The 109,936-nt window shown below is 72.2% G+C and carries 92 protein-coding genes and 1 pseudogene; 54 read left to right on the top strand and 39 right to left on the bottom strand.

Features of this window, described 5'->3' with window-relative positions; genetic code table 11:
• The 4 genes from ACVV2G_RS10540 to ACVV2G_RS10525 all read left to right on the top strand — a co-directional run.
• A partial coding sequence (locus ACVV2G_RS10540) for an alpha/beta fold hydrolase (RefSeq protein WP_453842373.1) occupies positions 1–803 on the top strand: 803 nt, incomplete at its 5' end.
• Between the two features lie 47 nt (positions 804–850).
• The gene (locus ACVV2G_RS10535) at positions 851–1,573 is read left to right on the top strand and encodes a type 1 glutamine amidotransferase domain-containing protein (protein WP_453842372.1); all 723 of its coding nucleotides are present in this window, start codon (positions 851–853) and stop codon (positions 1,571–1,573) included.
• 410 nt (positions 1,574–1,983) lie between these two features.
• A complete protein-coding gene (locus ACVV2G_RS10530) occupies positions 1,984–2,193 on the top strand; it encodes a hypothetical protein (RefSeq protein WP_453842371.1) in 210 nt (69 codons plus the stop codon).
• A gap of 4 nt (positions 2,194–2,197) precedes the next feature.
• Positions 2,198–2,368, top strand: a complete 171-nt coding sequence (locus ACVV2G_RS10525; protein ID WP_453842370.1) for a hypothetical protein — start codon at positions 2,198–2,200, stop codon at positions 2,366–2,368.
• A 298-nt stretch (positions 2,369–2,666) separates the two neighbouring features.
• On the opposite strand, the gene ACVV2G_RS10520 is transcribed toward ACVV2G_RS10525, so the two are convergent.
• Positions 2,667–4,307, bottom strand: coding sequence for an APC family permease (locus ACVV2G_RS10520; RefSeq protein ID WP_453842369.1), 1,641 nt, complete (start codon positions 4,305–4,307; stop codon positions 2,667–2,669).
• On the opposite strand from ACVV2G_RS10520, the gene ACVV2G_RS10515 reads away from it, so the two are divergent.
• From ACVV2G_RS10515 to ACVV2G_RS10465, 11 genes are all read left to right on the top strand, one after another.
• Positions 4,275–4,742 (top strand): Lrp/AsnC family transcriptional regulator, encoded by a 468-nt coding sequence (locus tag ACVV2G_RS10515; protein WP_453842368.1) that lies wholly within the window; start codon positions 4,275–4,277, stop codon positions 4,740–4,742. The genes ACVV2G_RS10520 and ACVV2G_RS10515 overlap by 33 nt on opposite strands.
• An 814-nt stretch (positions 4,743–5,556) precedes the next feature.
• The gene (locus tag ACVV2G_RS10510; protein WP_453842367.1) at positions 5,557–8,340 is read left to right on the top strand and encodes a helix-turn-helix transcriptional regulator; all 2,784 of its coding nucleotides are present in this window, start codon (positions 5,557–5,559) and stop codon (positions 8,338–8,340) included.
• Positions 8,341–8,664: 324 nt separating this feature from the next.
• Positions 8,665–9,504, top strand: coding sequence for an NADPH-dependent oxidoreductase (locus tag ACVV2G_RS10505; RefSeq protein ID WP_453842366.1), 840 nt, complete (start codon positions 8,665–8,667; stop codon positions 9,502–9,504).
• A gap of 30 nt (positions 9,505–9,534) precedes the next feature.
• Positions 9,535–10,140, top strand: coding sequence for a TetR/AcrR family transcriptional regulator (locus ACVV2G_RS10500; RefSeq protein WP_453842365.1), 606 nt, complete (start codon positions 9,535–9,537; stop codon positions 10,138–10,140).
• 463 nt (positions 10,141–10,603) lie between these two features.
• On the top strand, positions 10,604–11,518 hold the full coding sequence (locus tag ACVV2G_RS10495; protein WP_453842364.1) for an MBL fold metallo-hydrolase: 915 nt from the start codon (positions 10,604–10,606) through the stop codon (positions 11,516–11,518).
• A gap of 21 nt (positions 11,519–11,539) precedes the next feature.
• Positions 11,540–13,084: a carboxylesterase/lipase family protein gene (locus tag ACVV2G_RS10490; RefSeq protein ID WP_453842363.1), complete on the top strand. Its 1,545-nt coding sequence runs from the start codon at positions 11,540–11,542 to the stop codon at positions 13,082–13,084.
• Positions 13,081–13,461, top strand: a complete 381-nt coding sequence (locus tag ACVV2G_RS10485) for a RidA family protein (protein WP_453842362.1) — start codon at positions 13,081–13,083, stop codon at positions 13,459–13,461. Before ACVV2G_RS10490 ends, ACVV2G_RS10485 begins: the two co-directional genes overlap by 4 nt.
• A gap of 271 nt (positions 13,462–13,732) precedes the next feature.
• The gene (locus ACVV2G_RS10480; protein WP_453842361.1) at positions 13,733–13,876 is read left to right on the top strand and encodes a hypothetical protein; all 144 of its coding nucleotides are present in this window, start codon (positions 13,733–13,735) and stop codon (positions 13,874–13,876) included.
• Entirely contained in the window at positions 13,873–14,025 is a 153-nt protein-coding gene (locus tag ACVV2G_RS10475; RefSeq protein ID WP_453842360.1) for a hypothetical protein, read from the top strand. Before ACVV2G_RS10480 ends, ACVV2G_RS10475 begins: the two co-directional genes overlap by 4 nt.
• Before the next feature lie 320 nt (positions 14,026–14,345).
• Complete coding sequence (locus tag ACVV2G_RS10470) at positions 14,346–14,786, top strand: MarR family winged helix-turn-helix transcriptional regulator (protein ID WP_453842359.1); 441 nt, start codon at positions 14,346–14,348, stop codon at positions 14,784–14,786.
• 83 nt (positions 14,787–14,869) lie between these two features.
• On the top strand, positions 14,870–15,757 hold the full coding sequence (locus ACVV2G_RS10465; RefSeq protein ID WP_453842358.1) for an NmrA family NAD(P)-binding protein: 888 nt from the start codon (positions 14,870–14,872) through the stop codon (positions 15,755–15,757).
• Between the two features lie 349 nt (positions 15,758–16,106).
• Here the strand turns inward: ACVV2G_RS10465 and ACVV2G_RS10460 are convergent, their stop codons facing one another.
• Positions 16,107–16,253, bottom strand: a complete 147-nt coding sequence (locus tag ACVV2G_RS10460) for a hypothetical protein (protein WP_453842357.1) — start codon at positions 16,251–16,253, stop codon at positions 16,107–16,109.
• Positions 16,254–16,255: 2 nt separating this feature from the next.
• Entirely contained in the window at positions 16,256–17,278 is a 1,023-nt protein-coding gene (locus tag ACVV2G_RS10455; protein WP_453842356.1) for a helix-turn-helix domain-containing protein, read from the bottom strand.
• A 106-nt stretch (positions 17,279–17,384) separates the two neighbouring features.
• On the opposite strand from ACVV2G_RS10455, the gene ACVV2G_RS10450 reads away from it, so the two are divergent.
• Positions 17,385–18,110 (top strand): SDR family NAD(P)-dependent oxidoreductase, encoded by a 726-nt coding sequence (locus tag ACVV2G_RS10450; RefSeq protein ID WP_453842355.1) that lies wholly within the window; start codon positions 17,385–17,387, stop codon positions 18,108–18,110.
• 237 nt (positions 18,111–18,347) lie between these two features.
• Here ACVV2G_RS10450 and ACVV2G_RS10445 read toward each other — a convergent pair whose 3' ends face one another.
• Both ACVV2G_RS10445 and ACVV2G_RS10440 read right to left on the bottom strand, forming a co-directional pair.
• A complete protein-coding gene (locus tag ACVV2G_RS10445) occupies positions 18,348–19,877 on the bottom strand; it encodes a UDP-N-acetylglucosamine 1-carboxyvinyltransferase (RefSeq protein WP_453842354.1) in 1,530 nt (509 codons plus the stop codon).
• Between the two features lie 76 nt (positions 19,878–19,953).
• A complete protein-coding gene (locus tag ACVV2G_RS10440; RefSeq protein ID WP_453842353.1) occupies positions 19,954–20,151 on the bottom strand; it encodes a DUF4236 domain-containing protein in 198 nt (65 codons plus the stop codon).
• Positions 20,152–20,447: 296 nt separating this feature from the next.
• Here ACVV2G_RS10440 and acnA point away from each other — a divergent pair, with 296 nt between their 5' ends.
• Positions 20,448–23,165: an aconitate hydratase AcnA gene (gene acnA / locus ACVV2G_RS10435; protein WP_453842352.1), complete on the top strand. Its 2,718-nt coding sequence runs from the start codon at positions 20,448–20,450 to the stop codon at positions 23,163–23,165.
• A gap of 70 nt (positions 23,166–23,235) precedes the next feature.
• Here the strand turns inward: acnA and ACVV2G_RS10430 are convergent, their stop codons facing one another.
• Both ACVV2G_RS10430 and ACVV2G_RS10425 read right to left on the bottom strand, forming a co-directional pair.
• On the bottom strand, positions 23,236–24,168 hold the full coding sequence (locus tag ACVV2G_RS10430; protein ID WP_453842351.1) for an FG-GAP repeat domain-containing protein: 933 nt from the start codon (positions 24,166–24,168) through the stop codon (positions 23,236–23,238).
• A gap of 225 nt (positions 24,169–24,393) precedes the next feature.
• Complete coding sequence (locus ACVV2G_RS10425) at positions 24,394–28,197, bottom strand: GH92 family glycosyl hydrolase (RefSeq protein ID WP_453842350.1); 3,804 nt, start codon at positions 28,195–28,197, stop codon at positions 24,394–24,396.
• A 412-nt stretch (positions 28,198–28,609) separates the two neighbouring features.
• Here ACVV2G_RS10425 and ngcE point away from each other — a divergent pair, with 412 nt between their 5' ends.
• The 9 genes from ngcE to ACVV2G_RS10380 all read left to right on the top strand — a co-directional run bounded on the left by ngcE (position 28,610) and on the right by ACVV2G_RS10380 (position 40,749).
• Positions 28,610–30,058 (top strand): N-acetylglucosamine/diacetylchitobiose ABC transporter substrate-binding protein, encoded by a 1,449-nt coding sequence (gene ngcE / locus ACVV2G_RS10420; protein WP_453842349.1) that lies wholly within the window; start codon positions 28,610–28,612, stop codon positions 30,056–30,058.
• Positions 30,059–30,143: 85 nt separating this feature from the next.
• Positions 30,144–31,070 (top strand): carbohydrate ABC transporter permease, encoded by a 927-nt coding sequence (locus tag ACVV2G_RS10415; RefSeq protein WP_453842348.1) that lies wholly within the window; start codon positions 30,144–30,146, stop codon positions 31,068–31,070.
• 4 nt (positions 31,071–31,074) lie between these two features.
• Entirely contained in the window at positions 31,075–31,998 is a 924-nt protein-coding gene (locus ACVV2G_RS10410; RefSeq protein WP_453842347.1) for a carbohydrate ABC transporter permease, read from the top strand.
• Positions 31,999–32,195: 197 nt separating this feature from the next.
• On the top strand, positions 32,196–33,407 hold the full coding sequence (locus tag ACVV2G_RS10405; RefSeq protein WP_453842346.1) for an ROK family transcriptional regulator: 1,212 nt from the start codon (positions 32,196–32,198) through the stop codon (positions 33,405–33,407).
• A 133-nt stretch (positions 33,408–33,540) separates the two neighbouring features.
• Positions 33,541–34,644, top strand: a complete 1,104-nt coding sequence (locus ACVV2G_RS10400; RefSeq protein WP_453842376.1) for an ABC transporter substrate-binding protein — start codon at positions 33,541–33,543, stop codon at positions 34,642–34,644.
• Positions 34,645–34,805: 161 nt separating this feature from the next.
• Positions 34,806–35,597, top strand: a complete 792-nt coding sequence (locus tag ACVV2G_RS10395) for an ATP-binding cassette domain-containing protein (RefSeq protein ID WP_453842345.1) — start codon at positions 34,806–34,808, stop codon at positions 35,595–35,597.
• Positions 35,594–36,883, top strand: coding sequence for a sugar ABC transporter permease (locus ACVV2G_RS10390; protein WP_453842344.1), 1,290 nt, complete (start codon positions 35,594–35,596; stop codon positions 36,881–36,883). Before ACVV2G_RS10395 ends, ACVV2G_RS10390 begins: the two co-directional genes overlap by 4 nt.
• 279 nt (positions 36,884–37,162) lie before the next feature.
• Positions 37,163–39,091 (top strand): 1-deoxy-D-xylulose-5-phosphate synthase, encoded by a 1,929-nt coding sequence (gene dxs / locus ACVV2G_RS10385; RefSeq protein WP_453842343.1) that lies wholly within the window; start codon positions 37,163–37,165, stop codon positions 39,089–39,091.
• Positions 39,092–39,225: 134 nt separating this feature from the next.
• Entirely contained in the window at positions 39,226–40,749 is a 1,524-nt protein-coding gene (locus ACVV2G_RS10380; protein WP_453842342.1) for an amino acid permease, read from the top strand.
• A gap of 99 nt (positions 40,750–40,848) precedes the next feature.
• Here ACVV2G_RS10380 and ACVV2G_RS10375 read toward each other — a convergent pair whose 3' ends face one another.
• A complete protein-coding gene (locus tag ACVV2G_RS10375; protein WP_453842341.1) occupies positions 40,849–41,226 on the bottom strand; it encodes an NTP pyrophosphohydrolase in 378 nt (125 codons plus the stop codon).
• A gap of 80 nt (positions 41,227–41,306) precedes the next feature.
• Here ACVV2G_RS10375 and ACVV2G_RS10370 point away from each other — a divergent pair, with 80 nt between their 5' ends.
• Positions 41,307–42,329, top strand: coding sequence for a DUF8189 domain-containing protein (locus ACVV2G_RS10370; protein ID WP_453842340.1), 1,023 nt, complete (start codon positions 41,307–41,309; stop codon positions 42,327–42,329).
• 259 nt (positions 42,330–42,588) lie between these two features.
• Here the strand turns inward: ACVV2G_RS10370 and ACVV2G_RS10365 are convergent, their stop codons facing one another.
• The 5 genes from ACVV2G_RS10365 to ACVV2G_RS10345 all read right to left on the bottom strand — a co-directional run bounded on the left by ACVV2G_RS10365 (position 42,589) and on the right by ACVV2G_RS10345 (position 49,222).
• Positions 42,589–44,718 carry a 3-hydroxyacyl-CoA dehydrogenase NAD-binding domain-containing protein gene (locus tag ACVV2G_RS10365; RefSeq protein ID WP_453842339.1) on the bottom strand — a complete coding sequence of 710 codons (2,130 nt, stop codon included), beginning with the start codon at positions 44,716–44,718 and terminating at the stop codon, positions 42,589–42,591.
• Positions 44,715–45,932, bottom strand: coding sequence for a thiolase family protein (locus ACVV2G_RS10360; RefSeq protein ID WP_453842338.1), 1,218 nt, complete (start codon positions 45,930–45,932; stop codon positions 44,715–44,717). The genes ACVV2G_RS10365 and ACVV2G_RS10360 overlap by 4 nt, the downstream gene beginning before the upstream one ends.
• A gap of 181 nt (positions 45,933–46,113) precedes the next feature.
• Positions 46,114–47,400, bottom strand: a complete 1,287-nt coding sequence (locus tag ACVV2G_RS10355) for an HRDC domain-containing protein (protein WP_453842337.1) — start codon at positions 47,398–47,400, stop codon at positions 46,114–46,116.
• Between the two features lie 182 nt (positions 47,401–47,582).
• A complete protein-coding gene (locus ACVV2G_RS10350) occupies positions 47,583–48,245 on the bottom strand; it encodes a response regulator transcription factor (protein WP_003972894.1) in 663 nt (220 codons plus the stop codon).
• A gap of 299 nt (positions 48,246–48,544) precedes the next feature.
• Complete coding sequence (locus ACVV2G_RS10345; protein ID WP_453842336.1) at positions 48,545–49,222, bottom strand: DUF3000 domain-containing protein; 678 nt, start codon at positions 49,220–49,222, stop codon at positions 48,545–48,547.
• Between the two features lie 162 nt (positions 49,223–49,384).
• Here ACVV2G_RS10345 and hemE point away from each other — a divergent pair, with 162 nt between their 5' ends.
• Positions 49,385–50,452 carry a uroporphyrinogen decarboxylase gene (gene hemE / locus ACVV2G_RS10340; protein ID WP_453842335.1) on the top strand — a complete coding sequence of 356 codons (1,068 nt, stop codon included), beginning with the start codon at positions 49,385–49,387 and terminating at the stop codon, positions 50,450–50,452.
• 84 nt (positions 50,453–50,536) lie between these two features.
• Here hemE and ACVV2G_RS10335 read toward each other — a convergent pair whose 3' ends face one another.
• Genes ACVV2G_RS10335 through ACVV2G_RS10315 form a run of 5 tightly spaced genes read right to left on the bottom strand, consistent with a single transcriptional unit; the run spans position 50,537 to position 58,490 of the window.
• Positions 50,537–51,625 carry a hypothetical protein gene (locus ACVV2G_RS10335; protein WP_453842334.1) on the bottom strand — a complete coding sequence of 363 codons (1,089 nt, stop codon included), beginning with the start codon at positions 51,623–51,625 and terminating at the stop codon, positions 50,537–50,539.
• Positions 51,622–52,452, bottom strand: a complete 831-nt coding sequence (locus ACVV2G_RS10330) for a MinD/ParA family ATP-binding protein (protein ID WP_453842333.1) — start codon at positions 52,450–52,452, stop codon at positions 51,622–51,624. The genes ACVV2G_RS10335 and ACVV2G_RS10330 overlap by 4 nt, the downstream gene beginning before the upstream one ends.
• Positions 52,453–52,480: 28 nt before the next feature.
• On the bottom strand, positions 52,481–56,422 hold the full coding sequence (gene fxsT / locus ACVV2G_RS10325; RefSeq protein ID WP_453842332.1) for an FxSxx-COOH system tetratricopeptide repeat protein: 3,942 nt from the start codon (positions 56,420–56,422) through the stop codon (positions 52,481–52,483).
• Between the two features lie 24 nt (positions 56,423–56,446).
• Positions 56,447–57,232 carry a hypothetical protein gene (locus tag ACVV2G_RS10320; RefSeq protein WP_453842331.1) on the bottom strand — a complete coding sequence of 262 codons (786 nt, stop codon included), beginning with the start codon at positions 57,230–57,232 and terminating at the stop codon, positions 56,447–56,449.
• 4 nt (positions 57,233–57,236) lie between these two features.
• A complete protein-coding gene (locus tag ACVV2G_RS10315) occupies positions 57,237–58,490 on the bottom strand; it encodes an FxsB family cyclophane-forming radical SAM/SPASM peptide maturase (RefSeq protein WP_453842330.1) in 1,254 nt (417 codons plus the stop codon).
• Between the two features lie 525 nt (positions 58,491–59,015).
• On the opposite strand from ACVV2G_RS10315, the gene ACVV2G_RS10310 reads away from it, so the two are divergent.
• The 3 genes from ACVV2G_RS10310 (at position 59,016) to ACVV2G_RS10300 (ending at position 62,323) form a co-directional block, all read left to right on the top strand.
• A complete protein-coding gene (locus tag ACVV2G_RS10310; protein ID WP_453842329.1) occupies positions 59,016–60,098 on the top strand; it encodes a TIR domain-containing protein in 1,083 nt (360 codons plus the stop codon).
• Entirely contained in the window at positions 60,095–61,810 is a 1,716-nt protein-coding gene (locus ACVV2G_RS10305; RefSeq protein WP_453842328.1) for a TIR domain-containing protein, read from the top strand. The genes ACVV2G_RS10310 and ACVV2G_RS10305 overlap by 4 nt, the downstream gene beginning before the upstream one ends.
• A gap of 66 nt (positions 61,811–61,876) precedes the next feature.
• The gene (locus ACVV2G_RS10300; protein WP_453842327.1) at positions 61,877–62,323 is read left to right on the top strand and encodes an HIT family protein; all 447 of its coding nucleotides are present in this window, start codon (positions 61,877–61,879) and stop codon (positions 62,321–62,323) included.
• 22 nt (positions 62,324–62,345) lie between these two features.
• On the opposite strand, the gene ACVV2G_RS10295 is transcribed toward ACVV2G_RS10300, so the two are convergent.
• Positions 62,346–62,780: a hypothetical protein gene (locus ACVV2G_RS10295; protein WP_453842326.1), complete on the bottom strand. Its 435-nt coding sequence runs from the start codon at positions 62,778–62,780 to the stop codon at positions 62,346–62,348.
• 298 nt (positions 62,781–63,078) lie between these two features.
• On the opposite strand from ACVV2G_RS10295, the gene ACVV2G_RS10290 reads away from it, so the two are divergent.
• Positions 63,079–63,441, top strand: coding sequence for a hypothetical protein (locus ACVV2G_RS10290; RefSeq protein WP_453842325.1), 363 nt, complete (start codon positions 63,079–63,081; stop codon positions 63,439–63,441).
• Positions 63,442–63,572: 131 nt separating this feature from the next.
• On the opposite strand, the gene ACVV2G_RS10285 is transcribed toward ACVV2G_RS10290, so the two are convergent.
• Positions 63,573–64,979: an FAD-dependent oxidoreductase gene (locus ACVV2G_RS10285; RefSeq protein ID WP_453842375.1), complete on the bottom strand. Its 1,407-nt coding sequence runs from the start codon at positions 64,977–64,979 to the stop codon at positions 63,573–63,575.
• Positions 64,980–65,012: 33 nt separating this feature from the next.
• Positions 65,013–66,046: pseudogene (locus ACVV2G_RS10280) on the bottom strand (DUF4349 domain-containing protein).
• A gap of 169 nt (positions 66,047–66,215) precedes the next feature.
• Here ACVV2G_RS10280 and hemG point away from each other — a divergent pair.
• Together hemG and hemQ are read left to right on the top strand one after the other, a co-directional pair.
• Positions 66,216–67,694 carry a protoporphyrinogen oxidase gene (hemG, locus tag ACVV2G_RS10275; RefSeq protein ID WP_453842324.1) on the top strand — a complete coding sequence of 493 codons (1,479 nt, stop codon included), beginning with the start codon at positions 66,216–66,218 and terminating at the stop codon, positions 67,692–67,694.
• Between the two features lie 4 nt (positions 67,695–67,698).
• Positions 67,699–68,436 (top strand): hydrogen peroxide-dependent heme synthase, encoded by a 738-nt coding sequence (gene hemQ, locus ACVV2G_RS10270; RefSeq protein ID WP_453842323.1) that lies wholly within the window; start codon positions 67,699–67,701, stop codon positions 68,434–68,436.
• 20 nt (positions 68,437–68,456) lie between these two features.
• Here the strand turns inward: hemQ and ACVV2G_RS10265 are convergent, their stop codons facing one another.
• The 10 genes from ACVV2G_RS10265 to zapE form a co-directional block, all read right to left on the bottom strand.
• Positions 68,457–70,079, bottom strand: a complete 1,623-nt coding sequence (locus ACVV2G_RS10265; RefSeq protein WP_453842322.1) for an alpha/beta hydrolase — start codon at positions 70,077–70,079, stop codon at positions 68,457–68,459.
• A gap of 281 nt (positions 70,080–70,360) precedes the next feature.
• Complete coding sequence (locus ACVV2G_RS10260; RefSeq protein ID WP_453842321.1) at positions 70,361–71,779, bottom strand: MbnB/TglH/ChrH family RiPP precursor modification enzyme; 1,419 nt, start codon at positions 71,777–71,779, stop codon at positions 70,361–70,363.
• Between the two features lie 408 nt (positions 71,780–72,187).
• Positions 72,188–72,907, bottom strand: a complete 720-nt coding sequence (locus ACVV2G_RS10255) for a peptidyl-tRNA hydrolase (protein WP_453842320.1) — start codon at positions 72,905–72,907, stop codon at positions 72,188–72,190.
• Between the two features lie 43 nt (positions 72,908–72,950).
• A complete protein-coding gene (locus ACVV2G_RS10250) occupies positions 72,951–73,148 on the bottom strand; it encodes a hypothetical protein (protein ID WP_453842319.1) in 198 nt (65 codons plus the stop codon).
• An 18-nt stretch (positions 73,149–73,166) separates the two neighbouring features.
• Positions 73,167–74,024: a polysaccharide deacetylase family protein gene (locus ACVV2G_RS10245; protein ID WP_453842318.1), complete on the bottom strand. Its 858-nt coding sequence runs from the start codon at positions 74,022–74,024 to the stop codon at positions 73,167–73,169.
• A gap of 93 nt (positions 74,025–74,117) precedes the next feature.
• Entirely contained in the window at positions 74,118–75,641 is a 1,524-nt protein-coding gene (locus ACVV2G_RS10240) for an FAD-dependent oxidoreductase (protein ID WP_453842317.1), read from the bottom strand.
• A 682-nt stretch (positions 75,642–76,323) separates the two neighbouring features.
• A complete protein-coding gene (locus ACVV2G_RS10235; RefSeq protein WP_453842316.1) occupies positions 76,324–77,814 on the bottom strand; it encodes a SulP family inorganic anion transporter in 1,491 nt (496 codons plus the stop codon).
• Between the two features lie 8 nt (positions 77,815–77,822).
• Positions 77,823–78,404, bottom strand: coding sequence for a carbonic anhydrase (locus ACVV2G_RS10230; RefSeq protein ID WP_453842315.1), 582 nt, complete (start codon positions 78,402–78,404; stop codon positions 77,823–77,825).
• A gap of 77 nt (positions 78,405–78,481) precedes the next feature.
• Positions 78,482–78,856: a hypothetical protein gene (locus ACVV2G_RS10225; RefSeq protein ID WP_453842314.1), complete on the bottom strand. Its 375-nt coding sequence runs from the start codon at positions 78,854–78,856 to the stop codon at positions 78,482–78,484.
• A 234-nt stretch (positions 78,857–79,090) separates the two neighbouring features.
• Complete coding sequence (gene zapE / locus ACVV2G_RS10220; RefSeq protein ID WP_453842312.1) at positions 79,091–80,218, bottom strand: cell division protein ZapE; 1,128 nt, start codon at positions 80,216–80,218, stop codon at positions 79,091–79,093.
• A gap of 147 nt (positions 80,219–80,365) precedes the next feature.
• Between zapE and ACVV2G_RS10215 the strand changes: the two genes are divergently transcribed.
• The 4 genes from ACVV2G_RS10215 to msrB all read left to right on the top strand — a co-directional run bounded on the left by ACVV2G_RS10215 (position 80,366) and on the right by msrB (position 83,688).
• Positions 80,366–81,151, top strand: coding sequence for a pyrimidine reductase family protein (locus ACVV2G_RS10215; RefSeq protein ID WP_453842311.1), 786 nt, complete (start codon positions 80,366–80,368; stop codon positions 81,149–81,151).
• Positions 81,152–81,307: 156 nt separating this feature from the next.
• The gene (locus tag ACVV2G_RS10210; protein WP_453842310.1) at positions 81,308–81,781 is read left to right on the top strand and encodes an indole-3-glycerol phosphate synthase; all 474 of its coding nucleotides are present in this window, start codon (positions 81,308–81,310) and stop codon (positions 81,779–81,781) included.
• 85 nt (positions 81,782–81,866) lie between these two features.
• Positions 81,867–83,249: a UDP-N-acetylmuramate--L-alanine ligase gene (murC, locus tag ACVV2G_RS10205; RefSeq protein ID WP_453842309.1), complete on the top strand. Its 1,383-nt coding sequence runs from the start codon at positions 81,867–81,869 to the stop codon at positions 83,247–83,249.
• A gap of 31 nt (positions 83,250–83,280) precedes the next feature.
• Positions 83,281–83,688 carry a peptide-methionine (R)-S-oxide reductase MsrB gene (gene msrB, locus ACVV2G_RS10200; protein WP_453842308.1) on the top strand — a complete coding sequence of 136 codons (408 nt, stop codon included), beginning with the start codon at positions 83,281–83,283 and terminating at the stop codon, positions 83,686–83,688.
• A 9-nt stretch (positions 83,689–83,697) separates the two neighbouring features.
• On the opposite strand, the gene ACVV2G_RS10195 is transcribed toward msrB, so the two are convergent.
• Positions 83,698–85,131, bottom strand: a complete 1,434-nt coding sequence (locus ACVV2G_RS10195) for a sensor histidine kinase (RefSeq protein WP_453842307.1) — start codon at positions 85,129–85,131, stop codon at positions 83,698–83,700.
• Positions 85,128–85,826 carry a response regulator transcription factor gene (locus ACVV2G_RS10190; protein ID WP_453842306.1) on the bottom strand — a complete coding sequence of 233 codons (699 nt, stop codon included), beginning with the start codon at positions 85,824–85,826 and terminating at the stop codon, positions 85,128–85,130. The genes ACVV2G_RS10195 and ACVV2G_RS10190 overlap by 4 nt, the downstream gene beginning before the upstream one ends.
• 124 nt (positions 85,827–85,950) lie before the next feature.
• On the opposite strand from ACVV2G_RS10190, the gene ACVV2G_RS10185 reads away from it, so the two are divergent.
• The 7 genes from ACVV2G_RS10185 (at position 85,951) to ACVV2G_RS10155 (ending at position 92,120) form a co-directional block, all read left to right on the top strand.
• The gene (locus tag ACVV2G_RS10185) at positions 85,951–87,300 is read left to right on the top strand and encodes a ferredoxin reductase family protein (RefSeq protein WP_453842305.1); all 1,350 of its coding nucleotides are present in this window, start codon (positions 85,951–85,953) and stop codon (positions 87,298–87,300) included.
• 15 nt (positions 87,301–87,315) lie between these two features.
• Positions 87,316–87,723, top strand: a complete 408-nt coding sequence (locus ACVV2G_RS10180) for an FMN-binding protein (protein WP_453842304.1) — start codon at positions 87,316–87,318, stop codon at positions 87,721–87,723.
• Between the two features lies 1 nt (position 87,724).
• Positions 87,725–88,441 carry an FAD:protein FMN transferase gene (locus ACVV2G_RS10175; protein ID WP_453842303.1) on the top strand — a complete coding sequence of 239 codons (717 nt, stop codon included), beginning with the start codon at positions 87,725–87,727 and terminating at the stop codon, positions 88,439–88,441.
• A gap of 112 nt (positions 88,442–88,553) precedes the next feature.
• On the top strand, positions 88,554–89,705 hold the full coding sequence (locus tag ACVV2G_RS10170) for an ABC transporter ATP-binding protein (protein WP_453842302.1): 1,152 nt from the start codon (positions 88,554–88,556) through the stop codon (positions 89,703–89,705).
• Complete coding sequence (locus tag ACVV2G_RS10165) at positions 89,702–90,412, top strand: ABC transporter permease (RefSeq protein ID WP_453842301.1); 711 nt, start codon at positions 89,702–89,704, stop codon at positions 90,410–90,412. The genes ACVV2G_RS10170 and ACVV2G_RS10165 overlap by 4 nt, the downstream gene beginning before the upstream one ends.
• Positions 90,409–91,074, top strand: a complete 666-nt coding sequence (locus ACVV2G_RS10160; protein ID WP_453842300.1) for an ABC transporter permease — start codon at positions 90,409–90,411, stop codon at positions 91,072–91,074. The genes ACVV2G_RS10165 and ACVV2G_RS10160 overlap by 4 nt, the downstream gene beginning before the upstream one ends.
• Positions 91,075–91,160: 86 nt before the next feature.
• Entirely contained in the window at positions 91,161–92,120 is a 960-nt protein-coding gene (locus tag ACVV2G_RS10155) for an ABC transporter substrate-binding protein (RefSeq protein ID WP_453842299.1), read from the top strand.
• Positions 92,121–92,139: 19 nt separating this feature from the next.
• Here the strand turns inward: ACVV2G_RS10155 and ACVV2G_RS10150 are convergent, their stop codons facing one another.
• The 5 genes from ACVV2G_RS10150 to ACVV2G_RS10130 form a co-directional block, all read right to left on the bottom strand.
• Positions 92,140–92,754, bottom strand: coding sequence for a GTP-binding protein (locus ACVV2G_RS10150; RefSeq protein ID WP_453842298.1), 615 nt, complete (start codon positions 92,752–92,754; stop codon positions 92,140–92,142).
• The gene (locus tag ACVV2G_RS10145) at positions 92,741–93,100 is read right to left on the bottom strand and encodes a DUF742 domain-containing protein (protein ID WP_453842297.1); all 360 of its coding nucleotides are present in this window, start codon (positions 93,098–93,100) and stop codon (positions 92,741–92,743) included. The genes ACVV2G_RS10150 and ACVV2G_RS10145 overlap by 14 nt, the downstream gene beginning before the upstream one ends.
• A 1-nt stretch (position 93,101) precedes the next feature.
• A complete protein-coding gene (locus ACVV2G_RS10140; RefSeq protein ID WP_453842296.1) occupies positions 93,102–93,521 on the bottom strand; it encodes a roadblock/LC7 domain-containing protein in 420 nt (139 codons plus the stop codon).
• Entirely contained in the window at positions 93,518–95,908 is a 2,391-nt protein-coding gene (locus tag ACVV2G_RS10135) for a sensor histidine kinase (RefSeq protein WP_453842295.1), read from the bottom strand. The genes ACVV2G_RS10140 and ACVV2G_RS10135 overlap by 4 nt, the downstream gene beginning before the upstream one ends.
• Before the next feature lie 182 nt (positions 95,909–96,090).
• The gene (locus tag ACVV2G_RS10130) at positions 96,091–97,104 is read right to left on the bottom strand and encodes a substrate-binding domain-containing protein (RefSeq protein ID WP_453842294.1); all 1,014 of its coding nucleotides are present in this window, start codon (positions 97,102–97,104) and stop codon (positions 96,091–96,093) included.
• A 446-nt stretch (positions 97,105–97,550) separates the two neighbouring features.
• Between ACVV2G_RS10130 and ACVV2G_RS10125 the strand changes: the two genes are divergently transcribed.
• The 6 genes from ACVV2G_RS10125 (at position 97,551) to ACVV2G_RS10100 (ending at position 105,080) form a co-directional block, all read left to right on the top strand.
• Positions 97,551–98,195 (top strand): ScbR family autoregulator-binding transcription factor, encoded by a 645-nt coding sequence (locus ACVV2G_RS10125; protein ID WP_453842293.1) that lies wholly within the window; start codon positions 97,551–97,553, stop codon positions 98,193–98,195.
• A 184-nt stretch (positions 98,196–98,379) separates the two neighbouring features.
• On the top strand, positions 98,380–99,585 hold the full coding sequence (locus ACVV2G_RS10120; protein WP_453842292.1) for a damage-control phosphatase ARMT1 family protein: 1,206 nt from the start codon (positions 98,380–98,382) through the stop codon (positions 99,583–99,585).
• 122 nt (positions 99,586–99,707) lie between these two features.
• Positions 99,708–101,888 (top strand): germacradienol/geosmin synthase Cyc2, encoded by a 2,181-nt coding sequence (gene cyc2 / locus ACVV2G_RS10115; RefSeq protein ID WP_453842291.1) that lies wholly within the window; start codon positions 99,708–99,710, stop codon positions 101,886–101,888.
• A 75-nt stretch (positions 101,889–101,963) separates the two neighbouring features.
• Complete coding sequence (locus tag ACVV2G_RS10110) at positions 101,964–102,548, top strand: PDZ domain-containing protein (RefSeq protein ID WP_453842290.1); 585 nt, start codon at positions 101,964–101,966, stop codon at positions 102,546–102,548.
• A gap of 386 nt (positions 102,549–102,934) precedes the next feature.
• Positions 102,935–104,065, top strand: a complete 1,131-nt coding sequence (locus tag ACVV2G_RS10105) for an aminopeptidase P family protein (RefSeq protein WP_453842374.1) — start codon at positions 102,935–102,937, stop codon at positions 104,063–104,065.
• Positions 104,066–104,141: 76 nt separating this feature from the next.
• A complete protein-coding gene (locus ACVV2G_RS10100; RefSeq protein WP_453842289.1) occupies positions 104,142–105,080 on the top strand; it encodes a phosphotransferase family protein in 939 nt (312 codons plus the stop codon).
• Positions 105,081–105,229: 149 nt separating this feature from the next.
• On the opposite strand, the gene treZ is transcribed toward ACVV2G_RS10100, so the two are convergent.
• Positions 105,230–106,975 carry a malto-oligosyltrehalose trehalohydrolase gene (treZ, locus tag ACVV2G_RS10095; RefSeq protein WP_453842288.1) on the bottom strand — a complete coding sequence of 582 codons (1,746 nt, stop codon included), beginning with the start codon at positions 106,973–106,975 and terminating at the stop codon, positions 105,230–105,232.
• A gap of 197 nt (positions 106,976–107,172) precedes the next feature.
• On the opposite strand from treZ, the gene ACVV2G_RS10090 reads away from it, so the two are divergent.
• The 3 genes from ACVV2G_RS10090 to ACVV2G_RS10080 all read left to right on the top strand — a co-directional run bounded on the left by ACVV2G_RS10090 (position 107,173) and on the right by ACVV2G_RS10080 (position 109,718).
• Entirely contained in the window at positions 107,173–107,724 is a 552-nt protein-coding gene (locus ACVV2G_RS10090; RefSeq protein ID WP_453842287.1) for an FHA domain-containing protein, read from the top strand.
• A 216-nt stretch (positions 107,725–107,940) separates the two neighbouring features.
• Positions 107,941–109,260 carry a M14 family zinc carboxypeptidase gene (locus tag ACVV2G_RS10085; protein WP_453842286.1) on the top strand — a complete coding sequence of 440 codons (1,320 nt, stop codon included), beginning with the start codon at positions 107,941–107,943 and terminating at the stop codon, positions 109,258–109,260.
• Positions 109,257–109,718 carry an SSI family serine proteinase inhibitor gene (locus ACVV2G_RS10080; RefSeq protein WP_453842285.1) on the top strand — a complete coding sequence of 154 codons (462 nt, stop codon included), beginning with the start codon at positions 109,257–109,259 and terminating at the stop codon, positions 109,716–109,718. Before ACVV2G_RS10085 ends, ACVV2G_RS10080 begins: the two co-directional genes overlap by 4 nt.
• Positions 109,719–109,936: the final 218 nt, after the last annotated feature.

Genomic DNA, 109,936 nt, shown 5'->3' with positions numbered 1-109,936 from the left:
CGGACATCGAGCTGCACTACGAGGACAAGGGGACCGGTCAGCCGGTGGTGCTGATCCACGGCTACCCGCTGGACGGGAACTCGTGGGAGGGGCAGACGTCGGCCCTGCTGGACGCGGGCTTCCGGGTGATCACGTACGACCGGCGGGGCTTCGGCAAGTCCAGCCAGCCCTCGACGGGGTACGACTACGACACCTTCGCCGCCGACCTGAACACCGTGCTGGAGACACTGGACCTGCGGGAGACGGTGCTGGTCGGATTCTCGATGGGCACGGGTGAGGTGGCCCGCTACCTGTCGACGTACGGTTCGGCGCGTGTGGCCAAGGCGGCGTTCCTGGCCTCGCTGGAGCCGTTCCTGGAGATCACCGACGACAACCCCGACGGCGCGGCGCCGGCCTCCTTCTTCCAGGGTGTCTCGGAGGCGGTGAAGAAGGACCGGTACGCCTTCTTCACCGGCTTCTACAACGACTTCTTCAACCTCGACGAGAACCTGGGCACCCGCGTCAGCGAAGAAGCGGTCCGCAACGCCTGGAACGTCGCCGCCGGATCGGGCGCGATCGCCTCGGCCGCCGCCCCGCTCACCTGGCCCACCGACTTCCGCGCCGACATCCCCAAGATCGACGTCCCGGCTCTGATCGTCCACGGCACCGCAGACCGCACCCTGCCCGTCGACGCCACCGGCCGGCGCTTCGCCAAGGCCCTGCCCACCGCCCAGTACACCGAGATCGACGGCGCACCCCACGGACTCCTCACCACCCACACCGCCGAGGTCAACGAAGCCCTGCTGGCCTTCCTCGCCCGGTGACCCGTATCCCCGCCCGTCCGGCCCACTGATCCACAGGAGTAGTCATCATGAAGGTCCTCGTCGTCCTCACCTCGCACGACCAGCTCGGTGACACCGGTCGCACGACCGGGTTCTGGCTGGAGGAACTCGCCGCGCCGTACTACCGGTTCAAGGAGGCCGGCTGGGAGATCACCCTCGCCTCCCCGAAGGGCGGCCGACCGCCCCTGGACCCCAAGAGCAACGAGGCCGCCAACCAGACCGACCAGACCCGCCGCTTCGAGGCCGACGCGGAAGCGACCGCAGCGCTGGCGACCACCGTGCGCCTGGACTCGGTCAACGCCCAGGACTACGACACCGTCTTCTACCCCGGCGGCCACGGCCCGCTGTGGGACCTGGCCGAGGACGCCACCTCCGCCCGCCTGATCGAGACGACCCTGCGTTCCGGCAAGCCCGTCACCCTGGTCTGCCACGCCCCCGGCGTCCTGCGCCACACCGTCAACGAGGACGGCACCCCACTGGTCCAGGGCCGCAAGGTCACCGGCTTCACCAACTCCGAGGAGGAAGGGGTCCAGCTCACCGATGTCGTCCCCTTCCTCGTCGAGGACGAACTCATCAAGCTCGGCGGCAACTACTCCAAGATCGGCGACTGGCAGCCCTACGTCGTCCAGGACGGCCTGCTCATCACCGGCCAGAACCCCGCCTCCTCCGGCCCGGCAGCCGACGCCCTCATCACCTTCACCACGGCTCGGGCCGGATCCGCCGGTGAGGAGAGCCTGTCCGCCTCCACGTGAAAGATCCTTCCGGTCCGCCGGGCTTCTGCCCGGCGGACCGGAGGTGTTCCGCGGTGCCAGCCGCCGATCGTATCGAGTTCCGCCACGGCTTCGGCCGGCGGCGGTGGTCTGACGCAGGTGGGCGTGCGAGGAAGTGCCGGGGACGAGGGCGCTGAGCCGACCGAGCGCCGCGGTCGGCGCAGCGCCTGCTCGCGGCAGTACGCGACCTGCGCCGCGTCCCACCAACGGTCCGGCACGTATTCCGGCGAGCATCGCGGGAGCCGGTGTCCCGCCGGCGTCGAGCCGGTACGGCCGCGCCCCTCCCGGCTGCTGCGGCCCCTCCGGCACAGCCCGCCGGCCCGCGTGGACCTCACGCCGCGGGCGCGCCGAACCAGGCACCAGCGCCCGGCGGAGTGCACGCGCACGGCCCCTTGCTCGTCACCCTCCTCGTCGACGCCGACCGGAATGTCGTCGGTCACGGCACCGGCGGCCTGATCCTGGGTGTGCCCGCCAAGACCCTGCCCGCGCTGGTGGAACGGACACTGCCCGAAGCCCTGCTCGGGACGGAGGGGCTGCACGGCTCGGGGAACGACGGCGACCCGTTGCTGGTGCTCACCGAGTTCGACGGCCGCGCTGAATGAGGCCATGGAACACCGCGGCACACCCGCCCTCCCGGCCGCGGCGGCCGCACAACTGGCGGCACTCGTCCTGGGGTGCGTCTCTGGGGAGTGGAGCATCCCGGACGGCACCGACGAGTTCAGCGACACCGCCCGGCGCCTCCTCGACCAGGTGTGCACCGCCGCCTCGACCGCGTGAGCAGACGCGCACGCCCCGGCGAGCTCATCCGCTCTGTCGTCTCCCTGGCGTGCTGGCCGGGGCACTCCGACCCCGGGTTCACTGGGAAAGTACTCCCCTTCCTGCCCCGCGCCGGCGCACGAAGGAGCGCCGCCCTCGACGCGATCTTCGCGGAGCCGAGGCCGGCCGCCGGAGCCTGTGGGGCATGGCTCGTACCCCGCCGCAGGCGCGAAGTCCCACAGAAGTCCCAGAGATACCGCCGCGCCCCTCCCTGTCCTGCTGAGGAGCGGGTCAGGCGGGGTGCGGCGGCACTCGCCCATCAGATGTCCCGGAAGAAACGACCCAGTTTCATGACCTGCGACGATACGGGTTTGCAGAGCGTTGACCTGCGTGAATCATCCTTCAGATGTCTCCTGCGCGTGCTCGCTGACGCGGCCGAAAGTCCCAGAAGAGTCCCAGGAACCCCTGAGCCCACGACCGTTCTCCGGGCTGCGCGCGGACTTTCGCGATGCGAGCACGGTCGAGGGGTGTGTCCAGTAGACGGCTGAGCGAGCTGGTGAGTCCTCGCGCTTCGAGCGGAGGTCTTGACGGCGTGGAAGCAGGTGGCAGCGCCGGCCAGGGCAGCGGGCACCAGCAGGTAGGGGCCGCAGAAGATGAGCACGGTGCCCATGACAAGACAGCTGGCGGCGGCGCTGATTCGCAGGAGGGTGCGGCCCCGTAGCAGGACCGTCGCGGAGGCGAGCCCGGCCAGGGTGACGGCGGCCAGGCAGGCAGAGGTGGCCCGCAACAGGCTGTCCAGGCCGATGAGCCCGAATGCCACCGTCACGGTGATCACTGCCGAGGCCAGCGTGACGACCGTAAGGCTGCGCCGTGGGACGGCTGTGGCTCCCGCGGCTCCAGTGATGATGCCGAGCGGCAGGGCGCCTTGGCGGCCCAGCGCCTCACCCAGCCGGGCGGCTCCCGCGAGGTAGGCGTTGACCGCGCCGAAGGTGAGCAGGAGTGCGGCGGTTGCGGCCACCGCGCGGGCGGGTGCACCGAAGCCCTCCTCCAGGAGGAGCGTGAGAGGGGTGGTGGTGGTTCCGGCCCGCGGTCCGAGCACCCCGATGGTGACGAGGGCAAGTCCCAGGTAGAGGACGCTGACGATGCCCCAGGCCAGCAGGGTTGCGCGGGGAAGGTCACGGCTGGGCACGGCGAACTCCGCCGAGAGGTGGCTGATGGCTTCCCAGCCCGCGAAGGCGAAGAACAGGATGCCCGCCGCAGTTCCGACCGAGGTCCAGCCGTGAGGCAGGAAGGGAGTGAAATGGGCGGGCCGGACATACGTGCCGGTCACCGCGATGGTGACCACCAGCAGGGAGCTCAGAAGTCCGACCATGAGCAGTTGCATCCGGCCCGAAAGGCGCAGGCCGACGAGGTTGCTGCCGTAAGCCGTGGCCAGGACCAGCAGGGCGATCGTGGCCGTGGTGGAGTGCCCCCACCCCGCGGCAACTGCCACGTACTCCCCGCCGATGAGGGCCGCGGCAGGCACGCCCAGGGGGACAGCCCAGTAGAACCACCAGCCCACCGGCGCGGTGAGTCGTGGCCCGAAGGCTGAGCGAGCGAAGGCCGCCACCCCGCCGTCATCGGGATGCCGGGCACCCAGCACGGCGAACACCCAGGCGATGGGAAGGCTCACCATGAGGAGCCCGAACCAGGCCAGGATCGACCCCGGCCCGGCGACCGCCGCGGCCGTGGACGTCAACGTCAGTGCCCCGGGCCCCAGCACCGCACCGATGCACAGCGCCGTACCGTTCCCGACCCCCAGACCAGAACGCCTCTCCATCACACGCCTCCACTCGTTGTTCGGCTGGTGAAGGTGAACGTAGAGCGATCGGTCGGGGTGCAGGAGAAGTGCCGAAGGTAATTCGGCGGATCTGCGAAACTGGCGCTCATGGACGAACTTGATTCGCTGATCCTGGAACATCTGCAACGCGATGCACGGATCACCAACAGGGAACTGGCTCGCGTTCTGGGTATCGCCCCCTCCACCTGTCTGGAGCGCACCCGCGCGCTGCGCAAGAGCGGAATCATCACCGGTTTTCACGCGGCGGTCGACCTGAGGGCCATCAACCGCCCCGTCCAGGCGCTGCTCTCGATCCAGGTGCGCCCACTCAGCAGAGACGTCATCGAAGGCTTCAAGGCATACGTGAGTGCACTGCCCGAGGTTCTCTCCGTGTTCGTCATAGCGGGCGGCGACGACTTCCTCGTTCACGTGGCCGTACCTGACGTCGACCAGCTGCACACCCTCCTCATGGACCGCTTCAGTCAGCGCCGAGAGATCGTCAACTTCCGCAGCAACGTGATCTACCAGCACGTCAGCACCCAGGTCGTCAGCCCCTTGCACGACACCACCGTGTAGGAGGCCTCTCAGGCAGCTGTCCCACAGGGACGGTTCCCTGAGGTGACCGAGGAGGCGCAGGCAGCGCGGCGGGGAGAGGAGGGGCGGCCGTGGATGGCGTCACTGGAGAGCAAGACGACGAGGGCGGCTGCGACCGCCGTACAGTTGCACAGAACGCGCGGGCGAGGCCGTTCGCTCCTCGGACCTACCAGCCGTCGCCTGCACTGCACCATCCCCGCGCGCTGGCATGACGCAGCCCTGCCCCGGATATGGGCCCTGATCACCTGGCGAGTACGTTGCTGTGCTGCGTGCTGCGTGCTGAGTACTTCGGCCCACGGGCCGGTCACGTCCAGGACGCTCTTGCGTCCAGGAGGCGGCCCGTCGCTCGTCCGAGGAGGGTGTGACGGTCCGGCTGTCACCCAAGTCATGGAGTTTTGGGGTGAGCCTCGTCGACAACCCGCCGGTCGATGTCCTCAGCGTCGTGGTCTCGGCCGGGGTGCGACGCCTGCTCATCTCGCTGGCCGGGGATGACGCCGTCCGCGTGATCGTGTTCGACAGCGCGGACCCGGACTTCCCTCCTCCGCGCCCACGTCGACATGACCGCCACCCCGGACGCGCTCGCCGGACCCATGGCCGGATTGTCGGACGGCGTCGATGTCTTCCAGGCCGTCGGGGGGGGGCAAATGCGACGCCAGCCTCAGGTGACCCTCGTCAAGCCCGCAGGCAGGGCGCGCGGCGCAGGGGCCGAACGCGTCGTGGCCTTCGATGCCGCTGCCGGCGCTGCCGCCGTAGCCCCACGCTAGTGTCTGGGGTATCTCGATTCCTTGGAGCATCCGTGCAATACGATGGAAGGGCTCTTGGGGAGCAGCGCTCGACGCGGAATTCCGGTCCGGCGGTGGTGAGCCGAGAACCCGAGACCGCGGAGATCATCCGGCGTGTGGGCACCGACCGGTCCCACAGCGACGTTCTGATCGTCACGGGTGACCCCGGTGCCGGAAAGAGCACGCTGATCGACCTCGCGGCCGATCGCGTACGGGGCGCGGGTGGCCGAGTGCTGCGGGCGGTGGGGAGCGGTTCCGAGGCGCACCTCGGATTCGCCGGTCTTCATCAATTGTTGCGCCCGGTACTCGCTGAAACGCAGGGACTGCCGTCGCGGCAGCGCTCCGCGCTCCGAGCCGTCCTGGGGCTCGAAGAGTGTGCGGAGACTCCCGACGCATCGCTCGTCGGTCTGGCGGTCCTGACCTTGTTGTCGGACCTGGCGGAAACCGCCCCGCTGCTGGTGGTGGTCGACGACGCCCAGTGGATCGACCGCGGATCACTGGACGTTCTCTCGTTCGTGGCGCGACGCATGGGCAGCGAGCCCGTCACGCTGCTGGTCGGAGTCCGCACCGCGGCCGCCCTGCCTGGATTCGACAAGGGATACGAGCGCCTCGAACTCGGCCCGTTGGACGCCGAGGCGGCCAACCTACTGCTGGACCGGCAACCCACGCCGCCCGCCGGCCGAGCCCGGGTGCGGATCCTCCAGGAGGCGGCCGGCAACCCGCTGGCCCTGGTGGAACTGGCCCGCGCCACCGCGATCCGGCACCCCGAGGGGAGTGGCGTGGAGGGCCCGCTGCCGGTCACCGACCGACTGGAGCGGCTCTTCGCGGGGCACGCGGCGGACCTGCCGGAACCAACCCGCCGCATCCTGCTGCTGCTCGCGGCCGCCGACGCGGCGGACGCTCCGGTGGCGGCCGTGGGACTTCCCGAGGCGGACGACGAGGCATGGGTACCCGCGGACCGGGCCGGTCTCGTACGCCAGGACGGATCCCGGATCTCCTTCCGCCACCCGCTCATCCGCTCCGCCGTCTACCATGCCGCGTCGTTCGAGGAACGCCGCCGGGCCCACCTCGCTCTCGCGGAGTTGCTGCGCGAGGAGCCCGACCGCCGCGCCTGGCACCTCGCCGCCGCGACCGTACGCCCCGACCCCGACTTGCCGTCCTCCCTCGAGCAGACTACAGCCTGGTCCCGGCGTTGGGGTGGCTTCGCGGCCGCGGCCGCGGCCCAGGAGCGCGCCGCGGAACTCAGCCCGCGCCGCGAGGACCGGGCGCGTCTTCTGACCGAAGCCGCCACCACCGCCGTCTTCACCGGTCAACTCGGCTGGGTGGAACAACTGGCCGCCGCAGTCCGCGAGTGCACCGACGACCGGGCACTGCTGGGCAAAGCCGCGCTGGCCACCGGACAGCTCATGTCCCTGGGCTCCCATCACACAGCAGCCTTCGCCCTGCTCATGCGTGTTGCCGACGAGGCGGCGGACGCCCGGTCGCCCCTCGTTCTCGACGCGCTGGCCGCGGCGGCGGTGGTCCGTTACTACTCGGGCGAGGAGTCCCAACAGCGACAGATTCAGAGCCTGCTCTCCCGCATGCCCGACGATGCCGCCGGAGCGGCGCTGCGCGCCTGGGTCCTGGCCGTCTCGGACCCCAGCAGCGCAGGAGCCTTCCTCACACCGGCCCTGCCCGGGCTCATCGCCAAGGCCAAGGGCGACGCCAGTCGCCTGACCGCGCTGGCCGTCGTCGCCTGGCTGCTCGACCAGACCACCCTCGCCGCCAGGACATTCGACGAGGCGTTCGACCAGTGGCAGGCCCGTGGGTGGCTCCCGGACGGACTGGGATGCGCGGCCGGCTGGACTCGCCTGGAGCAGGGCCGATGGGCCGAGGCCCGCTCGGTGGCGACTGATATCGCGGCCATGGCATCGTCGGCCGGACTCGACCACGCCGAGGCGTGTGCTCACGCCCTCGATGCCACGGTGGTCGCTCTGCTCGGCGACCCGGCCGCCACACGCCGGCTCGTCGCACGAACCCTGGCTCTCGTCGATCCACTGGAGAGCCGCTCCGTCGCGGTCTTCGCGCGTCGGGCCCTGGGGATGGCGGCCGTGGCCGAGGGCGACTACGACACCGCGTACACGCAGTTCCGCTCCGCGTTCACCGACGACGGCGATCCGGTCCACTACCACGTCTCCTACACCCTCCTGGCCGAACTGGCGGCGGCGGCCGTCCGCCGAGGACGACAGGAACACGCCGCAGAGCTACTGGAAGGGTCGGCGCGGCGCCTCGGTGCAGGTATGTCGGTACGGGTGAGGACACTGATCGATCGGGGCCGCGCCCTGCTGGCGGAACCCGAGCACGCGGAGCCGTTCTTCCGCGCAGCGCTCAGGGAACCCGCAGGTGAGCAGTGGCCGTTCGAACGGGCGCAGACGCAGCTCGACTACGGGGAATGGCTCCGGCGGCAGCGCCGTATCGCCGAGGCCCGTCCGCTGCTGGGCGCCGCCCTCGAAACCTTCCAGCGGCTGGGCGCGCGGCCGTGGGCCGAGCGGGCACAGGCAGAACTACGCGCCGCCGGTATCGAGGCCGGCGACGTCGTACCCACTGCCTTCGCCGAACTCAGCCCCCAGCAGCAGCAGATCGTCCAGCTGGCGGCCCGTGGCCTGACGAATCGTGAGATCGGGGAAAAGCTGTTCCTCTCACCGCGCACGGTCGGTTCTCACCTTTACCGGGTGTTCCCCAAGCTCGGCATCACCGCCCGCTCACAGCTCCGCGACGTGGTCGAAGGCATATTGTCGGAAACCGGCGTCCAGGGCTGAGTGAGGTTTCCCCGTGCCAGCGGAAGATCTCGATGCTTACGCTGCGAGGGCGTGTCCTTCTCGTGTCGCTGCCGGGTTCCCAGCGGGGCGAGGCAGCTGCGGATCACGCAGCCCCAGATCGCCCGGGGCCCGGGCCGACGACTCCGACACCGGCTGCTCGCCTACTCGTCCGGCGACCCCCCTCCGCCTCGACGGAAGCCGTACGCAGCCCTTGGCGCAGGGCCCTGTCCAGCTTCTTGCCGACAGGCCGGAACAGCGGGGAATGAACCCGGCCGGCTCGTGGTTGCCAAAACCGAATCCGATTCGGATAACGGAAGGACAGCCATGACCGACTCGTCGCAGCGGTACGCACTCCTGGAAGCCCGCTACGGGCAGCAGGCGACGCCGGAGAACATCATCTGGAACGAGCAGATCGAAACACTGCTCGCGCACCGCTCAGTGCGCGCGTTCGCCGACGAGCCGTTGCCCGACGGCGCGCTGGAGACGGTGGTGGCAGCCGCCCAGTCGGCGTCCACGTCGTCCAACCTTCACCAGTGGAGTCTCGTGGCCGTCTCGGACCCGGAGACGAAGGCCGAGCTCGCGAGGCTGACGCACGGCGCGGAGTTCACCGGGTTCGACTTCGTCGCCCAGGCCCCCAGCGTGCTGCTGTGGGTGGCGGACATGTCGCGCAACCACGCGATCAGCGTCGAGCTGGGCAGCGAACCCGTCGTCACCGACTACGTCGACGCCTTCCTGATGGCGTCGATCGACGCGGCCCTGGCCGCCCAGAACGGTCTCGTCGCGGCAGAGGCGATCGGCCTGGGAGGCGTGTACCTGGGCTCGCTGCGCAACCACGCCAAGGAACTCGCCGACCTGATCGGACTTCCCTCGTACGCCTATGTCGTGTTCGGCATGGCCGTCGGCACCCCGGACCCGCGCCGCCCCAGCGCGGTGCATCCCCGCCCGGCGCAGGACGTCGTGCTGCACCGCGAGCGCTACCGGACACGGCCGACCGAGGAGTGGATCGAGGACTACGAGACCGCGTTCAAGGACTTCCGCGCCGAGTACGGACTGCGTGACAAGACATGGAGCCACTCCGTCGCGGTGGGCACGGGCCTGGACTACATGGACGGACGTGAAAACCTGCGCCGTACGCTGGAGGAGCGCGGCTACCTGCTGCGCTGAGGGCATTCCACAGGAAGTGGGGGACTGGGCGTGGCCAGGCCGAAGACGCCGCTGTTGTCCGCGACACGCATCGCGGACGCCGCGATCGAACTCGTCGACCGCACCGGTGACATCCAGATGGTTCAGCTGGCCCGGCACCTCGGCGTCGCCCCGTCCTCGCTCTACTCCCATGTCACAGGCCGGGCGAAGGTCATCGACCTCGCCCGGCTGCGGATGCTGGAACGTATGGAACCCGTCGGACCCGCGCACGACTGGCGCGAGGCCGTGGCCAACCTCCTGCGCCGGCTCACCACCCTGTATGCCAGGCACCGGCGCATCCTGCCGCTCTTCTCCACCACCGCCGTGGCCTGCGACCGTTCCCTCGCGGTTTACGAGCCGATGTTCGCCGCACTGATCGAAGGGGGCTTCCGGCTGGACCAGCTGCGCCTGGTCGTCGCCATGGTCGAGTTCCAGGCGTTCGGCCTCGCCCAGGGACTGCCGGCGCCGGCCATGTCCGACCACATCCGCGAGACCCTTCCCGCCTACACCGCGTCGGTGGACCACTCGCGCTACGACCTGGCCACCGCGACCGAGTTCTCCGTGGCCATGGTCATCGGCGGGCTGGAAGCGATCCGGACCCACCCCGGTGGGCCGTGACGCACTCCGGCACAACCGCGGCCGTCACGGCGGGCGGCCACCGGCATTCGACCGTCACATCTGTCGGCGCCGCAACGTAGTCGACCGCCACCGCACCCTGCCTCAGCAGCCCCCTGAACCGTAAGCCATCGTCCACGGGTGCAGACCCGTCCGGCGCCGCGCGGTCGTCAATGCCGACAACGGGCGCCTTGTCTCGTTTCACCGTCCACACCACTGCGAGCCACCCCACGCTCCTCCACCTGCGTGCTGCAGAGCCTCCGAAAGCAGTCACCTGACGCATACCGGAGGGAACCCTCGCGTACCGAGACTGGCGAAGGGGAGATGCCTCGCCTTCCACCTGGCCGACAAGAGGAAAGGCCCCGTGCTCAGAGCCGTCCGCACCGGTGCAGTCACGTGACGGATACCGCGCCCGCTGGAGCCGTTCGTACGGTTGGGTACACCTTACGAACTCCAAGGAAATCGCATGGAACAGATTACGCTCGGCAGCGTCTCCATCACCCGCGTCTGGGAATACTACGGTTCCGTCGAAATGGAGCCCCACGTTTTCTTCCCGGAAAGTTCGCAGGAAGTCTGGAAGGACGGCGTCCACTGGCTGGCCCCGCATTTTGTGGACTCCGAGACCAACACCGTGAACTCCGCGATCCAGACCTGGCTGCTGCGCAGCGGAGGCAAGACCATTCTCGTCGACACCGGTGTGGGCAACCACAAGGAGCGCCCGTACGCGCCGGTCTGGAGCCACCTGGAGACGGACTTCCTGGCCAACCTCGCCCGGGCGGGTGTCCAGCCCGAGGACGTGGACATCGTGATCAACACGCATCTGCACATTGATCATGTCGGTTGGAACACGTACCTGGACGGCCGACAGTGGGTGCCCACCTTCCCCAACGCCACCTATCTGATGCCGAAGGACGACTTCGACTTCTGGAATCCCGAGAACGGCCACAAGCCGCTGCTCGGCCGCGGCAACCAGAACGTCTTCGAGGACAGCGTGGCCCCGGTGCACCAGACCGGCCAGACGCTGCTGTGGGAGAACAGCCACCAGATCGACGCCGACCTGCGCCTGGACGCGGCTCCCGGACACACCCCCGGCTCCTCCGTGCTGACCCTCAGCTCTGGGACGGACCGCGCGGTGTTCGTCGGTGACCTGCTGCACAACCCGGCGCAGATCGTCGAGCCGGACGCCAACAGCTGCTTCTGCGAGGACCCCGCAGGCGCCCGCGCCACCCGCCGCAAGGTGCTGGGCTGGGCGGCCGACAACAACGCGCTCCTGATCCCCGCGCACCTTGGTGGGCACGGAGCCGCCGAAATCGCGCGTAACGGCAACACGTTCGACATCAAGGGCTGGGCGCCCTTCGCCCCGTACTCCGAGCAGCGCTGACGCCCCCGGAAAGGCATAGCTGTGAGCCACGAACCCGAGCCCGTCGTCACCACCGCACAGGGAGCCGTCCGCGGTCTCCGTCAGGACGACGGCACCGCCACCTTCCTGAACATCCCCTACGCCGCTCCTCCGACGGGCGCCGGCCGGTTCGCCCCGCCGCAGCCACACGGGCCCTGGGACGGCGTACGGGACGCCACCGTGCCCGGCCCCAACGCCCCGCAGTCCGAGCGGAAGCTCGGCAGCATCGACATGGCCCCGTACTTCGGCGCCGGCTGGAGCCGTGGCGAGGACTACCTGACCGTCAACGTCTTCCAGCCCACCGCCGCGGACAGCGCTCTGCCCGTGATGGTGTTCGTCCACGGCGGCGGGTTCGTCGCCGGGTCGACGCGGTCCGCGCTGTACGACGGTTCCGCCTTCGCCCGCGACGGCGTCGTCCTGGTCACACTCAACTACCGGCTGGGCATCGCCGGGTTCCTCGACATCCCCGGGGCGCCCGCCAACCGCGGCCTGCTCGATGTCGTCGCGGCCCTGCGCTGGGTGCGGGAGAACATCGCCGCCTTCGGCGGTGACCCGCACAACGTCACCCTCTTCGGCCAGTCGGCCGGAGCGACCATCGTCAGCGGCATCCTCGCCACCCCTGAGGCGGCGGGCCTGTTCCGCCGGGCGATCACGCAGAGCGGCAGCGGACTGGGGGCGTTCACCTCCGAGCAGGCCGCCCGTGTCACCAAGGCCGCGGCCGAGGAACTGGGCATCGAGCCGCACACCGACGCCTTCGCGGACATCTCCGACGAGCGCCTGGTGGAGGCCGCCTCCCGGCTCGCGGGCATCGACCTGCGGACCGAGACGCACCACGATCCGCTGATCGGCCTCAGCCCCTTCAGTCTGGTGCTCGACACACAGCCCGCCGTGTCCGTCGGCGCCGGCCTGAGCGCCGACGTCGACCTGCTCGTCGGGACCAACACCGAGGAGGGAAACCTCTACCTGGTCCCCGTCGACAAGTACGCGATCTCGACCGCCGACGATGTCGACGATACGGCGGTGCGCTCACACCCGAAGCCCGCGCAGCTCGTGGAGACGTACCGCAACACCCGCCCCGAGGCGTCCTTCGGTGGGCTGCGGTCGGCCATCATGGGTGACGCGCTGTTCGGCGCGGGCAGCTGGGCCCTGGTCGGCGCACATGCCGCCCACCCCCAGTCCGCCACGTTCAGCTACGAGTTCGCCTGGCGTTCCCAGGCCCTGGGCGGAGACCTCGGCGCCACCCACACGATGGAACTCCCCTTCGTCTTCGACATCGCGGAACTTCCGCAGCTGGCGGGTGAGGGCGTCCTGCTCGGTCCCGACAAGCCCCCCGTGGACCTTGCCACCCGCACGCACGAGGCCTGGATCCGCTTCGCCAGGACCGGCAACCCCGGCTGGGACCAGTACGACACCACACGCCGGACCACGATGCGCATCGACGCCGAGTGGACCCAGGTCGACGACCCTCGCAGCCAGGAACGACAGGCCTGGGCCTGCCTCCCTCGCACAGACGGCTCTGTGCGCCCTTCCGCCAAGGACACACCATGAGAACCGTCATCACCACCGAGAACGCACCCACTCCGGCAGCCCCGCTGTCCCAGGGCATCCGCAAGGGCCCGATCCTTCAGGTCTCCGGGCAACTCCCGTTCGACCCGACCACCGGCGCGGTCGTCGGCACCACGGTCGCCGAGCAGACCACGCAGACCCTGCGCAACGTCACCGCCGTACTCAAGGCGGCCGGCGCCGGACTGGAAGACGTCGTGATGCTCCGCGCCTACCTCACCGACCCCGCCCACCTGCCCGAGCTGAACGAGGCGTACGCGGCGGCCGTCGGCGAACCTTTCCCCGCCCGCACCACCGTTTACATGCAGCTCCCTCCGGGGCTGCTCGTGGAGATCGACGCCCTGGCAGCCCTGGACGACTGACTCGGCTACAGGGCAAGGCCGGTCCGGCGTGGCCCACGGGACCGCGCCGGACCGGCCTCCATCCCTGGACAAGGAGGGAGACACGAGGGATGGTCACCTGTCGAGAGCGTGCGTCAACCTGAGGGTTGCACCGGTGAACCTGCTGGACGTCTTGTGCTCCCTGTCGGGGCACCCTGCACCGCCCTCCGGTCCTCATCCGGCACGGCGCGTCTACGGGCGCGTACTCCACGCAGCGGCCTCGCTGCCGCTGGGCGCGCTGCAACCGGGCGACGTGAGCGTTGCCACCGAGGTGCGCGCCGGCCTCCTGAACGCCCACGTCCCGCCCCTGTCGGACGCGGTCGCCCGTTGCATCCAGCACACGGTCGACGACCTGGGCCCGCCGACCTGTGAACGCTGGCACGCTGTACCGCCATGACCCGCGACGACCTCGCGTGGGGTGCCACCGCATCTCCGGCGCGGGAACGCCTCGAACAGCCGGACTCTCTGGACGACATCGCCGCGCAGGTCATCGTGGACGAAATCGCCGCACGGACCCCGTGCCGGTGGGGTGACGTTCAGCGATAGTTGGGCATGTCCGGTGCCCGTGCGGGGCACGGGGGCGAGTACTGCTCGGGGCTCGGATGGCCGTTTGTCCTTGGGCTGCCTCTGGCAACATAGCTGTATCGCCTGTCCGGCCAGGATGGCCTGACGCGACGGTGAGCGGCGGTTCGCGCACCTTGCCCGCGGGGCTCAACTCCAGGACCAGCCAGGAGGCGGCCAGCGGTACCGTCATCACCCACATTGTGGGACGAATACCATTGGCCGACCCTGAAGGGCCGCCCGGTGCAGACTGCCGGCCCGCGACGAGTAGGCTGATCGTTCGGCATCGGACAGGGGAGGTCGGCGTGGACTATGGCGACAAGCTCTTCTGGCTCTCGGTCGTGATTCAACGCAAGTACGCGCAGATCTGCGCCGAGTTCGACCTGACCCCCTCGCAGGCCACGCTGCTCTGCGCAGTCAGGAACGAGCCGCGGCAGATGGCTGACCTCGCCGCGGCGTTGGGTATGACCAAGAACGCATTGAGCCAGCTGGTCGATCGCACCGCGCGGCGCGAGTTGGTCGGCCGGGCAAGCTCGGCGCAGGACCGACGGGTCGTCATGCTCAGTGCGACGCCCACGGGGAAGGTGCTCGGCGAGGCCGTTTACGCCGAGGTCGCCAAGCGCCTGCCCGAGATCGCGAGGAACCTCGACGCCGACGACCAGCGCGACTTCGAGCGCGTGGCCACCGCCATCGTGGACACCTCGGACCTCTCTTCGCCCGCCTCGAACCGACCCGTCACACCGTGAGGTCCCGCTGCCCCCGCACCTTGACGAAGTTCATGCCGTGAACTAGTTTCGTTCATGCCGTGAATTAGTGAAGGGTGGCAGCGATGAGCACACAGACGACCGGCACGATCGCGGTCTTCGGCGCGACGGGGCAACAGGGCGGGGCGGTGGTCGACGCGCTGCTGGACCACAAGGCGCGGGTGCGGGCTTTGGTCCGCAACCCGCAGTCCGACCGGGCTCAGGCGCTGGCCGCCCGCGGCGTCGAGCTGGCGGCCATCCGGGCCGACGACCCGGCGTCGCTGGTCGCCGCGCTGGCGGCGGTCGAGGGGTTCTACTTCATGACCCCGGAGGCGAACAGCCTCGAAGAGGTCGAGGCGGAGATCCGCACCGGTACCGCGCTCGTCGACGCGGCGGTCGAGGCGGGCGTCCCGCACGTCGTGTTCAACTCGGTCTTCGGAGCGGACCGGGAGTCGGGTGTGCCGCACCACGACTCGAAGCACCGGATCGAACAGCACCTGCGGAAGTCCGGCCTGAGGGCCGCGATGGTTCGCGCGACCGCCTTCATGGAGAACTTCGCGAGCGTGATGGCACCGAGCCTGGAGCATGGGGAGATCGTGCTGAGGCTGCCGCTGCCGGAGGACGTCGCCCTGAAGATGATCTCGGTCAGGGACATCGGCCGGGTCGCCGCCGCGCTCCTGCTCGACATCGCGGAGGCGCCCGGCGGAGCCGTTGAGCTCGTCGGCGACGAGCTGACGGGCCCCCAGATCGCCGCGGCGTTCGGCGCGCGCGCCGGGCTCCCGGCACGGTACGAGGTCCTCCCGTTGCGCGTGCTTCCCAGCGACCTCGACAAGGCGATGTTCCGCGAGTTCGCGAAGGCGCAATCCCCCTCGGACCTCGCGGTGGTGCGCTCGATCGAGCCGGCCGCCCTGGACCTGGTCGAGTGGATCCGAGCTACCGGCTGGACCGCGCCCACAAACGTGGCTGGTTCCTGAGCCTCCGGCCGCGATGAACGCCCCGTGATCTGCCGCGGGCCCTGGCTTCACTGTCCGGAGAAGGACTGCCCGGGCTCCCCCTGAGGCTGTCCCACCGCCTGGACCTCTCGCCCACCATGCTGTTCGCACGAACCGGCCTCCAGACGTCGCGAGGCAGCTACACCACGGGCCGGCTCCTCCTGGGCCTCGAACACCTCAAGACATTCGCCCAGCCCACTCAGCTCACGCCCGTCGAAGCCGCGCGCCTCACCCTCGAACCCGACACCGAGCGATACGCACCGATCGCCCTGCCCCTGCACCCGTGCCCCCAACCGGTTCCTCCCCTACGACCTTTGGGTGTTCACCAGCTTCACTCGGTACTGCCCTCACTGCCTCGCCGGAGACGGCTAGGTGATCCAGCAACGACACGGCGGCCCCTGGATAATCCGATGGCGCCTACCGGGTACCGGTGGAGAGTTCGGCGGGTCAGTCCGGCCCGCTCCGCGATCTGCGTCACCGTCACAGCGTCGTAGCCGTGCTCGCCGAAGGTCCGCGCGCTGTCGACGCCTGTCCGTTCGAACTCCCCGGCGGGCCCGCCACTCGTACGGTGTCTGTCCCGCCAGCGGCGGTGGCAGCGCAGTCGGTCGGGCTCTGGTCGTAGCGTCTGCGGAAGGCGCGGGCGAAGTGACCGCTGTCGGCGAACTGCCAGCGGGCGGCGATTTCCGTGATGGTCATACGCCGGTGCGGTGTGAGGAGGGCGCGGCGCGCCTCGTCGAGGCGGCGCTCTCGGATGTAGGCGCTCAGCGACTGGCCTTCATGGGCGAATGCCCGTTGGAGAGTGCGGGCGGAGACGTTGAGCCCTCGTGCGAGAGCCGCGGGGGAGAGGCCGGGATCGGTGAGCCGCCGGTCAGCCAATTTCCGAGCCGCTTGGGCCAATGCCGGTGACAGCAGGGGCTCCACGTCGTCGAGGCCGCCCTCTACAACGGCGCGGGCCAACTCGACCAGGGTTTCGCGGGCGGCATGGACCCCGGCCGCTCCGAGGCCGCCCAGCATCCGGCCCACCATGGTGGCGTGCGCGGTCAGCAGCCGAACCTCCGGACTGTCGGCCGGACCGGAGGCCGTTCTGCCCCCGTTGTGCCGGATCTCGGCAGCGGGGAGGACGAGTACCTGGGCGGTGGAGCCTGCTTCCGCGGAGAAGTAGGTCAACTTCCCCGTCTGGGCCAGTAGGTGGCCGGCCTGCGTGGTGTGCTCGATTCCTCCTGGCTCTCCGAACCGCCAGGTTCCCCGGTGGACGATCCAGAGGCGTATGTGATCGTCGGTCCCGACCTGTCTGCCCGCCGTCCGGAGTGCGGCAGCGTTCTCGAAGCGGTTGAACATCGCGTCCCGCACCTGGAAGGCTTCGGACCGCGCCGCGAAGGTGGCCGTGGTCGTCCGGTCGAAGGGCGCCAGCGCGAAGGCCCCGCCCAGCCGGGTCTGCCACTCGTACGCGAAGTCGCTGAAGGCGTTCGCGCCGCTCAGGCTCACCGAGAGAGTGCTGTTCATGGGTGTCGCGAATCTCCGTTCAAGCTGTCGCGCCGATCCGAGCCTCTGGCGCCGAGCCCTTTCTACAATCTTGACAAGAACTGCAACAAAAGTAAGAGGTGGCGAATTGAGCACGATCGCAATCGTCGGCGCAGGCCCGCAGCTGGGCCGGTCGATCGGCCGGCGGTTCGCGGCTGAGGGCTTCGACGTGGCGCTGATCGCCCGTAATCGTACGAGGCTGCAGGCGGTAGCCGATGATCTGGCCGACACGGGCGTCCGGGTCGAGGTGTTTCCCGCCGACGTGACGGATCGGCCTGCTCTGCACGCGGCGTTGACTGCGGCCGAGGAGCGACTGGGGCCGATCGACGTGCTCGAGTATTCACCCGCGCCGACCCCGGCCGATCTGCGCCGCGCGCCGCTCGTCGAGGCCACGAAGGTCACCGTCGAGTCGGTTCTGGCCCAGCTGGATCTCTACCTGCTCGGCGGCGTCGCGGCGGTGCAGCACGTCCTGCCCGGCATGCTGGAGCGCGGCACAGGTACGGTCCTGGTCAGCAGTGGCGCAGGTTCGGGGCCGCTGATCGCCCCGCACGTGGCGAACGTCCAGGTCGCCACCGGTGGGATGCGCAACTGGATCCTCAACCTGCATGCCGCGCTTTCCGGCACCGGCGTCTACGCCGCGCACGTGGCGATCGCCGCCTTCATCGGCCAGGGCGGCCACGCTTCCCAGCCCCAGACGATGGCCGACGCCTACTGGCAGCTGCACACCGGGCGCACCGAAGCCGAGCTGGTCATCCAGGACCTGCCGGATGACTACCTGGAAAAGGGCCTGGCGGACAAGTTTCTCGAGTCCTGAGACTTCCCACCGCTCCCCGACGGAAGCGAGTTCTGCAACACGTCCTCGCCGGCGGCCGTCCAGGAGGCGGTGTAGATCGGACCGCGGCAGTGTTCTGGTCGCCGTCTCCCGACGCGCTCCCGGCCGACCTCCGTCTGCGCGAGCTCAGTTGATGCTTTCGACGATGCGGGGTATCCGCAGGTCAGCTGGCGTATTCAGGTGTGCCCCTTGCCTTCAAGGGGCACACCACCCCGCCGCTCAGATGTCCCGGAAGATCTCGATCTGCGCCCCGATCGAGTTCAGCCGCTCGGCCAGGTCCTCGTAACCGCGGTTGATGACGTACACGTTGCGCAGCACGGACGTGCCCTCGGCCGCCATCATCGCCAGCAGGACCACCACGGCGGGGCGCAGGGCGGGCGGGCACATCATCTCGGCGGCGCGCCAGCGGGTGGGGCCCTCGACCAGGACGCGGTGGGGGTCCAGGAGCTGGAGGCGGCCGCCGAGGCGGCTGAGGTCGGTGAGGTAGATCGCGCGGTTGTCGTAGACCCAGTCGTGGATGAGGGTCTGGCCCTGCGCCGAGGCCGCGATGGCCGCGAAGAAGGGGACGTTGTCGATGTTCAGGCCCGGGAAGGGCATGGGGTGGATCTTGTCGATGGGCGCCTCCAGCTTGGAGGGGCGCACGGTCAGGTCCACCAGGCGCGTGCGGCCGTTGTCCGCGAAGTACTCCGGGGTGCGGTCGTGGTCGAGGCCCATCTCCTCCAGGACCGCCAGCTCGATCTCCAGGAACTCGATGGGGACGCGGCGGACCGTCAGTTCCGACTCGGTCACCACGGCGGCGGCGAGCAGGCTCATCGCCTCGACCGGGTCCTCGGAGGGGGAGTAGTCCACGTCCGCGTCGATGACCGGCATGCCGTGCACGGTCAGGGTGGTGGTGCCGATGCCTTCGACCCGCACGCCCAGGGCCTCCAGGAAGAAGCACAGGTCCTGGACCATGTAGTTGGAGGAGGCGTTGCGGATGACGGTGACGCCGTCGTGCCGGGCGGCGGCGAGGAGCGCGTTCTCGGTGACCGTGTCGCCCCGCTCGGTCAGCACGATCGGGCGGTCCGGGCGCACCTGACGGTCGACCACCGCGTGGTAGTGGCCCTCGGTCGCGGCGACGTCCAGGCCGAAGCGGCGCAGCGCGATCATGTGCGGCTCGATGGTCCGGGTGCCGAGGTCGCAGCCGCCGGCGTAGGGCAGCCGGAAGCGCTCCATGCGGTGCAGCAGCGGGCCGAGGAACATGATGATGGAACGGGTGCGGACGGCGGCCTCGGCGTCGATGGCCTCCATGTCCAGCTCGGCCGGCGGCACGATCTCCAGGTCGGCGCCGTCGTTGATCCAGCGGGTGCGGACACCGATGGAGTTCAGCACCTCCAGGAGCCGGTAGACCTCCTCGATGCGGGCGACCCGGCGCAGCACCGTGCGCCCCTTGTTGAGGAGCGAGGCGCAGAGCAGGGCCACACAGGCGTTCTTGCTGGTCTTGACGTCGATGGCACCCGAGAGGCGCCGGCCGCCGACCACGCGCAGGTGCATCGGTCCCGCGTAGCCCAGAGAGACGATTTCGCTGTCCAGCGCTTCACCGATCCGGGCGATCATCTCAAGGCTGATGTTCTGGTTGCCGCGCTCGACGCGGTTGACGGCGCTCTGACTGGTGTTGAGCGCCTCCGCAAGCTGTGACTGGGTCCAGCCGCGGTGCTGCCGGGCGTCACGGATGAGCTTGCCGATGCGTACGAGGTAGTCGTCTGCCATGAGGTTGAGGCTATCTCAGATATGAGATGGCGCCTCTCGGGGGGTCCGTCCGGGTGACGGGACGTCAACGGCGGCCTCAGCGGCGCTTGCCGGCCGTGGTGCGGCGCCATCCGAAAGGCCCGGGCAGGTCCATCGACGTCGTACGGCGTCCGGTGCTGCTGCGGGTGTGGCGGGGGCCGTTCGCGCCACCGGTCGTGATGGACCACGAGCGTTTGTTGATGTTCAGCCGCACCCCGGGGAGGATCCGGAAGCTCTTGCGGAACGTGAGGGGCATCGTGCCTCCTTGCCGAGTCGCGCCGGGAACACCCTCCCGGCGCAAGTCGGATACCCCCGTCCGGCGTAGTGATGGCTCTCCGGGTCACCCGGGATGGGGCGCACGCCACACCGCGCCCGGGCATGACCAGCCCGCCCCCATGTACTAGAGTTATCTCGACATCGAGATATCTGTCGAGGCGCACCGCGGCCGCCACCTGGTAAGGGTTACCTAACTTAGCCCTACCTCAGCGGAATGGCCAGGGCGGCGTGGCGGCAGGATGCGGTGGTACGCGCACTTAAATGAAGGAGACTGTCGTGTCGGCGAACAGCTTCGACGCCCGCAGCACACTGCAGGTGGGCGACGAGTCGTACGAGATCTTCCGGCTGGACAAGGTCGAGGGCTCCGCGCGCCTTCCCTACAGCCTGAAGGTCCTGCTGGAGAACCTGCTCCGTACCGAGGACGGCGCGAACATCACCGCCGACCACATCCGCGCCCTCGGCGGCTGGGACTCGCAGGCCCAGCCGTCGCAGGAGATCCAGTTCACGCCGGCCCGCGTGATCATGCAGGACTTCACGGGCGTGCCCTGCGTCGTCGACCTCGCCACCATGCGTGAGGCCGTCAAGGAGCTGGGCGGCGACCCGAACAAGATCAACCCGCTCTCCCCGGCCGAGATGGTCATCGACCACTCCGTCATCGCCGACAAGTTCGGCACCAACGACGCCTTCCAGCAGAACGTCGACCTGGAGTACGGCCGCAACAAGGAGCGCTACCAGTTCCTGCGCTGGGGCCAGACCGCCTTCGACGACTTCAAGGTCGTCCCGCCCGGCACCGGCATCGTCCACCAGGTGAACATCGAGCACCTGGCCCGCGTCGTCATGATCCGTGACGGCAAGGCCTACCCCGACACCCTGGTCGGCACCGACTCGCACACCACCATGGTCAACGGCCTCGGTGTCCTCGGCTGGGGCGTCGGCGGCATCGAGGCCGAGGCCGCGATGCTCGGCCAGCCGGTCTCCATGCTGATCCCGCGCGTCGTCGGCTTCAAGCTGACCGGCGAGCTGACGCCCGGCACCACCGCCACCGACCTGGTGCTCACCATCACCGAGATGCTGCGCAAGCACGGCGTCGTCGGCAAGTTCGTCGAGTTCTACGGCGAGGGCGTCGCCGCCACCTCGCTGGCCAACCGCGCCACCATCGGCAACATGTCGCCGGAGTTCGGCTCCACCGCCGCGATCTTCCCGATCGACGACGAGACGCTGAACTACATGCGCCTGACCGGCCGCAGCGACCAGCAGGTCGCCCTCGTCGAGGCGTACGCCAAGGAGCAGGGCCTCTGGCTGGACCCGAAGGCCGAGCCGGACTTCTCCGAGAAGCTGGAGCTCGACCTCTCCACGGTCGTCCCCTCCATCGCCGGCCCGAAGCGCCCGCAGGACCGCATCGTCCTCGCGAACGCCGCCGAGCAGTTCAAGCAGGACGTGCGCAACTACGTCGACAGCGTGGACGAGGCGGGCCAGGAGTCCTTCCCGGCCTCCGACGCCCCGGCCGTCGCCCCCAACGGCGGCCCGTCCAACCCGGTCCCGGTCACCGCCCCCGACGGCACGACCTACGAGCTGGACCACGGTGCGGTGACGGTCGCCGCCATCACCTCCTGCACCAACACCTCCAACCCGTACGTCATGGTCGCCGCCGCGCTGGTGGCCAAGAAGGCGGTCGAGAAGGGCCTGACCCGCAAGCCGTGGGTCAAGACCACCCTCGCCCCGGGCTCCAAGGTCGTCACCGACTACTTCGAGAAGGCGGGCCTGACCCCGTACCTCGACAAGGTCGGCTTCAACCTCGTCGGCTACGGCTGCACCACCTGCATCGGCAACTCCGGCCCGCTGCCGGACGAGGTCTCCAAGGCCGTCAACGACCACGACCTCGCCGTCACCTCGGTCCTCTCCGGCAACCGGAACTTCGAGGGCCGCATCAACCCCGACGTCAAGATGAACTACCTGGCGTCCCCGCCGCTGGTGGTCGCCTACGCCCTCGCGGGCTCGATGAAGGTCGACATCACCAAGGAGGCGCTGGGCGCCGACCAGGACGGCAACCCGGTCCACCTGAAGGACATCTGGCCCACCGAGGCCGAGGTCAACGAGGTCGTCGCCAGTGCCATCGGCGAGGACATGTTCTCCAAGTCCTACAGCGACGTCTTCGCGGGCGACGCCCAGTGGCAGGCGCTGTCCATCCCCACCGGCGACACCTTCGAGTGGGACGGCGAGTCCACCTACGTCCGCAAGCCCCCGTACTTCGAGGGCATGGGCATGGAGCCGGCCCCGGTCGAGGACATCTCCGGCGCCCGGGTCCTCGCCAAGCTGGGCGACTCGGTCACCACCGACCACATCTCCCCGGCCGGTGCGATCAAGGCCGACACCCCGGCCGGCAAGTACCTGACGGAGCACGGCGTCGAGCGCCGCGACTTCAACAGCTACGGCTCGCGCCGCGGCAACCACGAGATCATGATCCGCGGCACGTTCGCCAACATCCGCCTGCGCAACCAGATCGCGCCGGGCACCGAGGGCGGCTACACCCGCGACTTCACCCAGGCCGACGGCCCGGTGTCGTTCATCTACGACGCCTCGCGGAACTACATCGAGCAGGGCATCCCGCTCGTCGTCCTGGCCGGCAAGGAGTACGGCTCGGGCTCGTCCCGCGACTGGGCGGCCAAGGGCACCGCGCTCCTGGGCGTCAAGGCCGTCATCGCCGAGTCCTACGAGCGCATCCACCGCTCCAACCTCATCGGCATGGGTGTCCTGCCGCTCCAGTTCCCGGAGGGCCGGACCGCGGCCTCCCTCGGCCTGACCGGCGAGGAGACCTTCTCCGTCTCCGGCGTCACCGAGCTGAACGAGGGCACCACCCCGCGCACGGTGAAGGTCACCACCGACACCGGCGTGGAGTTCGACGCCGTCGTCCGCATCGACACCCCGGGTGAGGCGGACTACTACCGCAACGGCGGCATCCTGCAGTACGTGCTGCGCAGCCTGATCCGCAAGTAGACGGCACCGCGCAACGGCCGAGGGCCGCACCCCCGTCGCCGGGGGTGCGGCCCTCGCCCTTGCCCGCCTCTCAGAACAGCAGGCGGTACGTGTTCCAGCCGCCGCTGCCGATCTTCACGGGGGACTTGTACGGGGCGGAACCGTTGCCGGTGCCCCGGTACAGGTACAGCGCGCCGGCCTTGTCGCGCGCGACCAGGTCGGTGATGCCGTCGATGTCGATGTCGCCGACGGACACGATGGTGTTGTACGTGTTCCAGCCGCCGCCGATGCGGGAGCGGGACGAGAACGGCGCCTTGTAGTCGCCGGTGCCCTTGTAGAGCCACAGCACGCCGGACGTGTCCTTGGCGACGATGTCGGCCCTGCCGTCGCCGGTCAGGTCGCCCTTGCCGGTGATGTGGGTGTAGGCGTCCCACCCGCCGCCGACCCGGTAGCGCTGGGTCAGCGTGCCGTTGCCGTAGCCGAGGTACAGCCACAGCACGCCGGAGGCGTCCCGGGCGAGCAGGTCGTCGGCGGCGGCGCCACCGACGTTCGCCGGTGAGAAGAGCTGGTCGTAGATCTTCCAGCCGTTGCCGATGAACTCGTGGTTTTCGCTGTTCCAGGGACCGTAATACAGCTGGCCCCCGGACGTGACGTGCCAGATGCCGTCCGAGTAACCGTCGGCGTCGTGGTCCACCTGGGTGATGGCGCGGGCCGACTGCCACCCGTATCCGGACTCCAGGCGGGAGTCCACCCCGCCCTCGCCGGTCGGGTAGTAGCTCCACAGGTCGCCGTTGCCGTCCACGCCGAACAGCGGGTTGATCTGCGCGTCGCCGGGCAGGGCGGACGAGCCGAACTTCGAGGCGTCCGACGGCTTCACGTCGACCTGCGGCCGGGACGCGACCGGCCCCGGCGTGTCCGCGGCGACGGCGCTGCCCGCAGCGGTCGCCACCAGAGCGGCGGTGAGCGCGGCAGCCGTGGCACGCGCCAGGGTGCGACGTGTGTTCAGGCCGGAGCTTTTGGCCACGTGGGTCCTCCATCTGGTCATGTGAAAGGGATCCCGGACGGGTAAGTCCGCGTGATCCCGCGGTACTTCGTGATCCTTACACATGACGTACACGCGTCAAACAGATGTACGGCGGGGAACGAGAGCGGTACAGAACAGGTATGCAAGCGCAACGTGGGGCGTACAACCTTTTGCGGGGTACGCCGGTCACCCGGCGTACCCCGCAGCGTCATCCCGCGCTCACCGTCACGCCAGCAGCTCCACCTCCGCCAGCGTGTGCTCGCCGTCGAGCACCAGCCGGTACTTCGCGTACGTGCCCGGCGACTTGACCGAGAACGCCCGCGTCTGCCGGTCCCAGGCGAAGGACTCGCCGGTGCGCCGGTCCAGCGTCCGCCAGGTCGTGCCGTCGGCCGAGCCCTGGAGCTTCCAGCCGGCCGGTGCCTTCGCCCGGTCCGCCGACGACGTCAGGGTGTACTGGACCGCCTTGGCGCCCTGGCCGGACACCGGCAGGTCCACCGACGTCACGGCCGCCTCGGTCGCCGACGTGTTGTCGAACAGGGCGCCCTCGCCCTCGACGGCGTCCGCGCGCGGGGCCGGCACCTCGTCGTCCTGGGTGATCGACACCGGAGCGGCGTTCTTCCCGGTGCCCCAGGAGGACGGCCGCGGGCCCATGTCGAACTCCAGGACACCGCCCTTGGCGATCAGGTCGTGGGGGAGCGAGGTCGAGGTCCAGCGCTTGCCGTTGACCTTCAGCCCCTGCACGTAGACGTTGGCCGTGCTGTTCTTCGGCGCCTTGACGACCAGCTTGTGGCCGTTCTCCAGGTGCACGGTCGCCTTCTTGAACAGCGGGGAGCCGATGGCGTACTCGCCGCTGCCCATCACCAGCGGGTAGAAGCCGAGCGAGGAGAAGAGGAACCAGGCCGACTGCTCGCCGTTGTCCTCGTCGCCGTGGTAGCCCTGGCCGATGTCGCTGCCGGTGTACAGGCGGGAGAGCACTTCGCGGACGTTCTCCTGCGTCTTGTACGGCTGCCCGGCCGCGTCGTACATGTACAGGGCGTGGTGGGCGACCTGGTTGGAGTGCCCGTACATGCCCATGCGGACGTCCCGGGCCTCGGTCATCTCGTGGATGACGCCGCCGTAGGAGCCGACGAACTCGGGAGAGGCCGTCTCGGGCGTGGACAGGTACTCGTCGAGCTTGTCGCCGAGCCCCTCGCGGCCGCCGTAGAGGTTGGCGAGGCCGCGGCTGTCCTGCGGGGCGGTGAAGGCGTAGCCCCAGCCGTTGGTCTCCGTGTAGTCGTGGCCCCACACGCGCGGGTCGTACGTCCCGGAGTCCACGCGCCACTTGCCCGCCGCGTCCTTGCCCTGGAAGAAGCCGGCCTTCGCGTCGAACATGTTGACGTAGTCCTGGGCGCGGTTCAGGAAGTACGCAGCCTCCTCCTTGTACCGCTTCTCGCCCGTCTCCGCGTAGAGCTTCTCGCCCATCTTCGCGATGCCGTAGTCGTTGAGGTAGCCCTCCAGCGCCCACGACAGGCCCTCGTGCGTCTCGGTGCCGGTGTAGCCGAGGAACGGCGAGGTCGCCATGCCCTTGCGGCCCACGCCCGAGGACGGGGGGACGGTGGTGGCGTTCTTGACGGCCGCGTCGTAGGCCGCCTTCGCGTCGAAGTCGACGCCCTTGACGTAGGCGTCGGCGAAGGCGACGTCCGAGGAGGTGCCGGTCATCAGGTCCGCGTAGCCGGGGGAGGACCAGCGCGAGGTCCAGCCGCCGTCCTTGTAGTGCTGCACGAAACCGTCGACCAGTTCACCGGCCTTGGAGGGCGTCAGGAAGGAGTACGCGGGCCAGGTGGTCCGGTAGGTGTCCCAGAAGCCGTTGTTGACGTACACCTTGCCGTCCACGACCTTGGCGCCGGTCTGCGTCGGGGTGTCCTCCTTGACCGCCTTCGAGAAGGGGGAGGCGTACTTGTACGTGCCGTCGACCTTCTCGTGGCCCGCGTTCGGGTACAGGTACAGCCGGTAGAGGCTGGAGTACAGCGTGGTCAGCTGGTCCTGCGTGGCGCCCTCGACCTCGATCTTGCCGAGGATGCGGTCCCACTGCTTCTGGGCGTCGCGCTTGACCTTGTCGAAGGAGGCGCGCTTCGGGATCTCCTGGCGCAGGTTGTCCTTCGCCTGGTCGACGCCGATCAGCGAGGTCGCGATGCGCAGCGTCACGGTGCGGTCCCTGCCCGCGTCGAACCGCAGGTGGCCCTTGACGCCGCTGGAGTCGCCGCCGGTGACCCTGGAGTCGAACTCGCCGTAGACGAAGAGGCGGGTGGCGCCCGTGGAGAGCCCGGACTTGACGTCCGAGTAGCCCTGGAAGGTGCCGTTCTCCCGGTCGAGGGTCAGGCCGGCCTGGTCGTTGACGTTGTCGAAGATCACGCTCGCGTCGTCACCGGGGTAGGTGAAGCGCATCATCGCGGCGTGGTCGGTCGGCGCCATCTCGGCCTTCAGGCCGTTCTCGAACCGCACGCCGTAGTAGTACGGCCGGGCGGTCTCGTTCTCGTGCCGGAAGGCCAGCTCGCGGGCGTCCCGGCCGGTGTCCGGGGTGCCGGAGGCCGCGGACGGCATCACCTGGAAGGTCTGCCGGTCGCCCATCCACGGGCTCGGCTCGTGGCTCGCGCCGAACGCCTGGAGGGTGGGCAGGTTGTCCGCGTTGTTGCCGCGCGCGTAGTCGTACAGCCAGCTCAGCGAACCGGCGTTGGTCACCGGGGTCCAGAAGTTGAAGCCGTGAGGCACGGCCGTCGCCGGGATGTTGTTGCCGCGCGAGAAGCTGCCGGTGGAGTTGGTGCCGCGGGTGGTCAGCGCGTAGTCGGAGAGGTGGGCCTGCGGCCGCTCGGGCTCGGCCCGCTCGATGGCCACGTCGTCCAGCCAGCCCCGGAACTTCGCCGGGCCCTTGGGGGAGTCGTACGCCACCAGGATCCGGTCGACGGTCCTGCCGGCCGCGACCGAGCCGATCCCCGACTTCACGCTGTTCCACTGGTTGACGTAGAGGATCTTGGCGTCGCCCTGACCGCGCGGCGTCAGCGGGAACCCGTGCTGGTCGGTGGCCTTGAGGTCGCTCAGGTAGGTGCCGTCGGTGAAGGCGAGGTCGACGGAGACGTTCGTGGCGTCGTAGTCGAGGTCGCCGTCCGCCATCGACGGGAAGATCTTGTAGGACAGCTCGGTACGGCGCTCGACCTTCACGTTGACGTCGAAGACCTTGTTGTACGAGTGCGCCCCGCCGTCCGCGGTGTGCCGGCCCGCGTACTTCAGGGCGTGCGTGCCGGTGAAGCCGGCGCCCGCCTTCGCCGTCGGCGAGCCGCTCGGTCCGCGGTCCACGAGGGAGAGCATGTCCTCGGGGACGGGCGTCTCGGTGGCGGCGGTGGCCAGCTGCAGGTCGGCGAGCTGGAGGAGGTCCGCGCCGTTGTTCCTGGTGATCTCCAGCCGGAAGTGCCGGTACTCGGCCGGCTCGGCCAGCTCATAGGTCCTGGTCTGGAAACGCTCTCCGAAGGATTCCCCCGAGCGGGTGTCCAGGGTCTGCCAGGTTTCGCCGTCCGCCGAGCCCTTGAGCGTCCAGTCCGCCGGGTCGCGTTCGCCGGCGTCGTTGGCCGAGGTGAGGGCGTACTTGGCGATCCGGGCCGGCGCGTCCAGGTCGAACTCGATCCAGCCGGTCTTCTCGAACGCCAGCCACTTGGTGGTGGGCTCGCCGTCGGCGAGGTTCTCCTTCACCTCCCCGCCGCCCGTGTTCTCGGCGCTCGCCCGCACCGCGGTGACGTGGTCGGTGACACTGCCCGGTATGCCCGTGCTGTAGCCGCCGTCCACGCCCGAGGACCGCTTCTTCCCGTCCCGGCCCGTCTCCACGGTGCTGAGCCAGTCCGGAGCCGGGTCGTCCGCCTCGAACGAGGACGTGAACTCCCGGTCGGCTCCGGCGGGCGCGCCGGGCCGTGCGACCGCCGCCCCCTGCGAACCCACCGCCACGGCGAAGGCGGTCGTCAACACGACCGCCGGGCCCCATCTGTGCCGAACTCTGTACTGCATGCCCTGGCCCTCCCAGCGCTGCGGACAACGTTGTCAACTGAACTGCGCATGGACCAGTAGGGGTCAAGTGACATGTGATGTCAAGGGCGTTGGTTGTGGCGTTCGGGGCTTATGGAGGGGATTCTTCCGGCAAGTGGTGCACAGGCCGTTCACATTTCCGGGAGGTCTCAACTCGGAAAAGACGTACGGCCAACCTTGCATTCGATCTTGCTCAGCTGACGGAAAGTGGACTATACCTGTCGGCCATCAGGGGGACCCGGGGCAATCGCGCGGCGGATACCGCCGGAGCGCCCGGACAGCACTGCCCGATCCGCAGTACCCGCATTTCCTGCACGACCCAGCGTGACCCGATCGCGGTGCCGGGGAGGATCCGGTTCACCGCCTGAGTCCTGGAGAAGGCGAGGACTTGAGCATGGGATCCACTTCCGCCGAGAACGACGGCAAGGGCGTCGGCCGCCGCGATCTGATCAAGCGTTCCGCCGCGCTCGGCCTGATCTCCGTCCCGACGATGAGCTTCCTCTCCGCCTGCGCCAGCGGCGGCGGGGACGACCAGGAGAAGGCCGAGGCGGGCGAGAAGTCCGCCGAGAACCCGCTCGCGGTCAACGACAGCGCCCGGATGGAGTTCGTCCTCTTCGACGGCGGCTTCGGCAAGGAGTACGCCGAGGACGCCGTGAAGCTGTACGAGAAGGCCTTCCCCGAGGCCACGGTGAAGTTCTCCGCCACCCAGAAGATCCAGTCCACCCTGCAGCCGCGCTTCAACGGCGGCAACCCGCCCGACCTCGTCGACAACTCCGGCGCCGAGCAGATGGACATGGGCGTCCTGGTCGGCAAGAAGCAGCTCACCGACCTCACCCCGCTGCTGGACGCCCCGTCCTACGACGACCCGGACAAGAAGGTCCGCGACACGCTGCGCCCCGGCATCGTGGAGATGGGCCAGTTCGACGGCGACCCGGTCTGGATCCTGTACTACGCCTACACGGTGTACGGCAACTGGTACTCGCGGAAGGCGCTGGACTCGCTCGACGCGGAGTACCCGAAGACCTGGGACGAGATGCTCGCGGTCTGCGCGAAGGCCAAGAAGAAGGGCATGGCCGGCTGGACGTACGCGGGCAAGTACCCCTACTACATCCCCTTCTCGATGTCCCCGATGATCGCCAAGGTCGGCGGCGCCGAGGTGCTCGACGCGATCGACAACCTGGAGCCGAACGCCTGGAAGCACCCGGCGGTCAAGGCGGTCTTCGAGGCCTGGTACGAACTGTACGAGAAGGGCTACATCCTCAAGGGCACCCCGGGCCTGGACCACATCCAGTCGCAGACCGCCTGGGCCAAGGGCGACGCCCTCTTCCTCCCCAACGGCTCCTGGGTGGAGAACGAGTCGGCCAAGGTCATCCCCGCGGACTTCGACCTCGCCGTCTCCGCGCCGCCCGGCATCGACGAGAACGACAAGATGCCCTTCGGCACCATCTGGGCCTCCGGCGGCGAGCCCTTCATCGTCCCGGCCAAGGCGGCCAACGGCGCGGGCGGCATGGAGCAGTTGCGCATCATGCTGAGCGAGGCCTCCTCGAAGAACTTCACCAGCAAGGTGAAGTCGCTCAGCGCCTACAACGGCGGCACCGACGGCATCGAGCTGACCCCGGGCCTCAGGTCCGGCGTCGCGGCGCTGGAGCTGGCCGGGGACAACGTGGTGAACCCGCGCATGCAGGACTGGTACGTGCAGCTGCAGAAGGAGAAGATCGGCGTCTCCTGCCTGGGCGAGATGATGGCCGGCCGGCTCACCCCGGCCGAGACGATCAAGAAGATCCAGGGCTATGCCGACGAGGCCGCCAAGGACTCGTCGATCAAGCACTACAAGCACCAGTGAGGACGTGTCACCAGGGCCCGCCCGGCGCTCCCGCGCCGGGCGGGCCCCGGCGGCGCCACCCGCGCGCAGATCGGGGTCGGTAGCAATGCAGCACGGCAAGTACCGGTTCGTCGTGGGGTTCCTGTCGGTCCCCCTGGGGCTGTACGCGCTCTTCGTCGTCTGGCCGTTCGTCCAGTCCATCTACTACTCGTTCACGGACTGGACGGGGCTGAGCCCCGAGTTCGAGATGGTCGGCCTCGACAACTACTCGCGGATGCTCGACGACGAGATCTTCTGGAAGTCGTTGCAGCACAGCGTGGTGTTCGCCCTGCTGGTGCCGCTGGTCACGCTCGGCCTGGCGCTCTTCTTCGCCTTCATGATCAACGTGGGCGGGCGCAAGCGCAAGGGCGGCCCGGTGGTCACCGGCGTCCGCGGCTCGGGCTTCTACAAGATCGTCTACTTCTTCCCGCAGGTGCTCTCCATCGCGATCGTCGCCCTGCTGTTCCAGTTCGCGTACAACCCGGACAGCGGCGCGGTCAACTCCCTGCTGCGCGGCATCGGCCTGGGCTCCCTCCAGCCGCTGTGGCTCGGCGATCCGAACCTCGCGCTGTGGTGCGTGATGGCGGTGCTCGTCTGGTCGACGGTCGGCTTCTTCGTGGTCCTCTTCTCCGCGGGCATGGCCTCCATCCCGGCGGAGCTGTACGAGGCCGCCCTGCTGGACGGGGCGAGCCGCTTCACCACCTTCTTCAAGGTCACCCTGCCGCTGCTGTGGGACACGGTGCAGTCCGGCTGGGTCTACATGGGCATCCTGGCCCTCGGGGCCGAGTCCTTCGCGGTCGTGCAGATCATGACGACCGGACCCGGCGGACCCGACTACTCGACCACCGTGATGGTCCTGTACGTGTACCAGAAGGCGTTCCGGGACGGTCAGGCCGCCTACGCCACCACCATCGGCGTCGCCCTGCTCGTCGTCACGCTGGCCTTCGCCGCCCTCGTGATGAAGCTGGGCCGGCGCGAGCGGCTGGAGTACTGAACAGATGAAGACGACCGAGACCCCCGCTCCCGTACCGGCCGAGCCGGACGCATCCGTCCGCACGACGCAGGACCCGCCCGGCGGACTCCGGAAGGGGAAGAGGGAGGGGACCGCCCTCAACGTCTTCTCCCACGGTGTCCTCGTCATCTGGGCGATCATGGTCGGCATGCCGCTGGTGTGGGCGGTGATGACCTCCTTCAAGGACGACGCCGCCATCTTCGGCTCGCCCTGGTCGCTCCCCGACAAGCTGAACTTCGACAACTGGTCGCGGGCGTGGTCCCAGGCACACATGAGCGACTACTTCCTCAACACCGTCCTGGTGGTGGGTGGTTCGCTGGCCGGCACGCTGGTGCTCGGCTCGATGGCGGCCTATGTGCTGGCCCGGTTCGAATTCCCGGGCAACCGGTTCATCTATTACTTGTTCGTCGGCGGCATGAGTTTCCCGATCATGCTCGCGCTGGTCCCGTTGTTCTACGTGGTGGACAACATGGGACTGCTGAACACCATTCACGGGCTGATCCTCGTCTACATCGCCTATTCACTGCCCTTCACGGTGTTCTTCCTGACCGCGTTCTTCCGCACTCTGCCGAGTTCCGTGGCGGAGGCCGCGTTCGTGGACGGGGCCTCGCACACCCGGACCTTCTTCCAGGTCATGCTGCCGATGGCCAAGCCGGGTCTGATCAGCGTGGGCATCTTCAACTTCCTGGGCCAGTGGAACCAGTACATGCTGCCGACCGTGCTCAACACCGACCCGGACAAGCACGTCCTGACCCAGGGCCTGGTGCAGCTGGCGGTCAGCCAGGGATACAAGGGTGACTGGTCCGGCCTGTTCGCGGGCCTGGTGATGGCGATGCTTCCGGTGCTGGCGGCGTACGTCGTCTTCCAGCGTCAGGTCGTCCAGGGACTCACGGCGGGTGCCCTCAAGTAACCGCCCGGCCCCGCGTGCGTGCCGTCCCCCGGACCGCCGGCGGCGGCACGCACGCACATGTGTGCGGTCAAGGGCGCCGAGCACCCGGATGCGGTTCAACCTCTTGACGGGAGGCGACCCTAACGGCTCAGCTTAGGGTTCACTAGTTGGACATGGACGGGGCCTCATCGAAGCGGCCCCGCGCGCAGGAGGTCGTCGTGGAGACTCCCGGGTCGCAGTCGTCGCTGCACCGAGCCAACCTGGAAAGGGTCGTACGAGCGGTACGGCTCGCCGGGTCGCTCACGCAGGCGGAGATCGCGAGGACGACGGGGCTGTCCGCGGCGACCGTCTCGAACATCGTCCGGGAGCTGAAGGACGGCGGGACGGTCGAGGTCACGCCCACCTCGGCGGGCGGCCGGCGGGCCCGCAGCGTCTCGCTGAGCGGGGACGCCGGCATCGTCATCGGCGTGGACTTCGGGCACACGCACCTGCGCGTCGCGGTGGGGAACCTCGCCCACCAGGTGCTCGCCGAGGAGTCCGAGCCGCTGGACGTCGACGCGTCCGCCGCCCAGGGCTTCGACCGGGCGGAGCAGCTGGTCAACCGGCTGATCGCGGCGACCGGCATCGACCCGTCCAAGGTCGCCGGAGTGGGGCTGGGCGTGCCCGGTCCCATCGACGTGGAGTCCGGGACGCTGGGGTCGACCGCCATCCTGCCCGGCTGGGGCGGCACCCGGCCCGCCGAGGAGCTGCGGGGGCGGCTCGGCGTGCCGGTGCACGTGGACAACGACGCCAACCTCGGGGCCCTGGGCGAGCTGGTCTGGGGCAGCGGCCGGGGGGTGCGGGACCTGGCGTACATCAAGGTCGCCAGCGGTGTCGGCGCGGGCCTGGTGATCAGCGGGAAGATCTACCGCGGGCCCGGTGGCACGGCGGGCGAGATCGGGCACATCACGCTCGACGAGGCCGGTCCCGTCTGCCGCTGCGGAAACCGGGGCTGCCTGGAGACCTTCGCGGCCGCCCGCTACGTCCTCCCGCTCCTCCAGCCGAGCCACGGCACGGACCTGACGATGGAGGGCGTCGTCCGGCTGGCGCGGGACGGCGATCCGGGCTGCCGCCGGGTGATCGCCGACGTCGGCCGCCACATCGGCAGCGGCGTCGCCAACCTCTGCAACCTGCTCAACCCGAGCCGCGTCGTCCTCGGCGGCGACCTCGCCGAGGCCGGTGAGCTGGTGCTGGGGCCGATCAGGGAGTCCGTGGGCCGCTACGCGATCCCCAGCGCGGCGCGGCAGCTGTCGGTGCTCCCCGGGGCGCTCGGAGGCCGCGCGGAGGTGCTCGGGGCGCTTGCTCTCGCCCTCAGCGAGATGGGCGATTCGACGCTTTTGGACGGAAGCGCAACCAGTGCTCTGTCCGCCGTCACCCCTGCCTTCACTTAGAGCACGGATGGCACCGTTGTCATCTCGTTAAGGATTTACTTCTTGACGTCGCACGTGCGGCCGAGTTGACTTCCAGCCACCTCGGCCGCAACGACGCGGCCTCGTCAGGGAGGTTTCTGAAGTGAACACGCGTATGCGTCGTGCCGCCGTTGCCGTTGCCGCTGGTGCGATGGCCGTCTCGCTCGCCGCTTGTGGCAGCGCCAAGGAGTCCGGCGACAAGGCCGACTCGTCCGACTCCGCCGCCAAGAAGGGCGACGACATCAAGGTCGGTCTCCTCCTTCCGGAGAACCAGACCGCCCGGTACGAGAAGTTCGACAAGCCCTTGATCGAGAAGAAGGTCAAGGAACTCACGAACGGCAAGGGCGAGGTCGTCTACGCCAACGCCAAGCAGGACGCCACGCTGCAGGCGCAGCAGGTCGACACGATGATCACCAACAAGGTCGACGTGCTCATCGTGGACGCGGTGGACTCCAAGGCCATCGCCGGCTCCATCACCAAGGCCGAGCAGGCCGACATCCCGGTCGTCGCCTACGACCGCCTCGCCGAGGGCCCGATCGACGCCTACACCTCGTTCGACAACGTCACCGTCGGCAAGACCCAGGGCGAGGCCCTGCTGAAGGCGCTGGGCGACAAGGCCGAGGGCGGCCAGATCGTCATGATGAACGGCTCGTCCACCGACCCGAACGCCGGCCAGTTCAAGGAGGGCGCCCACTCCGTCCTCGACGGCAAGGTGAAGATCGGCCGCGAGTACGACACCAAGGAGTGGAAGCCGGAGAACGCCAACGCCAACATGGAGGGCGCCATCTCCGCCCTCGGCAAGGACAAGATCGTCGGCGTCTACTCCGCCAACGACGGCATGGCGGGCGGCATCATCACCGCCCTCAAGGCCGCCGGCATCGCCGACATCCCGGTCACCGGCCAGGACGCCGAACTCGCGGGTGTGCAGCGCATCGTCACCGGTGAGCAGTACATGAGCGTCTACAAGTCCTACCCGCAGGAGGCCGAGGTCGCCGGCGAGATGGCCGTCGCCCTCGCCAAGGGCGAGTCGCTCGACTCCATCGCCAAGGACAAGGCCGACAGCGCCACCACCAAGGACATCCCGACCGTCCTGGTCCCGGTCGTCTCGCTGACCAAGGACAACATCGCGGACACGGTCGTCAAGGAAGGCTTCTACACGATCGACGAGATCTGTGGCGGCAAGTACCAGGCGGCCTGCGACGAGATCGGCCTGAAGTAGCCGGCCCCGCCTCCCGTACCGCCTGAGCGCGTACGGGACCGGCTGCCCGCAAGCTTCCTCCGGCGCCCCGCACCACACAGCCCCGCAAGCTACGCGGGGCGCCGGACGGAACACCCCCAACCTTTCTGCACAACCTCCCGCCGGGTCAGGCGGCGAAGGAGATGGTTCACGTGTCCGCTACGCCCGTGCTGGCGTTGCGCGGGGTCTCCAAGCGATTCGGTGCCGTCCAGGCGCTCACCGACGTAGAGCTTGAGGTCCACGCCGGTGAGGTGGTCGCCCTGGTGGGCGACAACGGAGCCGGAAAGTCCACGCTGGTCAAGACGATCGCCGGCGTGCACCCCATCGATGAGGGCGCCATCGAGTGGGACGGCAGGGCCGTCTCGATCAACAGGCCGCACGACGCCCAGAACCTCGGCATCGCGACCGTCTACCAGGACCTCGCGCTGTGCGACAACATCGACGTCGTCGGCAACCTCTACCTGGGCCGGGAGATCCGCAAGCGCGGAGTCCTGGACGAGGTGGAGATGGAACGCCGGTCCCGCGAGCTGCTGGACACGCTGTCCATCCGCATCCCCAGCGTCCGCATCCCGATCGCCTCGCTCTCCGGCGGTCAGCGCCAGGTCGTGGCGATCGCCCGCTCCATGCTCGGCGAGCCCAAGCTGGTCATCCTCGACGAGCCCACCGCCGCCCTCGGCGTCGAGCAGACCGCCCAGGTCCTCGACCTCGTCGAGCGGCTGCGGGAGCGCGGTCACGCCGTCATCCTCATCAGCCACAACATGGCCGATGTCAAGGCGGTCGCCGACAAGGTGGCCGTCCTGCGCCTCGGGCGCAACAACGGCGTCTTCGAGGTCAAGTCGACCTCGCAGGAGGAGATCATCTCCGCCATCACGGGCGCCACGGAGAACGCCGTGACCCGTCGTGCGGCGCGCACCAATGGGGAGATCAAGAAGTGAGCATCGACAAGACCTCCGCCCCCGCCGCGGACAGCGCGGCGGAGAACCCCGACGCCGCTCCCGCCGCCACCGCGGTCGACCCGCGGCTGCTGGTGCGCGAGCAGGGCTTCGCGGGATACCTCGGCGAGTTCAAGCGGAAGATGAAGGGCGGTGACCTCGGCTCCCTCCCGGTCATCGTCGGCCTGCTGGTCATCTGGGCCATCTTCACCAGCCTGAACTCCAACTTCCTCACCGCCGGCAACTTCTCCGACATGTCGGTCGCCATGGTCGGCACCGGCATGATCGCCGTCGGCATCGTCTTCGTCCTGCTGCTCGGCGAGATCGACCTGTCGGTCGGCTCGGTCAGCGGTGTGGCGGGCGCCACCTTCGCGGTGCTGAGCGTCACGCACGGGATGAACGAGATACTGGCCATGGTGCTGGCCGTCCTCACGGGCACCGTGGCCGGCGCCATCCACGGTTTCTTCTTCGCGAGGATCGGTGTCCCGGCCTTCGCCGTGACGCTGGCCGGCCTGCTGTTCTGGCAGGGCTTCATGCTGCAGATCCTCGGCAGCAACGGCACCATCAACCTGGACGCCGACGGTGTGGTCGTCAAGCTGACCAGCTACTACTTCACCGACGTGGCCGCCGCCTACGGCCTGGCGGTCGTCGTGACCGCGGGCTACTTCCTCACCGCGTTCTTCGACAACCGCCGCCGTGCGGCCGCGGGGGTGCCGTCCCGCCCGCTGAACGAGATCATCGTGCGCACGGTGCTCCTCGCCGTGCTGGCCTTCGTCGTGGCGATCGTCTTCAACCAGTACAAGGGCCTGCCGCTGGCCGTGGTGATCTTCCTCGGGTTCCTGCTGCTCACGGACTTCGTGCTGCGCCGCACCGCCTACGGCCGCAAGGTCTTCGCCCTCGGCGGCAGCGTCGAGGCGTCCCGGCGTGCCGGTATCAACGTGGAGCTGATCCGGATCTCGGTCTTCGCGATCGCCGGCACCTTCGCCGCGATCGGCGGCCTCTTCGTCGCCTCGAAGATCGCCTCCGCCAACCAGGGCGCGGGCACCGGTGAGTTCCTGATGAACGTCATCGCCGCGGCCGTCATCGGCGGCACGTCCCTCTTCGGCGGCCGCGGCCGTACCTGGGACGCGCTGCTCGGTGTGATGGTCATCATCTCGATCCAGTACGGCCTCGCCCTGGAGGGCATCGCCTCGCCGGTCCAGTACATGATCACCGGTGGCGTGCTGCTGGCGACCGTCGTCATCGACGCGGTCACCCGCAAGACGCAGAAGACGGCCGGCCGCGCGTAGGCACCCCTCGCGCCCGTCGCAGCCGCACCACCGCCCGCCCGGGCCGCGTCCCGGGCGGGCGGTTCGCCGTCCGGGGCCCGGCGCCGTCCGGGGCCCGGGGGGCGCCCGTCGTACGGAATCCGGGCATCCGTCGTACGGCCGTTCGGGGAAGTCGTAGAACGGACCGCCGATGGGTAAGGCCGAACGCGTGACGTACGACGCACCGCCCGGACACGTTCCGCCACGGCGGAACATTAGACTCGACAAGCCCGGCAACAGCTCTACTGCAAGGAGGCACGGGTGCCGCTGCTGACCCGCATCACGGGACCGCGCGATCTGGACCGGCTCAGCCTGGAAGAGCTGGACCGGCTGGCAGAGGAGATCCGCACCTTCCTCGTCGACGCCGTCTCCAAGACCGGCGGCCACCTGGGCCCCAACCTCGGCGTGGTGGAACTCACCCTCGCCCTGCACCGCGTCTTCGACTCGCCGAGCGACAAGGTGCTCTGGGACACGGGACACCAGTCCTACGTGCACAAGCTGCTCACGGGCCGGCAGGACTTCTCGCGGCTGAAGATGAAGGGCGGCCTGTCCGGCTACCCCTCGCAGGCCGAGTCCGAGCACGACGTCATCGAGAACAGCCACGCCTCCACCGTCCTCGGCTGGGCCGACGGCATCGCCAAGGCCAACGAGGTCCTCGGCCACGACCGCCACGTCGTCGCGGTCATCGGCGACGGCGCGCTCACCGGCGGCATGGCCTGGGAGGCGCTGAACAACATCGCCGCCGCCAAGGACCGACCCCTCGTCATCGTCGTGAACGACAACGAGCGCTCCTACGCCCCGACCATCGGCGGCCTCGCCAACCACCTGGCGACCCTGCGCACCACCGACGGCTACGAGCGCTTCCTGGCCCGCACCAAGGAGGTCCTGGAGCGGACTCCGGTCGTCGGCCGCCCGCTCTACGACACCCTGCACGGCGCCAAGAAGGGCCTGAAGGACTTCATCGCCCCGCAGGGCATGTTCGAGGATCTCGGCCTGAAGTACGTCGGCCCGATCGACGGCCACGACATCGAGGCCCTGGAGTCCGCTCTCACCCGCGCCAAGCGCTTCGGCGGCCCGGTCATCGTGCACTGCCTCACCGAGAAGGGCCGCGGCTACCAGCCCGCCCTGGCGGACGAGGCCGACCGCTTCCACGCCGTCGGCAAGATCCACCCCGACACCGGCCTGCCCATCTCCACCTCCGGCGCCGACTGGACCAGCGTCTTCGGCGACGAGATGCTCGAGCTGGGCAAGGAGCGCGAGGACGTCGTCGCCATCACCGCGGCCATGCTCCAGCCGGTCGGCCTCGACAAGTTCGCCAAGGCGTTCCCCGACCGCGTCTACGACGTCGGCATCGCCGAGCAGCACGGCGCGGTCTCGGCGGCCGGCCTCGCCCACGGGGGAGTGCACCCGGTCTTCGCCGTGTACGCCACCTTCCTCAACCGCGCCTTCGACCAGGTGCTGATGGACGTGGCCCTGCACCGGTGCGGCGTCACCTTCGTGCTGGACCGCGCCGGTGTCACCGGCACCGACGGCGCCTCCCACAACGGCATGTGGGACATGTCGATCCTCCAGGTCGTCCCCGGCCTCAGGCTCGCCGCCCCGCGCGACGCCGACCAGGTCCGCGCCCAGCTGCGCGAAGCCGTCGAGGTGGACGACGCGCCGACCGTGGTGCGCTTCTCCAAGGGCGCCGTCGGCCCCGCCGTACCGGCCGTCGGCCGCGTCGGCGGCATGGACGTGCTGCGCGCCCCCGGCACCGACACGCCCGACGTGCTCCTGGTCTCCGTCGGCGCCCTCGCACCGATGTGCCTGGAGGTGGCGGACCTGCTGAACAAGCAGGGCATCTCCACCACCGTGGTCGACCCGCGCTGGGTCAAGCCCGTCGACGAGGCCATGGCCCCGCTCGCCGAGCGCCACCGCGTGGTCGTCACCGTCGAGGACAACTCGCGGGTCGGCGGTGTCGGTTCCGCCGTCGCCCAGGCCCTGCGCGACGCCGGCGTCGACGTACCGCTGCGCGACTTCGGCATCCCGCCGCGCTTCCTCGACCACGCCTCCCGCGCCGAGGTCCTGGCCGAGATCGGACTCACCGCACCGGACATCGCCCGCCAGGTGACCGGTCTGGTCGCCAAGCTCGACGGACGGTACGAGCGCACCGGCGCCGAGGCGGACCCGGTGGAGGCCGCGCGCGACTGACGTACGGCCGGACGGGCAGGTTCACCACTCGTTGCGGTGGGGAAACCTGCCCGTCCGCGTGCGTCCGCTCACGCCCGGGCATGCGCAGTACGCCCCCTCTCGATCATGTCGGGGACGACGCGTCGGAGGTACCCGTGAGCAGCAGTCTCTTCAGGACCAAGAAGATCGAGGAGTCCATCCGTGACACGGAGGAGCCCGAGCACGCGCTCAGGAAGTCCCTGTCCGCGCTGGACCTGACCGTCTTCGGGGTCGGCGTCATCATCGGCACCGGCATCTTCGTACTGACCGGCACCGTCGCCAAGAACAACGCCGGGCCCTCCACGGCCCTGGCCTTCGTCGTCGCCGGTGTCGTGTGCGCGCTCGCCGCGCTCTGCTACGCCGAGTTCGCCTCCACCGTCCCGGTGGCCGGCTCCGCGTACACCTTCTCCTACGCCTCGCTCGGCGAACTGCCCGCCTGGATCATCGGCTGGGACCTGGTCCTGGAGTTCGCGCTCGGAACGGCGGTGGTGGCCGTCGGCTGGTCGGGCTACATCCGCTCGTTCCTGGACAACGCCGGCCGGCAGTTCCCCGAGGCCCTCGCCGGCCGGGACGGGGCCGACGGCTTCGGCTTCGACGTCCTCGCCGCCGCCCTGGTGCTGGTGCTCACCGGCGTCCTCGTCCTCGGCATGAAGCTCTCGGCCCGGGTCACCTCGGTCGTGGTCGCCATCAAGGTGGCCGTCGTCCTCGTCGTGATCATCGCGGGTGCCTTTTTCGTCAAGGGCTCCAACTACGACCCCTTCGTGCCGAAGTCGCAGCCGGTGGAGGCGGGAGCGGGCCTCGACACGCCGCTCGTCCAGCTGATGTTCGGCTGGGCGCCCGCCAACTTCGGCGTGATGGGCGTCTTCACCGCCGCGTCGGTCGTCTTCTTCGCCTTCATCGGCTTCGACGTCGTCGCCACGGCCGCCGAGGAGACGAAGAACCCGCAGCGCGACATGCCCCGCGGCATCCTCGGTTCCCTTTTCATCTGCACCGCGCTGTACGTCGCCGTGTCGATCGTCGTCACCGGCATGCAGCACTACAGCGAGCTGTCCGTCGACGCCCCGCTCGCCGACGCGTTCAAGTCCACCGGTCACCCCTTCTTCGCGGGTGTGATCAGCTTCGGCGCCGCCGTCGGCCTGACCACGGTGTGCATGATCCTGCTGCTCGGGCAGACCCGGGTGTTCTTCGCGATGAGCCGGGACGGGCTGCTGCCCCGCTTCTTCTCCCGCGTCCACCCGAGGTTCCGGACCCCGTACCGGCCGACCGTCCTGCTCGGTGCGGTCATCGCGGTCATCGCGGGCTTCACCAGCCTCAGCGAACTGGCCGAGCTGGTGAACATCGGCACGCTGTTCGCGTTCGTCATCGTCGCGATCAGCGTGACCATCCTGCGCCAGAGCCGCCCCGACCTGCCCAGGGCCTTCCGCACCCCCCTGGTTCCGGTGCTGCCGATCGTGTCGGTGGGCGCCTCGCTGTGGCTGATGCTGAACCTGCCCGCCGAGACCTGGGTCCGGTTCGGCGTCTGGATGGCGCTCGGTGCCGTCGTGTACTTCCTGTACGGCCGCACGCACAGCCGCATGGCCCGCGGCGCGGAGACACCGGAGGGGGGTCCGTCGAAGCCGTCCGGTGGAGACACCGTGTAGTGGCCGTGGCCGTGGCCGCGTCGCCGTCGTCCCTTCGGCTCCGTACGTCCCTTTCCGGGGAGTGCGGGGCCGCCCCGCCCTCACCCCCGTCGCCGAGCGTCAGGTCGGCCGGACCGTGCGAGGCCCCGCCACCTCGGCGCCCAGCTCCGCCACCCGGCGGCGCAGCTCGCGGTCGGCCGTCACGACCAGGACCGGACGGTCACCGGCGGCCCGTTCCACCAGCCCGACCATGTGGTCGTCCCCACTGCCGGGGGCGGACTCCACCAGGACACCGGGGACGGACTCCACGCCGCGGGCCGCGCCCTCGACGACGAGGACGACCTCCACCGGCCCGGCCCGCCCCGGCACCCCGTCCGCCGCCAGCCGGTCCTGCAACCGCTCCGCGGCTCCGTGCCGGTCCCGCCACCAGCCGTCCGGCACCGACCCGACGACGTTCGCGGCGTCGACGATCACGAGCAGGGGTGCGCTGTCGTCCATGCCGCCAGGGTCGCACGACGGCCCCGTGCCGGGTGGAACCCGCCCGACGCGGAACCGGTGGACCCGCATACAGTGTCCCGGTGAACGGCGACTGGCTTCTCCTCGGCCGCGACGGCCGCCTCAGTGTCTACCTCCCGTCGGACGACGCCGCCCTGTGGCGGGCCGAGCGCGTGCCCGCCGGGCCCTGGGAGTCCCCGCGCCGGATCGGCGGCGAACAGGAGCTGCGCCCCGGACTCTCGGTCGGCCGGGGCACCGACGGCTACGCCCATCTGGTCGCCTGGCGGCCCACCGGGGCCGGCCGCTCCGACCTGGTGCACACCACGCACTTCCGCCCGCTGCTCGCGCCCCTGGACTGGCAGTCGGCCGGCCACCCCAACAAGCAGGGCGACCGCACCGGCACACCGGCCGTCGCGGTCGACGTGCAAGGCCGCGCGCACGTCTTCGTCCGCAACGGGGGCGGCGGCCTGAGCATGGTGGCCCAGAAGGAGAAGGGCGGCTGGGACCCCTGGCGGGACCTGAAGGGGCGCGGCATCCAGGAGGAGCCCGCGGCCGTGACGGGGGAGTCCGGGCTGGTCGAGCTGTACGCGGCCGTCCCCGGCGGCATCCTGCACTGGCGCCAGGAGAGTCCGGGCGCGCGGCCGGTGCCGGGGGAGGGCGCCGACGTGGCGGTCCGCCCGGGCTCCCTGCGGGCGCTGGCCACCTCCGAGGAGCGCACCACCCTGTTCTTCACCGACGACGACACGGGTGAGCTGTGCGCCTGGCGCCCCGGCGAGCAGCCGAGGCCGCTGGTGACGGCCGCCGGTCCCGGCCCCGTCGCCGCAGTCCGCTGCGTCATAGACGGCCACGACTGCACCCTCGTCGCCCAGCGCTCCACGGGAAGCGGCCGGGTCGCCTTCGCCGCCTACCCCTCCGAGCAGGAGGCGACGGGCGCGCAGTGGACGGAATCGGGTCCCGCGTTGCCGGCCGACGCGGTGGTCTCCCTGGCGCTGGACGCCGAGGGCCGGCTCGTGGCGGCCTCGCTCTGCCCCTCCACCGGCGCACTCCGTCTCACCCGCCGCAAGGACGAACCCGGTCTCGCGCTGGGTCCCTGGCAGACCGTCTGACGGCCCTGCCAAGGCTCCGCGAGGGCCCGGTGACCACGGCACGGGGAACGGGTCAACGGACGGACCCGGACCGGGAGGTGTTCGCCGTGGAGGCGGCGGGCCACGAGTCCCCGGCCGCCCCGGTCCCCTTCGCCGTCGCGCACGCCGTAGCGGGCGCGGTGCCCTACCGGCTGCTGACCGGAGCCACGGCGGCACAGGGAGAGGGCCCCCGCTTCGGTCGGGGGCCCTCTCACCGTCGTACGGAGCGTGCGGACGAGGACTACGCGGGCACGCCGGCCACGCCCGGCTCCAGGAACCGCTTCCCGTTCACCCGCTCGGCGACGCCCTCGCGGTCCAGGTACGGCGTGATGCCGCCCAGGTGGAAGGGCCAGCCGGCGCCGGTGATCAGGCAGAGGTCGATGTCCTGGGCCTCGGCCACGACGCCCTCGGCCAGCATCAGGCCGATCTCCTGCGCCACCGCGTCCAGGACGCGGTCGCGGACCTGCTCCTCGGTGAGGACGGTGTCGCCCTGCTTGAGCAGCGCGGCGACCTCCGGGTCCAGCTCCGGCCTGCCGCTGTCGTAGACGTAGAAGCCGCGCTTGCCCGCCTCGACGACCGCCTTGAGGTTCGGGGAGACGGTGAAGCGCTCGGGGAAGGACCGGTTGAGCGTCTCGGAGACGTGCAGACCGATCGCCGGACCGACCAGCTCCAGCAGCACCAGCGGCGACATCGGCAGACCGAGCGGCTCGACGGCCTTCTCGGCGACCTCGACCGGGGTGCCCTCGTCGATGACGTTCTGGATCTCGCCCATGAAGCGGGTCAGGATGCGGTTCACGACGAACGCCGGGGCGTCCTTCACGAGGACCGCGGTCTTCTTCAGCTTCTTGGCGACGCCGAAGGCCGTGGCCAGCGAGGCGTCGTCGGTCTGCTCGCCGCGGACGATCTCCAGCAGGGGCAGGATCGCGACCGGGTTGAAGAAGTGGAAGCCGACGACCCGCTCGGGGTGCTTGAGCTTCGACGCCATCTCCGACACGGACAGCGAGGAGGTGTTGGTGGCGAGGACCGCGTGCGCCGGGGCGACCGCCTCGACCTCCGCGAACACCTTCTGCTTGACGCCCATCTCCTCGAAGACCGCTTCGATGATGAAGTCGGCGTCCGCGAAGCCCTCGGCCTTGTCCAGCACGCCACAAACCAGGGCCTTCAGCCTGTTCGCCTTGTCCTGGTTGATCCGGCCCTTGCGGAGCAGCTTGTCGATCTCGGCGTGGACGTAGCCCACCCCCTTGTCGACCCGCTCCTGGTCGATGTCGGTCAGCACGACCGGCACCTCCAGGCGGCGCAGGAAGAGCAGCGCGAGCTGGGAGGCCATCAGGCCGGCGCCGACGACGCCCACCTTGGTGACCGGACGGGCCAGCGACTTGTCCGGGGCGCCCGCGGGGCGCTTGCCGCGCTTCTGCACCAGGTTGAAGGCGTAGATGCCGGCGCGCAGCTCGCCGCCCATGATCAGGTCGGCGAGGGCCTGGTCCTCGGCGTCGTAGCCCTGCTGGAGGTCGCCGTTCTTGGCGGCGGCGATGATGTCCAGGGCGCGGTAGGCGGCCGGGGCGGCGCCGTGCACCTTGCCGTCGGCGATGAAGCGGCCCTTGGCGACGGCCTGGTCCCAGGCCTCGCCGCGGTCGATCGCCGGACGCTCGACGGCGATCTCGCCCTTGAGGACGGATGCCGTCCAGATCAGCGACTGCTCCAGGAAGTCCGCGCCCTCGAAGATCGCGTCCGCGATGCCGAGCTGGTGGACCTGCTCGCCCTTGAGCTGCTTGTTCTGGTTGAGGCTGTTCTCGATGATGACCGAGACGGCCTTGTCGGCGCCGATCAGGTTCGGCAGCAGCGTGCAGCCGCCCCAGCCGGGGACCAGGCCGAGGAAGACCTCGGGGAGGGAGAAGGCGGGGAGGGCCGCGGACACCGTCCGGTAGGAGCAGTGCAGGCCGATCTCCACGCCGCCGCCCATCGCGGCGCCGTTGTAGTAGGCGAAGGTCGGCACGGCCAGCTTCGCCAGCCGCTTGAAGACGTCGTGGCCGCCCTTGCCGATGGCCAGCGCGTCCTCGTGCCGCTTCAGCAGCTCGACGCCCTTGAGGTCGGCGCCGACCGCGAAGATGAACGGCTTGCCGGTGACGCCGACACCGACGATCCCGCCGTCCGCGGCCTCCTTCTCGACCCGGTCGATCGCGGCGTCGATGTTCGCCAGCGACTGCGGGCCGAGCGTGGTCGGCTTGGTGTGGTCGTGGCCGTTGTCCAGGGTGATCAGGGCGAAGCGCCCGGCACCCAGCGGCAGGTCGAAGTGGCGTACGTGCGCCTGGGTGACGACCTCGCCGGGGAACAGCTCGGCCGCACCCTTCAGAAGCTCTGCGGTGGTGCTCACTTGTCCCCCTCGAAGTGCGGGTTCTCCCAGACGACCGTCGCGCCCATGCCGAAGCCGACGCACATGGTGGTCAGGCCGTAGCGGACGTGCGGCTGCTCCTCGAACTGGCGGGCCAGCTGCGTCATCAGGCGGACGCCCGACGAGGCCAGCGGGTGGCCGAAGGCGATGGCGCCGCCGTACTGGTTGACGCGCGCGTCGTCGTCGGCGATGCCGTAGTGCTCCAGGAAGGCGAGGACCTGGACGGCGAAGGCCTCGTTGATCTCGAACAGGCCGATGTCGTCGATGGTCAGGCCGGCCTGGGCCAGGGCCTTCTCCGTCGCCGGGATCGGGCCGTAGCCCATGACCTCGGGCTCGACGCCCGCGAAGGAGTAGGCGACCAGACGCATCTTGACCGGGAGGCCGTTCTCCCGGGCGAAGTCCTCGCTCGCGATGATCGAGGCGGTCGCGCCGTCGTTGAGACCGGCCGCGTTGCCCGCGGTGACCCGGCCGTGCACGCGGAACGGCGTCTTCAGGCCCGCCAGGTTCTCCAGCGTGGTGCCCGGACGCATCGGCTCGTCGGCGGTGACCAGGCCCCAGCCGGTCTCGCCGGCCTCCTCGTTGGTGCGGCGCACCGAGACCGGCACCAGGTCGGCCTGGATCCTGCCGTCGGCGTACGCCTTGGCGGCCTTCTCCTGGGAGCGCACGGCGTACTCGTCGGCGCGCTGCTTGGTGATCGTCGGGTAGCGGTCGTGCAGGTTCTCCGCGGTCATGCCCATGAACAGGGCGGACTCGTCGACCAGCTTCTCGCTGACGAACCGCGGGTTCGGGTCCACGCCCTCGCCCATCGGGTGGCGGCCCATGTGCTCGACACCGCCCGCGACGGCGACGTCGTACGCGCCGAAGGCGACGGAGCCGGCCACCGAGGTGACGGCGGTCAGGGCGCCCGCGCACATGCGGTCGATCGAGTAGCCCGGGACCGAGGTGGGCAGGCCCGCCAGGATGCCGGCGGTGCGGCCGATGGTCAGGCCCTGGTCACCGATCTGCGTGGTCGCGGCGACGGCGACCTCGTCGATCTTCTTGGGGTCGAGACCGGGGTTGCGGCGCAGCAGCTCCCGGATCGCCTTCACGACCAGGTCGTCGGCGCGGGTCTCGTGGTAGATGCCCTTCGGGCCCGCCTTGCCGAACGGGGTGCGGACGCCGTCTACGAAGACGACGTCCCTGACGGTACGAGGCACGATGGCTCTCCTCCAGGGTGCGGGATGGCACTGCTGCGGCACGCATGCGCTGAGCGCGCGCTCAGGCCCATGCTACTTATGGGTAACGTAGCTGCACAGTCCCCCCGGCCGGAGCGGTGAACGTCACACCGCCCGGCCGCCGCTCCACCCTGGATCTTGGCCGGAATTCGCCGCGCCCCGGCTACGACACGCCCTCGGTCAGCGCCGCCACCAGTGCGGGCGTCACCTGCTCCACCTGCCAGGGCCGGGCCCCGTGTCCGGTGAGGGCCGCCCCCACGGACTCGGCGTCGACCGTCGCCGGGGGCTCCCAGCAGACCCTGCGGACCGTGTCCGGAGTGATCAGGTTCTCCTGGGGCATGTTCAGCCGCTCGGCGAGCGCCGTCACCGCCGCCCGCGCGGCGGACAGCCGGGCCGCGGCGGCCGGGTCCTTGTCGGCCCACGCCCGCGGGGGCGGGGGGCCGGTCACCGGCTGGCCGGGCTGCGGCAGCTGCGACTCGGACAGGCTCCTGGCCCGGTCGACCGCCGTCTGCCACTGCTCCAGCTGCCGGCGGTTGACCCGGCCGAAGCCGTTCAGCGCGGCGAGCGCGTGCGCGTTGGGCGGGAGGGCGAGCGCCGCCTCCACGATGGCCGCGTCCCCGAGGACCTTGCCCGGGGAGACGTCGCGGCGCTGCGCGATCCGGTCCCGGGTCTGCCACAGCTCCCGCACGACGGCGAGCTGACGGCGCCGGCGCACCTTGTGCATGCCGGAGGTGCGGCGCCACGGCTCCTTGCGGGGCTCGGCCGGCGGGGCCGACGCGATCGCGTCGAACTCCTGCCGGGCCCACTCCAGCTTCCCCTGCCGGTCCAGCTCCTTCTCCAGCGCGTCGCGCAGGTCGACGAGGAGTTCGACGTCGAGCGCGGCGTAGCGCAGCCACGGCTCGGGCAGCGGGCGCGTCGACCAGTCGACCGCCGAGTGGCCCTTCTCCAGGACGAAGCCCAGTACGTTCTCCACCATCGCGCCGAGCCCGACCCGCGGGAACCCGGCGAGCCGCCCGGCCAGCTCGGTGTCGAAGATGCGGGCGGGCACCATCCCTATGTCGCGCAGGCACGGCAGGTCCTGGGTGGCGGCGTGCAGCACCCACTCCACGCCGGAGACCGCCGCGCTCAGCCCCGACAGGTCGGGACAGGCCACCGGGTCGATCAGCGCGGTCCCGGCGCCCTCGCGGCGCAGCTGCACCAGGTAGGCGCGCTGGCCGTAGCGGTAGCCGGAGGCGCGCTCGGCGTCGACGGCGACGGGGCCGGTCCCGGCGGCGAAGGCGGCGGTCACCTCGGCGAGGGCGGCCGCGTCGGCGATCACCGGCGGAACGCCCTCGCGCGGTTCGAGCAAGGGGGTCGGCGCCTGAGTCACAGAAGATCCGGCGTCGTCCGGAGGGGCGCCTCCGGTGGTTCGCAGTGATGGGTCTGCTGCGGTTTCGTGGGCGTCGGTCACCTGTCAAGGGTATCGGTGGATCGACGGCGCCCGCCGACGGAACGTTCCGTCGGCGGGCGCCGGGGGGTCGTAAACCGGTCAGGTCAGTGAAAGATCGGCTTCACGGAGGGGCGGGGCGGGGGACGAGGGGGCGGGGAACGGTGGCGGCGGGAGGGGCGGGGGAGCGGTCGGACGGGGTGCGGTCAGTGGATGATGCCGGTGCGCAGCGCCACGGCGACCATCCCGGCGCGGTCGCCGGTGCCGAGCTTGCGGGCGATGCGGGCCAGGTGGCTCTTGACGGTCAGGGCGGACAGGCCCATCGAGACGCCGATCGCCTTGTTCGACTGGCCCTCCGCGACCAGTCGCAGCACCTCCACCTCGCGGCCGGAGAGCTCGCGGTAGCCGCCCGGGTGGCTCGGGGCGCCCGGGGGGCGGCGGTGCAGGCGGGCGGCGGCGGCGCCGATGGGAGCGGCGCCCGGCCGGGTGGGGAGCCCGACGTTGGTACGGGTGCCGGTGACGACGTAGCCCTTCACCCCGCCGGCGAGGGCGTTGCGTACGGCGCCGATGTCGTCGGCGGCGGACAGGGCGAGCCCGTTGGGCCAGCCCGCCGCGCGGGTCTCCGACAGCAGGGTCAGACCGGAGCCGTCGGGGAGGTGGACGTCTGCGACACAGATGTCGCGGGGGTTGCCGATGCGGGGACGAGCCTCCGCGACGGACGAGGCCTCGATGACGTCGCGAACACCGAGCGCCCACAGATGGCGGGTGACGGTGGAACGGACGCGGGGGTCGGCCACGACCACCATGGCGGTCGGCTTGTTCGGGCGGTAGGCGACCAGGCTTGCAGGCTGCTCGAGGAGAACGGACACCAGGCCTCCTGGGGTGCGGGACGGGGCCGGCTCGTGGGGGTGAAGCCGGGACGAACCGTGCTTTCAAGGTCACAGTCGTCTTCGGCACCGGACCCGTCCGCCTTTAGAGAAAGATCACGATCTGGTGAGTAACAATCCGAGCAATTCGGACACGCGGTCGATCATTCGAAGACCGAACGGTTCCGTACTTTGTCGATACGGGCCCGAAAGTGGCCGTGTCGACAAAGTGACGGAACGTTTCCCGGGCCGGGTGGGGCCCGGGTGAACGGCAGAAGGGAGGGGGAGGGGGAGGGGCGGCCCTAGGGTGACTGCGGGCCGCGGCGCTGCGGCAGCGTGACGATCGACGCGTCGCCCGGCGCGGCCGGCGGCAGACCCGCGACCTGGGCCAGCAGGTCGCACCACGAGGCGAGATGGGCGGCGGTGTCCGGGACACCGCCCAGACCCTCGCGCGGTGTCCAGGACGCCCGGATCTCGATCTGCGAGGCGGACGGCCGCGCCGAGAGCCCCCCGAAGTAGTGGGAACTCGCGCGCGTGACGGTGCCACTGGGCTCGCCGTACGTCAGCCCGCGCGCCTGGAGGGCACCGGTGAGCCAGGACCAGCACACGTCCGGCAGCAGCGGATCCGCGGCCATCTCCGGCTCCAGCTCGGCCCGCACCAGCGTCACCAGCCGGAAGGTCCCCCGCCAGGCGTCGTGCCCGGCCGGATCGTGGAGCAGCACCAGCCGCCCGTCCGCGAGGTCGTCGTCGCCGTCGACGACCGCGGCCTCCAGCGCGTACGCGTGCGGGGCGAGCCGCTGCGGTGCGCGCGTCGCCTCCACCTCGATCTGCGGCCGCAGCCGCGTCGTACTGAGCGCCTCGACGGCGGCCGTGAAGGCCGGGGGAGCCGCGCTCCCCGTATGCCGGGCCTCCTCCTCGGTACCCTTCTGTTCGTCCATTCCGCCAGCGCCGTCCGACAGTCGTCCCTGAGCCGCAGCCATGCGGGGAAGGTTAAGCGGAAGAGCGCCGCGGCGCAGGGAGGGACACCCGCGTGCGGGCGCGATGTCCGGATCGCGCGGCCTCGCGCGGTCGCCCCCGCGCCGCCCGCGCGCGTGCCCACCCGCGGTCGGGCGCGGTGCGGGGGACGTGCGAGACTGGCCGGTGTGAGTGCCAACCAGAGCCCCGCGGGCAAGCAGCCGACCGCCACGTACGACTCCGCGTTCCTCAGGGCGTGCAGGCGTGAGCCGGTGCCGCACACCCCCGTGTGGTTCATGCGGCAGGCCGGGCGCTCGCTGCCGGAGTACCTCAAGGTGCGCGAGGGCATCCCGATGCTCGAGTCCTGCATGCGGCCCGAACTGGTCGCCGAGATCACCCTCCAGCCGGTGCGCCGGCACGGCGTGGACGCGGCGATCTACTTCAGCGACATCGTGGTCCCGCTCAAGGCCATCGGCATCGACCTCGACATCAAGCCGGGCGTCGGACCGGTGATCGAGAACCCGATCCGCACCCGCGCGGACCTGGCCCGGCTGCGCGACCTGACCCCCGAGGACGTCTCCTACGTCACCGAGGCGTTCGGCCTGCTCACCCGCGAGCTGGGCGCCACCCCGCTGATCGGCTTCGCGGGCGCGCCGTTCACCCTCGCCAGCTACCTCGTGGAGGGCGGCCCGTCCCGCAACCACGAGCACACCAAGGCGCTCATGTACGGCGACCCGCAGCTGTGGGCCGACCTCCTGGACCGCCTGGCCGACATCACGGGCGCCTTCCTCAAGGTGCAGATCGAGGCGGGCGCGAGCGCCGTCCAGCTCTTCGACTCCTGGGTCGGCGCCCTCTCGCCCGCCGACTACCGCCGCTCGGTGATGCCCGCCTCGCGCAAGGTCTTCGAGGCCGTCGCCGGGTACGGCGTGCCGCGCATCCACTTCGGTGTCGGCACCGGAGAACTCCTCGGCCTCATGGGCGAGGCCGGTGCGGACGTCGTCGGCGTCGACTGGCGCGTCCCGATGGACGAGGCCGCCCGCCGTGTCGGCCCCGGCAAGGCGCTCCAGGGCAACCTGGACCCGGCCGTCCTCTTCTCCACCACGCAGGCCGTCGAGACGAAGACCCGCGCCATCCTGGACGCGGCGGCGGGACTGGAGGGCCACGTCTTCAACCTCGGCCACGGCGTCCTGCCCGCCACCGACCCGGACGCGCTGACCCGGCTCGTGGAGTACGTGCACACGCAGACCGCTCGCTGAGGGCACCCCGCGGCTCCGCCGGGCCCGGCGGCAGCGGCTCGGACTCCACCCGGGTGAGCGCGAGGCCACTCTCCCCGCCGGAGTTCAGCGTGTTCCGTCCGGTTCCGTCCGCGGGGTGGCCGACAGAGCCCGGAGCAGGTCGGTCATCCGGCGATCGGCCCGGGCCACTTGGCTCTCGTCCAGCGAGACCCCCAGCGCGAACCGGCCCTCGCCCCGGTCGGCGTAGAACAGGGCGCCCTCCTCGACGTCCAGGACGACGCGGGTCAGCCGGCCCGGCACCACCGCCCGCAGGGACTGGTTGAGGCGGGCGACGACGTAATGCAGGCGCTCGCCGAGCCCCACGTAGCGGGTGCGCCGCTCGTCCCTGCTCAGAATGCGGAAGAAGCCCGCCAGCTCGGGGTCGTCGAAGATGTCCGCGGTGAGGTGGCCGATGCCCGGATCGAAGTAGCCGGCGTAGTGCAGACCGTCGACGGACACCGTCTGCGCGCACCGCGCCAGCACCGGGGGGTCGGACGTTCCCCAGTCCCCCTCCCTGACCAGGTGCGGTTTCTTGGTGCCGGCCCAGGCCGCTGCCGCCGGGGGCGGTGACGCGGTCCCGTACCCGCCCGGTCTGAGGCCGGGGAGGCCGAGTTCACCGCGGAACGCGGCGACGAGATCGGCCATGGCGCGGTCCCCGGAGTCGATCGTGTCGGCACGCAGGGAGAAGCCGGTCAGGTACTCGTCGGCCCGGAAGTAGTAGTGGAAGACCGCTCCGTCGCCGAACTTCAGGACACTGCGGACGAGTCTGCCGCTGTCCACCGAGCGCAGCACGTGGTCCATCCTGCCGAGGACGTAGTGCAGTTGGCGTCCGACCCGGGTGAACCGCCTGCGGCGGTCCGCCGGCTCCCCGCCGGCCGCGGGGCCGTCCGGCGGGAGCGGCAGCCGGTCCAGGATGTCCGCGGAGTAGTTGAAGACGCCCCAGTGGTACTCCGCGACATGGTGCAGTCCGTCCTCGCTCAGCGCGGAGGCGCAGAGGTCGACGAACACGTCGCTGTCGTCGGTGACGTGGTCCGCGCGGCGCAGGTGGGGGCGGGGCTCCGGGCCCCGTGCGTCCGGTGCCCCGGGTCCCGGCCCCGCCGGTGGGTCCACCTCTCGCGCGTTCCCCGGCGCCGCCGTCGTCCGTTCGTCGCTCATCCCGCCTCCCGGCCCCCCGTGTTCAAGACGTCCGGCCACCTCGCGCGCAGCAGTGCGCTCAGGTTCTGGACGAGTGGACTTCCCTGCCCCGGTGTCCGGCCCGACCGCACGGCCTGCGCCGCGGCGGCGTCGTACGGCAGCCGCACGAGGGGCGCACCGGCTCGGGCGGGGTCCGCCACGGCACCGGCGGGTCCGCCCCGCGGGCTGTTGCACACCCAGCCGAGCACCTTGCCGCTCAGTCCCCGGTCGGTCAGCCAGGCCATGAGCCCGGCCGCCTCCCGGCCGCCCTCCGGCTCGCGCTGCCCGACGAGGACGAGGTGCTCGACGCGGTGGCACACCTCCTGGGTGACGGCGGTCCTGCCCACCCCGCAGTCGACGAGCAGGCAGCCGCCCAGCTCCATCAGGCGCTCCACGGACGTGCCGACGACGGCTTCCAGCGTTCCGTCGGCCGGCAGGCGCTCGCCGGGCTTCTCCCCGGGGCCGAGGGGGAACAGGGACATGTCCTGACGCAGCCCGTCGCCGGTCCGCACATGACGCAGCCGCCGGGACACGGACCGCTCCTCCAGCCCGATGGTGTCCTCGGCGAAACCGAGGAGCCCGTCGACCGGTGCGTCGGACACCGCGTTCCACGACCGGGTCAGCTGGGTGAGGCCACCGGCGTCCAGGTCGGCGTCCATGAGGATCACGGACTGGCCCAGCCGCCCCACCCCCTCGTCGATGAGCAGCCCCGCCGCCGCTGTCAGGAGGGTCGCCCCACTGCCGCGCGTGGTGGACAGCACCGCCACCGCGTGCGGTACTCCGACGGTCTCCGACGCCCGTGCCGTCATCGGACCTCCCTCATCAGATGCCGTTCCCTCAGATCGAGGGGATGTCCAGTTCGATGCCGGTCCGCTTCCCCGGTCCCGGCCGGCCGGTCTCGTCCGCGCGCAGGCCCAGGTGCGAGGCCACGGTGCGGGTGAGCGGGTGGTCGGCGCCGTACTTCTGCAGCAGACCCTCGTGCGTGCGCTCGTCCAGCTCCCGCGCCGCCTCGGAGTCACCGGCGAAGACAAGCATGTTGGCATGGTTGAGGGACGCTGTCAGGACGTACGGATGGTGCGGATCGACGTTCAGTCCGTCCCGTAGCCCGCGCAGGCCGCGCTCGCTGAGTTCGACGGCCGGCTCAAGCTCGGCGTCCCGCATGCACAGCGCGAGGTTCACCTCGCAGATGCGCGTGAAGAGATGGTCCTCGTCCCAGCTCCGGTAGGCCGCGAGGTTCTGCTCGGCCAGCGCCACGGCCTCCCGCGTCCGCCCGAGGAGGCGCAGGTCGGCGGCGAGCCCCACGCGCGCCGCCAGTGCCTCGGGATGCAACTCGCCGCCGTACGCGGTGAACCCCTCGCTCGCCCGCAGATCGCACTTGCGGGCGGAGTCCAGCCTGCCCCTGGCCGTCTCGGCGGGCTGCCCGGGCTCCAGCACGGCGATGTGCCGCAGGGTCGAGGCCAGGGCCGCCGACGCCCGCAGCGTGGTCACGTCGGACCAGCCGAGGCCGCCCTCCTCGTCGCCGGTCAGCCGGTAGACGTCCTGCAGCCGGGTCAGCGACGGCGTGAACTGCCCGGACTCCCGCAGCCGGGTGCCCACGTGGACCGCGGTGCGCAGGGTCAGCGGATGGTGCTTGCCGAGGACCCGCACCCGGCGGTCGTACACCTCCTTGTGCGTCTCCAGGGAGTCGGCCGTGAGACCGACCATGGCCAGGGAGAGCCCGAAGTTGCTGGCCGCCATCAAGGTGAAGTGGTGGTCGGGCCCGGACTTGGCGCGCAGCACCTCCCTGGTCGAGAAGTCCTCGGCGACCGCCTCCTGCGGCCGTCCCAGGGCGCGCAGTTCACCGCCCCGGCCCAGGGCACTGCGCAGGGTGAAGGTGCCGTCCAGCCCGTCCACTGCGCGCAGTCCGACCAGAGCGGCCGCGTTGATGCGGTTGGCCTCGGCGAACCGGCCCGCGTCGGTGTGGATGTTGGCCAGTTCCACCCGCAGGCGCAACAGGAGCAGCCGTGCCGTGCGGTCCGCGCCGGCCGAACCGGCCGTCCAGGCCGCCTCCAGCGCCGTCGCGAGTGAGAAGGCGGAGTCCAGACGCTGGCTGCGGCGCCGGTAGCGCACCTGGTTGACCAGCCAGCGGCGCACGTCGAGGTCGTCGTCGCCCGCGGCGCCGGACGGTTCGACGTGTGCGTCCAGCTCCGCGTAGCGGGCGTCCATGGTCTGGTCGTCCACGTGCTCGTCCGGGGGCGAGTACGCGGCGAGTGCGCGCCGCACGCCCGCCGCGATCTCCCGTTCCTCGTCGGGGGACAGATCCTGGCGCCGGGCGGCCAGGATTATCCGCGCGGCCGTCAGCCGCTTGCCGTTCTGGCTCTTGCGCGCCTGTGACCGGGCGGTGAGCCCGCGCACCGCGAAGCCGAGCTGACGCGTGCCCTCCTCGTTCCCGGGGAGCCCGAGGAGGCCCAGGAAGGCCGGTGACTCCAGCAGTCCCCAGCCGACGCCGTCCGGCGACAGCCGTGTCATCAGCCCCAGCAGGCGCACCGCGACCGGCTGCTCCTTGCCGAGGTCCTCGATGACGGTCTGCCACACCGCCAGGGGGCTGGCCAGGCCGTCGGCCAGCCGGGCCCCGACCCCCCGCGTCAGGTCGTCCACCGCCTCCGCCACCGGCCGGCCGGTGCTGTTCAGGTAGGCGGCCATCTGGTCCAGCAACTGGGGGAGCGGCTCGACCAGGCCGACCAGCCGCAGGGCGAGGTCCGTGGAGAGGTCCTCCGTCTTGTGGAGCAGGTAGCGCAGGGCTTCGTCCGGGGACGGGGGCTCCACCCGGATCCGCCGGGCCAGCCGGCCCCAGTCCGGGTACTCGGAGGTGATCAGGACGTGCACCCGCGGACTGTTGATCAGCAGGCTCTCGACGGCGTCCGGGTGGCGCGCGTCGTCGTACACGAGGAGCAGGCGCTGCGGTCCGGCGTCGCTCCCCTCCAGCATGTCGCGCAGGGAGTCGACCGCCCGCGGGGAGTTGTGCCGCGCGGCGCCCAACCGCTCGCTCAGCCGCACCAGTTCGCGCTCCACCCCCTCGGCGCTGCCGGCCGGCATCCACCACACGGCGTCGTAGTCGGCCGCGAACCGGTGCATGTACTCGAGGGCGTACGACCGCTTGCCCACCCCGGACGGCCCGTGCAGGACGACCGGCTGTGCCGCCCGCCCGGGCACCAGGTCGTTCCTGAGCTTTCGGAGGTACTTCTCACGGCCGAGGAACGTGGCGTTCCGCTGGAGGGGGACGTGCCACAACTGGGGGCGCCGCCCCGGGAACCGGGGCCCCCGGTCGCCCCGGTCGGACCAGGTGGCCGGAGGCCGGCTCTCGGGCAGGAAGTGCGCGAGCAGGGCACCGCGCGCCGCGTCCTCCTCCAGGGTGTAGAGCTTCGGGCCGGGCCGGTCCCGGAAGGGCGGCTGGACCTCCACGTCCTCCAGCCACACCACGTCGATCCGCGCCTTGTTGTTGAGGCCGCCCTGCTTCGGCATGCGCCGCAGGTGGGCCAGCCTGGTGAGCCGGTCGGAGGAGACCATCGCGGCCGACATCAGGACCAGGACGTCGCCCGGGGCGTCGGTCCCGGCCGGGGCGGAGCCGGCGGGCGCGGAGCCGGCGGGGACCTCGAACTCGCAGGCGACACCGTTGGCGGTGAGTTCGGCGCGGATCCAGTCGGCCCAGGCCCGGTCCCGGGGGTCGTACACGAGCTGGACGGTCCGGCGCGACACCGGCACCTCGGCGTACTCCCGGGCGTAGCGCCTGCGGTCGTCGCCCGTGACGGGGGCGAAGCGCAACTCCGGGTCACCGGTGATCTGCTGGGCGAGGCGTTCGTACGCCAGCTTCTGCAGCGACGGCTCGTGGTTCTCCAGGGCGAACGGCAGGAGGGTCTCCTCGTAGGCGACGCTCGACAGGTGCCGTACCTCCACCTCGCGCCAGTACTGCTCCTCCGTGCCCAGCAGGATCGGGCCGGTCGCACCGTCGAACTGGTCCCGGGCCCGGAGCCTGCGGCGCTCGGCCCGCTCGCGGTCGGACTCCTCCACCCGCATCGGCACCGGCAGCACCCTGATCCGGCCGTCGGACTGCTCCCGCACCTGCCGGGCGACGGCGGCGGAACCCTCGATGGACTGGTTGCTCAGGTTGAACCCGACGACCACCACGTCGGGCAGGACCAACGTGCACAGGCTGGCGTTGTCCGAATGGCCGGTACGGCTGTCGATGAGGACGTAGTCGTAGTCGTCGCCGCGCAGGCTCCGCCGCAGGGCACGGGCGAAGCGCCGGCCGTGCTGCTCCTGGTAGAAGCGCGCCCAGTCGAAGGTCGCCACCTCGCGGCTGTACTGGCCGTCCTGCCGGCCGGGGCCCAGGAAGTCGATGCGGCCCTCGGGGTGGGCGAAGCGGTAGGTGAGCGGATCGGCGTGGTTGCCCATCTGCGTGTGGCGCTCCAGGACTTCGTCCAGCCGTGCCGTGGGGGCGGCCGAAAGGAAGCCGTCCGGAGCGGCCGCCTCCACGGCCCTGCCGTACTCCAGGATCATGTCCACGACGCCGGTCGATCCGCTCAGTTCCGGGTCGCGCAGGAAGGGACGCAGGAAGCGGTGCAGTCCCGGCGACTCCAGGTCCCAGTCGACGACGAGTACGCGGTGGCCGGTGTCGGCCAGGACCCAGGCGACGTTGGCCAGCGCCATGGTGCGCCCGACGCCGCCCTTGTAGGAGTAGAAGGTGACGATGGTCGCCCGGTTCCGGTCTCGAGGGGAACCCGGCGGCTCGGCGCTGCTCATCGATGTCGCTCCAACGTCAGTGCGTCAGCTGTGAGGCCCCCGGAGAATCGGCCGCTCGTCCTCTCCCGGCTGGGAGAACCAGGACCTGTGCGGGGATGCCTCCCGCTCCGGTTGCTCAGAGCGGGACGGTGGTACGGCGTGCGTTGGCTGCCACGTTACCCGCACCGGCGCGAACTGCCTATGAGCGGTACAACCGGTCGAGAACGGAATGTGAGGCATTCCTGACTCGGCCGGGTGCGGGATCGTGTCGGGGTGGAGGTCCTGAGGCGTCATCGCGGGAGGGGAGTGGCGGGCGCCCGCGAGGACCCGTTCCACGACTGCCCGCAGGACGCGGAGATAACCGCCGCGCGCGTGCGGGGCGCGCACCAGGCCGGCGAGACCCGACGCCGTGTAGTCGCCGACCGGGGCGACCACCGTCTCGGGCCCCAGGGGCGGCAGGCCCCTGGTCTCCCACAGGACCTGTACCAGGGCGGGTGAGGGGCGGCCCGTCTGGTCCTGCTCCCAGGCCAGCCGGCGGCGGAAGAGCGCCAGGTCGCGGAGCGTACGCGGGTCCCGGTAGTAGTCCTCGGTCAGCAGCACGACCAGCGCACGGCAGCGCATCGCGGGCGTGGGGCTCCAGGTGTCCGGCCACGGACGGGCGGTACCGGGCGGCTCGGGGAGCACCCCCGTGTACCCGGGGTCGGGGCCGAGACGCCGCCGTATCTCGTCCTGGAGGTCGTTGTGGAAGGCCCGCAGCCAGGGATCGCCCCAGGACGGCAGCGCGTGGCTGATGTAGTAGTAGGGCGTGGCGGGCGGGCGCGATGCCGTCATGCGGTCACTCTCCCGGCTTCGTCTCGTGGAGTGCCGGCGCCGGCGACCGGGCGGACGTCTTCGCGGGGGAGCGGCGCTCCCGCAGGGCCGTGACGCCGTCCGTGATCCGCGCCCGTACGTGGTCGATGAGGAAGCGGAGGTCGGCGCAGTAGCAGGACGGGTTGTCGAAACCGTTGCCGGGATGGTGCCGGTGGGCCCGCAGACCACCGCCGCAGACCTGTACGACGGGGCAGGCCCGGCACTGCCCGCACAGGCCGTCCGGCCCGGCACGCTCCGCGGCGAACCCGGGGTCCGCGGCCGCGCGGTCGAAGTCGTGTGCGGCGATGTGGAGCAGGGACCGTGCGGCGTCGGGCCCCACCGTCTTGAGGATGTCGTTGTACTCGATCAGTCCCGAGGGCTGGATGACGACGACGTCGGCGCCGTAGGGCCCCCACACCTCGCTCGTGCTGGTGCCGCCCAGGTGCAGGTCGAGCAGGGAGTCGAAGAGGCGGACGGACGTCTCCCGCCGGGGAGCGTCGAACCAGCGGTCGAACACCGCGGCGAGCCAGCGCCCGTACGGTGCGGTGCCGGCGCCGCGGGGCCGGGGTGGCGGGAACTGCCAGGTGGCGTGCGGCAGCAGCAGGTCCAGGCGGGGCGGCTCGTGGGCCAGCAGCGCCTCGTACGTCTCCACGGGGTCGGCCTCCGCGTCGACGACGCACAGAAGCCCGCCGTACAGCCTGCGGTAGCGGGGCAGCCGCAGCAGGGAGAGCCCGCGCGCCACCTCGGCGTACGTACCCCGTCCGGCCCGGTCGGGGCGGTGCCGGTCGTGCGATCCGGGGGTGCCGTCGAGGCTGACGCCGACCGTGACGTCGTGCCGCAGGAAGACGTCGAGGAAGTCGCGGTCGAGCAGTGAGGCGTTGGTCTGGACGAGCAGGTCGATCCCGGTGGCCAGATCGCGGCAGTCGGCGCGCAGCCGGGTGGCGAACCGCTCCACCGCCGCGCGGCCGGCCAGCAGGGGCTCGCCCCCGTGCAGGACCACCTGGACCCGCTCGGGGGCGTGGCGGCGCACGTGCTCGGCGATCCGGGCGGACAGGCGGCTCATCACGGCCGCGCTCATGGCGCGCGGCTCGTCGGCCCAGCCGCGGTCGCGGTGCTCGTAGACATAGCAGTCCGGGCACCCGAAATTGCAACGGCTGTGCAGCTTTACGACGAACTGGGTGAATGTCGCCGCCGGTTCCCGCGCGGGCGGGACGGTGGGTTTCGGGGCCTCACACCGCACTTTCCCACCTCGGCCGTCTGGGTCCGGCGCCTCCGCCGGCGTTGCGCAACAGGGCCTCGACCAGTGCGGTGCGGGGAAGGAGGTGCAGGTCACGGGCGCTCGGGAGGCTGCCGGGCGGTTCGTCCGCCGGGCAGGCCGGGCCGTGTGACGTGACCGGTGCCGCCTCACGTGCCATCGCGTGCACTCCCCCCGAGCGTTCCGCCTGTCCCTGGGGGACCGCGATGGCATGCTCTCGTCAAACGGGTGAAGCGCGGGAGACCCGTGCTGTTGCTGCTACAGTCCGGGACTCGTGGCTCCCCGGACCGCCCGCCCCCGACTGCGCCGCACCCCGGCTTGCCTGCCGAACAGTCCCCTCATACACCTGTGAGTGTACCCAGCGAGGCCAACCAAGCCTATCCTCGTGGGTGTTGAAGGATGGGAACTGGCCGCGGGAAAGTCGCCGCCGACCGACCGAGAGTCTTTCGTGGCCGAGTCTGCGCGAATGTCCGTACCGCCTGAGCGACGGCGGCAGTCTGTGAGGGGCGCGTGGATCCAGCCGCTTTCTTCTATACGAGTTGCGTCCGTGCCGACGGGTGGCCCGCGCTCACGCGTTTCCACACCGATCTCGAGTACCAGCTGAGGACCCAGGAGGGCTTCGGCGTCAGCGGTGTCCTCGGCGCCCTGATGGACCCCGAGTCCGCCCGCGAGAGCCAGGTGACCAGGGCCGGTGTGATGATCGCCCTCTACTCCCCCCGGTTCTTCAGGGACCGGGGTGCGGGCATCGAGTGGGCCGTCTTCCGTTCCCGCATGCGGCACCACGAGGACACCACGGGCGCCCCGGCCCGGAGCTGTCTGATCCCGCTGTGCTGGAAACCGGTGCCGGACGCCCAGGTCCCGGAGCCGGTCCGGGAGTCGGTGTCCTTCCCCGGGGCCTTCGAGTGGCTCCGGACGGACGGCCTGGAGTCGCTGGCCGCGTCGGCGAACCCGGCGGACGAGGAGCGCTACTACGCCCTGGTCGAACAGTTGGCCAAATCCATCGCCGACGCCGGGCGCAAGGAACTGGAAGAACTGGACGTGGCCGACGCGCTGGCACTGGAGGCGGCCTTCGGCACCGAACTCGTGCCGCAGCCCCGGCAGCCCGTCGGCGCCACCTCGCCGGCCACGCCCGCCACCCTGCGGCCCGGCGGCGCGGAACCCGGGTCGCGCTCGGTGGCCATCAGCTACGTCGGTGCCGACCAGCCGTGGGCGGACTGGGTGGAGGACGTCCTCAAGGACGGGGGGTACCACGTCGTGCAGCAGCGCTGGCGAGCCAGCCGCGAGACGCTGCCCGAGGCCGTGGCCCGGGCGCGGGGCGCGGCCGGACGCCTGCTCGTGCTCTTCTCCCGCGACTACTTCGGCGCCGGCAGCACCTCGCCCACGGACTGGGCGGACGCCTTCACCGAGCCGGCCGCCGAGTCGCCGCCGCCGGTCCTCGTGCAGATCGACACGGCGCCCCGGCCGCTGCTGGTGCGCGACGCCCACGTGGTCATGCTGGCCGGGTCCGATCTCGCGGTGTCCGTGCAGCGGATCCTCCGGGAGGTGTCCGCGGTCGTCACCCGGCGGTCCCCGGGCCGGGGGAGCAGCCTGTGACGTCGGCCGGCCGCCTGACCACGGGACTGCCCGAGATATCGAACCTCGTCCCGCGTGTCGCTCCGTTCGTCGGCCGGGACGAGGAGATCGCCGAGGTGTTCTCCCTCCACACCGAACACCCGGCCGTCCTGCTCCACGACCCCCTGGACCGTCCGCTCGGCTACGGTACGTCGCAGATGGCCGTCGCCTACGGGCACACCTACAGCCAGCGGTACGAGATGGCCTGGACGTTCGACTGCGCCCGGGAACAGGACCCGGCCCGGCTGACGGAGCGGGTGCGACAGGCGCTCGACAGCCTGTGCGAGGCGTACGAGACGGCCCGTGGCGAGCCCCTGAGCGGCCCCTTCGCGGTCAACTGGCTCCTCATCTACGACAACGTCGCGGACCCGGACGCCGTCCGGGACCTCTTCCCCGAGGGCAACGCACGCATCCTGGTCACCTCGCGGGCCGCCGGCACCTGGGACGAGCGGGCCCGGCTCCAGGTGGGGCCGGTGGACCGCGCCGAGGCGGCGAAGATCTTCAAGGAGGTGGCGACGCTCGACCAGCGCAACGCGGACCGCCTCGCCGAGGCGTTCGACGGGCACCCGGGCCAGCTCGTGCGGGTGGCCGAGGAGATCCGCGCCGGCGCCATCACCCCCCAGCAGTTCCTCACCCTGGCCGACATCGTGCGGATGGCGCCCGAGCCGGACGGGCACCGGGCACGGTCCCCGGTCTCGGTGACGCGCAGGTCCGACGACCCGGGTCCGGACCGGACGAGCCTGCGGACCCTGATCCTGCGCTCCCCCGTGTGCCGGGACGCCGGCAGCTACCGGAGCTGGATCGCGGCACTGCGCGAACACACCGACGTCTTCCTGGACGACCGGCTGACAGCGGAACTCTTCATCCCGGAACGGGTGGACGGGCTCCTGGACATCGCCTTCGGCGAGAGCGGGACCCCCGACTTCCTGCGCGCCCTGGCCACCACCGTCGAGGCGACCGCCGACGCGGCGAAGACCGGTCAGGAGACGGCCCGCGGCATCCGGGAGATCGTCGAGGCGGCGGCCGCACGGTGGAACCCCGTCTGGCTGCCGCCGCCCAGGCCGGCCGCCGTCCCCGCCCCGGCCGAGGACGCGTCGACATGCCTGTTCTTCGTGAGCTGGGTCAACCGGGAGGACCACGCGCAGGAGGCACTCGCCTTCCACGAGATGCTGCAGAAGGCGGTCGCGGCCAGACGCGGCAAGTGCGAGCTGAGCACCGGCTACATGGACTACAGGACCAAGCAGGGCGCGCAGTGGGAACCGCGGCTCATCGAGGCGATCCGCACCACCCGGCTGCTGGTGCCCTTGATCACCACGGACTACTTCACCAGTCCGTGGTGCCGTCGTGAGTGGGCCGTGATGATGGAACGCATCCGCGGCGTCGGAGCCGAGGTGGGCGGTGAACCCATCGCGATTTTCCCGGTGTTCTGGGTGCGGCCGTTGCCGCAGTACAAGCTGCCGAAGGACTTCACGGACTTCCAGTACCGCGCGCTCGGGGGACCGGACGGCGAGTTCGTCGAGGACGTCTACGACCTGTCGGTGGCCCGCCAGAAGGACTCCCTCCACGACTACGTCCAGAACCTCGCCAAGCGCATGGTCGAGACGGCGGCCGAGTCGCCGCTGCCCCACCTGCCCAGGAAGCAGGTGATGGAACTGCCGCTGGCCTTCCCCGAGGCCAACGGCGAAACCCGCTGACCGCCCCCGGCGGCGCCGGCACCGGTGGCGGGCACCGGTGCCGGGGCGACGGCCTAAGGTCGACCCATGACACGCCCCGACCCCGCCGCCGGCTGCGCCTTCTGCCGGATCGCCGCCGGCACCGCCCCCGCGCGGCTGATCGCCGGCACCGGAGCCACGCTGACCTTCCTGCCGCTTCGGCCGGTGCACCCGGGGCACGTCCTGGTGGCGCCGCGGCGGCACGTGCGCGACATCTGGGAGGCCGACGAGGAGACGGCCGCGGCGGTGGGGGCGGAGGTGCTCCGCGTGGCGCACGCGGTACGGGCAGCCCACCGCCCCGACGGGCTGAACGTCATCCAGTCCTCCGGCGCCGCGGCCACGCAGACGGTGCCCCACCTGCACGTCCACCTGGTGCCCCGGTTCGAGGGCGACCGCATGCCGCACCTGTGGCCCGAGGAGGCGGAGACGGACCCGCAGACGCTGGACGACTCGGTGCGGCGGATCCGCGCGGCGCTGCCGGCCCCGACGCCCTGAGGCCGGCCGTCCCCGTGCCGCGTCAGCCGACGAGCAGCAGGGCGAACACCTGGGTGGCGACGAGCCCGCCGTAGAAGAAGGACAGCGTGGGTGACACGGCCGCCTTCACAACGCCCGCGGGCTCGCGGCCCTGGGCCACGTCCATGGCGAACGGCTCCACGGTCGCGTCCGGGCGCCGTACCCGGTCGTACAACCGCCGGAACAGCCGTTCCTGGTGGAGGAAGTAGGCGTCGAGGAACCAGAAGGCCGTGATGGGCACGAAGTTGACCAGGGCGACGGACGCGTCGTCGTTGCCGACCGCGAAGGCGAGCAGCGCGCCGGTGACCGTCAGCGACCAGCCCTTGATCAGGAACGAGTTGTTGCCCATGCGGGCCACCACCATCTGGATCAGCTCCAGATGCTTGATCCGGCCCTCGCCCAGCACCGGACTGTCCCCCGTCGTCATCGGTTCCCCCAAGCCGTAGACCGTGTGCTCGGGAGCTTACCCACCGGGGCCGCCGGGCCGACCGCGCCCGCCTGACCGGGTGCGGCCCGCGCGGCCTCGACGGGGGTGGACGCCGTGCCGTAGCGGCCGGGACGGCAGCGTGCCGACGAGGAGAGCGACCGCACGGGCCAGGTTCGCCACGGTGCCCGCGGCACGGACGGCACATCGGCGCCTCCCTGAACGCCCGCTCCCGGGTGCGCGTATGTCCTCTCAACCGCCCGCGGTTCGGGGAAGGCGGGACGCGGGGACGACGTCGACGTGAGGAACAGGCATGAACGAACGGGTCGGTCCGGCTCCCGCGATGCACGCCCTGCCCGACGGCGAGGCCGAGATCGCCCTCGTGCTGCGCCTGCCCTGGGAGGACGTCGCCCGGCTCGGCCAGGAGGCCGGACGACTAGCCGCCCGGATGCAGCGGCCGGTGACACTGGACGAGGCGGTGAGCCACCGGCTGCGCTCCGCGCGGGGCGCGGCGCACGCCCGGCCGGCCGGTGAGCGGCCGCCCGCGGTGAGCCCCCCGGCGCCGGTGAGCACACCGGGGCCGGCGACCACCCCGGCATCGGTGTCGTCCCTGCCCTCGCGGCCCCCGGCGGAGCAGGCCCGGCAGGCCGCCGACCGGATCGACGGGACGGCGTAGCGGGTCGCCGGGACGGCGTGCTGGGTCGCCGGGACGGTGTAGCGGGTTGTCGTCTCGCCGGGACGGCGTGGCGGATTGTCGGCACGGTGTGGCGGCCGGCCTCAAGCCTCCTCGGGCCTCCCCGGGTCTCCTCAGACCTGGTGCCCGACCGCCCGCGCGGCCTTGCGGGCGGCCACCAGTACCGGGTCCCAGACCGGTGAGAAGGGCGGCGCGTAGCCGAGGTCAAGGGACGTCATCCGTTCCACCGTCATCCCGGCCGTGAGGGCCACCGCGGCGACGTCGACCCGCTTGCCCGCGCCCTCGCGGCCCACGATCTGGACGCCGAGCAGCCGGCCGGTGCGCTGCTCGGCGAGCATCTTCACCGTCATGGGGGAGGCGCCCGGGTAGTAGCCGGCGCGGCTGGTGGACTCGACGGTGGCCGTCACGAACCGCAGCCCCGCGCGCAGCGCGTCCTTCTCGCGCAGCCCGGTCCGCGCGATCTCCAGGTCGCAGACCTTGCTGACCGCCGTGCCGACCACGCCCGGGAAGGTCGCGTAACCGCCGCCCGCGTTGGTGCCGATGACCTGCCCGTGCTTGTTGGCGTGCGTGCCGAGCGGGATGTGCCGCTCCTGGCCGGTGACCAGGTCGAGCACCTCCACGCAGTCACCCCCGGCCCAGATGTCCTCGTGCCCGCGCACCCGCATGCCCTGGTCGGTCAGCAGCCCGCCGTGCGCGCCGACCGGCAGACCGGCGGCCGCGGCGAGCGCGGTCTCCGGGTGGACGCCGATGCCGAGCACCACCACGTCCGCCGGGAACTCGGCGTCCGCGGTGGCCACCGCGCGGACCCGGCCGTCGTCCCCGGTGAGGACCTCGGTGACCTCGGCGTCGTTCACCATGGTGATGCCGAGGCCCTCCATGGCCTGGTGCACCAGGCGGCCCATGTCCGGGTCGAGTGTGGACATCGGCTCCCGGCCGCGGTTGACGACCGTCACCTCGTAACCGCGCTTGATGAGCGCCTCGGCCATCTCCACGCCGATGTAACCCGCGCCGACGACCACCGCGCGACGGCCACGCGTGCGTGCCAGCGTGTCGAGCAGCGCCTGCCCGTCGTCCAGGGTCTGCACCCCGTGCACGCCCGGCGCGTCGACGCCCGGCAGGCCGGGACGGATCGGGCGGGCACCGGTGGCGATTACGAGCTTGTCGTACGGCGTCCAGGACTCCGCCCCGGAATCGACGTCCCGCGCGCGTACCCGCCCGCCGGCGACGTCGATCTCCGTGACCTCGGTGCGCATCCGCAGGTCGATGGCGCGCGAGCGGTGCTCCTCGGGCGTCCGGGCGATCAGCTCGTCCCGCTCGGCCACGTCACCGCCGACCCAGTACGGGATGCCGCAGGCCGAGTACGAGCTGAAGTGGCCGCGTTCGAACGCGACGATCTCCAGTTCGCCGGGGCCCCTCAGCCGGCGCGCCTGCGACGCCGCGGACATCCCCGCGGCGTCACCGCCGATCACCACCAGTCGCTCTCCAGCCCGCCCGGTACCGCTCACAGTGCTCATGCTCATGCTCATGGTGAACACGCTACGGGGGCGGGCATTTCAGTCCTCCGCGCCGGGCCCCTCCCGGCGAGTGGTGCGGGCCTCGGGCGCGGGCCGGGCCGTCGGCAGCGGCGCCGAGGCCGGGGCGGCGCCGGCCGGGGGCGCCACGGGCACCGGCGCCTTGCGGCGCGGCAGCCGGGGCCGCAGCACCCGCACCCACAGGAGCGCCAGCAGGGCCGCCGGCACGGCGAACGGCAGCACCGTGCCGAACGCCACCGCCACCCAGCGCAGCACCGTCACGAACGCCTCCCAGCCGCCGGCCAGCGCGTCCGTGAAACCGGGGTCGTCGCCCCCGTCCGCCCGTTCCACCGGTGTCTCGGACAGGGAGAGGGTGAGGGTGGCCAGGCTCGTGCGGTCCTTCAGGGCCGCCTGCCGGGCGAGCAGCGCCTCCAGCTCCGCCTGGCGGGTGCTCAGCTCGCCCTCCAGCGTCACCACGTCGCTCAGCCTCGTCGCCCGCTCCATCAGCTCGCGCACGCGGGCCACGCTGGCGCGCTGCGACTTCACCCGGCTGTCCACGTCCACGACCTGGTCGGTGACGTCCTCCGCCTCGCCCTGCGTTCGATGAGCCGGCCGGCGCCCTCCAGTTCGTCGAGCACCTCCTCGTAGCGCTCCACGGGCACCCGCAGGACGACCTCGGTCCGCTCGTGGCCGTCCCCGTCCCGGGTGGTGGTCTCGTCACCGACGTACCCGCCGGCGTTCTCGGTCGCGGTGCGGGCCGCCTCCAGTGCCTTCGGGGCGTCCTCGACCTGCACGGTCAGCGAGGCCGTGCGGATGACGTGGGCGGGGGCGGCCTGCGGCGGCGCGGTCGCCCCGGCCTTGCCCGCCTCGCCGCCCGCGGCACCGGACCGGTCCTCGCCGCGGCCCTCCGCCCGCACACCCTCCTGGGGCGCGGCCGCCCCGGCGTCGCCCGCGCCCGAGTCGGAGCCGCCGTCCGCACCGCTGCATCCGGTCAGGACGAGGGCCGCGGCCAGCACCAGGCCGGCCAGGGCGTGGGCGGGTGGCACGGAGCGCCGCGCTGGACGTCGTGCGTGCATGGTGGGTACCCCCCGGGAACGTGACGGCTGATACTCCTTCGACGCGCGGAACCGGACGAACGCCGACGCGGAACGGTCCCGAACAGGTCACGGTCCGGACTCGCCGGGGACCCCGCGGGCGGCTCGGCCCGGCGGTGGCACCGCCGGTGCGGTCTGAGACGCTGGGGGCATGTACGCAAGCGAGACCCCCGCGGGCGAGACCCCCGCGGACCCGGGGCATGTCGTCGTCGTCGGAGCCGGCATCGCCGGACTGGCCGCCGCCCACCGCCTGCTGGCGCGCGGCGCGCGGGTGACCGTGCTGGAGGCGTCGGGCCGCGTCGGCGGCAAGCTGCTGCCCGGAGTAGTCGCCGGAGTACGCGTCGACCTCGGCGCCGAGTCCCTGCTGGCCCGCCGCCCCGAGGCCGTGGGGCTCGCCCGCGAGGCCGGTCTCGCCGACCGCCTCCAGCCGCCGGCCGCCGCATCGGCCTCCCTGTGGACCCGCGGCGCCCTGCGGCCCATGCCCAAGGGCCACGTCATGGGCGTTCCCGGCACCGCGACCGCACTGGCCGGTGTCCTCTCCGAGGAGGGCCTCGCCCGCATCGAGCGCGACGCCGAACTGCCCCGCACCGAGATCGGCGACGACGTGGCGGTGGGCGAGTACGTGGCGGCGCGCCTCGGCCGCGAGGTCGTCGACCGCCTCGTGGAACCGCTGCTCGGCGGCGTCTACGCGGGCGACGCGTACCGCATCTCGCTGCGCTCCGCCGTGCCCCAGCTCTTCGAGGCGGCCCGCGCCCACACCTCCCTCACCGAGGCGGTGCGCGCCCTCCAGGGCCGGACGGCCACCTCCCCGCCGAGCGGACCGGTGTTCACGGGCATCGAAGGCGGCGTCGGCACCCTCCCGCTCGCGGTCGCGGAGTCGGTGCGCGCGCGGGGCGGCGAGATCGTCACGCACGCGCCCGTGACGGAGCTGCGCCGCACGGCCCCGGACGGCTGGCGGGTCGTCGCCGGCGACCGGGTGCTGCACGCCGGCGCGGTCGTCGTCGCCGTCCCCGCCGGCCCCGCCGCCGCGCTGCTGCGCGCCGAGGTCCCCGCCGCCGCGGCCGAGCTGGCGGCCGTCGAGTACGCCTCCATGGCCCTGATCACCCTCGTCCACCGCCGCTCCGACGCCGCCGCGCTCCCCGACGGCAGCGGCTTCCTCGTGCCGCCGGTGGAGGGGCGCACCATCAAGGCGTCCACCTTCGCCTCCCGCAAGTGGGGCTGGATCGCCGACGAGGACCCGGACCTGGTCGTCCTGCGCACCTCCGTCGGCCGGTACGGAGAGACGGAGATCCTCGACCGCGACGACGCCGGCCTGGTCGCCGTCTCCCGGCACGACCTGGGGGAGGCGACGGGCCTGACCGCCGAGCCCGTCGCCACCCGGGTCACCCGCTGGCAGGACGGCCTGCCGCAGTACCCGGTCGGCCACCACGCGCGCGTGGCCCGCGTCCGCGAACACGTCGGCAGGGTCCCGGGCCTTGCCGTGTGCGGCGCGGCCTACGACGGTGTCGGCGTCCCGGCCTGCATCGCGAGCGCCTACGCCGCCGTGGACCGGCTCCGGGGGGACCCGCGGGGTGTGGAGGCGCTCACCGCCCACCCGGTGCGGAGTCCGCACGGGGGAGCGGGAGAATAGGGCCATGAGTGACGACGCCTCCACCCCCGCAGCCGAACGCATCCCGAACAAGGGCAAGCTGGCCAAGGACCTCAACGAGGTCATCCGCTACACCCTCTGGTCCGTCTTCAGACTCAAGGACGTGCTCCCCGACGACGCCGCGCGCGCAGGCTACGCCGACGAGGTCCAGGAGCTGTTCGACCAGCTCGCCGCCAAGGACGTGACGGTCCGCGGCACGTACGACGTGTCCGGTCTGCGCGCCGACGCCGACCTGATGATCTGGTGGCACGCCGAGACCGCCGACCAGCTCCAGGACGCGTACAACCTCTTCCGCCGCACCAGGCTCGGCCGCGCGCTGGAGCCGGTCTGGTCGAACATGGCGCTGCACCGCCCCGCCGAGTTCAACCGCGCGCACATCCCGGCCTTCCTGGCCGACGAGACGCCCCGCGACTACATCAGCGTCTACCCGTTCGTGCGCTCCTACGACTGGTATCTGCTGCCCGACGAGGACCGCCGGCGCATGCTCGCCGACCACGGCAAGATGGCCCGCGGCTACCCGGACGTGCGCGCCAACACGGTCGCCTCCTTCTCCCTCGGCGACTACGAGTGGATCCTCGCCTTCGAGGCCGACGAGCTGTACCGCATCGTCGACCTCATGCGCCACCTGCGCGCCTCCGAGGCCCGTATGCACGTCCGCGAGGAGGTCCCCTTCTACACGGGACGGCGCAAGGACATCGCCGAGCTGGTGGCCGGACTCGCCTGAGCAGGCCGCCGCCCGCCCGGTCAGGCCGCCGGCGCCGCGGCCGATCCGGCCCGCGGCTGCTTGGCGGGCCTCGGCTCCGGCGCCGGCCTCCCGGCGCACGACTCGTCCCGCGCCGGAAGGCCGCCGTCCAGCAGGTACGCCTCCAGGTGGCCGTTGACGCAGGAGTTCGGGCCGCCGCCGATGCCGTGCGTCCCGGCGTCCCGCTCGGTCACCAGCACCGAGCCCGACAGCCGCCGGCGCAGCTCCAGCGCGCCGGCGTAGGGGGTCGCCGCGTCCCGCTCGGCGGCCAGGATCAGCGTCGGCGGCAGTTCGCCCGGCCCGGTGCGCACGTCGAGGGGCCGCTGCCGGGGCGCCTGCCAGTAGGCGCACGGCAGGTTCGTCCACACGTTGTCCCACGTCTCGAACGGTGCCCGGCGCGCCAGCCGCGTGTTGTCCCGGTCCCAGACCTCGAAGTCGGTCGGCCAGGAGGCGTCGTTGCACTCGACGGCCGTGTACACGGCGTTGGAGTTCTCCGCCCCGGCCACCCCCTCCTCGGTGCGCGTGCCCGCCTGGTCGACCAGCGGCTGCGGGTCCCCCTTCAGATACGCCGACAGCGCCTCGGCGCGGTGCGGCCAGTAGTCGTCGTAGTACCCGGCCCGCAGGAACGCCCCCTGCAACTGGGCCGGTCCCACCGTCCCGCCCGCCGGCTCGGCCGCGAGGCGCGCGCTCGCCTCCTCGTAGCTGTTCTGCACCCGCCTCGCCGTGTCCCCGAGCCCGTACACGGCGTCGTGCTCGGCCATCCACTCCTTGAAGTCCGTCCAGCGGTCCTCGAAGGCCTCGGACTGTTCGAGGTTGTTGCGGTACCAGATCCGCCCTGGGTCAGGGTTCACCACCGAGTCGAACACCATGCGCCGCACGTGCGAGGGGAACAGCTCGGCGTACAGGGCCCCGAGGTAGGTGCCGTACGACGCGCCCATGAACGTGAGCCGCCGCTCGCCCAGTGCGGCCCGCACGACCTCCAGGTCACGGGCGTTGTTGAGGGAGTGGTAGTGGCGCAGCGCCTCCCCGGTCCGCTCCGCGCAGCCGCGCGCGTACGCCTCGGCCTCGCCGGCGCGCTCCCTCTTGTACGCGTCCGAGGGCTGCGCCGGAGCCGGCCGGGGCCCCTTGAAGAAGTCGCCGGGGTCCTGGCAGGACAGCGGGGCGGAGGGCGCGACCCCGCGCGGGGCGTATCCGACGAGGTCGTACGCCGCGGCGATCCGCTTCCACTCGGGCACCATGCCGACCAGCGGGAAGTACAGCCCCGAGGCGCCCGGACCGCCCGGGTTGTAGAGCAGTGCGCCCTGTCCGGGCACCTTGCGCCTGCCGTCGTGCGGGTCCTTGTGCGTGGCCCGCACCCGGCTGACGGTCAGTCGGATCCGCTCCCCGTCGGGGCGCGCGTAGTCCAGGGGCACGGTGACCGTGCCGCAGCGCACGGCCTCCGGCAGTTCCTCCGCCTTCGGGCACCGGCCGAACCGGATGCCGGCCGCCGCCGCGCGCTCGGCGGCCACGGCGGTGCCGCGTGCCTGCGCGGAGCCGGGCCCGGCCGGGTCTGCCTGGGCCGGGGCGGCGGTCAGGGCGGACAGCAGCAAGGACCCGGCGGCCGAGTAGAGGGCGGCAGCTCGCATCGCGTATCCCTTCCATGCACACGGTGGTGACACAGGGGATGGTTGGCGCGGCGACCGGGCGGGGCAAGCACCGCCCGCGGGTGTCGGCTCCGAGCGCTCCCGTACGCCCCCGGCGCGTCAGGCCCGCGGTTCGCCGTGCCCCTCGGCGTACTCGCCGGCGTACCGCTCGCGGTGGGCGGAGGCCGCGCGCGGGTCCGGTTCGCCGACCGCGTCGCGCACCGCGCATTCCGGGACGCAGTGCGGTGGGTGAATGACGTTCCGTCAGAAGGTGCCGGGATGGTTCAGCGGCGCAGCAGGACCCGCCCGGTCGCACGGGCCCAGCGGGCCCCGGGGCGCTCCGACCGCGGCGCCGGACCCGACCGCTCCAGCCACCACCGGCGCAACGCGCGGCGCGCCTCCGCGTCCCGCGGGCGGCCGTCCAGGATCAGCCGCTCGACGAAGTCGAGGGCGTCCCGCCGGTATCCGCCGGTCATCGGACGGCGCCGGGCGTGGGCGAGGAAGGCCGGCCGGTACCCCGCGCCGAGGATCACCGGCAGTTCGGGCGCGACCTTCGCGACCACGTCGGCCCGTTTCGCGGCGAGCGCCCGCGCCTGCACGCCGAGCCGTACCCGGTCGAACCCCTCCGGCACGGGGGTCCCGGCGACCAGTGCGGACAGCAGCGCGGTCTGCGCGAGGGCGAGCCGCTGCCGTGCGGCGTCGGCGGCGCCGGACCCGCCGTCCGCGGTCCGCGGCGTGGCGGCCCCGCCCCGGCCGGGCTCCACGGCCACCGCCCCGGCCTGGCGTGGATCTCCGCCCGCCGCCCCGCCCCGGGGGTCACCGGCAGCCCGGGCGCGTCCTTCGCCGCCTTCGCGACCGAGCCGGCCGGTATCGCGGCGACGGCCCCTGTCCACCGCCACGCGGATCGCCTCCACCTCGTCCTCCAGCACCCGCGCGTCGGGGAAGTTCTCGTCGCGCTCCAGCAGGACGCCCGGTGGCGCCACGCGTGAGGCGAGGTCGGTGAGGATGTCGAGGACCGGCCGCGGTACGGCGTGGGCGTGACTGTCGTGCCAGATGCCGTCCCGTTCGAAGCCGCCCGCGACGTGGACGTAGGCGAGGGCTTCCAGGGGGAGTCCGGCGAGCGCCTCGGCGGGGTCCTCGCCGCGGTTGACGTGGTTGGTGTGCAGGTTCGCCACGTCGATCAGCAGCCGCACCCCCGTCCGGTCGGCCAGCTCGTACAGGAACTGCCCCTCCGTCATCTCCTCGCCCGGCCAGGAGACGAGCGCGGCGATGTTCTCCACGGCGAGCGGCACCGGCAGCGCGTCCTGCGCGATGCGCACGTTCTCGCACAGCACGTCCAGGGCGTCGCGGGTGCGCGGCACGGGGAGCAGGTGCCCCGCCTCCAGCCGCTGGGACGCGGTCATCGGCCCCCCGGCCCGGACGAACGCGATGTGCTCGGTGACCAGCGGCGCCCCCAGTGCCCGCGCCCGCTCGGCCAGCGCCGCCAGGCGCCCCGCGTCCGGCCGTTCGGCGTCACCGAGGCCGAGCGAGACGCCGTGCGGCACGACGGTCACCCCGCGCTCGCGCAACCGCAGCAGCGAGTCGGGCAGATGCCCGGGGCAGAGGTTCTCGGCCACGGCCTCGACCCAGTCGATGCCGGGCATCCGTTCGACGACGTCCGCGATCTCCGGACGCCATCCGATCCCGGTCCCCAGTCGTGCCACTTGCTCCATGGTCCGTCCCCCTCCTGCGAACATGCCGGGGGTATCGCCCTCCCGGCTCCGCCCGAACCTCCGGCAGGGCAGGTTCAGAGCAACATCTGAGGTTCGCGAGGGCGTCGCCCCGCCGGCGCGGGGCGAGCCGCGCCGGGAACCGGGGGCGGCCGGCCGGCACCGAGGCGGCGCAGACGGGGCGGACGGACCCCGCACGCTCGACGTCGCTCCGTGCCCCGGCGTACGCCACGACCGGGTACGCCACGGCCGGCCCGGCCGTGGCGTACTCGGTCGTCGAGTGGGTACGCCTCGACGGCTACGACGGTCTCGACGGCCACGGCACCCGGGCAGCGGGCGAAGCCCACCGCCCCGGCGACCAGGGAGGGCGGGATTCCCCGTGCACCGGACGGCGTCGCGCGCCTACCGCAACGCCGGATGATCCGCCACCACCGTGCACGACCCCGGCGCGATCTCCGTGTACCCGGCGTCACGCACCACCGGCAGGCCGCCGGCCGTCAGCTCGCGCCAGCGGGCCGCGGCCGGGGTGCGCACCGCCAGCGGGTAGCCCGCGTCGCGCCAGGCGGCCCGCGTCCCGTCGTCCAGCTCCCACCAGGCGAGCTGGGCGCCGTGCCCGGCCTGGGCCATCGCCTTGCCGGCCGACATGTCCAGGTCCGGGTTCATCCACAGCACCGGGCCGCGGTGACCGGCGTCGGACGGCGGCTCCGGGTCGTCGAGGTCGGTGCCGGAGACCTGGAGGCGGGCCAGGTCCTTGGGCCAGCCGTCCAGCGGGACCGGCGGGAAGACCCGCACCTCGGCCGTCCCGCCGGTGACCGTGATGCCGGGCAGCGCCTCGGCCCGCCGCCACTCGGCGCCCCGCGCCCGCCGCACGACCTTGCGGATGCGCGCGTCCTGCCAGTCCCGCATCGCCCGCGCCCACTCGCCGTCGCCGGACGACCGCTCGTCACCGAGCAGCGTCAGCACCGCCCGGGCCGCGGTCTCCAGCGCGTCGGTGCGGGGCGGGGGCGCCGCCCGCTCGATGCGGACGACCAGCGGCAGCACGAACTGCGGCGCGAGGTCGCGGTCGCCGGGCTCGGGGCGGAGGGGACGGTCGGGGACGGACGTCGTCGGATCGTTGCTCACGCCCGCCAGTCTGCCAAGCCCCGCGGACGCGGGAGGAGGGCGGTCAGCCTGAACAGGCCGTCCGCTGGGCCTCCTGCCACTCGCAGACGGGGCAGAAGGTGATGCCCTTGTACGACTCGGGATACTCCGTGGGCTCCCGGCACAGCACGCACTCGGCGTACGGCGGGCCGTCGGCCCTGGGGGGCCGGGTCGCGTCGATCAGGCAGTAGTCGTGGGGGCCGGAATCGTCGTCGCTGCTCATCCTTCCAGCGTAGGCCCGTCAGCGGCGGCCGTTCGCGGCGCCGATCAGCTCCGAGACCCTCACGAAGCGGTAGCCCCGGCGGCGCAGCTCGGGCACGACCGTCCGCACCACCTCCTCGGTCACCGGGGCGGCGCTGCGGGTGCAGTGCAGGACGACGACCGACCCCGGCCGCACCCCGTCCAGTACCTGGCGGGCCACCGCGTCCGCGTCCGTCGCGAACGCGTCCCCGCCCACCACGTCCCACTGCACGGCGGTGACGCCGGAAGCGGTCAGTGCCCTGAGGGCGGCCTGGTCGTAGCAGCCGCCGGGGAAGCGGAAGTACGGCATCGCGTCCGGCACCCCGGCCTTCCTGAACGCCGCGTACGCCCGCTCCACGTCGGCCCGCATCCGCTCCTCGGACACGGCCGGCAGGCCGTAGCAGTCGTCGGTGTAGGCGTAGTGGCTGTAGGAGTGGTTGGCGATCTCGAACCGCGGGTCCCGGCCGATGGACCGGGCCTCGGCCGGGTACTCCTCCGCCCACCGCCCGGTCATGAACACCGTGGCCGGCACGTCCAGCTCCCGCAGGGCCGCGATCAGCTGCGGATTGTCGAACCGTTCACCGGCCGCCGCCCGTGGCCCCTGGTCGGCGGTCATGTCGGCGTCGAAGGTGAGGGCGACCGTCCTGCCGTCCGCGCGCGGGCCGTGCTCGAAGACGGGGGTCAGGCCCGCGGGGCCGGGGGCGAGCGTCGGAGGCCGGGACGGAGCCGGCTCCGACGGGCCGGCGGAGGGCGCGGACGGGGCCGGTCGGGGGGCCTGCGGGTCCTCGGCGGTCCCGCAGGCGGTGAGGGCGGCGCCCAGGACGCACAGGGCGGTGGCACGTCGTACGAGAGTGATCACCGTACGAACGTATGAGTGTGCGGTTCGGTGAGTACGGCTGTGCCGGGCGACGTGCCCGCGAGGTCACCCTCCCGGGCCCAAGCGGTGCGTCGCTCAGATGTCCCGCCGTTCCAGCGGCTTCGTCGCCGGGCCCTCGATCACCGTGCCGTCCGTGTCGAAGCGGGAGCCGTGGCAGGGGCACTCCCAGGCGCGTTCGGCCGCGTTGAAGTCGACCAGGCAGCCGAGGTGGGTGCAGCGCGGCGAGAGGGCGTGCAGCGCGCCGGCCTCGTCCCGGTAGACCGCGAGCCGGTCACCGCCCGCCCGGACGACGGCGCCCTCGCCCGGCGGCAGGGCGTCCACCGGCGGCGCGGGCCGCAGCCGGTCGCCGACGAAGTGACGGGCCACCTCGGCCTGCGTCTTGAGGAACGCCGGCGCCTCGCGCACCGCCGTGCGCAGTCGGCGCGGGTCGTACAGCCCGCTCCACGCGCACTCCTCACCGGTGATCTGCGCGGTGAGCAGCCGCCCCGCCATCATGCCGCCGCTGAGCCCCCAGCCGCCGAAGCCCGTGGCGACGTACGTGTGGTGGGCGCCCGGGTGCAGCGGGCCCACCATCGGCACGGTGTCCGTGGGGTCGATGTCCTGCGTGGCCCAGGCGTACGTGAGGTCGGCGCCGGGGAAGTGCTCGCGCGCCCAGGCGGACAGGTGGTCGAAGCGTTCCCGGGTGTCGCCCGTGCCGGGGGTGAAGTGCTCCCCGGTCACGATGAGCAGCCGGCGCCCCGCGTCGTCCAGGGGGGCCGTGCGGACCGACCGCGTGTTCTCGTCCGGCGTGATGTACATGCCGTCGACGTCGCGGCCGGCCTCGATGCTCCCCGCCACCACCAGCTCCCGGCGCGGGGAGAGACGCGCGAACAGCAGGGCCCGGTCGAAGATCGGGTAGTGCGTGGCCACCACGACGTCCCGGGCGGTGACCGTCGCTCCCGCCTCGGTCGACACGCGGCACGGCTCCCCCTCGTCCAGGCCGTGCACGGTGGTGCCCTCGAAGATCCGCCCGCCGTGCGCCTCCAGGTCGTCGGCGAGGGCCAGCAGGTACTTGCGCGGGTGGAACTGGACCTGCCCGGTGACCTCGACCGCGCCCGCCACCGGGAACGGCAGCCCCGTCTCCGTCACGAACGACGCCGGCAGCCCCGCCTCCCTCGCGGCGGCCGCCTCCCGGCGCAGCTCGTCCACGCGGCCTTCGTCGCGGACGTACGTGTACGCGCTGCGGGTCTCCCAGTCGCAGTCGATGCCCAGCTCGGCCACGATCCGGGCGGCGCGCTCGATCGCCTCGGACTGCGAGCGGGCGTACAGGCGGGCACCCTCGGGGCCCCGGGTGCGGCGCAGCTTGTCGTAGACCAGCGAGTGCAGGGCCGTCAGCTTGGCGCTGGTGTGGCCGGTGACGCCGGCGGCGACCCGCCCGGCCTCCAGCACCGCCACGCTGCGTCCGGCCCGCGCCAGTTCCCAGGCCGCGCTGAGCCCGGCGACGCCGGCGCCGATCACGGCGACATCGACGTCGAGATCCTCCGCGAGGGCGGGGCGCGGCGCACCGCCCGGTGCCGTCTGAAGCCAGTACGAGCCCTTGACCTGCGCTTTCTCCGTCATGCGGCTCCGAGTACCCTGTCGCTGCGGCTTCAGTGACCGGGCGGTGCGCCCGCCGGGCGGAGCGTGTGCCACCGAATCCTTTCGGCAGAGCGAGCAGACCGTCGGGGTCGGGGATCAGCGGGCCGTAGCCGGTGCGGCCGGGGAGTGCGCGGCGGCGGTGCCGGCGAAGAGTCAGCAGAGGGCTCCGGTGAAGGCGATGCCTGCACCGAGGGCGCCCGTGCGGGCGAGCACCTGACGTCGTGTTGCGGACATGGGCGACCTTCCTGCTGGCGGACAGGACTGTGACCGCTGTGTCCGCCACCTGTCCGGAGGGCCGGGAACCACGCGCGTAGAACGTGTCCTGCGGTGTCTCACGGCGGGCGCGGGGCCGCGCGCGTCCCGGACGTCCCCCGCGGGGCCCCGGCACCCCGGCCGCTGCGGCTCCGTCGGTGGCGGCGCCGAGCGCCGCGCCCCTGGCCCGGGACGCCCGGCGCCTCGTCCGGGGCCCGTGCACCCGCATGTCCGGCACCCGGTCCGGGGCCCGTACCGCCGAACGCCCGGCACCCGGTCCGGGGCCGTACCCCGGACCGGGTGCCGTCGCCGCTGCGACGGCCCGCACGCACGGACGGGCGGTCGGCGCCCGGCCGGACTGCACGGCCGTCTGTGCCGGGCCGGGCTACAGGGCCGTCTGTGCCGGGCCGGACTACACGGCCGTCTTCGCCGGTTCCGTGACCTTCACGGGGTCCGTGCCGGTCGCGCTGTGCCGCTCGGCCCAGTTCTCCAGCGCGGTGCGGCAGGCGTGGTCCAGGTGGTGCAGACCGGACAGGTCCAGCTCGACCGGGCGGTCCTGCGGCAGCGCCTCCAGGCTCTCCAGGAGCTTCGGGAGCCGCAGGAAGGTCGCGTTGCCCGACAGGTGCGCCTGGACGGGGCCGGCCCCCTTGTCGATGATCTCGAGCTTGAGGTGCGAGGCCTCCCAGGCGGTCTTGGCCACGGACAGGGCCAGGCCGATCAGCACGCCCTCGAACATGTTCACGACGACGATGGACACGGCCGTGACGACCAGGATCAGTGCCTCGCCCCGGTGCCTGCGCCACAGCGACACGAGGCCGCGGAACGGGATCAGCTTCCAGCCCGCGTGGACCAGGATGCCGGCCAGCGCGGGCAGCGGGATCAGCGCCAGCGCGGACGGCAGCAGCGCGGCGAACAGCAGCAGCCACACCCCGTGCAGCACCCGGGACGCCTTGGTCCGCGCGCCGGCGCCCACGTTGGCGGAACTGCGCACGATGACCGCCGTCATCGGCAGCGCGCCGAGCAGACCGCACACCGTGTTGCCCGCGCCCTGCGCCATCAGCTCCTTGTTGTACTCGGTGCGCGGGCCCCTGTGCAGCCGGTCCACCGCGGCGGCGCTGAACAGGCTCTCCGCCGAGGCGATCAGGGTGAAGGCGACGATCGTGCCGAGGACGCCGATGCTCGCCAGCTCGCCGAAGGCGCCGGCTCCGGGCGGCTGGACGGAGTCCAGCAGGCCGTTCACCTCGACCGTGGCGACCGACAGGCCGAACACCGCCGTCACCGCCGTGGCCAGGAAGACCGCGGCCAGCGCGCCGGGCACGGTCCGCGCCCGTCCGGGGAGCCGCTTCCACAGCACCATCACCGCGACGGTGCCGGCGCCGAGGGCGAGCGAGGTGAGCGCCTCGGCGCTGCCCAGCGCGTCGACGGCGGCACCGGGCAGTCCGGTGATCTTGTCGAGGCCGGAGGCGGGCGCCGCCAGCCCGGCCGCCGAATACAGCTGGCCGGCGATGAGCACGAGGCCGATGCCGGCCAGCATGCCCTCGACCACGGACAGGGAGATCGCCCGGAACCAGCGCCCCAGCTTCAGGGCGCCCATCGCGAGTTGCAGCAGACCGGCGGCCAGCACGATCACGCCGAGCACGGGCAGCCCGTACGCGTCGACCGCGCCGAAGACCAGCACGGTCAGGCCGGCGGCCGGCCCGGACACCTGCAGGCTGCTGCCCGGCAGCAGGCCGGTGACGATGCCGCCCACGATGCCGGTGACGAGGCCGAGTTCGGCCGGGACACCGGAGGCGACGGCGACGCCCACGCACAGCGGGAGGGCGACCAGGAACACCACGAGCGAGGCGGTGAAGTCCTGCCGCAGATGGGGGAACCTTCGGGAGGTCTCGGATATGGCGTTCACGCCGGCGCTCACAGGGTCTCGAAGGTGTCGGTGTCCGCGCGGTGTTCGCGTACGACCCCGGTGTGGACCTCGTAGTACCAGCCGTGCATGCGCAGCCGGCCGTCCGTCAGCCGCCGCTCCACACAGGGGTAGGAGCGCAGCCGCAGGAGCTGGGCCAGGACGTGGTGCTGCACGGCCGCGGCGACCGTCGGGTCGGCGGGGTCGCACGGCTTCGGTTCGTCCGCGGCGTGCGCCAGCCACTCGCGCACGGCGGGTACGGCGGTCAGGTCGTCGCCGCGCACCAGCGCGCCGACGGCGCCGCAGTGCGAGTGGCCGCAGACGACGATGTCGGTGACGCCGAGCACTTCCACGGCGTACTCGATGGTGGCCGCCTCGCCGGAGGGGCGTCCGGCACCGTAGGGCGGGACGATGTTGCCCGCGGTGCGCAGCTCGAAGAGCTGGCCGGGCCGGGCACCGGTGATCAGGGCGGGTACGACCCGGGAGTCGGAGCAGGCGATGAACAGGACTTCGGGCGACTGGCCTTGGGCGTGCCCGGCGAACTCCTCAGGGCGCTGTCCGAACGTGCGGGCGTTGTCGATGAGGGGCTGCATGATGCGGTGATTCCTCCTGGCGCGCCGTGGGGGGCGCGTCGGACGGGCAGGACAGGGGTGAAAGGGGCTACGGGCCCTCAGTGACGGAGGACCTGGAACGTCGCCGGGGAATGGTCCGGCGCCGGTCTCGACCGGAGCCCGGTCGCACGGCCGGGTATGGCCGCCTCGGGCACCAGCGGGCCGCGCTCCCGCAGGAACGGGTGTTCGGGTGCCTCGTGCATGGGCGCGGTGGTGGTGCGGTGCCGGTCGAGGACGTGCGGGGAACCGTTCGGGTTCCCGGACCGGCCGGCGCCGTGGCAGGTGACGGTCGCGTCGTGCGACGCCGCGCCGGAGGGGGTATTTCCGGAACAAGCGTTGGCCATGGCATCGCGGTTTGTATGCGCGGATGCGAAGGGTGTGCCGAGTGCGAAGACCGCCAGGGCGATCAGGAAGGCGGAGAGGAGCGGAACCATGGACCGGGCCGTCGTGCCTCGCACCATATGCCCCCTCTCCAGGCAGTTCACGCCAACGGCATATGCCGGCACATGGTCTGCGCGAGGTCAACGCAGTGCCAACACATGGTCAATGCACGGTCAAGAAACACGTTAACCCTGCAGAGAGCTTTGCAGGGTTAACGTAGCGTTACGTGCTGAAGAGAGCCTGAAAATAGCGGGTGAGTTGGCGGGAACAGGCCGTTCCGGCCGCTCTCAGGGCGTGTCGACGAGGCGTGCCGCGTCCCGGGCCAGCGCGGTGAGCCGCGAGATCGCCCGGAAGTACTTCTTGCGGTACCCGCCCTTCAGCATCTCCTCGCTGAAGAGCCGGTCGAAGGGCAGCCCGGAGGCCAGCACCGGCACCTCGCGGTCGTAGAGACGGTCCGCCAGCACCACGAGGCGGAGCGCCGTCGACTGGTCCGGCACCGGGCGCACCCCGGTGAGGCAGACGGCCGTGACGCCGTCGGTCAGGGCGCCGTAGCGGCTGGGGTGGACGCGGGCGAGGTGGTCGAGGAGGGCGGAGAAGTCGTCCAGGGAGGCACCCTCGGCGGCCTGCGCCGCGCGGGTCACCTGCTCGTCGGAGTACGGGGCGGGGGCCTCGGGCAGACCGCGGTGGCGGTAGTCCTCGCCGTCGATGCGCAGGGCGCGGAAGTGGGCGGACAGGCCCTGGATCTCGCGCAGGAAGTCGGCCGCCGCGAAGCGGCCCTCGCCGAGTTTGCCCGGCAGCGTGTTGGAGGTGGCGGCGAGCGCCACGCCGGCCTCGACGAGCCGGCCGAGCAGGCTGGAGACGAGGACCGTGTCGCCCGGGTCGTCGAGTTCGAACTCGTCGATGCACAGAAGGCGGTGTTCGGAGAGGGTGCGCACGGTCTGCTGGAAGCCGAGGGCGCCGACGAGGTTGGTCAGCTCCACGAAGGTGCCGAACGCCTTGCGGGAGGGCTCGGCGGGGGTGGCGTGCCACAGGGAGGCCAGCAGGTGGGTCTTGCCGACGCCGTAGCCGCCGTCGAGGTAGACGCCGCGAGGGCCGGCGGGGGTCTTCGGGGCCCTGCTCCGGCCGAGGCCGAAGAAGCCGCGCCGGCCGGCGCGGCCGGGGGTCTCGCCGCCGAGTCCCGCCGCGAAGCCCTCCAGGACCCGGACGGCCTCGGTCTGGCTGGGCTGGTCCGGGTCCGGGATGTACGTGCTGAAGCGGACCGAGTCGAAGCGGGGCGGGGGCACCATCTCGGCGACCAGGCGCTCCGCGGGGACCTCCGGTTCGCGGGCGCACAGGGACAGCGGGGCGGAGGCCGCCCCGGCTATCGGGGTGGGGCCGGAGGGCGTGGAACCGGAGGCGGCGGAAGAGGGCGGCACGGTGGTCCATGGTAGAGCCTGTTCGCGGGGCCGCCTTCATGCGCAGGGTCGTCCCCGGGCGCCCCGTGCCCCCGCGCCCCGACGCCCGCGCGGACCCGGTCCCGGTCGGCACGGTTCGGGAGGCGGCCTCGTGGAACACTGCACCGCATGCGACGCCTGTTCCCCGTGACCGATCAGACAGCCGGCCCGGACCCCGACGCGGCCGACCGGGAGTGGAGCCCGGCCGAGCTGGCCGCCGCCTACGCCTATCCCGAGCCGGACGGGCGGTCCCGGGCGTGGCTGCGGGCGAACATGGTCTCCACCCTCGACGGGGCCGCCCAGCACGACGGCCGCTCCCAGCCCATCTCCAGCGCGGCCGACATGCGGATCTTCGGCACCCTGCGCGCCCTGGCGGACGTGGTGGTCGCCGGCGCCGAGACGGTGCGCCAGGAGGGGTATCGCCCGGCACGTGCGCGGGCCGAGTTCACGGAGCCGCGGCGGGCGGCCGGACAGCTCCCCGCGCCCGCGATCGCCGTGGTCAGCGCCGGCCTGGAGCTGGACTTCTCCCTGCCGCTGTTCACCTCGCCGCTGGTGCCCACCCTGATCCTGACCGGCGCCGCCGCGGCGCCGGACCGGGTCTCGGCGGCCGAGAGGGCCGGTGCCCGGGTGGTGATCGCGGGCGACGGCGTCGGAGTGGACCCCGCCCGCGCGGTCGACGAGCTGGCCGCCCTCGGCCACACCCGGCTGCTGACCGAGGGCGGCCCGCGGCTGCTGGGACAGTTCGTCGCGGCCGGGGTGCTCGACGAGCTGTGCCTGACCGTCTCGCCGATGCTCACCGCGGGGGACGCGCAGCGGATCGCGGGCGGGCCGTCGGTGGAGGTTCCGCGGCGGTTCGTCCTCGGGTCCCTGCTGGAGGAGGAGGGCTTCCTGTTCAGCCGGTACCGGCGGGCCTGAGGGGCACGGCGGAATTCCCCGTTCCGCATAGTCCGCGCCGGGCACACGGAATCCGGCAGTACCCGTGCGATCACGGGGCAGGATGGTTTCCGCAGGGTCCGGTACGGCCCACGGAGGGTGGGCCTGAAGGGTCCTCGAAGGAGAAGGGGCGCCTGAGTGTTCACAAGCGTTTTGATGATCGAGAAAGCCCTGACGTCCGCCGACGTGGAGTTCGTCACGTCCTTGCACGGCGAGGAGGCCGTCGCCTTCCACGTGCTGCTCCAGCCGCGCGGCGACCAGGCGGACAGGCTGCTGAGAGCCGTCGACGACGTCGCGCTCGGCGAGTTCGACGAGGCCGTGCGCGAGGGGGAGACCCCCGAGGGGCAGGAGGCGCAGAGCGTCGGGCAGCGGGCCCTGGAGGTGTCCCTCACCGCCCTGCGCTCGTCCGGGGCCGGCGCCGAGGGCCGCCTGATCGAGGACCACCCGCTGGACGAGCTCAAGACCCTGGTCGTGGAGACCGGGGCCGACGAGGTGATCGTCCTGACCGACCCGCACTACGTGGAGGAGTTCTTCCACCGGGACTGGGCCTCGCGGGCCCGCCACAAGGTCGGCGTACCGGTCCTGAAACTGTTCTCCCACAGCAAGGCATAGGCTGGGTCCGCGCCCCCGGCCAGGGGGCGCGCCCACCCGGCAGAGCACCCTCGTACACCCGTCGCACCCCTGGGGAGAACAGCGCATGGCACCCGGCCTTCCTACCGCCATGGACCGACCGCACTTCATCGGCATCGGCGGCGCCGGAATGTCGGGCATCGCCAAGATCCTCGCCCAGCGCGGCGCCGAGGTGGCGGGCAGCGACGCCAGGGAGTCCCCGACCGCCGAGGCCCTGCGCGCGCTGGGTGCGACCGTGCACATCGGGCACGCGGCGGAACACCTCGCCGACGACGCGAGCTGCGTGGTCGTCTCGTCGGCCATCCGCGAGGACAACCCGGAGCTGGCCCGCGCCGCCGCCCTGGGCATCCCCGTGGTGCACCGCTCCGACGCCCTCGCCGCCCTGATGAACGGTCTGCGCCCGATCGCGGTCGCCGGCACGCACGGCAAGACCACCACCACCTCCATGCTGGCGGTCTCCCTGTCCGAACTGGGCCTGGACCCCTCGTACGCCATCGGCGGCGACCTGGACGCGCCCGGCTCCAACGCCCTGCACGGCGACGGCGAGATCTTCGTCGCCGAGGCGGACGAGAGCGACCGCAGCTTCCACACGTACGCCCCCGAGGTCGCCATCGTCCTCAACGTCGAACTCGACCACCACGCCAACTACGCGTCGATGGACGAAATCCACGCGTCCTTCGAGACCTTCGCCTCGAAGATCGTCCCCGGCGGCACCCTGGTGATCGCGGCCGACCAGGAAGGCGCCCGGGAGCTGACACGACGGCTGGCCGGGTCGGTGCGGACGGTGACGTACGGGGAGTCCGAGGACGCCGACGTGCGCATCCTGTCGGTCGTCCCGCAGGGGCTGAAGAGCCGGGTCACCGTAGTGCTGGACGGCACCGAGCTGACCTTCGGCGTCTCCGTCCCCGGCCGCCACTACGCGCACAACGCGGTCGCCGCCCTCGCCGCCGGCGTGGCCCTGGGCCTCCCGGCCGCCGAACTGGCCGCCGCGCTGGCCGCCTACACGGGCGTCAAGCGGCGGCTCCAGCTCAAGGGCGAGGCGGCCGGCGTCCAGGTGGTCGACTCCTACGCGCACCACCCGACCGAGATGACGGCGGACCTGGAGGCCATGCGCGCCGCGGTCGGCGACGCCCGCATCCTCGTCCTCTTCCAGCCGCACCTGTTCTCCCGCACCCAGGAGCTGGGCAGGGAAATGGGCCAGGCCCTCGCCCTGGCGGACGCCTCGGTCGTCCTCGACATCTACCCGGCCCGCGAGGACCCGGTCCCGGGCGTCACCAGCGACCTGATCATCCAGGCGGCCCGGGCCGCGGGCGCCGACGTCACGCCGGTGCACGACAAGGCGGAGGCGCCCGCGGTGATCGCGGGAATGGCGAAGGCCGGTGATCTCGTTCTCACCATGGGCGCGGGCGACGTCACCGACCTCGGTCCGCGCATCCTGGAAGAGCTGTAGAGCATCGCGAACCGTAAGGGGCTGAGGACTTATGTCGTACGACGTCGAGAAGCCGGACGAGCAGTGGCGCGCGGAGCTGGCCCCGGCCGAGTACGCCGTACTGCGCCAGGCCGCCACCGAGCCCGCCTTCACCGGTGAGTACACCGACACCAGGACCGAGGGCGTCTACTCCTGCCGCGCCTGCGGCGCCGACCTGTTCACCTCGCAGACCAAGTTCGAGTCGCACTGCGGCTGGCCGTCCTTCTTCGACCCGAAGGACACGGACGCGGTCGAGCTGATCGAGGACCGGTCGCACGGAATGGTGCGCACGGAGGTGCGGTGCGCCCGGTGCGGGTCGCACCTCGGGCACGTGTTCAAGGGCGAGGGCTATCCGACCCCGACCGACCAGCGGTACTGCATCAACAGCGTCGCGCTGCGGCTGGCGCCCGCCGAGGGCTGAGCCGGCCGGTCACCGGGCGGCGGCCGGGAGCGTCACGGTGAACACCGTCGCGCCCGGCCCGCCGCCCAGCGCGATCGAGCCGCCGTGCGCCCGCACCAGCGAACCGGCCACGGCCAGCCCCAGACCGCTGCCGCCGCGGTCCCGGCTGCGCGCCTTGTCGACGCGGTAGAAGCGGTCGAAGATCCGTTCCCGGTCGGCGGCCGGCACGCCCGGCCCCGTGTCGGCGACGGCGACGCGGGCCGCGCCGGCCGTCACGGACACCGCGACCGACACCTTCGTGCCCGGCGGCGTGTGCACGGCCGCGTTGGTCAGCAGGTTGTCGAGCACCTGCCGGATCCGCTGCGGGTCCAGGCGCAGTCTCACCGCCGCGGGAGCGGCCGTCACCGTCAGCGGATGCTCCGGGTGCCCGGCGCGGAAGGCGTCGGCCGCCTGCCGGACCAGCTCCGTCAGATCCGCGTCCTCCCAGCGCAGCGGCGTCTCCACCTCGTCCGCGTCCAGCCGGGCGAGCAGCAGCAGGTCGTCCAGCAGGACACCCATCCGCGCCGCCTCGGCACGCAGCCGGGCCAGGTGCCGCTCCCGTTCCCCGGGCTCGTTGGCCGCCGCGTACTGGAACAGGTCGGCGTAACCGCGCACCGACATCAGCGGGGTGCGCAGTTCGTGCGAGGCGTCCGCGACGAACCGGCGCAGCCGCTGCTCGGCCTCGGCGCGCACCGCCAGCGAGTCGTCGATGTGCTCCAACATCGTGTTGAACGCGGTCCGCAGCTCCGCCACCTCCCGCCCGCCGTCCCGGCCGTCCGCCCGAAGCGGCAGCCGCGCGGCCGACTCCGTCAGGTCGTGCGAGGCGATGCCGTGCGCCGTGCTCGCCATGTCGCTCAGCGGCTTCAGACCGCGCCGCAGCATCCGCCGCCCGGACACCACCAGCGCCAGCAGCGCGAGCCCGAAGGCGACGACCTGCACCGTGATCAGCTGATCCACGGTGTCCTCCACGTCCCCCATGGGCGCGGCGCTGACCAGCACCACCCCGGGCTCGACCTCGCAGGCCCGCAGCAGGTAGGGGCCGTGCCCGTCGATCCGCACGGTGCGGGTGAGGTCCTGGCCGGAGCGCGCCATGGTCTGCGCCAGGGCGGTCAGCGCACGGCTGTCGGCCGGCACCTCGGCGGGCGCGCGCAGGTCCGCCGAGCCGCCGGAGACGTCGTAGACGGCCGTGTACCAGCCGTAGTACGGCTTGCGCCGGACCGTGCCGTGCGCCGCCGCGTCCTTGGTCTGCACGACCTGCGCCAGCTTCATCTGGTCGGCGAGCTGCCGCTCCAGGTAGTCCCGCATGTACGCGGTCAGCGCCGTGCCGACCACGGCGAACACCGCCAGCGACAGCACCCCGAGGCCCAGCGCCAGCCGGGTCCCGAGCCGCAGCCCGCGGGAGGCGCGCCACAGCCGCCGTATCACCGGGCCGCCTGCCGGATCACGTATCCGAAGCCGCGCACCGTCCGGATCAGCGGCTCACCGGTGTCGTCCGTGTCGCCGAGCTTGCGGCGCAGCCGGCTGACGACGAGTTCCACGACGTTGGACCGGCCGCCGAAGCCGTACTCCCACACGTGGTCCAGGATCTGCGCCTTGGTCAGCACGGTCGGCGACTTGCGCATCAGGTAGCGCAGCACCTCGTACTCGGTCGGGGTCAGCGGCACCCGCCGCTCGCCGCGGCGCACCTCACGGGTGTCCTCGTCCATCGTCAGGTCCCCCACCCGCAGCACCGCCCGCTGGAAGCCGGGCCCGGCGCTGCGCCGCAGGACGGTCCGCAGCCGGGCCATCAGCTCCTCCACCGCGAACGGCTTGACCAGGTAGTCGTCACCGCCCCGGGTCAGTCCCGCCACCCGGTCGGCCACGCCGTCGCGCGCGGTGAGGAACACCACCGGCACCATCGTCCCCGAGCGGCGCAGCCGGTCCAGGACGCCGAAGCCGTCGACGTCCGGCAGCATCAGGTCGAGCACCACGATGTCCGGACGGAACCCGGCGGCCAGCCGCAGTGCCTGCTCGCCGGAGTTCGCGGTGACCGCCTCCCAGCCCTCGTAGCGGGCGACCGTGGCCACGAGATCGGCGATGGGCGGGTCGTCGTCCACCACGAGGAGTCGTACTTTTTCCACCCGCCCATACTGCGCCACCGGCCGCCCGCACCCCACACCGCGCGGGCCGCCGAACCGAGATCGATAAGTAGTCGAAAGTCGCCCGACAGGAAAAAGACAGGTCGGGCGGGTGAAGCTCGGTTCCGTGACCACAGCTCCAAGCGTCCCCCGCCGCCAGCCGCCCCCCACACCGGCCCTCCGCCCCAAGGCGGTGGCCCGTACCGGCCTGTACGCCGTCCTCGCCGCCAACGCGGCCGTCGTGGCCGTCCTCTTCGCCCGGGCGGGTTTCGCCTCCAACACCCTGATCGTCCTCGGCCGCCTCACCGGCCTGTACGGCGCCCTGCTCATGGCCTTCCAGCTCGTCCTGGTCGCCCGGCTGCCCTGGTTCGACCGGCGCATCGGCATGGACCGGCTGACGTCCTGGCACCGCTGGACCGGATTCGGCGTCCTGTGGACGCTCCTCGCCCACGTCTGCCTCATCACCTTCGGCTACGCGGAGTCCTCCACCCTGGACCCCCTGAACCAGCTCGTCGACCTCGCCGAGACCGTCGAGGGCGTGCTGCGCGCCCTCGTCGCCCTCGCGCTCCTCACGGTCGTCGGCGCCGTCTCCGCGCGCGCCGCCCGGCGCAGGATGGCGTACGAGACCTGGCACTTCGTCCACCTCTACACGTACGTCGCGGTGGTGCTGGCCTTCACCCACCAGGTCGCCGCCGGTACGACCTTCACCTCCTCGCCGGCCGCGAGGACGTACTGGTACGGGGTGTGGGGCGCGGCCCTCGGCGCGGTCCTGCTGGGCCGGGTCGTGCTGCCGCTGCGGCGGAACCTGCGCCACCGGCTGCGGGTCACCGCCGTCGTGCCGGAGAACGACCACGTCTTCTCCGTCCACATCACCGGCCGCGACCTGGACCGGCTGCCCGCCCGGGCCGGCCAGTTCTTCCTGTGGCGCTTCCTGACACGGGACCGCTGGTGGCAGGCCAACCCGTTCTCGCTGTCCATGGCACCCGACGGCCGCCGGCTCAGGCTCACCGTCAAGACCGCCGGCGACGGCACCGCCGCCCTGCGCCACCTGCGGCCCGGCACCCGCGTCTTCGCCGAGGGCCCCTACGGCGCCTTCACCACCCTGCACCGCACCCGTCCGGACACCCTGCTGATCGCCGGCGGCGTCGGCGTCACCCCGATCCGGGCCCTGCTCGAGGAACTGCCCGGCCACGTCGTGCTCGTCCACCGGGTGGCCACCGAGCGCGACGCCGTCCTCCACGACGAGCTGCGCGACCTCGCCCACGCCAAGGGCGCCGAACTGCACCTGGTCACCGGGCCGGCCGTCCCCGACAAGCTGGGCCCGCGCGACCTCGCCGCACTCGTGCCCGACGTCGCCGACCGGGACGTCTACGTCTGCGGGCCGCCCGGCATGACCAGCGCGGTGCTCCGCACGCTGCGCGAACTGGGTGTGCCCGGGGCGCAGATACACGCCGAACGCTTCAGCCTGGCCGGATGAGAGGAACCACCCACCGTGAAGCGCGCACTGCCCGTCCTGGTCCTGAGCGTCGCCGGTCTCGTCCCGGTCTGGCGCTACGCCCCCTCCGACGGGACGGCGGCCACCTCGGCCGCCGCTTCCGCGCCGTCCGCGGCGCCGTCCGCGGCGGCCGACGGCTCCACCGTCGTCACCGGCTCCACCGTCGACACCGACAAGGGGCCCGTGCAGGTGGAGGTGGTCTTCCAGGACGGGCGGATCACCGCCGTACGCATGCTCCGGCAGCCCGACCACCCGCAGACCGAGGCCGCGGTGCCCCGGCTGATCGAGGAGACCCTCGAAACCCAGAGCGCCGACATCGACACCGTCTCCGGCGCCACGCTCACCAGCGACGGGTACCGGCAGTCCCTCCAGGCCGCCATCGACGCGCAGGGCGCGGGTGCCTGAGGTGCGGCGCGTCGAACACGTCATGGGCTTCCCGGTCTCGCTGCGGGTGGACGACGCGGAGGTGCCCGAGGAGGCGGCGGACGCCGTCTTCGCGTGGCTGCGTGAGGTCGACGCGCGCTTCAGTCCGTTCCGGTCCGACAGTGAGGTAGCCCGGCTGGACCGGGGGGACACCACCCGGGTCAGCGCTCAGCTGCGGGAGGTGCTCGACCTGTGCGAGGAGTACCGGCTCGCGACCGGCGGCGCCTTCGACGTCCGGCTGCCGGGCCGGGGCCTGGACCCCTGCGCGGTGGTCAAGGGCTGGTCGGTGCAACGGGCGGCCGGTCTGCTGCGGGCCGCCGGCGCACGGCGGTTCTGCCTCAACGCCGGCGGTGACGTCGTCGCCGCCGGCGGCCCCTGGCGGGTGGGCGTACGGCACCCGGAGCACGCCGGCCGGCTGTGCACCGCCCTGGAACTCGTCGACGGGGCGGTCGCGACCTCCGCCCGCTACGAGCGCGGCGACCACATCGTCGACGGGCGCACCGGACGCCCGGCGACCGGACTGCTCAGCCTCACCGTCGTGGCGCCGACCCTCACGGAGGCGGACACCGTCGCGACGGCCGCGTTCGCGATGGGCGCGGAGGGGATCGCGTGGGCCGCCGCACGGGAGGGCTGCGAGGTCTTCGCGGTGGACGCGGAACGCCGGGTGCTGCGCACGGCTGGGCTGCCCGTGGCGGGGTAGGGGCCGCACGCGGTGGCCACGGTTCGGCTTCACCGGACGTCTAGACTCTCCCGGCAACGAACCGTAGCGACCTGGCCAGCACTTTCCGCCCACCCGAAGGGTATTCGGCGTTTTGATACGGATGGATTCAGTCACCAAGCGGTACCCGGACGGCACCGTGGCGGTCGACCGGCTCTCGCTGGAGATACCCGACCGCTCGATCACGGTCCTCGTCGGACCCTCGGGCTGCGGCAAGACGACGACCCTGCGGATGATCAACAGGATGGTCGAGCCCACCGAGGGCACCATCTCCCTGGACGGTGCGGACCTCCAGCGGCAGCCGGTCACCACGCTGCGCCGGTCGATGGGGTACGTCATCCAGAACGCGGGGCTCTTCCAGCACCGGACGATCATCGACAACATCGCCACCGTGCCCCGCATGATCGGCTGGGGCAAGCAGAAGTCCCGGGAGCGGGCGGCGGAGCTGATGGAACGGGTCGGGCTCGACGCCTCCCTCGGCAAGCGGTACCCGTACCAGCTCTCCGGCGGTCAGCAGCAGCGCGTCGGCGTGGCGCGGGCACTCGCCGCCGACCCGCCCGTCCTCCTCATGGACGAGCCGTTCTCCGCGGTCGACCCGGTCGTCCGCAAGGGACTCCAGGACGAACTGCTGCGTATCCAGGACGAACTGGGCAAGACCATCGTCTTCGTCACGCACGACATCGACGAGGCCATCAAACTGGGCACCATGGTCGCGGTGATGCGCACCGGCGGCCGGCTCGCGCAGTACGCGCCGCCCGCCGAACTGCTGTCGCGCCCCGCGGACGACTTCGTCGAGGAGTTCCTCGGCGCCGACCGCGGCATCCGGCGGCTGTCCTTCTTCCCCTCCGCCGGCCTGGACCTGACGACCGGACCGGTCGTGCGGATCGACGCCTCCGCCGAGCGACTCGCCGCGGCGGACGCCCCCTGCCTGCTGGTGACCGACGCGGACGGCAGACCGCTGGGCTGGGCCGAGCCGCAGGCCCTGGCGGCCGGGGACATCGTGCCGGAGCGGCTGCTGTCCCACGGGCGGCCCTTCCTGCCCGGCACCGACTCGCTGCGGGCCGCCCTCGACTGCGCGGTGCTCTCGCCCACCGGCTGGGCCGTCGCCGTGGACGCCGACGGCCGGGTGACCGGAGTCGTCTCTCAGCAGACCATCGGGGAGGCGATCCGCACCGCCCACCGCGCGCAGACCGCGGACGGAACACGGCCCGCGAGGCCCGCCGCCGTCACCGAGGCCGCCCCGTGAACGGCTTCTTCGACATCCCGAGCGACCTCGACAACACCTACCTCGGCCTGATCGGACTGCACCTGCGCGAGGCGCTGCTGCCGGTCCTGGCCGGGCTGGTGCTCGCGCTGCCGGTCGCCCAGGTCTGCGTGCGGTTCCGCTGGCTGTACCCGCCCGTGCTCGGCGTGACCACCGTCTTCTACGCCATCCCGTCGCTGGCGGTCTTCGTCGTGCTCATCGACTACACGGGCCAGACCGAGCTGACGGTGATGATCCCGCTGGCCGTGTACAGCCTGGTGGTGCTCGTGCCGGCGATCGTCGACGGCGTGCGGTCGGTGCCCGAGGAGACCCTCGCCGCGTCCACCGCCATGGGCTTCGGGCCCGTGCGGCGGTATCTGCAGGTACAGCTGCCGATCGCCGTGCCCGCGATCCTCGCCGGACTCCGCGTGGCCGTGTCGGCGAGCATCTCCCTGGTCAGCGTCGGCGCCCTCATCGGCAACCAGGGCGCCCTCGGCAACCTGCTCGCGGACGCCCAGAAGTACGGCCGCCCCGAACTGGCGGTGAACTCCGTCCTCACCACGGCCGTACTGGCGGTGCTGTGCGACGCGGTGCTCGTCCTGCTCCGGAACCTGCTGACGCCGTGGATGCCGCGCGGCGGCACCAGGCGCCCCAAGGAGACCACCGCGCGGCAGGAGCGGCCCGCATCGAAGAAGGCGGCGGCCCGGTGAACGTACTCGACTTCGTCAACGCCTTCTTCAGCGACAGCGCCCACTGGCACGGCTACGACGGCATCCCGCAGCGCCTGCTGGAACACGTCCAGTACACGCTGCTGGCCCTCGGTCTCGCCGCCGCGATCGGGCTGCCCGTCGGGCTGCTGACCGGGCACACCGGACGCGGCGGCAACGCGGTCGCCTTCGTCGCCACCGCCGCCCGCGCGCTGCCCAGCTTCGGACTGCTGGTGCTGATCGCCGTCGTGGCCGGCATCGGCCTGCTGCCCGTGATGATCCCGCTGGTAGTCCTCGCGGTTCCGCCGATCCTGGTGACCACCTACGAGGCGGTCCGCTCCGTCGACCCCTCCCCGGTGGACGCGGCCCGGGGCATGGGCATGCACGAGCCGGGCATCCTGTTCCGGGTCGAGCTGCCGGTCGCCCTGCCGCTGATCCTCAGCGGACTGCGCTCGGCGGCCATCCAGGTCGTGTCGACGGCCACCATCGCCGCGTACGTCAGTCTCGGCGGGATCGGCCGGTACATCATCGACGGCCTCTACCAGCGCGACTACGAGAAGGTGGTCGGCGGAGCCACCCTCGTGGCGCTCCTGGCGCTCGTCACGCTCGCGCTGTTCTGGGCGGCCGGGCGATTCGCGGTGTCGCCGGGGGTGCGCAGGCGCTGACGACGGGGCGGACACGCGGACACCGGCGTGAAACCGTGACCAGGCCGTTCTTGACTGACCGACAACCGGCTCGTTTGGATCGGTGGATGACTTCTACCGCGCAGAGCAGCAGGTCCAGGACGAGGCACACCGGCGCGGCGGCCGTCGCGCTCACCGCCGCGGCGGCGCTGCTCGCGGGCTGTTCCTCCTCCGACGACACCGCCGACAACCCGCTCGCCGGGGAGAAGGCGGAGGCCGGCACCGTCGTCGTCGGCTCGAACAACTTCGCAGAGAGCACCCTGCTCGCCGACATCTACGGCGAGGCGCTCAAGGCCAAGGGTCTCAAGGTCACGTACAAGCACAACATCGGCAGCCGCGAGACGACGTACGGCCTGATGAAGAACGGCTCGGTCACGGTGCTGCCGGAGTACAACGGCTCGCTGCTGGCCTACCTCGACTCCGGGGCCGAGCAGAAGTCCGTCGAGGCGGTGAACGAGGCGGCGAAGGCGAAGCTGGACGGGAAGCTGACGCTGCTGGAGTCGTCGCCGGCCGAGAACAAGGACTCGGTCAGCGTCAACGCCGAGACCGCGGAGAAGTACGGGCTCACCGCGGAGTCGACCCTCGCCGACCTGAAGGATGTCGCCCCGGACCTGGTGATCGGCGGCTCGCCCGAGTTCCAGACCCGGCAGCAGGGGCTGAAGGGCCTGGAGTCCGTCTACGGCCTGAAGTTCAAGTCCTTCAAGGCGCTCGACGCGGGCGGCCCGCTGACCCAGTCGGCACTGACCAGGAACACCGTGCAGGCGGCGGACGTCTTCACCACCGACCCGACCATCGTCAAGGAGAAGTTCGTCGTCCTGAAGGACCCGGAGAACCTCTTCGGGTACGCGAACGTGACACCGCTGGTCCACGAGGAGGGGCTCCCCGAGGAGGGCGTCGCCGCACTCAACGCGGTCTCCGCCAAGCTGGACACCAAGACACTCCTGGACCTGGACGCCCAGATCCAGCTGGACAAGAAGGACCCCCTGGACGTGGCCAAGGAATGGCTCGCGTCGGCCGGTCTGAGCTGACGCCCCGGTCCGGCCGCCGTCACGGCGCCGCGGTCCCGGCCGCGGCGTCGATCAGCTGGTCGATCAGCGCGACGAGCACGTCCCGGCAGGAGGCCCGCTCCCGCGCGTCGCACAGCAGCACCTGAACGTGCTCCGGCAGCGCCAGGGCCTCGCGGACGTCCTCGGCCGGGTAGGGGTGCCGCCCGTGGAAGCCGTTGACGCCGACGACGAACGGAATGCCCCGCCGCTCGAAGAAGTCGACGGCGGCGAAGCTCGACTCCGGTCTGCGGACGTCGACCAGTACCACGGCGCCGAGGGCCCCGATCGCCAGGTCGTTCCACATGAACCAGAACCGCTGCTGGCCGGGCGTGCCGAAGAGGTACAGCACCAGCTCCCCGCCGATGCTGATCCGCCCGAAGTCCAGGGCCACGGTCGTGGCCCGCTTCTCCTCGATGCCGGCCAGGTCGTCCACGTCCAGGCCCGCCGCGGTCAGCGGTTCCTCGGTGCGCAGCGGGGCGATCTCGCTCACCGACCCGACCATGGTGGTCTTGCCGACGCCGAAACCCCCCGCGATGAGGATCTTCACCGCCTCGGGTGCGGCGGCCGGGGATACGGGTGCCGTGGGCGCCGGAACGGCGCGGTCAGAGCCGGCCAAGGCCGTCCCTCACTTTCTGCAGCAGGTCCAGGTCCGGGGTGGCGCGGGAGACGAGGCGCGGCGGCCGGGCGGTGATCCGGCCCGCCTCCAGCAGGTCGCAGAGCAGGATCACGACCACGCTCACCGGCAGGTCGAGGCGGGCCGCGACCTCCGCGACGGCGACCGGTTCGGCGCACAGCCGCAGGATGCGCAGGTGCTCGGGCTGCGGTCGCGCGGCCCGAGCGGGCTGCGGGTCGACCGCGGTCACCGTCGTGATGAGGGTGAAGTCGGCGCGGCTGGGCCGGGTCCGGCCGCCGGTCAGGGCGAACGGCCGCACGAGCCGGCCCCCCGCGTCGCCTCCGGTCACGTCACTCGCCGGGGGCGCCGGTGGCCCGCGGTGCCGCGCTCAGATGCTCGCCTATCTTCTTCACCAGCATGTTCATCTGGTACGCCACGACACCGACGTCGGCGTTCGGTCCGGTGAGGACGACGAGGTGGGCGCCCGGGCCCGCCGAGGTGAGGATCAGGTAGCTGTTGGCCATCTCGATGAGCGCCTGGCGCACCGGACCGCCCCGGAAGTCCATGCTGACGCCCTTGCTGAGGCTCATCAGACCCGAGGCGGTCGCCGCCAGTCGTTCGGCGTCGTCGCGCAGGAAGCCGGTCGACTTGCTGACGACGAGTCCGTCCTCGGAGAGCACCACCGCCTGGTTCACGTCGGCGACCCGCTCCACGAGTCCGGTGAGCAGCTGGTCCAGCTCGGTGTGCGTGGCGGGGGAGGGTCGGGTCATCGCTGGTCCTTCGTGGGCGGTCGTCGGTCGTCGGTCGGAGTCGAGGGGACGGTGGAGGAGAGGGCCTGCCCGTCGTCGGCGTCGCCCCCGGCGTCGTCGGCCTGGGCCCGCAACGTGCCGCGCTGGAAGCCGGCGAGGGACGAGGCGGCGCGCTCGGCGGTGAAGCCGGCGAAGTCGTCGTCGCCGACGGCGTCCGGGCCGGTGGCGGGGCCCTCGTCGCGGAGTTCGGCGGCGAGGCTCGTCTGCGGCACCCGGCGGGGCAGCGGCACGAGCCCGTCGCCCTGCGCGGCGGTGGCGGTCGCGTCCGGGCCGGGGCGGACCGGCCGCGAGGGCCGTGCCACGACGGCCGGGCGGTCCGTCCCGGAGGCGGAGGACGAGACGCGCGCGGGGGCCTCGGGAGCCCGGGGGGCCTCGGGTACTTCGGGGGCCGCCGGGCCGCCGGTGCCACCGGCCCCGGCGGACGGCTCCGGCACCACGATGTCGTGCGGGATCAGCACGATCGCGGTGGTCCCGCCGTACGGGGAGGACCGCAGCGTCACGGTGATGCCGTGCCGGTGCGCGAGCCGGGCGATGACGAACATGCCGAGTCGCAGGTCGTCCGCGAGCGCCACCACGTCGAACTGCGGCTCCACGGCGAGCTGGGCGTTGAGCGAGGCGTAGTCCTCTTCCGACAGACCGAGGCCGCGGTCCTCGATCTCGACGGCCAGGCCCTTGGCGACCATCGCGGCCCGCACCCCGACCGGGTGGGGGGCGGGGGAGTAGACGGTGGCGTTGTCGATGAGTTCGGCGAGCAGGTGGATCACGTCGGCCACCGCGGGCGGGGCGAGCGCGACCTCCTCGTCGGTGTGCAGCTCCACCCGCTGGTACTCGGCGACCTCCCCGACTGCGCTGCGCAGGATGTCGACCAACGCGACGGGCTCGCGCCAGGTGCGCCGGGGCTGTTCGCCGCTGATGATCACGAGGTTCTCCTCGTAGCGGCGCAACTGGCTTGCCGCGGAGTCCAGTTCGTAGAGGCCCTTGAGGATCTCGGGGTCGGTGTGCTCGCGCTCCAGCGCGTCCAGCTTGCCGAGCTGCATGTTGACCAGGTTCTGGCTCTGCCGGGCGATGCCGAGGATCACCTTCTGGAAGCCCCGCCGGGTGTCCGCGAGTTCGACCGCGGTGTGCACGGCGGTGCGCTGCGCCGTGTTGAAGGCCTGCGCGACCTGGCCGAGTTCGTCCTGTCCGTAGTCCAGCGGCGGGGTCGCGGACTCCACGTCGACCGTCTCGCCCCGTTCCAGCCGGGCCACCACGTCGGGCAGCCGCTCCTCGGCCAGGCTCAGGGTGGCCAGCCGCAGCCCGCGCAGCCGGCGGGAGAGCGAGCGGGTGATGCGCCAGGACATGCCGACGCACAGCAGCAGGGCGACCAGGCCGCCCGCGCTGAGGGAGGCGGCGGTGATCAGCAGTCCGCGCGCCTCGTCGGCGCTGCGGTCGAGCAGTCCGTCCGTCTGCTGCCGGATCAGCGCCGTGTACTGGTCGGAGACCTCGCTCAGGGCGGTGGTCCACCGGTCCCGCGCGTCCGGCAGGTCGATGCGGTCCTCGTCGCCCGCCGCGCGGGCGGCGAGCACCTGGTCCTCGACGGACTCCAGGGTCCGCCACTCGGGGCTGGCGAGGATCCGCTCGGTCTCCGCCTTGGCGCTGCCCCGCAGGGAGGGCACGATCTGATCCTGGACGAGCCAGCGCCGGGTGTGGACCAGTTGGGTGAACCGGGTCCACTCCTGCTCGTCCATCCGGCCGGACGGCCAGGCCAGGGTCAGCCGGGCGTCCTCCTGGGAGGCCAGCTCCGCCGCGTGCTCCAGGGCGACCAGCGGCCCGGCCTGCGAGGTCAGGTCGCCGTCGTCGACCTGGGAGAGCTCCTGGAAGGCGTGGATCTGCTCGTCGATGATCGAGGTGTACTGGTCGAGCGCCTGGTCGGGGGTGATGTCGCTGGGGTCGTCGACCTGGTCGCGGTAGTACTCCAGGCTGCCCACCGAGCCGAGTACCGAGTACAGCCGGTCCGAGATCCGGTCGGGCGCGTGCTCGATCGCGTCGGACCGGCCGACCAGCTGGGCGACCGCCGCGTCCGTCCTCCTGCGCTGGGCGTCCAGCTCCGCCCGGTCGCCGCCGGGTTCGGCCAGCCACGCCGCCGACAGTCTGCGCTCCTTCTGCAGCGCGAGGGCCGCTTCGGTGCCCATGGCCCCGGTGGAACGGCTCAGCTCGGTCTGGGCGCGCAGCCGCAGGCCCTCCGAGAACATCTGGATCGTCGTCACCCCCCACACCGTGGCGAGGGTGACGCCGGGAACCAGGGCCAGGAGGATGAGGGAGAGCCGTATGGAGCCGAGGCGGCGCCGGGCACCTGTCCGTGCAGACATCGTCGTCCTAGGCGATCAGTGGGAGCGGGAGCGGGAGTGGCCGGGGTGGCCGAGGTGCCGGGTGCGCGGTGACGGCTCCGGCGGCCGGGGGACGCGGGCACCAGTCGCCGCCGGCCGCCGGGTTCCCGCCGGGCGGCGGCCTTCCCGCCTGCCGGGTCCGGGCCCGTCGCCGGGCGCCCCGGTCACCGGGTGCCTTCCGCGGCGAAGCGCGCGACCGCGTCGGCGTTCGTCCGGGTCACGAAGGCGGGGCCGGTCAGCACGGGCGCCACCCCGCCGCCGCTGACGTTGCCGTTGGTGCGGTACAGCCAGAGCGCGTCCACCGCCAGATACCCCTGCAGGTACGGCTGCTGGTCCACCGCGAACTGCACGTCCCCCCGCTTGACCGCGGAGACCAGCTCCTCGTCGAGGTCGAAGGTGGCGACGTGGGCGCCGCTGCCCGCCTCGTCGACGGACTCGACCGCGGTGAGGGCGAACGCCGCGCCGTTCATGACGACCTCGTCGATGCTGGTGTCCTGCCGCAGCCGCGCGGTGACCACCGCGCCCACCGCCTTCATGTCGGTGCCCTCGACGTAGAGCATCTCGGTCTCGCCCCCGAAGGTCTTCTTCACGCCGGCGCAGCGGGCCTCCAGCGCGACGTTGCCCCGCTCGTGGATGACGCACAGGGCGTGCCGGGCCTTGAGTTCGTTCAGCTTCTCGCCGACGGCGCGGCCCGCGACGCTCTCGTCCTGCCCGAAGTACCCGAGAAGTCCGGTCGACCGCCAGGCGTCGATACCGGAGTTGAGGCCGACCACGGGGATGCCGGCCTTTCTGGCCTCGGCGACCGGTCCCTTCATCGCCTGCGGTTTGGCCAGGGTCACGGCGATGCCGTCGGCCTTGTCGCGGATCGCGTCCCGCACCAGATCGGCCTGGTCGGCGGCGTCGGCGTCACCGGCGTACGTGAGGTCGAAGCCGTCCTTGGCGGCGGCCGCCTCGGCGCCCTTGCGCACGCGGTCCCAGAACGCGTCGCCCTCACCGCCGTGGGTGACCATCGTGATCTTCATCCGGTCGCCGCCGGACCCGCCCGCGGCGTCGGCGGACGAGTCGTCCCCGTCCCCGCCGAGGGCGGAACAGCCGGCCGCCAGGAGACAGACGGCCGTGGCGAGGGCCAGGGCGTGTCGGCGTCCGGGGGTGGGGACGGGTGGGGGAGCAGTACTCATGGGGGTCGCGGCACCTCGCTGTGCGGCCGAGCAGGAGGAACGGAGAGAGGGGGCCCGGAGCCGCGTGTCGGTACGCCGACCGGGTGAATCTCGCCTGGCCGGAGCAAACCGTGTGTGACGGCCGGTAGTCAAGTGATCCGCGAGCTGCCACGAGCTGTCGGTGCCGCATCGTGATGAACGGGGCGGGTGGGGCACGCCGGCGGGGCCCGCTCCGGTCACGTCGTGCGGGGGACGCCGAGGGCGTCCGGCACGGAACGCCGACCGGACCGTGAACGGACGGGCCGTGCCGCCGTCGGGGAAACGGAAGCCGTGCTGCCGCGGGCGCGGGCGCGGGGGCGTGGGCGTGCGGGGGCGCGGACAAGCCGAACTGACGGTGCGTTATCTTGTACTGGGGGTTAATACAGGCGGCACGGCCTGTTGAGTTCCAGCCCGGGAGAGTCCAGCCGATGGCGAGGCAGCTACGCGCCGAACAGACCCGCGCGACGATCCTCGGGGCCGCCGCCGAGCTGTTCGACCGTCACGGCTACGAATCGACCAGCCTCAGCGAGATCGTGGCCCACGCCGGAGTCACCAAGGGCGCCCTGTACTTCCACTTCGCGGCGAAGGAGGACCTCGCCCACGCCATCATGGAACTCCAGTCCCTCACGTCGCGCCGGCTGGCGGCGGAGCTGGACGGCAAGGGGTACACCTCGCTGGAGGCCCTGATGCGCCTCACGTTCGCCATGGCCCGGCTGTGCGAGGAGGGGCCGGTCCTGCGTGCCGGTCTGCGGCTCGCCACCGGGGGAGTGGCGGTACGGCCGCCGCTTCCGCATCCCTTCACCGAGTGGCGGGAGATCGCCTCGTCCCGTCTCCTGGACGCCGTCCGGCAGTCCGACGTGCACCCGGACATCGACGTCGACTCCGTCGCCCACACCCTGGTCTGCTCCATCGTCGGCACGCGGGTCGTGGGCACCCTCGAACCCGACGCGCGGCAGCCGCGCCGCCTGGCCGGGATGTGGCGCCTCCTCATCCGGGGCATGGTGCCGGTCACCCGACGCGCGCGCTACCTCACCCTGGCGGCCCGCCTGGAGCGGGACATGAGCAACGCCTGACCCGGAGCGGAGCCTTCGGCCGCGCGGGCCTCCGTGCGGAGCCACCTGCCACGGCTTCCCGTCGGGGCTTCCTGCCACGGCTTCCCTTCGGGGCGCGGCCGGATCCGCCGTGCCGCCCGGGGCGCGTGCCACGGTGAGGCGTGTGCCCGCCGTCCCGCCCGGGCCGCGCGCTACGGTGAGGCGCATGTCCGACACCCCGCCCGAGCCCGCCCCCGTCATCCTCGGCGACGAGCCGGGGTCCTTCCCCCACGGCGTGCTGGCCGAACGGCACCCGGCCGTCGTCCGGCAGGTGCGGGAGGCGTTCCCCTACGACCCGGAACGGCGCGGCGCCCTCGACGCGCTGCTCGCGAGCTGCGCCGGCGGTGCCGTCGAGCCGCTGCCCGTCGAGGCCGGCGCCGAGGACCGGCACCGCTGGGCGCAGTGGGGGATGGACCGGTACGCCGGCCGCTCCTGGTTCGAGGTGCCCTGGCTGTGGGCCGAGAGCCACTTCTACCGCCGGCTCCTCGACGCCGCCGGCTACTTCGGCCCCGGCCCCTGGCAGGGCGTCGACCCCTTCCGGCCCGCCAAGCTCGCCGAACTCGACGCCCCCGAGACGGAGGAGGAACTGGCCGCGCTGGACGACCTGGCCGGTCTGCCCGCCGAGGAGCGGCTCCCGGCCCTGCTGCACGGCTCGCTCTGGGGCAACCGCGCCGACCTCGGCTTCCGCCTCTCCGAGGGCGGTGCCCGTCCCGGGGACCGGGTCGGGGCCTTGGTCGCCGACGACGGCGACGCACTCCTGACACTCCTGCCGCCCGCCGGGGCGGACACCCCGGCCCCGGCGACCCTGTGCCTCGTCGCCGACAACGCCGGCCGCGAACTCGTCCCCGACCTGCTCCTCGTCTCCCACCTCCTCGCCGAGGGCCGCATCGGACGGGCGGTGCTGCACGTCAAACCGCACCCGTACTACGTATCCGACGCCACACCCGCCGATCTGCTGGACGCGTTGCACCGGCTCGTGGCGGCGGGCGGAGCGGCCGCCGAGTACGGCGACCGCCTGTGGACGGCACTGGCCGACGGCCGCGTCACCGTCCGCGCCCACCCCTTCTCCTGCGCCCCGCTGCCGTACGCGGACATGCCCGGCGACCTGCGCGCCGAGTTCGCCGCGGCCACGGTCACCGTCCTCAAGGGCGACCTGAACTACCGCCGCCTGGTGGGCGACCGGTGGTGGCCCCCGACCACGTCCTTCGCGGCGGTCACCGCGTACTTCCCCGGCCCCGTCGCCGCGCTGCGCACCCTGAAGTCCGACGTGATCACCGGCCTGGCCGCGGAGACGGAGGCCGCGCTGGAGGCGAGCGGGGAACGGAACTGGCGGACGAGCGGGACGCACGCGCTGATCCAGGTCGGGCACTGAGCGCCCGGCGGTCCGGAGAGGTGCATCGGCGAAAGTTCCCGCGTTCCGCCCCGATTCACGCGATGGTGTGATCATGTGCCGCCCCGCGGATGTGCCCGCGGGGCCGTGGGTAGTGCCCGGCCATGACGCAACAGCCCTTCGAACTACCGCACTTCTACATGCCGCATCCCGCGCGGCTCAACCCGCATCTCGACGAGGCCCGCGCCCACTCGACGACGTGGGCGCGCGAGATGGGCATGCTGGAGGGCTCCGGGGTCTGGGAGCAATCCGACCTCGACGCACACGACTACGGTCTGCTCTGCGCCTACACCCACCCCGACTGCGACGGGCCGGCGCTCTCCCTCATCACCGACTGGTACGTGTGGGTCTTCTTCTTCGACGACCACTTCCTGGAGAAGTTCAAGCGCACCCAGGACCGCGTCGGCGGCAAGGCCCACCTCGACCGGCTCCCCCTGTTCATGCCGCTCGACCTCACCACCGTGATGCCCGAGCCGGAGAACCCGGTCGAGGCCGGCCTCGCCGACCTCTGGACGCGCACGGTGCCGGCGATGTCGGCCGACTGGCGCCGCCGCTTCGCCGTCGCCACCGAGCACCTGCTCAACGAGTCCCTGTGGGAGCTGTCCAACATCAACGAGGGGCGGATCGCCAACCCCGTCGAGTACATCGAGATGCGCCGCAAGGTCGGCGGCGCCCCCTGGTCGGCCGGGCTCGTGGAGTACGCGACCGCCGAGGTGCCCGCCGCCGTCGCCGGGTCCAGGGCGCTCAGGGTGCTGATGGAGACGTTCTCCGACGCCGTGCACCTGCGCAACGACCTCTTCTCCTACCAGCGCGAGGTCGAGGACGAGGGGGAGCTGAGCAACGGGGTCCTGGTCCTGGAGACCTTCTTCGGCTGCACCACCCAGGAGGCCGCCGAGCTGGTCAACGACGTCCTCACCTCCCGGCTGCACCAGTTCGAGCACACCGCCTTCACCGAGGTGCCCGCGACGGCCCTGGAGAACGGCCTGACCCCGGCCGAGGTCGGCGCCGTCGGACTGTACGCGAAAGGCCTGCAGGACTGGCAGTCCGGCGGCCACGAGTGGCACATGCGCTCCAGCCGGTACATGAACGAGGGCGCCCGGCCCCTCGCCGGCTGGCAGGCGCTGACCGGTCCCGGCACCTCCGCCGCGAACGTCGGGACGCTGCTCGCCGCGGCCGCCGCCGAGCGGGCGCGCCCCTACACGTACGTGCCCTTCCAGAAGGTCGGCCCCTCGGTCATCCCCGACATCCGCATGCCGTTCCCGCTGGAGCTGAGCCCCGCCCTGGACGGCGCCCGGCGGCATCTGTCCGAGTGGTCGCGGGAAATGGGGTTCCTCAGCGAAGGCGTCTGGGACGAGGACAAGCTCGCGAGTTGCGACCTGCCCCTGTGTGCCGCGGGCCTCGACCCGGACGCCACCCAGGAGGAGCTGGACCTCGCCTCCGACTGGCTGGCCTTCGGCACCTACGGCGACGACTACTACCCGCTGGTCTACGGCCACCGCCGCGACCTGGCCGCCGCCCGGCTGACCACGGCCCGTCTGTCGGCCTGCATGCCGCTCGACGGTGAGCCGGTCCTGCCGCCGGCCAACGCCATGGAACGCTCCCTGATCGACCTGTGGGCGCGCACGACCGCCGGCATGACGCCCGAGCAGCGGCGCCCGCTGAAGGCGGCCGTCGACAAGATGACCGAAGCCTGGGTGTGGGAGCTGGCCAACCAGATCCAGAACCGCGTCCCCGACCCGGTGGACTACCTGGAGATGCGGCGCGCCACCTTCGGCTCCGACCTCACCCTGGGCCTGTGCCGTGCCGGACACGGGCCGGCCGTCCCGCCCGAGGTCTACCGCAGTGGCCCCGTCCGTTCCCTGGAGAACGCGGCGATCGACTACGCGTGCCTCCTCAACGACGTCTTCTCGTACCAGAAGGAGATCGAGTACGAGGGCGAGGTCCACAACGCCGTCCTCGTCGTGCAGAACTTCTTCGGCGTCGACTATCCGGCCGCCCTCGGCGTCGTGCAGGACCTGATGAACCAGCGCATGCGCCAGTTCGAGCACGTGGTCGCGCACGAACTGCCCGTCGTGTACGACGACTTCCAGCTGACCGACGAGGCGAGAGCCGTCATGCGGGGCTACGTGACCGACCTGCAGAACTGGATGGCCGGCATCCTCAACTGGCACCGGGAGGTTCCGCGGTACAAGGCCGATTACCTGGCCGGGCGCACCCACGGCTTCCTCCCGGACCGGATCCCGGCCGTACCCGTCCCCAGGAGCAGCCCCGTTCCGACGGCCTGACCGGCGTTCAGTCTCACTCGTTCGTGGCTCGTCACGCGCTGGTGCGCCGGGTAGAGCACCAGCCGGAGGCGATCCATGGAACAGACAGTGCTGCGACCCAAGCCGATGCCCGGCCGGGAACCGCGGGCCGGTACCGCGCCCGACGACGGGCGGCGCCCGCACACCGGGCGCCGGCGCCGCCGCCGGCTCACCAGCCTGCTGCTCGGCGTGTGCGCCGCGACCGTCCTGCTCCTGGCGGGTGTGGGGCTCGGGACGGTGGGCGCCACGGTCATCGGCATGAGCGAACTGGCCGAGATGCGGCGGCAGGCGGGGGCGTCGGGTGCGGGGGCGCCGCCGGGCACCCGGGCCGTCCCGGCGCACCCGTCGGGCGGCCGGTCCCCCTCCCCGGCGCCGGCCACCGCGACCCTCGGTGTGGAGGCCGTGGATGACGAGAAGCCGGGGGCCCTCGTGGTGGGCGTCCACGTGCCGGGCCCCGGATACGCGGCCGGCCTGGTCCGGGGCGACGTGCTCCTGACGTTCGGCACGGCCCGCGTGGACTCGGCCGCCGACCTCGCACGCGCCGTGGCCCGCGCCCGGCCGGGCAAGGAGGTCAAGGTCACGGTGCGCCACGAGAGCGGCGGCTACCAGCAGCTGACGGCCGTACCGGGCGTCGTCACGTGACCCGCCCCGCCCGTGCGGGGCCTGCGGCCCGTACGCGTCGGCCGGCGACCTCCGGAGTGCGACCGTACGGAAGGCGGCTCGTGAGCCGCCCCCGGCCCACCCGCCTCCCGGGGCGTCCGCGGCGGCCACCTCGGCGCCGGTCGGACCGCCACGGGTCGTCCGGCGATCCCGCGCCCCGCTCCCGTCCGCGGCTCCCCGAACGCGGGAGGCACGTGGTCCCGGCCCGCTCCCGTTCCGGCCGCCCGGCGCCGGGCCCCGCCGCCCCGTGCTCGTGCCTCACCCGGCCACGGGCGAGGGGCCGCTTCGTGCGAATCGGCTCGCGTCGCCCCCGTGCCAGAGGCAGGATGCTGCCCATGGACCTGCTCTCGCCGCCCAGGGAGGCCCGGATGACCGGCAGCGCACCCGCTGCTCCCTTCACCACCGACGACTACCGGACCCGCATGGAGCGCGCCGCGAACGCGGCCGCCGACGCGGGCCTGGCCGGACTGCTGGTGGCACCGGGACCGGACCTCGTGTGGCTCACCGGTTACGCGCCCACCGCGACCACCGAACGGCTCACCCTGCTCGTCCTCGCCCCCGGCCGCGACCCCGTCCTCGTCGTGCCGGCCCTGGAGGCCCCCGACGCCGAGAAGGCCGTCGGCGCGCCCGCCCTGACCCTGCGCGACTGGACCGACGGCAAGGACCCCTACGCCGCCACCGCCGCGCTCCTCGACGGCTCGGGCCGGTTCGGGATCAGCGACAACGCGTGGGCGATGCACCTGCTGGCCCTCCAGCGGGAGCTGCCCGGCACCACGTACGCCTCCCTCACCGAGGCGCTGCCCATGCTGAGGGCGGTCAAGGACGCGGCGGAGCTGGAGCTGCTGGCCGCGGCGGGGGCGGCCGCGGACGCCGCCTTCGAGGAGATCCGCACGGTCCGCTTCGGCGGGCGCCGGGAGTCCGAGGTCGCCGCCGACCTCGCCGGCCTGCTGCGGCGGTCCGGGCACTCCCAGGTCGACTTCACCATCGTCGCCTCCGGTCCGAACGGCGCCAACCCGCACCACGAGGCCGGTGACCGCGTCATCGAGGACGGCGACATGATCGTCCTGGACTTCGGCGGCCTGAAGGACGGCTACGGCTCCGACACCTCCCGCACCGTCCAAGTGGGCGAGCCCACCGACGAGGAGCGCCGGGTGCACGACCTCGTCCGCGAGGCGCAGGAAGCGGGTTTCCGGGCGGTGCGGCCCGGCGTCGCCTGCCAGGAGGTGGACCGGGCGGCCCGCGCGGTCATCGCCGGCGCCGGCTACGGCGAGTACTTCATCCACCGTACCGGGCACGGCATCGGCGTCACCACGCACGAGCCGCCGTACATGATCGAGGGGGAGGAGCAGCCCCTCGTGCCCGGCATGTGCTTCTCCGTCGAGCCCGGCGTCTATCTGCCCGGCCGGTTCGGGGCACGGATCGAGGACATCGTCACGGTCACCCGGGACGGCGGCCGGCGTCTCAACGACACCACCCGGGAGATGGTCACCGTGCAGTGACCGGCGACCGAGAGACCCCGAAACGCCCCGGCGGACCACGAACGCCCCGGCAGACCCGGAAGACGACGGCCCGACCATGACCCAGGCACCGACACCCACCGCGGACACCGTCCGCCGACTGGTCCGTTCCCTGCTGAGCGAGAGTGCGGACCTCGAGGTCCGGCCCGTCGCGGAGGCCACCGGGCCCGCCACCTGGTGGGCCGGCACCCGCCACGTGCTGCGCCTGGCCCCCGACCGCGGGGCCGCGGTGCGGCAGCGGCGCGAACTGCGTCTGCGCGAGCTGGTCCGCCCCTGCGTCTGCGTCACGGTGCCGACGAGCGTGGCACACGGGGAGTGGGCGCCGGGCCTGACGTACACGCTGGACGCCCGGGTGCCCGGCGGGTCGGGGGAGGACCACGACGTGTCGGCCCTCGGCGAGGCGGACCTGGCGGCGCTGCTCACCGGGCTGCGTGAGGTGCCGGTCCGCCAGGCGGAGACCCTCGGCGTGCCCCGGGCCGCCCCGCGCTCGCTGGAGACGCTGCGGCAGGCCGCCGAGCGCGCCGCCCGGCGCCTCGCCGAGGCCGACGAGTTCGACGCCGCGCGACCGGAGCGGCTCACCCCCGAGGCGACGGCCCAGCTGGGCGCCCAGCCCGGCGCGGCGGTCCTCGTCCACCACGGCCTGGCCGGCGAACACCTCGTGGTCGGCTCCGACGGCCGGGTGCGCGGCGTCCTCGGCTGGACCGACGCCGTGCTCGGGGACCCCGCCGAGGACATCGCCGCGCTCGCGTTGTCCGTCGGCTCGCCCGCCGCCGTCCGCGCCGCCACCCTCGCCGGTTACGGCGCCCGTCCCTGCCTGCGCGGCCTGTGGCTGGCCCGCTGCGACGCGCTGGTCGGTCTGGCCGGGGCGCTCGCCGGCCGGCCGGCCGCACCCGCGTCCGTCCCCGTGCTCAGGACCCGGCTGCGGCGCGCCTGGGAGCCGATCCTGCTGGAACGGGTGACGGAACTGCGCGAGGACGGCCCGGACGACCCCTCCTGAACGGCTCCCCGTCCGTGCGGCGGCGGCGCCCACGAGTGAGGGCGGTACGAGAGGGACGCCGCACCCAGCAGGAGTGCGACGCACCGCTGGAGGAGTACGGCTCCCGCCTGGGGGAGCACCCCCACTCCTGGGAGAGCACGAGAGGACGCCTACTCCTGCAGGAGGACGGCGCTCGACTCGCCCGGTACACGCAGCACCCCGTCCGCGCCCGGCGCCTGCACCGGTTCCCACGCGGCGAGCACGCGCGAGGGACGGGACCCCAGGGGGATCGCCACCGGTTCGGGACCCAGGTTGACGGCCACCCGCAGGTCACCGCGCCGGAAGGCCAGCCAGCGCGCGTCGGCGTCGTACGCCACCCTGGTGTCGGCGAGATCCGGGTCGGTCAGGTCGGCCCGCTCGCCGCGCAGGGCGATCAGCCGGCGGTACCAGTCCAGTACGCGCGCGTGCGGCTCGCGTTCCGGCTCGGACCAGTCGAGGCAGGAGCGCTCGCGTGTCGCCGGGTCCTGCGGGTCGGGCACGTCCTCCTCCTTCCAGCCGTGCGCGGCGAACTCGCGCCGCCTGCCGTTGCGTACCGCCTCGGCCAGCTCCGGGTCGGTGTGGTCCGTGAAGAACTGCCAGGGCGTGCCGGCGGCCCACTCCTCGCCCATGAACAGCATCGGCGTGAACGGCGCGGTCAGGGTCAGGGTCGCCGCACAGGCCGCCAGGCCGGGGGAGACCAGCGCGGCCAGACGGTCGCCCTGGGCGCGGTTGCCGATCTGGTCGTGGGTCTGGCTGTACCCGGTCAGCCGGTGCGCGGCGACGCGGCCCCGGTCCAGCGGCCGTCCGTGGGCCCGGCCCCGGAAACTGGAGTAGGTGCCGTCGTGGAAGTAGCCCCCGGTCAGCGTCTTGGCGAGCGCGGCCAGCGGGGCGCGTGCGAAGTCGGCGTAGTAGCCCTGCGACTCCCCGGTCAGCGCGGTGTGCAGGGCGTGGTGGAAGTCGTCGTTCCACTGTGCGTGGACGCCCATGCCGCCCTGCGCGCGCGGGGTGATGATCCGCGGGTCGTTGAGGTCGGACTCGGCGATCAGGAACAGCGGACGGTCCAGCTCGGCGGCGAGGCCGTCCACGGCGGCCGACAGCTCCTCCAGGAAGTGGCACGCGCGCGTGTCGACCAGGGCGTGCACCGCGTCGAGCCGCAGTCCGTCGACCCGGTAGTCCCGCAGCCACGCCAGGGCGCTGTCCACCAGGTAGGCGCGGACCTCGTCCGAGCCGGGGGCGTCCAGGTTGACGGCGACGCCCCACGGCGTGTGGTGGGTGTCGGTGAAGTACGGGCCGAAGGCGGGCAGGTAGTTGCCGGAGGGGCCCAGGTGGTTGTGCACCACGTCCAGGACCACGCCGAGACCCAGTTCGTGGGCCCGGTCGACGAACCGTTTCAGCGCCTCGGGCCCGCCGTACGGCTCGTGCACCGCCCACAGCGAGACGCCCTCGTACCCCCAGCCGTGCCGGCCCGGGAAGGGACACAGCGGCATCAACTCGACGTGCGTGACGCCCAGTCCGGCCAGGTGCCCGAGCCGCTCGGCGGCGGCGTCGAGCGTGCCCTCGCGCGTGTACGTGCCCACGTGCAGCTCGTACAGGACGCTCCCGGGCAGGGATCGCCCTGACCACTCGGCACCCCAGGTGTACCGCCCGTGGTCGACGACCGCGCTGAGTCCGTCCGGCCCGTCCGGCTGCCTGCGCGAGCGCGGGTCCGGCAGCACCGGCCCGTCGTCCACCGCGAAGCCGTACCGCGAGCCGTCCCGCGCATCGGCCTGTCCGCACCACCACCCCGGCCGCCGCGGATCGCGCTCCATCGTGCGCGTGACGCCGTCGCACTCCAGCGTCACCCGGTCGGCCTGCGGTGCCCACACCTCGAACTGCACGGACGGTTCCCCTTCGTCTGCTCACCGTGATGTAGCCCGTCCATCGTCCTGCAAAAGCGATCTCTCCGCTGGGGAAAGGCACCGTTCGCGGCAGGTGTCGTCCGCGCGGCGTGCGCGCGGGAGCCGCCGCCCGCACGCACGGTGGTCGATTTCCCGGTTTCTGGACACTCCGGCCCGGCTGACCGACAATCACCCGCGTGACGTCGTCCTCCGAGTTCAACACGTACCCCGCGCGGTTGTCCGACACGGAGCGCGACAAGGCGTTGAAGGTGCTCCGGGACGGCGTCGCCATGGGGCGTCTGTCGCACGACACGTTCATCCGCAGGATGGAGCTGGCGCTCGCCGCCCGGCGCCTTGAGGAACTGGCCGCGCTCACCGCCGACCTGCCCACCGAGGGCCGGGTGTCGCGGCTGGTGTTCGGCACCGTCGAGGCGGTGTCCGGGTTCGGCGTACGGCTGCGCCGGGCCTGGCAGGCCGAGCGGCTGCCCAAGCTGCTGCTGCCCCACCCCGGCACCGGCCACCCGCTGCGCATAGGGCGCGACCCGGCGAGCGGGCTGCGGCTGACCCACGAGACGGTCTCCCGCGTGCACGCCGAGCTGAGCCGGCAGGGCGGCATGTGGGTGCTGCGCGATCTCGGCTCCACCAACGGCACGACGGTCAACGGACGGCGGGTCATCGGTGCGGCGGTCGTCCGCGAGGGCGACCAGATCGGCTTCGGCCAGATGGCCTTCCGCCTCGCGGCGGCCTGAGCCGGCGAAGGAGACCGGAGCACAGCTCTGGCCTGGCCTTCACCCGGCGTCGCGCACTCCGTGCGGGGTGAGCCCGATGGCGCAAAACCCGTCGTGTTTCACGGTGTTGACGTACCCCCCAAGTCGTGACTGACTGTGCGTACACCGCGTATCCGGGTGAACCGACGAACCGCATCCTGGAGGTGTGCCCTGCCACCCCTCCTGCGCTATCCGACCGTGGACGAGCTGGGTGCCCGGGCCGCCGCGCTCGTCGCCCGCCATCCCCGGCACGCCCGGCTGCGCCGCGTCGGCACGTCCCGCGCGGGCACCCCGCTGCTGCTGCTTTCCGTCGGCCACGGCAGCGGCCAGGCACTCGTCGTCGCCGGACCGCACGCCAACGAACCGGTGGGCGGCGCCACCGCCCTGCGGCTGGCCGAGCGGGCCCTGGCGGACCCCCGGCTCACCGAGGGCGCGGACGCCACCTGGAACCTGCTGCTGTGCGCCGACCCCGACGGCCTGCGCCGCAACGAGGGCTGGCTGTCCGGCCCGTACACCCTCGACCGCTACGCCCGGAACTTCTTCCGGCCCGGTTTCCTGGAGCAGCCCGAGTGGCTGCCCGACGGTCCCGACCACGCCGCGCTGCCGGAGACCCGAGCCCTGGTCGCCCTCCAGGACGAACTGCGGCCCTTCCTGCAGTGCTCCCTGCACGGCGTCGACGTCGGCGGCGGCTTCGTCGAACTGACCCACGACCTGCCGGGTCTCGCCCAGCGCGTCACCCACACCGCGGCCCGCCTCGGCATCCCCCGCGAGCTCGGCGCCTACGACACCCTGTACTGGCCCGACCTGGGCCCTGCCGTCTACCGCATCCCGCCGCCCCGCCGCGGCGACCTCACCGCGGCCATCACCGAGGCCGCCGTGGAGTCCACGTGGTGCCATCCGCGGCGCTACGGGACGGTCACCGCGGTCGTCGAGGCGCCCATGTGGGGCGCGGCCGGCGTCGCGGACGGCTCGCCCCCGGCCGACCGGGACGCGGTGCTGCGCTCGGTGAGCCGTGCGCTGCGCCGGGACACCCGCCGTCTGAACCGCGTCCTCGCCCGCATCCGGCCCCACGTCGCCACCGACCCGGACGCGGCCCACCTGCTCGCCCCCGTCGACGACTACCTGCTGGTCTGCCCCCGGCTCGCCGACGCGTGGGACCCCGACACCGACGACGGATCGGGCCGGCCGCTCCCCCCGATGAGCACCGCCCACCTGGTCGCCCTGCGCCTGGCCGGACGGCGACTGGCCCTGCGGACGGCGGGGCTGCTGCACCAGCTGGTGACTCGGGCCGGGGACGACCCCGCGGGCGTACTGCCCGAGCTGGACCGGCTCGTCGACGAGGGCTGCGCCGACTACCGCGACGGCTGCGCGGCCCGCTGGATCCCGGTCGCGCGCCAGGTGGAGTACCAGACGCGGATCGTGCTGGCCGCGTTCGAACTGGCCGGGCGGCGCCGCACCACCCGTTCGGGTGAGCCGGGGTGGGGTCCGGAGGCCGCCGTGCCGATGCACCGGGAATGACACACATCAACACGAGCGGAGCGGCTCCGGCCGCCCTCCTGGCGGCTGCCGCCCTCCTCCTCACCTGCGCGGCCCCGGCACGGGCCGCCGCGGAACGGGAACCGGCGGCCGACTGGCTCCTCCTCGGCGTCACCCGCGGCGACGCCCGGTCGGGCCTCCACCCCACTGACCGCCCGGATGCCCACACCGGCACGACCCGCGGTGCCCTGCTGCTGTGCGACCCGCCCAGCGGCCACGCCCGCGCGGCCCGCGCCTGCGCGGACCTCGACGCGGCGGACGGCCGCATCGAGGCCATCCCGCCGCAGGACGCCCCCTGCCCCATGGTCCACGCCCCGGTGACCGCCCACGCGCGCGGGCAGTGGCGGGGACAGCCCGTGGAGTACACGCGGACCTTCCCGAACAGGTGCGTGCTGGAGGTGAGCACGGGAGCGGTGTTCGCCTGGGACGGGGGACGGTGAGCCGGGCGGACCGGTGAGCACGGCCGTCCTGTACGGGGCCGCTTTGCCGGGGTGGCCCTGTGCGCGGCCACCCTGTACGGGGCCGCCCCCTTGCCGGGGGCGGCCCCGCGCCGGCGTGCGCGAGGTGAGGGCGCGCATCCCGGAGGGTGCGCGCCCCTGTGCTGCGGGGGTGCGCACCCCCGCGATGCCATGCGGCGGGGAGGGACAGGTGTGAGCCC

It is taken from the genome of Streptomyces sp. JK94 (assembly GCF_053613315.1).
This window is presented reverse-complemented; position numbering and strand designations above follow the sequence as displayed.

Bases quoted from the DNA above. Each gene is read 5' to 3' on its own strand.
- ACVV2G_RS10535 (WP_453842372.1), top strand. From the start codon at position 851: ATGAAGGTCCTCGTCGTCCTCACCTCGCACGACCAGCTCGGTGACACC.
- ACVV2G_RS10525 (WP_453842370.1), top strand. From the start codon at position 2,198: ATGGAACACCGCGGCACACCCGCCCTCCCGGCCGCGGCGGCCGCACAA.
- ACVV2G_RS10515 (WP_453842368.1), top strand. From the start codon at position 4,275: ATGGACGAACTTGATTCGCTGATCCTGGAACATCTGCAACGCGATGCA.
- ACVV2G_RS10520 (WP_453842369.1), bottom strand. From the start codon at position 4,307: ATGTTCCAGGATCAGCGAATCAAGTTCGTCCATGAGCGCCAGTTTCGC.
- ACVV2G_RS10505 (WP_453842366.1), top strand. From the start codon at position 8,665: ATGACCGACTCGTCGCAGCGGTACGCACTCCTGGAAGCCCGCTACGGG.
- ACVV2G_RS10495 (WP_453842364.1), top strand. From the start codon at position 10,604: ATGGAACAGATTACGCTCGGCAGCGTCTCCATCACCCGCGTCTGGGAA.
- ACVV2G_RS10485 (WP_453842362.1), top strand. From the start codon at position 13,081: ATGAGAACCGTCATCACCACCGAGAACGCACCCACTCCGGCAGCCCCG.
- ACVV2G_RS10475 (WP_453842360.1), top strand. From the start codon at position 13,873: ATGACCCGCGACGACCTCGCGTGGGGTGCCACCGCATCTCCGGCGCGG.
- ACVV2G_RS10465 (WP_453842358.1), top strand. From the start codon at position 14,870: ATGAGCACACAGACGACCGGCACGATCGCGGTCTTCGGCGCGACGGGG.
- ACVV2G_RS10455 (WP_453842356.1), bottom strand. From the start codon at position 17,278: ATGAACAGCACTCTCTCGGTGAGCCTGAGCGGCGCGAACGCCTTCAGC.
- ACVV2G_RS10445 (WP_453842354.1), bottom strand. From the start codon at position 19,877: ATGGCAGACGACTACCTCGTACGCATCGGCAAGCTCATCCGTGACGCC.
- ACVV2G_RS10440 (WP_453842353.1), bottom strand. From the start codon at position 20,151: ATGCCCCTCACGTTCCGCAAGAGCTTCCGGATCCTCCCCGGGGTGCGG.
- ACVV2G_RS10425 (WP_453842350.1), bottom strand. From the start codon at position 28,197: ATGCAGTACAGAGTTCGGCACAGATGGGGCCCGGCGGTCGTGTTGACG.
- ngcE (WP_453842349.1), top strand. From the start codon at position 28,610: ATGGGATCCACTTCCGCCGAGAACGACGGCAAGGGCGTCGGCCGCCGC.
- ACVV2G_RS10415 (WP_453842348.1), top strand. From the start codon at position 30,144: ATGCAGCACGGCAAGTACCGGTTCGTCGTGGGGTTCCTGTCGGTCCCC.
- ACVV2G_RS10410 (WP_453842347.1), top strand. From the start codon at position 31,075: ATGAAGACGACCGAGACCCCCGCTCCCGTACCGGCCGAGCCGGACGCA.
- ACVV2G_RS10400 (WP_453842376.1), top strand. From the start codon at position 33,541: ATGCGTCGTGCCGCCGTTGCCGTTGCCGCTGGTGCGATGGCCGTCTCG.
- ACVV2G_RS10395 (WP_453842345.1), top strand. From the start codon at position 34,806: ATGGTTCACGTGTCCGCTACGCCCGTGCTGGCGTTGCGCGGGGTCTCC.
- ACVV2G_RS10375 (WP_453842341.1), bottom strand. From the start codon at position 41,226: ATGGACGACAGCGCACCCCTGCTCGTGATCGTCGACGCCGCGAACGTC.
- ACVV2G_RS10345 (WP_453842336.1), bottom strand. From the start codon at position 49,222: ATGGCTGCGGCTCAGGGACGACTGTCGGACGGCGCTGGCGGAATGGAC.
- ACVV2G_RS10335 (WP_453842334.1), bottom strand. From the start codon at position 51,625: ATGAGCGACGAACGGACGACGGCGGCGCCGGGGAACGCGCGAGAGGTG.
- ACVV2G_RS10330 (WP_453842333.1), bottom strand. From the start codon at position 52,452: ATGACGGCACGGGCGTCGGAGACCGTCGGAGTACCGCACGCGGTGGCG.
- fxsT (WP_453842332.1), bottom strand. From the start codon at position 56,422: ATGAGCAGCGCCGAGCCGCCGGGTTCCCCTCGAGACCGGAACCGGGCG.
- ACVV2G_RS10320 (WP_453842331.1), bottom strand. From the start codon at position 57,232: ATGACGGCATCGCGCCCGCCCGCCACGCCCTACTACTACATCAGCCAC.
- ACVV2G_RS10300 (WP_453842327.1), top strand. From the start codon at position 61,877: ATGACACGCCCCGACCCCGCCGCCGGCTGCGCCTTCTGCCGGATCGCC.
- ACVV2G_RS10290 (WP_453842325.1), top strand. From the start codon at position 63,079: ATGAACGAACGGGTCGGTCCGGCTCCCGCGATGCACGCCCTGCCCGAC.
- ACVV2G_RS10285 (WP_453842375.1), bottom strand. From the start codon at position 64,979: ATGAGCATGAGCACTGTGAGCGGTACCGGGCGGGCTGGAGAGCGACTG.
- hemG (WP_453842324.1), top strand. From the start codon at position 66,216: ATGTACGCAAGCGAGACCCCCGCGGGCGAGACCCCCGCGGACCCGGGG.
- hemQ (WP_453842323.1), top strand. From the start codon at position 67,699: ATGAGTGACGACGCCTCCACCCCCGCAGCCGAACGCATCCCGAACAAG.
- ACVV2G_RS10265 (WP_453842322.1), bottom strand. From the start codon at position 70,079: ATGCGAGCTGCCGCCCTCTACTCGGCCGCCGGGTCCTTGCTGCTGTCC.
- ACVV2G_RS10250 (WP_453842319.1), bottom strand. From the start codon at position 73,148: ATGAGCAGCGACGACGATTCCGGCCCCCACGACTACTGCCTGATCGAC.
- ACVV2G_RS10240 (WP_453842317.1), bottom strand. From the start codon at position 75,641: ATGACGGAGAAAGCGCAGGTCAAGGGCTCGTACTGGCTTCAGACGGCA.
- ACVV2G_RS10230 (WP_453842315.1), bottom strand. From the start codon at position 78,404: ATGCAGCCCCTCATCGACAACGCCCGCACGTTCGGACAGCGCCCTGAG.
- ACVV2G_RS10225 (WP_453842314.1), bottom strand. From the start codon at position 78,856: ATGGTTCCGCTCCTCTCCGCCTTCCTGATCGCCCTGGCGGTCTTCGCA.
- ACVV2G_RS10215 (WP_453842311.1), top strand. From the start codon at position 80,366: ATGCGACGCCTGTTCCCCGTGACCGATCAGACAGCCGGCCCGGACCCC.
- murC (WP_453842309.1), top strand. From the start codon at position 81,867: ATGGCACCCGGCCTTCCTACCGCCATGGACCGACCGCACTTCATCGGC.
- msrB (WP_453842308.1), top strand. From the start codon at position 83,281: ATGTCGTACGACGTCGAGAAGCCGGACGAGCAGTGGCGCGCGGAGCTG.
- ACVV2G_RS10155 (WP_453842299.1), top strand. From the start codon at position 91,161: ATGACTTCTACCGCGCAGAGCAGCAGGTCCAGGACGAGGCACACCGGC.
- ACVV2G_RS10140 (WP_453842296.1), bottom strand. From the start codon at position 93,521: ATGACCCGACCCTCCCCCGCCACGCACACCGAGCTGGACCAGCTGCTC.
- ACVV2G_RS10135 (WP_453842295.1), bottom strand. From the start codon at position 95,908: ATGTCTGCACGGACAGGTGCCCGGCGCCGCCTCGGCTCCATACGGCTC.
- ACVV2G_RS10130 (WP_453842294.1), bottom strand. From the start codon at position 97,104: ATGAGTACTGCTCCCCCACCCGTCCCCACCCCCGGACGCCGACACGCC.
- ACVV2G_RS10125 (WP_453842293.1), top strand. From the start codon at position 97,551: ATGGCGAGGCAGCTACGCGCCGAACAGACCCGCGCGACGATCCTCGGG.
- ACVV2G_RS10120 (WP_453842292.1), top strand. From the start codon at position 98,380: ATGTCCGACACCCCGCCCGAGCCCGCCCCCGTCATCCTCGGCGACGAG.
- cyc2 (WP_453842291.1), top strand. From the start codon at position 99,708: ATGACGCAACAGCCCTTCGAACTACCGCACTTCTACATGCCGCATCCC.
- ACVV2G_RS10110 (WP_453842290.1), top strand. From the start codon at position 101,964: ATGGAACAGACAGTGCTGCGACCCAAGCCGATGCCCGGCCGGGAACCG.
- ACVV2G_RS10105 (WP_453842374.1), top strand. From the start codon at position 102,935: ATGACCGGCAGCGCACCCGCTGCTCCCTTCACCACCGACGACTACCGG.
- ACVV2G_RS10100 (WP_453842289.1), top strand. From the start codon at position 104,142: ATGACCCAGGCACCGACACCCACCGCGGACACCGTCCGCCGACTGGTC.
- ACVV2G_RS10080 (WP_453842285.1), top strand. From the start codon at position 109,257: ATGACACACATCAACACGAGCGGAGCGGCTCCGGCCGCCCTCCTGGCG.